This window comes from Granulicatella sp. zg-ZJ (assembly GCF_010892355.1).
In the GTDB taxonomy this organism is placed as follows: Bacteria; Bacillota; Bacilli; order Lactobacillales; family Aerococcaceae; genus WM01.
The window spans coordinates 1-108,765 of the sequence record NZ_WNJY01000004.1 but is presented as its reverse complement, the minus strand read 5'-3'; the positions used below and the strand labels follow the sequence as shown (position 1 = coordinate 108,765).

The following is a 108,765-nucleotide window of genomic DNA, read 5'->3' as shown; positions in this document are numbered from 1 at the left end:
AATCCTTTAAAACATATCTGACACACGCACAAATCCTTGATAGATTATTAGACTATAGTCCTGTTTTAAAACAAGCATATGAGTTTGTACAAGAGTTGAGATATGCTTATAGACAGCGAGATTTTGAGTCATTTATGGAGGTTATTCATCATATTGACCCGTCATTACCAGAGTGGTTTAGAAAGAAATTTGATATTTTTAAAACCTATCAGAATGGTATTTATCAAGCTTTTACCACACCTTATTCAAACGGTATCACAGAAGCTATCAACAATCATATTAAAGTTATCAAACGCATTGCCTATGGCTATAGACGTTTTTCCTATTTTAGATTACGTATTTTAATCATACAACACCATTCTCAGTGGCAGAAAAAGAATGTGAAAAAGGTAGTGAATGGTTAATGCCATTCACTACCAACATACTCACTATTTCTCTCCACCAACACAATTTGACGAAGAGCCTAAAAATGTTGATGTCAAGTCTTTTTATTATACAAATTTTTCAACAATCATTGCATCGCCAAAACTAAAGAAACGATATTTTTTAGAAATGGCATGTTGATAAGCATTTAACACATTTTCTCGTCCTGCAAATGCTGATACAAGCATAACTAAAGTAGATTTTGGTAAATGAAAATTCGTAATAAAACCGTCGACAATTTTAAACGTATACCCAGGGGAAATAAATATATCTGTCCACCCACTTGATGCTATCATCGTACCTTGGTTCGCTGTGGCAATAGTTTCTAGTGTACGAATAGACGTTGTTCCAACAGCTATGACACGATTTCCTCTTTTTTTCGCTGCATTGATTTTATTAGCTGTTTCTTGATTTAACTGATAAAATTCTGAATGCATTTTATGCTCACTTAAATTTTCAACAGAAACCGGTCTAAATGTGCCTAATCCGACATGCAATGTCAAATAAGCAATGTCTACACCCTTTGCTTCAATTTGTTCTAATAATTCTGGTGTGAAATGCAAACCTGCTGTTGGGGCAGCCGCAGAACCAACTTCTTTTGCATAAACGGTTTGATAGCGTTCTTTATCATCCAAATGCTCTTTAATATATGGTGGTAAAGGCATTTCCCCTAAAGAATCTAAGACTTCTAAAAAGACACCTTGATACATAAATTCAACAATGCGTCCTCCGTGCTCTTGTTCTTCGATAACTTTTGCTTTTAAGCGTCCATCTCCAAATGAAATAACTGTTCCTACTTTAACACGCTTAGCAGGTTTCACAAGAGTTTCCCATTTATCTCCCTCTATATTCGTCAATAATAACAATTCAACATGAGCACCCGTATCTTCTTTTTCTCCATGCAATCTTGCGGGTAAAACACGTGTATCATTTAAAACTAATACATCTCCCTCATGCAGATGATTGACAACATTGATAAATGTTTCATCTTGATACGCACCACTTGTGGCATTTAAGGCAAGTAATCTTGATTTACTCCGTTCTTTTAAAGGTGTCTGTGCAATCAGCTCCTCCGGCAAATCAAAATCAAAGTCTTTTGTCGTTAACATTTTACTCTCCTATTCATCTTTTTTATACGCAATACCTAAATGCTTATAGGCATATTCAGTCACAACCCTACCTCTTGGGGTTCTTTGTAAAAAGCCCATTTGAAGTAAGTACGGTTCATACATATCTTCTATTGTATCGGTATCTTCACTAATGTTTGCGGCGATTGTACTTAGTCCGACTGGGCCACCATTGTAAAGTTGTATCATCGTTTCTAATAAATTTCTATCCACATGATCTAAACCTTTTTCATCAACACGTAATAAGGATAATGCTTTATCCGATAATTCCTTTGTTATCACACCTTGTCCAAAAACTTGTGTGTAATCTCGAACACGTTTTAATAAACGATTGGCAATACGCGGTGTCCCACGTGAACGTAACCCAATTTCATACGCTCCTGCCTCATCAATCTCCATATCAAAAATAGATGCCGAACGTTTGACAATTTCAGAAAGAGCTTCTACATCATAATATTCCATGTGAGAAACGATACCAAATCTATCTCTTAATGGTGCTGATAAAGAACCTGCTTTTGTTGTTGCACCAACGAGTGTGAACGGTGGCAATGGAAAATGAATGGGCTGTGCCGTAGCTCCTTGACCAGAAATAATATCAATATAAAAATCTTCCATAGCAGAATATAACATTTCTTCCACTTGTCGTGGCAAACGATGAATTTCATCAATAAACAAAATATCACCCGGATTTAAATCACTTAATAAAGCAACTAAATCACCCGGTCTTTCGATTGCCGGACCACTCGTTGTACGAATGCCTACACCGATTTCATTCGCAATGACCATTGCCATTGTTGTTTTTCCTAATCCTGGAGGACCATATAATAAAACGTGGTCTAATGCTTCTTGACGTTCTTTTGCAGCTTTTATATAAATTGCTAGCTCATGCTTTACACGGTCTTGCCCAATATACTGTGCTAATGTTTTTGGACGTAAAGACATCTCTGCTTGTTCTTCTTGTTCTGTTCTAACATGACTAGACATAAAACGTTCTTCATCAAATGACATAGCAATCTCCTTTTCATTTTTACTCTACACTAAAGTATCATTTTTTGGACTTGTAGTAAAGTATTGTTGTCTAAAATAATATAGATAACAAATCTATATGCTGACTTTTTTGCAATTCATGATTTAACGAGTATTTCTTTGAATTTATCTTTTTTCATCGTCATTATCAAATGATAAACCGTAAATCAGTAAACTATTGATATTATTCTATTTTAAATACATTTTTTCCTTGATACACACTATTGAAACAAATGTTTCATTATAAAACACAATTTTTTTAATGAATTGTTGTTTTTGACTTTAAAAAAAAACATATTCATTGTAAAATAGAAAGGTACGATACTGAAAGGATGAACGATATGGCAAAAAGAAACTTAACCCCACAAGATATTTATGATCAAGCATTTAAAACAAGCATGAGAGGATACAACACTGTTGAAGTAGATGAATTTTTAGATTTAATCATGCAAGATTACGACATGTTTGAAACAGAACTAGCAAAATTAAAACAAGAAAATATTCGCTTAATCAACAAAATTGGCGAATTATCAGAAAAAAATGGTGGTTCTGATGCAAAACCTCAAACATCAAGTGCCGGCACAACAAACTACGATATTTTAAGACGTATATCAAACTTAGAAAAACACGTTTTTGGTTCAAAATTGGACAATGTTCAATAAGATGTCTTTGTAGACTTCGGATTATTGCGGTTTAGTATCTAAGCTGAGGAAAGTCCATGCTCGCACAAGCTGAAATGCTTGTAGTGTTCGTGCTTAGCGAAACAATAAGCTAAGGCAACTATTAGTTGACGGCAGAAAAAATGGCTAAGGCTTAGGCTATGTCAAAGTATTCTTGAAAGTGCCACAGTGACGAAGCAATACTGGAAACAGATTGGTGGAACGCGGTAAACCCCTCGAGCGAGCAACCCAAACGTATGGTAGGGGCACTCTTTATAGGAATAACAACGAAAAAAGAGGTGTATCAATGATACACAGACAGATAATAATCGCTATTTACTCTGCTCCTGACAGATAAATAGTACAGAACATGGCTTATAGAAGTTTACAATTCAGGTTATATAAACATTACGCACAGTGCTAAATCTTTTTAGCACTGTATTATTATGGAGATAATATGTCATGAAAACATTCAAATTGATGGCGACGTGTGCGGCTGGTATTGAAGCACTCGTTGGTAAAGAATTAAAAGATATGGGATACACTTGCCAAGTTGAAAATGGTAAAGTGCTATTTGAAGGAACAGCTTATGATATTGCCAAAACAAATCTATGGCTACGTACGGCTGACCGTATTAAAATTATTTTTGGAACATTTAAAGCACGTACATTTGATGAATTATTTGAAAAAACAAAAGCACTTCCTTGGGAAGATATGTTACCTTTAGACGCTAATTTTCCTGTTTCTGGAAAATCTGTTAAATCAACACTTCATCATGTACCTAGCTGTCAATCTATTACAAAAAAAGCGATTGTTACAAGACTTTCTAACTACTATCATCGCAAAACAAAACTAGCCGAAACAGGTGCTGTCTACCCTATTGAAGTATCTGTTTTAAAAGATGTCGTCACATTAACATTAGACACAACCGGATCTAGTTTATTTAAACGTGGGTATCGTACTGAAAAAGGTGGTGCCCCTTTAAAAGAAAACATGGCAGCTGCACTAATCCAATTAACAACATGGTTCCCTGACAGACCTTTATACGACCCAACATGTGGATCAGGTACTATTCCGATTGAAGCAGCCCTAATAGGATTGAATATTGCTCCTGGATTAAATCGTCATTTTGCGTGTGAAACATGGGATATTTTTGATAATGATATTTTTGAACAAGTTCGACAAGATGCCAAAAATCAAATCAAAAAAGATGTTGTACTTGATATTACGGGTACTGATATTGATGGTTCAATGATTGAAATTGCCAAGCGAAATGCTGAAAAAGCAGGTGTGTCAGAGCATATTCAGTTTAAACAAATGCAATTATCAGATTTCAAAACAAAAAAAGAGTTTGGTATTTTAATTTCAAATCCTCCTTATGGTGATAGATTGTTAGATGAAGATAAAGTACATCACTTGTATCAACAAATGGGACAAACGTATGCACACATACCAACTTGGAGTAAGTATATTTTAACAAGTGATTTAGCTTTCGAAACTTACTATGGTCAACAAGCAACGAAAAAACGTAAATTATATAATGGAGCTATTCGTACAGACTATTTTCAATTTTGGGGTTTAAGACCAAAAAAAAATACGGAACAATAATTTAAAAGGCTTAAAATCCGAGGATTTTAAGCCTTTTCGATTTTCACAGCCGTGCCACAGCACGACACAAACACTTTTCCACACGCTAATAATTGATAATGGACACGAATACCAATAATACCATTCGCATCAAGATCACTAGCTTTCATACACATTTCCAAATACGCGGCTTCTCGAATATCTGATAATTCTGTTTCGTCCATTGCCACATCGACTAAGCCTTCAACAAATCCCATCATTTCTCCAAATACAACATCACAATACTTTTGAATGGTATATCCTACTACGTGTTCGGTTGTCGTCAGCAACATCATATATACGCCCCCTTTTCTTTTTATTTTGTATCTAACACATATCCTCTTTCTGTTACATAACCCTCAATAGACCATATTCCTATTTTCTTTTTCTTAGCCGCTTCTTGCTTTGTTTTCAATAATGATAAATATTTTTCTTGTCCTTTATAAAAAGCAACTCGTGCTAAACCCTCTTCAACAAGAATTTCTTCTAATAATTTCCCGTCGACAAAGACATACGCTAACGCTCTGTCGTACTTATCTTCTTTTTTGCCTGTTTCTTCATATTCCAAAGAAATAATTTTGGCTTTTTTTAACAATTCTTTTGTTCGTTCACTCGCCTCTTTCCCAAAAGGATAAATCGGTGTATCTGGCTTTACACTTTCAGGCGTATCGACTAATAATACACGCACTTTTGTTTCTTTTCCATCAATATTGAAAATAACAGTATCTCCGTCTACCACTCGTTTTAAGGTTACTTGTTCTTGGTTTTGTATTGGTGTGCTTGTTTGTACTTGGCAACCAACACAAAAAAATGCGAGCATGATAAACCATAATTGTTTTAATTTCATGATTATATTCTCCTTTGTTTACAATAAAGACACTCTTATTATAAACTACTCTTCTTATTTTGAACATCATTATCAATGACTTTATTCACTGTCTAAATTACGCTATAATAAACATAAAAAGAAAAGGAGATAACGTATGCACCAAAAAGAAAAAGAATTTCGTGATTATTTAAAGGAAATTGCCCTATTAAATGAAGTATTATCATTACTTGGCTGGGATACATCCACTGGTATGCCAAAAGAAGCAACATCATTTCGGTCAGAGGTTAAAGGTTATATATCGGGTAAAGCCTTTGAAATGAGTATATCAGAAAAACTAGTGTCATTCTTAAGTTATTTTGAAGAACATACAGATGAATTATCTAAAGACGGTTTGTTACTCTTTGAAAAAGTCAAAGAAAATTATGAATTGAACAACAAGATTCCTGTTGAACAATACACAGAATATGCAAAACTCATCACAAAAGCAGAAGATGCTTGGCATCAAGGACGTCTTGCCAAAGATTTTAAACGCTTTGAACCTGTATTGGAACAATGTATCTCTATGATTCGTTCATTTATTCCACTATGGCAAAAAGATGAAAAAACACCTTATGACGTTTTATTAAATAAACACGAGCCAGGTATGACAACTGAAAAATTAGACATTTTATTTTCAGAATTAAGAAATGGTTTAATTGATATTCGTAAAACATTAGAAGAAAAAGGAACACCACCTAGAACAGACTTTTTAACACGTCATGTACCAAAATACCAACAAGATAAATTTGTTCGAGAAATTGCTCGTAAAATTGGATATAATTTCAACAAAGGACGTTTAGATGATACAACGCACCCATTTATGCAAGAATTAAACAGAAATGATGTTCGCATCACAACACGTTGGAACGAACATGATTTTAAAATGGCTGTATTTGGTGTTATCCACGAAGCTGGACATGGCATTTATGAACAAAATATTGATGCTAAATTCGACTATACACCACTAACTAATGGAACGAGTACAGGAATACACGAATCACAATCTCTCTTTTATGAAATGATGATTGGTAGCGACAAAGATTTTTGGAGAGAAAACTATTCTCTATTCCAAAGCATTACAGAGGGAACTTTTGATGATATTGACTTTGATACTTTCTATAAAGGACTACATCATTCACAATCTTCCTTTATTCGCATTGAAGCCGATACATTAACTTATCCTCTACACATTATTATTCGCTATGAAATCGAAAAAATGTTGTTTAATGACAATCTTCCTGTGAGTGAATTGCCACGTGTATGGAATGAAAAATACGAAGAGTATCTAGGTATTATACCAAAAGATGATTTAGAAGGTGTCTTACAGGACGTGCATTGGAGCGGTGGACTATTCGGTTACTTCCCATCCTATGCTTTAGGATACATGTACGCTGCACAATTACGTCATGCAATGGAAAAAGATTTATGTATGAAAGACGTCTTTAAACAAGATGTTTATTTACCAATTCGAGAATGGTTAACGCATCACATTCATCAATACGGTTCATCTAAAAAACCAAATGAATTGATTTTAAATGCAACTGGTGAACCACTATCATCAAAATATTTATTGGATAGACAACGTGAGATTTATTTTGATGTATATGACATTTAAATAAGATTTTATATTAGAAATCCAGTTAACCGTATTTATCTTATTTTATCAATTTATTAACCCCCCGCTAAGCACATAAGGTGCTTAACGGGGGGTTATATATCTTACATATATTTTTCTAAAATTTCTTCTAAGTGTCCTTTTTGATGTAAACCAACAAGTTGGTCAACAATCACACCGTCTTTTTTGATGAGAAGTGTTGGAATACTCATAATACGTAATTCTTTTGCTGTTTCTGGATTTTCGTCAATATCCATTTTCGCAAATGTTACTTTATCGCCCATTTCTTCATCTAAAGCATCAATAATTGGTGCTTGCATACGACAAGGACCACACCATGTTGCCCAAAAATCAACTAAAACAAGACCTTTTTCTGTTTCTTTTTCAAATGTTGCATCTGTTAATGATAAAACCATTTTTTTCACTCTTTCTTTTCTTATTTTTTATTAGCATACCATAATCAAAATAGTTGGTAAATAAAAATGCTTACGTCAAAAATAAAAAAAATCATGTTGACAAATACGTTTATCAACATGATTCTCACAATATTATTTTTCTAAAATAGATAGCGATAATTCCTGTAATTGAGCTGTACTTACTTCACTTGGTGCCTCTGTCATCGGATCAATTGCTTTACCATTTTTAGGGAAAGCAATCACTTCACGAATATTATTCTCTTTTGCCAATAACATAACCAATCTGTCTAAGCCAAGTGCCAATCCACCATGAGGAGGAAATCCTGAATCTAAAGCTCCCAATAAGAAACCAAATTGTTGTTCTGCCTCTTCTTTTGTAAATCCTAATACATCAAACATTTTTTCTTGCATTTCTCGTGTATAAATACGCAATGAGCCACCGCCAATTTCGTATCCATTCAAAACAATATCATACGCCTCTGCCATCACATCTGTAGGATTTGTTGTCAATTTATCCATATCACTTGCTTTTGGTCTTGTAAATGGATGATGCATCGCCACATAACGTTGATTATCTTCATCGTATTCCAATAAAGGCCAATCCACAATCCACAAGAAATGAAACGCTGATGTATCAATCAAATCATGGTCACGTCCTAATTTCAAACGTAATTCACTTAATGATTGTGCCACCACACTCGGTTTATCAGCACAGAAGAATAAAATGTCACCGTCTTCTCCATTCACAACAGATAATAATTCCTCTTTTACATCATTGATAAATTTCGCAATACCACCTGTAAATTCACCATTTTCAACTTTTGTCCATGCCAAGCCTTTTGCTCCATATCTTGCAACAAACTCACCCAATTTATCAACGTCTTTACGTGAATAGGCACTTGCTTGACCTTTTAAGTTCAATGCTTTTACTTGTCCTCCATTTGCTAGGGCATTTTGGAAAACACCAAACTCAACTTTTTGAGCAACTGAAGCAATATCAATCAATTCTAATGCAAAGCGTGTATCCGGTTTGTCATTTCCGTATCTGTTCATTGCCTCTGCATACGACATACGTGGAAATGGTGTTGTTACCTCAATATTCAATGTATCTTTCATCACTTTTTGCAACATATTTTCAACAGTTTGTTGAATCTCCTCTGCTGATAAAAAGCTTGTTTCTAAGTCGACTTGTGTAAACTCTGGTTGTCTATCTCCCCTTAAATCTTCATCACGGAAACAACGTGCAATTTGATAATATTTATCTAATCCTGCACCCATCAATAGCTGTTTAAACAACTGAGGAGATTGCGGTAACGCATAAAATGAACCGCTATTCACACGAGATGGTACAAGATAATCTCTTGCTCCTTCTGGTGTTGATTTTGTTAAATACGGTGTTTCAACATCAATAAAGCCTGCATTATCCAATGACTCACGAATAGATTTTGTCACTTGATGACGTAAACGTAAATTATGCAACATACTTGTACGACGTAAATCTAAATAACGATATTGCATACGTAATTCATCTGATGTGTTATAACCGTCCTCTACTGGAATAGCTGGTGTTGTTGCTGTTGATAAAATTGTTAGAGCATGTGCATGTATATCAATTTTACCGGTATTCATTTTATCGTTGATTTGTTGTTCTTCACGTAAAACAACTTCTCCTGTAATTTCCACAACATATTCTGAACGTAATTTTTCTGCAAGTTTAAATATCTCTGGTTGTGTTTCAGCATTAAACACAACTTGTACAATCCCCTCTCTATCACGTAAATGGATAAATAATAGACCACCAAAATCTCTACGTCTAGCAACCCAACCTTGTACGGTTACTGTTTGGTTGACGTACTTTTCTGTTATCATGCCACAATAATTTGTTCTCATATACCTCTCCTATTGATTAAAATATTCATCTAAAACCGACGTATCCATTGTATTCATACGATACACTGTTTCAAAATTATCGTATAAATCAGTCAATGGCACTTCTACTTCTTTACCTGTTTTAAACACTTTAAGTTTTGCTGTTCCTTTTTGTAATTCTTCTTCTCCAACAATAAGAACAACTTTTGCACCTAATTTATCTGCAAGTTTAAACTGTGCTTTAAATTTTCTATCTAAATAATCTCTATCTGCTGAATATCCTGCTTGTCTTGCCGCTTGTGTTAATTTCAATGTTTCAACAGATGTTTCTTCTCCCATACCAATCACAAAAATATCTAATTCTTGTAAGTTGGGTACGTCTACTTTTTGACTTTCCATCAACAATACAAGACGCTCCATGCCAATACCAAAGCCAAAACTTGATGTTTGTGGACCACCTAGAGCTTCTACTAATCCGTCATAACGACCGCCTCCACAAATGGTTGTTTGTGCTCCAAAAACAGCTGAATTTGTCATCATTTCAAAAATTGTATCTTGATAATAGTCCAATCCACGTACCATATTTGCATCAATTTCAAACGGAATATTTAGACCATTGAGTAGAGCTTGTACTTTATCAAAATGCTCTTGTGCTTCTGGAGATAAAAAGTCTAAAATACTTGGAGCATTTGCTACAATAGCTTTATCTTTTTCGTCTTTGCTATCTAAAATACGTAATGGATTTTTTTCTAAGCGAGTTTGTGAATCATGACTTAATTGATCTTTTAACGGTGTTAAATAATCAATTAACGCTTGACGATAGCGTTGTCTATCCTCCGTTTTACCTAAAGAATTGATAACCAATTTCACATCTTGAATACCCAATTCTTTAAATAAATCCCACGCCAATGCAATCGTTTCGACATCTGTTGCTGGATTGGTACTTCCAAAAACTTCAGTCCCAATTTGATGAAATTGACGCATACGTCCACCCTGTGGACGTTCATATCGAAACATCGGTGCCATATAGAACACTTTTAATGGTTTTGCATGCTCATTCCCATATAATTTATTTTCAATATAAGCACGCACAACCGGTGCTGTCCCCTCTGGACGTAGTGCGATGTGTCTATCTCCCTTATCATAAAAATCATACATTTCTTTTGATACAATATCACTCGTTTCTCCAGAACTTCTAGCAAATAACTCATAATTTTCAAATAATGGTGTTCTCATTTCAGAAAATTGATAATCAGACATTAAAATACGTGTTGTTTCTTCTAAATAGTGCCACAAAGGATTATTAACTGGTAATAAATCTGCCGTTCCTTTTGGTTTTTGTATCATATTTTATCTACTTCCTTTCTTTTCTACTTTACAAATATAAATAGTGTACTGACTTACAATAGATTGTCTATTGTGCCAATCATTATAGCTTCGCTCCGTAGTTTCCTTACTTAACGTACGTCGCTTTGCTCCTACGGCTTTTTCAAGGATTGGTACTCTCTCGGCGGGCGTATTTCTATCGAAATACATTGTTGCCTCGTTCCGTCCCATATGCGACAGTCGTTACAGCTTGCTGGCTACGAATGTCGTACTAGGGAGCTTCGCTCCGTAGTTTCCTTACTTAACGTACATCGCTTTGCTCCTACGGCTTTTTCAAGGATTGGTACTCTCTTGGCGGGCGTATTTCTATCGAAATACATTGTTGCCTCGTTCCGTCCCATATGCGACAGTCGTTACAGCTTGCTGGCTACGAATGTCGTACTAGGGAGCTTCGCTCCGTAGTTTCCTTACTTAACGTACGTCGCTTTACTCCTACGGCTTTTTCAAGGATTGGTACTCTCTCGGCGGGCGTATTTCTATCGAAATACATTGTTGCCTCGTTCCGTCCCATATTACATCCGTACGTCGCTTTGCTCCTACGGCTGTAATAAAAACGTCCTTACTAGTTGAACTAGTAAGGACGTTAGAAAACGTGGTACCACCTTTATTTAAAAGCATATGCTTTTCTCGAGCGTATAACGGACGCTATCCGTAGTAACTTTGCATTACCAATTTCCAGAATGTCTTGATTTTATAGTCACTTGCTTTTTGCACCAACCAAAGCATCTCTTTAAATATAAACTATAAAACTACTTGTTTCTTTCATAAATTTTTAATGTATGACAAAAGTATATAGCATATTGGCTATTCTTGTCAAATTATTTCTTTAAAACAATTCCTTTACTTTTCAGTTTTTCGATTGTTTTTGCTCCAACACCTTTTAATTCAAGTAATTCTTTTTCTGTTACTTTTTGAAAATCTTTTTTTGTGAAAAGTTTTTTTTCAATAAATTGCCGAGCCACATTTGCCGATAAATCAGAAAAAATCGATTCATCTACTGTCTTTTTCTCTAATAGAGTTAAAGGTTTGATACTTGACCTTTTAGAAAAATGTTTTTCTATCCACTCAAGAACATAATCATCTATACTAAACACACGCATCGCATATTTATCATATAAAATCGCTAGTGACTGAATGCTATTCGGTATATATGTATCAAAATTAAATAATTCAAGATCTGCTAAAGCCTCTGAAAAATCATCTGAAAAAGTCACCATGTGTTTTACATCTCTATTAGCTTTACTTAGTAATGTCAATAATTCTTGTGCTTCTGATTGTCTATCTTCTAAAATAGCCATCACTAATAATGGAAAAATCATCATATCATCGTTTTTAAAATAAGATTGACTATAAAAAAGATTACTCGCTTTTTCCCAATCTGAAAGTAGACAATAAATATACATCAATTCATAACGAGCACCTTGATGATCATTTTTATCTAGTTGAAAATATAATTCTTCAAAACACTCTTTTGCTTTTTTAACCATAAATTGCTTCAAATATTCTTGACCTAAAATATATTTCATTCTTAAATAAGGTCTTTCTTCAAAATATATCCAACCAGCTTGATTTGTTTTTAACCACTTTTGTTTTTCAGATTCTTCAAGTTTTTTTAGTCCTTGAAGAAAATCAATGATATTTTCTTGAGATAACAACATTATTTGTGCATCAATATTATCTGGGTCTAACGCCAAGATTTTGTCACATATTTTTCGTTTTTTACTTCTATTTGGTTCAAACTCTAATTGCTCTAATAAATCATAAATCTCGTCTATCGTATCCATCTCATCACTTTCAAATGCTTCTGAAAAATATGGATTAATATCTTCTTTCTCAATTTGATTTAAAAAGCTTTGAATTGCTTCATCTTCCGTGGTATATAAATGCGCATTTTTTTTCATAAATTGATCTAATTTTTTAAAAATATCCATTTTATATCAACCTTTTATCTTCCTAAGCCTATAGCTTTTTCCATTCTTTTTAATGTTTCATTGGCAATGTCATTGGCACGTTTTGCACCTTCATCTAAAATACGATCTAATTCTTGTGAATGAAGTAAAGCATTATAGCGTTCTTGAATAGGTTCTAAAACAGAAATAATTGTTTCGGCTAAATCTGTTTTAAATTTACCATATCCTGCTTCACGATATTCTTGCTCCAAATCTTGAATAGAACGTCCAGAAAAAACAGAAAAGATTGTTAACAAATTAGATACACCCGGTTTATTTTCTTTATCATAATATACTAAACCGCTTGAATCTGTTACGGCACTTTTTATTTTTTTACGAATAACACTTGGTTCATCTAACAAAAGCACGTAAGATTTTTGATTGCTGTCTGATTTAGACATTTTTTTCGTTGGATCTTGTAAACTCATAACACGAGCACCCGATGATTGAATAAGCGGTTCTGGTAAAACAAGTAAGTCTTGACCTTGACCATAACGGCTATTAAAACGATTTACAAAGTCACGTGTCAACTCAATATGTTGCTTTTGATCATCTCCAACAGGTACAACATGCGTGTCATACAAAGCAATATCGACAGCCATTAAAGGCGGATAACACAATAAGCCAGCAGAAACCGTTTCTTGTTTAGCCGATTTATCTTTATATTGCGTCATACGCTCTAACTCTCCAATACCGACATTACACAAAGCAATCCAAGCAGCTTGTGAATGTGCAGGAACTTCTGATTGAATAAATAATGTTGATTTTTTAGGATCGATTCCTAAAGCAATATATAAAGCGGCTAATGATCGAGTTTGTTCTTTTAATACGGTTGGATTTTGTGAAACAGTGATGGCATGTTGATCGACAACACAATAGATACAGTCGTACTCATCTTGTAAATCCACAAAATGTTTCATTGCGCCAACATAGTTACCAATGGTTGGAATACCAGTTGGTTGGACGCCAGAAAATATACGTTTTTTCATGTTTTATAATCTCCTAAAACTTGGAATATTCTTTTATTATACGAGAAAATATAGTGTAATACAAACAATTATATATCTAAAACAATTCTTTCAATTTTCTTTTGTTCCAAACCACTGACAGAAACGCCAATCAATCGAATGTTTTTATCCAAATCTCCATATTCTTCCCATAATTCTATTGCTTTTTGAAATAAAAAGTCCTCATTTTCTACCATTTTATCTAATTTTTGTTGACGTGTAATGGTTTCAAAATCTGTATACCGAATTTTAAGTGTTACAATGTTTCCACGTAAGTCTTTTACTTGTAGTTGCTTACTAACAGACTTGGCTAGTTTGCGAATAGCTATTTGGACTTCATTTTCTGTTGAAATTTCTGGATAAAAAGTGTTCTCTCTACCTAATGATTTACGCTTTCTATTTGATTTAACGGGACTATTATCGATACCATTTGCACGTTGCAATAATGAAAATCCTGATTTCCCAAATTGCTGTAATAAACGTGTAGCGTCTATTTCTAAAATATCTTTTCCTTTAAAAATACCTTGTTCATGTAGTTTTTCAACAGATTTTTTTCCAACACCATAAAATTTTTCAATGGGTAGCTCATTTAAAAAACTTTGTGCTTCCTCAGGTGTAATGGTTGTTAACCCTGACGGTTTTTGATAGTCACTAGCAATTTTTGCTAAAAATTTGTTATACGAAACACCTGCTGAACAAGTCAAATGTAATTCTTCCCATATATCTTTTTGAATACACTTAGCAATATATATCGCACTTTTATACCCTTTTTTATTCTCTGTTACGTCCAAAAACGCCTCATCAAGAGAAAGGGGTTCTATTTTGTCGGTATATCGTTTAAAAATCTCTCGAATTTGTTGAGAAACAGAGGCATATAATGTCATATTCCCTTTAATAAAAACAGCGTTTGGACATAATTCATAAGCTTTTTGAGAAGACATGGCGGAATGAATACCATATTGTCTAGCGATATAATTACACGTGGAAACAATCCCTCTACCATTTGTTTCTTTTGGATGCTGAGCAATAACAACAGGTTTATTTTTTAAACTCGGATTTTCTCGAATCTCAACAGACGCATAAAATGCATCCATATCAATATGAATAATTTTTCTTGATACATCATGATGAAAATGATTAAAAGATAAAACACCAATTTGCATAATGTCACCTCACTAACATCATACATTAAAAGTTTACTTTTTGTCAACTTTTAATTATGGTATTATCCATTTTTTAACGACCTTTTTTTGATATTTTGCTGTTGTTTCAACCTCTTTTTCAACTATTTTATCTTCCATAGATTTTGGAATGTGATATTTGATGAAAAAAATACTAGATTGATTGATAAAGCCGATATTTTCAAAATTTTTATCAGTCAACGTGTATTGTATCCCCTCACGTTTTGCCTCTTGTATATTATCATCTATGGCACCATAATGATGTGTCACAGAGAGTTGTTGTCCAGCTATATCAAAATAATAAAATAGATCATCTTTTCCTAAATACTCAACAACTTCTTCTACTGTATTCGCATCATACAAGCCAATATTTTCGAATGTATCTTTCATATATTCTTGTGAAGCTTGTTTTAATTCTGGATAACTATATGCTTCTCCAGAAAAAAGCAATAATTTGTATTCACGCACAGCTGCGTTAACATATTTTTCTTTTTTAGAAATCTCTTCGTATGTTTTGAAATCTGTATAAATATACACACTTGTTCCAATTAAAAACAATAAAGTAACAAGATTTAAATACTTAGCCCACCGCTTTTCTCTAATATATATTAAACATGGTATCCATATCAATAGTACAGCAGACATGATACAAATGAGAAATGGCATTGTTTCGTACATAAATGTTTCCATTTTCACAAAATGTTCAAACATAGTATTTCCTCCTTTTTTCTAAATTCTAATCCTTTTTTCATTAAAAGTAAATATAAACATATTCACTGGCTCTTCGTTCAATCGTGTTGGTATCAACACGATTGAACAGACAATCAAAAAAGCTTTAAATCAACTTGTTAGGCATGTTGATTTAAAGCTTTTTTAACTTTATTTTTATAGACTTATTTATTTTTTACGAATTGTAAATCCTTTGTCACGTCTGCCGTCTTTTGATTTTCTGTCGTAGCGGTCTGTTCTATCTTGTTTACGATCATTGTATCGACTGCCACCTTTATCATCACGTCTATCACGGTAACGTCTATTTCCACCTTTTTCATGGTTTCTATCATTGTAACGGCGGTTTCCACCGTCACGTCTTGTTTGACGTTTACGCATTGGTAATGGTTTTTCAGGTGTAATATTAACAGGAATTTCTTCTTTATCGCGTGCTAATGTTTTCATTAAAACTGTTGCCAATTCTGTTGGTGTATATTTACTCAACAATACATTCACAGCAGATTCAAAATCAGATAATTCAACATCAGAAATCATTTGATCAACTTGGTCTAACGCAACACGTAGTTGTCCCTCGAACGCTTCTTGACTAGTTGGTGGACGTAAAGGTGTCATACGTTTTCTTGTTAAGTCCTCAATCGTTCTTAAATAATCCATTTCATGTGGTGTTACAAGTGTTACAGACATACCTTCTTTACCGGCACGTCCTGTTCTTCCAATACGGTGTACATAGCTTTCTGGATCTTGTGGTACATCATAATTATACACATGTGTGACACCTGAAATATCTAGTCCACGCGCTGCAACGTCTGTGGCTACTAAAATATCTAATTTACCACTCTTGAATGCACGTAAAACACTCATACGTTTTTGTTGAGATAAATCTCCATGAATCCCTTCAGCTTTATATCCTCTAGCCTCTAGTCCACTAGCTAACTCATCAACACGGCGTTTTGTACGACCAAAAATAATGGTTAATTCTGGAGATTGTACATCAAATAAACGTGTCATAATATCAAATTTTTCATTTTCTTTACATTTCACAAAATATTGATCAATTAAATTAGCTGTCATTTCTTTTGTTTTAATGCGTACATGTTCTGGAGACTTCATGAAAGTCACACCAATACGTTTAATTGCTTCTGGCATTGTTGCAGAAAATAATAGTGTTTGTCTAGTTTCTGGTGTTAATTGAATAATGCTTTCAATATCTTCCAAAAATCCCATGTTCAACATTTCATCAGCTTCGTCTAAAACCAATGTTTCGATATGACTTAATGAAATGGTTTTGCGTTTAATGTGGTCTAATAAACGTCCAGGTGTTCCAACTAAAATATGCGGCACATCTTTTAACTGCTTAATCTGACGACCAATATCACTGCCTCCGTATACAACATTCACTCTAACACGTTTGTCTTTACTTAAACGGAATAGCTCTTCTTGTGTTTGAATAGCTAATTCACGTGTTGGGGCAATGACTAATCCTTGAATAACACGATGAGAAGTGTCAATTTTTTCAAGCATTGGTAACCCAAATGATGCTGTTTTTCCTGTTCCTGTTTGTGCTTGGCCAATAACATCAGCACCAGATAATGCCAACGGAATCGTTTGTTCTTGGATAGGAGTAGCCTCCTCAAATCCCATATTTTTAATGGATTTTAAAAGGATATCACTTAATCCTAATTCTGAAAATTTCATATATTACCTCTCTCTTTTTTAAATAGAGAGTTTTTCTTGTTTGAAACGCTCTTCACGTAAAAAATGGCTCGGTACAGACCAAGCCTTTATCTAAAAACTTAAAACTCTCTTTTGTTCCTATAACAGTATAACACAAATCACCTAATAAGCAACTAATATGTTTTCAAACATTTTCTGAAAATCAATATTTTCCGTACCAGGTCGGCGTTGTTTGTGTAAATCCTTTGAAATAATCATAAATTGTCTCGGCTAGTTGATACATCATTGTCATATCTTCTTTTTTCCCAAAATGATATGCCCAATACAAATTACCAATACAAAATTCAGCAGCATACACACTTAAAACCGGAAAAAAATCATCAGGAATTCGACCATGAAAATACCCATCAATAATACCTGTTTGAAAAGCAGCACTTTTTTCCACATTAAACGCAAACGGTTTAAACTCATCATAAGGATCTCCATACTCACTTCTGTCCCAATCAATGACATGAATATGTTGACCGTCATATATCATATTTCCCACATGAAAATCACCATGTTCAATTTTGATGGGCCGTTGCTTCATCAAAAATATATTCGATTGAAGATGATCAACAAACGTATCAAAATGGTTTACTTTTATATCAATGCTATTCGCATTTTTTAGTTTATTATCTACTTTTTGTTGATAATAGTCCAAAAAATGACATTGAACATCGACAGATATACCGTGTATTTCTGTCAAATATTGTCCGCACTCTATCCCTAATGCATATTGCTGTTTTATAGGTAGTGAATGTATGACATTTCTTAAAATAACACCTTGTTTCCATTCAAAGAGTAAAAAATCAGTTGTATCTGTTAAAGAACCATAATCAACTAAATGAGAAATATAGGGATTTTTTATAGCCTTTATTTTTTCTAACAAAGGCATTTGATTAGATGCTTTATCAGTAGAGACAAGACGCAAAAGAAATTCTTTCCCGTCTTTATCTTTGATATAAAATTTTTTATCTACCGAATACCCTTTCTGAATTGGTGTTATTGCTTGAATAGAAGCATAAAACGGTAGCCTATCAAACATTTTATACCTCCTGTTCCAAAGCGTATAGCTCAATCGCTTTGGCAACGCCGTCTTGTTCATTTGTATCTGTAATATGTGTAGCAATTGCTTTAACATTTTCTGTAGCATTTCCCATAGCAACACTCACTCCTGCATATGCAAGCATTTCTAAATCGTTATTTGCATCTCCAATTGCCATAATCTCTTCTCGTTTAATATTTAAACTATTGGCTAATTTCTCTAACGCCGTGGCTTTTGTTGCTCCTTTTGGCATTGTTTCAAAAATATAAGATTGACTTCGTACAACACTAAAATGTTCTGATAACTCTTTTTCATATTTTTCTTGGAATATATCTAGCCTTTCAGGAGCAGCGAGAAACATGCCTTGAAACATCGTATATTCGCCACTAATTGCTTCATCAATAGATAAAAATTGAGGTTCTAAAAAGACAAGTGAGGCATCTTTTTTCACTTGTTCTTGAGGCTCTTCATCAACACAAAAATAATGTTCCTCATCAAATAGTGTAAATTGTACATCTTTATTTTCATGATTGATACGATTTAAATACAACATATCATTTTTTGTTAATTGGTGCCAACTCACCAATGACCAATCTGATGTATGATGTGTGGAACAACCATTATTTAATATGGCATACTCATCTTGTTTTAATCCTATTTTTTCATAAATCGGCTTTACTCCAGACAATGCCCGTCCTGTACAAATCACAATTTTTATACCTTTTTCAACGGCTTTATGAAGCATTTCAATTTGTGGTTTAGTCACTTCTTTTGCTTCATTCAAGAGAGTACCATCCATATCTATTGCTATTAGTTTTATCATACAATTTCTCCTTTTAATTATTTAGGGGGATGCAACACATTGCTTAATAAGGCAACTAAAGTTGCTCTTATTAAGATGCTTGTCGCTATTTGGCGAACAAGCTATATGTCTTACTATGTTTTTAAGCCAACCTTTCGTCTTGCACTTAAAAACTGTCGCTTTTTTAACAATTTGATTTTCCATATTATTATAACATTTTTTATTGGTTTTCTTCCAATAATTAAAAGGTATTATGAATAATAAAATGAACTACATTCGAAAAGTTAAACAAAATATCTAACGCTCGAAAATACAGTTCAAATAAATACAGACATTTTTTTATTTTAGATTGTGTGTATCATACAACATCTTTCTATGCGACAGAAAAAGAATCTGAAAAAGGCAGTGAATGGCTGATGTCATTCACTACCAATATACTCACTATTTCTCTCCACCAACACGATTTAACGAAGAGTCGTAAATTGAGGTTTTAAACTTGAATAATTAAAATTTATTTTTCTATCAAAACTTGAGTTCCAGCGATTAAATCTCCTAAATGTCTTTTATCATTTCTTATGGTTCCCATTAAAAATAAAACTAACATGAGTCCAACTGATAATACCTCTAAAACTATACTAATAGTATCGAAGCCAGTATACATCCCCCTGATAGTTCTCATATGCCCTAATTGCCACGGTAAAAACTTTATTATATTTCGAACTAAAGCAGAACTATAGTTTTTATTTTTATAAACCAACTTTAGTCCCATCTTTCTTTTTCCAATACTTCCACCATTATAATCAAGATAAGTGAAAAATAGAATTATCGGAATAACGGACGAAACAAAAGCGATGATCTGAGACTGCATATACGTAAATGCGGGAATTTCTTTTAATACCCATTTGTAAAATAAAATACAAACGATAAATAAACATACCAGATATGCACATATGACCAACCAGTCTATAAAAAGTTCTTTCACTCTAGTCGAGAAACTTATTTTATTATTTTCTTTATACATTCTGTCCCTCACAAATTCTAAATTATTTAATTATACACACGCTTACAAATTATCGGAAACGGCTACCTTACTTATTGTAATTTGCGAATCATTTTGTGCCTTTTGAGCAGAGTATTCTTTAGTGCCACCATGAAAAGAGTCCACGTTTGATTTCATTATTGATAGTTTGGTGATTTTTCCCCAATAATCTACCGATTTCTCTATTGCTTTTTCCTTCTTTTTTCCATTTTTCGATGAAGTAACGTTCTTTTTCTGTTATATGTTTGCCTTTTGTGTATAGTATTCTTGCATCTCTTGGTATCCTTTTTTGTTGTTACTAAAAGTATATCCTATGAGATGCTTTTTTTATACTACTGGCTAACTTAATTATATAATTTACTATTAAAAAAATAATCTCACTTAATATTACGTATCAACTAAATATTCATTATGTATCTTATGCTATTTTTTTTTAGAATTTAAAAAAAGTTCAAATAAAAATGTAAAAAAAGTGATTGCAAAAGAATCTATAAGCATCAAACGTTTTAAAAAAACAAAAATCAAAGTTGCAAAAAATACTCCTATTGTAGATTTATATTTTAAAATAAACATTTTCTTTTCAACACATCTCCTAAAATTTTTATTCAAAAATAAACACTTCCTTAATATCTTTATTTAAAATTTTACTAATTTCATAAGCTACTTTTATGTTTGGTATTTTTGTTTTATTTTCATATGACATTATCGAGTGCCTTTTTAGTCCTACTAATTTTGCAAGTCTGTGCTGTGATAAACCTAATAATTTTCTAAATTCTGCTATTCTATTGTTCATAAATAAGTGTCTCTTTCTAAGTTATTCTCTTTTGGTTAGTTTTATATTACCAAATTCTTTTTTGGTTGCCAATAAATAACTATTAAAATCTCAACTATAGTAAATTATTAAATTAAGTTAACCAGTAATACAAAAAAGCATCTCATAGGATATTTAATGATTATATATTTTTAGGGTTGATGGGATAATCTAGCAACCCTAATTTCATATAAAACTCTACTAAAACTATCATGATTGATATATTTTACCTTATATTCAGTTATCTCAGCATGTATTTCCTAACGCACGTATCAGTATTGCTTCTTTTCATATTGTAGAGGCCGTACATCATTGTGACTTAAAATAAAAAAAGATAGTGACTTAACATCTGTTAAATCACTATCTTTATGAGCTATCAACCCTATTTGACATAGAGCCATTTTAACTTATCTATTTTGCAAAAATTCACTGACTTAATTAGAGTTTTGATAAATCGAACCTCTAAAGTCATTCGTATCTAAAAGATACGCTTTGAAAATCGCTTCTTTAAGTGCAAGTAGATTTGGTGTTGCTTTCTGAGCTTTTAATGCGACCAAATCTGCTTGAATAGCATCATTTATCAATTTATTTAATATTGCTTCATCTGCTGTATAAGTTTTCTGATTATAAGTAAAGGTCACTGGTTTCAGCTGATTAACTTTATCTAGACGACGTTTGTACATTGCTTTTTTAAAGTCGTGGAAATTTGAAAACTCATCATTGGTAATTTTCTTAAGAATATACTCATCATTAAATACTTTACCTGTAGCTCGAGCTTCAGCACGGTATTGATTCGATAAATAAGCAACAAAGCCTTCATAACCTGTTTCAGCTAGTAATTCGTTACTCAAACGTTTAATACTCAAAGTATCTGAAGATCCATTTGGATTCGTCAAACCACTATAGTTCGCAGCAAATAAATGTTCGATGTCATAACCATTTTTACTAATCTTCTCTTTATTACCATGAAGTCCATGAACACCAAGCAGAATATCATTTTCTACCAAATTATCAACACTTTCTAAAGTGAGAGATTCTAAATCTTCTGCACTTAGTTGACGGATTCTCGATTCCCCGATGTCATTGATACGTTCAATTTTCTTATAGAACAATGCTTGGTCTTCTTTGGCTAATTTCACTAAAGCATTTCCTTCCAAAGCTTCAAGAGTATAAATCACATCCATACGACCTTGAAGGTATTCTTTCAAGTCTGCTTGGGTTTGGAAACGTTCTGGTGATAAGTTATGAACACGATTGTTTGCATATTTTCCATCTTCTGCAATAGAGAAGTCTATATTTGTATTGAGTGCAAAAATCGGATTAGTTGCTGATGTTGTCGATTGTAGAAGTCCTTGAGCATAAACTTCTGCACCAAAGAATTCTCTACGCCCATATCCACCAAGATAAACCGTCCCATCCATATTATGAGTCATTTCATGAGTGAAGACAGATTGACCATACTGGCTAAGCATATTATCAATTACATAGTGAACTAAGCTACCGGTTGCATATGCACCAACACCGTTTGGCATATAGTGTTTACCAATTGGTGCAAAGAAGTCTGTCATACGGCTTGATGCTCCTTCTCCAAACTTCGACATCCAATAAGCTGGCTTGTTATCGAATCGAGGAATAGAGTAACCGTCCCATGACGGAATTGGCATATTACTTCTACTATACATAAGTGCTTTAACTTCTGGTCTAGCCATTCGATACCAGAAATCAAAATGATCTCCTTGTATTTTAGCAAAATAATCCACCAGATTGTTGACACGTTTTAATTCACTTGCATATTTATCAGGATTTGTTTCTTTAAGCGACATATCCATATAACGATCATACATACCAAAAGATAAAGTTGTCATATTACTCATGATATAAATTCCTTCAGATGTCAAGTTTAAGAGTGGCAAAATCATACGAGGATGATCGATACGATTAAGCTGGTCGTATACTTGATACATTTGATTTGGTACTTCTTTTGATTGTACTTCTACGATATACGCTTTTGTCGCAGACTTAAACCAATCATTTTCATTAAGCTTCGTAAAACGTGTACGATAAGCACTTAGATAATCACGAAGATTCTCATATCCAGATACTGGGGCAATCCATTTTGTATACGTTACCGGATTATTCTTAATATCGAGTGCATCATTTCCCATACGGCCAAGATTTGCTAGCCATTCTAAACTATTTACTTGCGTACCGAAGAAATTTTGATAGAAAGTTACCAATTCTCCAACATTCATCTCGTCAAATTGAATATTATAGAGTCGATTGAGGTAACTTGCTCCTACAAGAATTGCAACAGCATTCTTTTTCATATAATCCTTCATCTGTTCTTTTAACGGTGTTGAAGTAAAATCTCCAGCTACACTTTGAGAAAGTGCTGCTTCAAAAATATCTTGTGCACGGTCATTCACTTTCTTAAAGACATCTTTTAAATATAGTACTTCTAAAATATCATTTTGATATTTTTCAAGTGGTTCAAGACTTGGACTATCAGACACTCTTTCTGGATGACCTTGAGTTACTTTCCAAACATCATCTGAGAAATACGTTAATCCCTCTACTCGTTTCATTGCTGTTTCAATAACTTCTGCTGGGGATATCATAAATTGTTCTGGTGTATAGAGCAATTCAGTTCCATTGATTCCATATTCTTGAATCGTATTAGCTGCAAAAGCTGAACCTGGAGTAATATCTAAGTATTCTACTGTACCGTCTGCATAGTTTAAAAGCAAACGATTGATTGCTTCCTTATTTTTATAAAGGTTAGCAATGACTTCATTATCTTTCATTGGGACAATCGACACTAGTTTTGTTGTATACAACTTACTTGATGTATCAATCTTATTCCCTTGCTTCACAATATACTCACGATTATAAAACGGTAAAAGTTTTTCGGTATTACGATAAGCCATCTCTCGTGTCGATTCATAGTGAGGTAAGTTACTATAATCGATCATTTTAGAACTTTGTCCAATCAAAGTTTCCTTATCAGATAAAGTAGCTGTTATTCCCATTTCGTTCACTTTTTCTGCTGCGACTTCTGGAGAAATTAAATTTACTTTTCCAGACTTAACATTGGCAGTCGATTTCCCTTCAACGCCATAAATCTCTGTTGCATTGATACCATCGCCCGATCCATTTAAAGTAGAACCATTTGTTACAGGAATTGCCGATACGATTCGATTAAAGACTGCACGACCTGCACTTCCACTAATCGCTCCAACTCGGCCACCACCTTTATTTTCCAATGCTCCTTCGACATAGACATCTGATACATTCACATTGTTTGTAGCAACACCTAGAACTCCACCAAAGTCTTGTGCTGCTTTTACTTTAGTATCAATCATGACATTTGCATGTACTTTTTGAATGTTACTGTTACCAATTTGTCCTACAAGACCACCCGATTTCATTTCTGTATCAGTCGCTGTTGTAGTGATTTTCATGTTAAGATCTACATTACGGATATTTGTATTCGATTGTGCTGAATAAACCAATCCAGCAACATTATAAGGAGCCGTAATGCTGCCCTCAATCGCTACATTTTCAATCTGCGTGCCAGTTGCTTGATTAACAAGAGCACCTACATTTGCTTTTGGTGATTGAATGTTAACATTAGATAAATTAAGGTTTTGTAAAGTGGCATTCATAGTTGTTTCAAACAGAGGTGCCTTCAAGTCATAAATCGTGTAATTTTTACCGTCATACAATCCATTTAAAGTACCTGTAAACGGAACCGTCACGTAACTAGAAACTGGAACTTCCATCTCTCCAGCACTCAAATCAGCTCCTAAAGTAAATACTCCACTTGGATTAGCATTGATTGACGTAATCAAATCTTTAAAAGAAGTATAGATATCATTTTTCGCTGGTGCCAATCGACTCACAATAAAACTGTAATTATCTTCATACTCATCTGTTTCATTAAGTTTCACAAGTTCAGGGTGAGTCGCTACTACTTTAAAGCCATTATCTTGAGCTATAATTTCCTTGATTGGTAATTGAACTTCCTTACCACTTTCTGATATAAAGCTTGCAAAATATTCATCTATAGGACCAATTTCTGATAAACTAATAACTTTTGTTTTGATACCATTTCGGTAAGTATATAGTGATAAGTCACGTAAATTTTTTAATTCAATCTGCTTACGTTCTAAGACAAAGGATTCAATATTTGAAAGTGTTTCACGCGCATTTTCAGCTAATGTTGCATACTCAAAAGTCGTTTTTAATTTGTAATCCACATAATAGTCTAATCCTGAAATATCAACTCCAGCTAAATCTCTTTCTGAAAGTTGAACTTCTTTCACCAACTTATCTTCCGAATAAATTTGAGCAGTAGCAGAAATAAAAGTAGCATCAGGATCTGTTAATTGATACTGCACTCGAATCGACTTGTCTTTTTCTTGCTTATCTAATGTCTGCAATTCTAAGACTGGCTTCGTAAGCGATACATTTTCTAAAGCAGCTTCTGCTTCCTCCAGTTTTCTAAATGCTTCTTCTACTTTCAGTTTTTCCTCGGCAATGGCTTCTGCACTGGTTGTTGGATCTACAATTTTAGCATTTGCCTCTTCCAAGATTCGTAGTGCATTTTGTTTTGCAGTCTCATAGGCAGCAATACTTGTTGGTGTTTTTTTCGTTGTATCAACTTCTTTTTGTAGACCTTTGTCTAATTTATCTACTGAAACCATTAACTCAATTGGCGCCAAAGGCTTCGTAACTGTCAGCACCTCTCCCCCTAAAACATCATGATGTTTCTCTGGTTCTGGCATTTCTGTTGGCGTATCTGTTGTAGTTTCTGTACCAGTTGGTGTTTCTTCTTCCGAATTTTCTGGTTGCGTTGGTGTTGTCGGTGCATTACCTGTATCTGAACTTTCTGTTTCTCCAGTAGTTGACCCATTTGGCACTTCTGTTTCTGTTGGCGTATCTGTTGTAGTTTCTGTACCAGTCGGTGTTTCTTCTTCCGGATTTTCTGGTTGTGTTGGTGTTGTCGGTGCACTATCTATCTCTGGACTTTCTGTTTCTCCAGTAGTTGACTCGTTTGGTACTCCCGTTTCTGTTGGCGTTTCTGTTGTAGTTTCTGTACCAGTCGTTGTTTCTTCTTCCGAATTTTCTGGTTGCGTTGGTGTTACAGGTGCATTACCTGTATCTGAACTTTCTGTTTCTCCAGTAGTTGACTCGTTTGGTATTTCCGTTTCCGTTGGCGTTTCTGTTGTAGTTTCTGTACCAGTCGGTGTTTCTTCTTCCGAATTTTCCGGTTGCGTTGGTGTTGTCGGTGTATTATCTATCTCTGGACTTTCTGTTTCTCCAGTAGTTGACTCATTAGGCACTTCCGTTTCCGTTGGCGTTTCTGCTGTAGTTTCTGTACCAGTTGGTGTTTCTACTTCTGGAATTTCTGGTTGTGTTGGGACTTCAGGGGTATTCACTATTTCTGGATTCTTAGGTACTTTTGGTATTTCAGTCGTATTTACTGTATCTTGAGTGACCGTTTCTTCTGAGATAGCCACATTCGTCTGCTCTAATGTTTCTCTATCTACTTTAGAATTTTTGTCAATGATATAACCGATAAAGCGATAACCTTCAATGTCACGAACTGTTTCAGGTAAAAGCGCACCATTTGACAAGCTAAACTCTTGTGTAAGATTTGCAAATAAATTGTGAGTCAATGCAGATGCATTTGGCACTACAACAACTTGTCCTAAGGTAGTAACTAACAATACTGTCACGACCCATTTTTTCTTCTTACGAAGAAAAGTTAAGGCACACACCAACAATGTGACCCCTGCTCCCGCCACAAGTGTTGACCATTCTTCACCTGTATTTGGCAGAGTTCTATTTGTATCCGGACGATAAACCATGTAATAAGTCGTATCTCCCGTCACTTTATCAGACGGCAAAGCACTAATAATCAAAGCTTTCTCATCATCAGTTAATTCTTCCTCACTAACATAATGATACGTGATTTTTGACTTTATTGTTTCCTCTGTATGTACCATTTCTGGTGATGCAGCAGCTAAAAAACTCGTCCCCAATAAAACAGAAGCTACACCTATTGAGAGTTTTCGTATTGAAAAGCGGCTAACCCGCCTATAAAATTCTTTCATATTCTTTTCTATTCCTTTCATTTTACTCAAAGTTACATAATGTACTATTTACTTTGTTCCAAAATAATTGTGTTTGTAGAGGTAAATCCACCAACATCATTTTGTGTATAACAATCGACAAAAAAGAGAAACATCTGTTTGAATGACTGCAATTAAAAAAGGAGATATTTCTCACGAATGATTATACAAGAAAATGATGAACATTAACAGATAAATATTTTATAGACAACAATCAGTACAACGATAAGTAATAAGAAGAAAAAACAAAGGGAGTTCTAAACACTTCATTAAAGGAATTTAGATACCCCCTTGCCACACTTATTCACATTATCATGTTAAAATATTTATCAAACAGAAATACTGCCATCAAAGTTTAACCCAATCAAATCGTTATTGCTATAAAATATGTCTAAAAACATATACATTGTATCTGATATAATCATTTAATATACAAGTTAAATCATCTTTAAACTTTCTTCCAAAATGATTATATTTTGATAATTTTACATCTTCGCATTTGATAATGATTTGAATAAACAACATGCTTTCATAATAATTTCAAACTCAAAAACGACTAAATTTCTTTATATTAACGCTATTTATTTCGTGAAATTGTATCCACTGATTGATTTCAATGAAACTTAACTTTATAGTTATTCCTTTTCCAATTCAATATGAACCTCTGATTTTTTTTCAATTAAAACAATACCATCTCCCAATGGAAGTAAAGTTGATTTTAAATCTGGATGTGTTTGTACCAAATCTAAAAATTGATTTAAGCGACGATGAATTTTTCTAACACGACGAGGAATAGTTTCAATATCATCTAAAATCGTACCACCTTGAAAAATATCATCTACAATTAAAACACCTCCGACTTTTAACAATCGGATACAATGTGGAAGAAAATCATAATATTTTGATTTAGCACTATCCATAAAAATCACATCGTATTGTTCTGTTAGCGTTGGTAAAACGTGTTCTGCATCGCCTTCCAATAACGTAATTTTATCAGACATATCCGAACGCTCAAAATTTGCTTTTGCTCGCTCAATCATGACGTCAAATCTATCAATCGTTGTCAAATGCCCATTTGGTGATAGATGCTGTGCCATTAACAAGCCTGAAAATCCAATCGCTGCTCCAATTTCTAAAATCTTTTCAGGTTTTAGTTGCCCTAATAAAAAATCTAAAAAAACAGCTGTTTCGTGTGGAATAATCGGAATACGTCGTTCATTGGCATACGCTTCTATTTCTCCAACAATTCCAGTAAATTTTCTTTGTTTTTCTCTCATATAGGTAACGATATTAGATTGTACAATTGGCCTATCCATCATCTCGTTTTTTTTCATAACTCACTCACTTTTCTTTATGATATGTTTATTTTACTAAACACTTTTTATATATTAACTTATTAAAAGAAGGTATACAAAAAGAGGTATAGACATTTTAAAAATAAATTTCTATAAATGATGTCTGTACCTCTTACTTTTTTTATGATTATGCGTCTTGTAATAATTCAAAAATTTCAATCGCTACTAAATCTAATTCATCAAACTGATAAGGTTGATTTGTTCCTGTTTCTTCTAATTCAAAGCTTTCTGTTTCATGATTATAACGTACAACACATTTTTCAACACCGTCTTTTTCAAAACGTCTTGTTTCGACATCAGATGTATCCTCAACCATTGCTTCCAAGCGACGAATAATCGCTGCTAGTTGTGATGACTTCATATTCTGTTCACTCCTCTTTCAAATATTGCTTTCTTAACCAATATTTCATTTATATCATATCACTAACTGACTAGACTTATTTTAACAGAAAATGACTTGATTTAATACTATTTTTTTTATAAAAAAATAAATTTACTTATTTACGCATGATTTGTATACATTTTAATAAGACTTTGTGTGCCTAAATCACCGTATCCTGCTTCAACTAATTGTGCATAAACACGTTCCGCTGTTTGAGTCGCAGGTAAGTCAACCCCCATTTCTTTTGCCTCATCTAAAGCAATACGCAAGTCTTTTAAAAAGTGCTTCGCATAAAACCCTGCTGCAAAATCGTCTTTTAAAACTCGAGGTGCGTAGTTGGTTAAAGACCAGTTTGCAGCACTGCCTGCTCCAACTGTATCTAGTACTTGCTCAAGACTTAATCCTGCTGCTTTTGCATATACCAGTAGTTCTGTCATACCTGTCATTGTACCTGCAATCATAATTTGATTTGCCATTTTTGTATGTTGTCCGGCACCAGATTCTCCTTGTAAACGTACTTTACTTGAAAAAACACCTAACAATAATTCCACTTTTTCAAAGACTTCTTGATCGCCTCCAACCATTGTCGTCAGTGTGCCATTTTTTGCACCAATATCTCCTCCTGAAACAGGTGCATCTAATGCATTTGCACTTCTTTTAACAGCTTCTTCATAAATTCTTTTTGCGAGTCGTGGTGTACTAGTTGTTAAATCAATTAAAATTTTTCCTGTTATATCAACAGAAAAAATACCGTTTCCGCCAAAATATACTTCCTCAACATCACTTGGATACCCCACCATTGTCATGACAATATCAACTTGCTTTGTCACTTGAGCAGGAGTTTCTGTCCAAACAGCACCTTTATCCAATGCCTCTTGTGCACTTTCTTTTGTGCGTGTATACACCACAACATGATGCTCTGCATTTAACAAATGGGATACGATTGATTTACCCATAACACCTAATCCAATAAAACCAATATTCATTTTTTTCACCTCTAAGGATATTTTATCATAAGATACGTGAGAATAAAATCAAACCGATTCTATCCTTTTAAAAATCAGGCGTAGACATATATATGCTCAAAAACACCCCAAACAGTCTGTTTGGAGTGTTTATTTTAATCATCTAAAAATAAAATGTGTAAATGTCCGTTTTTATCAGTGATTATATCTGTATTTACTTGATAAACGTCTTTAATTAACTCTTTTGTTAGTACCTCTTTTGGAGTGCCCACAGCTACGATACGTCCTTGATAAAGGACGTAAATAATGTCGCAATACATTGCAGCCATATTCAAGTCGTGTATAGCTGCAATAACAGTCATATCTAATTTTTTGACCGTTTGTAATAGCATGAGTTGATGTTTGATATCCAAGTGATTAGTTGGTTCATCTAAAATTAAACATGATGGTTGTTGTGTTAAGGCTCTTGCTAAAATAACACGTTGTTGTTCGCCGCCTGATAATGTTGAAAATTCTCGGTCTTTATACGCTAACATGTCCACAAGTGTTAGTGCATGCTCCATAATACGATAATCTTCTTCAGTTTCTTTGTCAAACATACTCTTATAAGGTGTTCTTCCCATTAACACGATGTCTTGTACTGTAAAATCGAATTGGTATTGATTGTGTTGTGCCACAACAGCCATTTTTTTTGCAGTTTCTTTATAATTAAATTGATGAATAGGTGTGCCATCTAACAAAATCGTGCCACTATTGACATCCAATGTACGATAAATGCATTTGAGCAGTGTGGATTTACCACTACCATTTGGACCAATCAATCCGATAAATTGATTTTCTTTTGCTTGTAATGTAATGTCGTGTAAAATGGGCGTTTTATCATAGATAACATTTACTTTGTCTGTTTGTACTTGCATTTTATTTACCTCCTGCACGATGTGTATGGCGTATCATGAGAAAAATAAAGCAAGGTGCACCTATCAATGAAATCAAAATACCAATAGGCATTTCAGAGTTTCTTAATACAATCCGTGACATAACATCTGCCCATATCACAAAAATAGAGCCAACTAATGCACTGAACGGAATAACGTATTTATGGTCGCTACCAAATACTAGACGTACAGCATGTGGAATGACTAATCCTACAAATCCAATAACCCCTGCTGCATATACAGCAAATCCTACCATTAAAGAAGATAAAATAATATACCAGCGTCTTAATTGCTGTGTGTTCATTCCCAATGTAATGGCGGTGTCATCTCCTAATAGCATAACATTTAATTGTCGGTACTGAGACCAAAAAATAAGTGTACCTACTAACATAATAGGCAGCACCACTGCAATGATGTGCCATTTTGCACTTGCCATACTACCCATAAGCCAAAACATAATTTGGACAGTGGCACTTTTATCATTGGCAATATAAATCACAAAATTAGAAAATGCCGAACAAATCGCACTGACAGCTAATCCTGATAAAATGATTTTTGTTAAATTTGTTCGACCTCCTAAGTTTGCTAGTAGCAACACAAGAAGAGAGGTAATCAACGCTCCAATAAATGCCATAACACCAACTGCATTTGCACCGAATACAGACCCAATACCAAATAGTATAGCGAGTGTTGCACCAAAAGAGGCTCCTGATGAAATCCCTAAAATATAAGGATCTGCTAGAGGATTTTTCACAACAGATTGCATGACCACACCACATACTGAAAGTCCCATACCAATCGTTAGAGCGAGTATAACCCTTGGAAAACGAATGAGCCAAACAATGTCGTGCGTTGCACCTGTAGCAAATGCTTGAAATTGTTCAAAGTGAAATAACTCATAACCTATTACGCTATACACATCGGAAATGGATAAATCAGCATTTCCGAATGTGATAGCTGTTAAAATCGAAACAATTAGGCCCACAAATAAAATGATTGCCCATAGAATTGGTTTTGCTAATCGTTTTTGTTTGTCCATAGATTATTTATCCATTCCTAAGTCAATACTTGGATATAATCCTTTAGCAAAAGAGATAATACCGTCTTTTGTTCTTGTTGCACTTGCATACATTTCACTTAAAAAGATTGGAACAACACGTTTATTTTTAATGGCATTTAAACTTGCTAATGATTCATCTTTTAAGATTTTATCTAAATTCTCTTGTTTTACTTTTTCTGCGTCATCTCCTTCATAAGGCATGTAAACAACAAAAATCACATCTGGGTTAGCAGCAATTAAGTCTTCTTTTCCTAATTTTGCAACATCAGCATTTTTTAATTGACCACCTAATTTAGTCACCATATCTCCACCTAGTGTATTACTACCGTAGTTTCTAAATGCATCTTTTTCATTTTCAAGTACTAAAACACTTGGTTTTTCTTTCATGTCTTTTGTTTTATCAATCACTTTTTTAATTGTATCTTGCATATCTTTTACAATTGCTTCTGCTTTTGATTGTACATCAAAAATTTTACCGATATTTAAAATATCTGTATATTCATTTTCTAATGTACTAATACGTTTTTCACCGTCTTTCACACGACGTGTATTGCTGTTAACGTAAATATTTACTTTTTTGTCTACCCAGTCTTTTGCATTTCCTAATGTTTTTTCACCGAATAAAGATCCCCATGAGAAAATCATATCTGGTTCTAAAGAAGCTGCTTTTTCAAGAGATGGTGCAAATTCTGTTAAGTAATTCAATTTAGAGAAACCTGCTTTTTGATTTTCTGGTACAGCATTATCTAATCCAGATGCAGCGACAATTCTGTCTTCTAATCCTAAAGCAAGTAATGTTTCGATACTTCCTTGATAAACAGCTAATACTTTCTCTGGAGATTTTGTATACACTGTTTCCAATTCACTTCCATCTGATCCCCATGTTTTAATCGTTAATGGATACTGTGTTTTTCCTTCTCCCATACTTGCTTTTGTATTTGCATTTTGCACGGTATTTTCTTTTTGAATTTCCGATGCATTTTTTCTAGCACTTTCTCCATTTTGTTGACATGCACCTAATAAGGCTACTAAAGCTAAAGTTGTTGTTAATTTTACAAATTTTTTCATCATTATCTCCTCTATTTTTCAATGGTAAATCTAAACCAATTCACTTGATTGGTATCACTTGTTGAGAATGGATATCCACCCTGTATCCAATCTTTTTTTATTTTCTTCTCAATACCACTCGCATTGATTAAATTCTCTTGTATCAATCCTGCCGTATCAAATCTTTCTTTGACTAAACTTGTATACGTAATACCTGCTCTTTCTAATAAACACGGAATATCATCAGGTAAAATCAAATACAATAAGCGAATGAAACGGTATTGATTGATGACTTCATTATCCATACATTCTTGAATAGAAATATCTGTTTGTATTTCTTTTGTTGGTAAATGTAAGGTTGCTTTTGCTCGATAAAAAAAATACAATCCTTGTTTTGCCTCTTTGACTTTTTCAACAGAAATAGCCATATCATTTGGAATAAACACTTCTAAAATGAGTTGCCCTTGCTTTTTAAGCGAGTACATTAATTTTTCAACAATAATACATTGTTGCTTTGGTGTAAAATGTTGAAGAAATCCGTCAGCAGCAATGATGACATCGTACTGTTCTTTTGGTAAATCTACTTTTAAAATATCCTCTTGAATAACGGTTACTTTATCAAGAATATGTTGGGGTATTTTTTCAAGCATTTCTTTACTCTTTTCAAGTAATGTGACATGTGAGCCATATTCTAAAAATGGTACACCGACACGTCCAAAACCTGCACCGACATCAAGGATATATTTATTTTCTAATTCATCTATCTCATATTTAAGTGGTGAGGACTTACCAGAAAATAAATAGTAGCACTGTGCTTCTAAACCTTTATAATCTGTTGCAGGTCGGATATAGCGTTTTTTTTCACTCATGCCACACATTGAGCAAAGCGTTGATTTTAAATCGTGTAATTCAGTATGCTTAGGCACTCCATTTTTTGTATCTCCTTCGAATGAATTATAAATAAATCCACACCTACCACAATCGTATATTGGCATATCTTTTATTACCTCCTTTACTACATACTGACGTGATGTTTTCAATAAAAAATCGTCATTTTAAAGTCATCGTACTTTAAAACAACGATACTGATCAGAAAACAGCAAAAAGACTACAAAGATTAGGAATGGTAGAATTTTTGTAGCCTCATCGCTATTATGATAAGTTGAAAACACATCGTTGTGCTCTTTTATTCTACTATAAAATAGTAATCATTTCAATATAAAACGTTACATTTCATAAAAATTCCGTTTTGCAAAAAATAAAGCGTTTTTCTTTGACTTTTTGATGTTATAAGGTATACTTATTTATATAAAGTATCGGTAGGTGAGACTACCACAGGGATACGGATTACTACCGCAAAATAGTGGAGACACTATTCGTTGGTCAGCAGTGATTGTCGTTAAGGCGATGACTAATGTAATTTCATTGCCCTGTGATGTTAAAGCTTGAACGATGAATATGGCGCTATTTGTCATCTTATTGTCGTTCGATAATAAGATTTTTTTATTTTTTAAGGAGGTGAGGAAAATGCCAGATGATGCATACAACAAGCAAGATGATGTTTTTAGGTGCCTACATAAAATGGCATTTTCCTGCCATTTTGTAAGCATTTAAAACTAAAATAGACTATATTGAGGTGAAAAAATGCAAACAATTAAAGAAAGAATGCTTCTAGCATTAACACAACCTATTCAAGAGGTTTATCGTTTATTTGACACAACGTCTACTGGATTGACGGACACACAAATAGAAAACAATCGCGAAGAATATGGTAGTAATATTATTACAAAGACAAATGAAACACCTTTATGGAAGAAAATATACGAATCTATTATCAATCCGTTTACGATTATCCTTTTAGTGATTGCGTTTGTCTCACTTGTGACGAATGTATGGCTTGCACCAAGTGGAGAAAAAGATCCAACAACATTTATCATCATTATTTTACTTGTGCTGTTATCAGGTGCTATTCGCTTTATTCAAGAACTCAAAAGTGATAAAGCATCTAGTAATTTATCTCAGCTCATTATCAATACAGCTACTGTTATCAGAAATGGGAAACAATTAGAAATACCGATTGATGATTTAGTTGTGGGTGACATCATCAAATTAAGTGCTGGAGATATGCTGCCTGCTGACGTTTTATTATTAGAAACAAGAGATTTCTTTGTGCAACAATCTAGTCTAACTGGTGAAAGTGATGCGATTGAAAAACGTGCTCTCCTCTCTCCTATGGATACCGTTGATACTTCGTTACTGGAAATAGAGCATTTAGCATTTATGGGAACAAATGTTGTCAGTGGAAGTGCTACTGCTTTGATTTTAGCGACCGGAAATGACACAATGATTGGAAGTGTTGAACAAACATTACAAAATATTGATGAACCAACAAGTTTTGAAAAAGAAATGAATAGTATTTCTTGGTTACTTATTCGATTGATGCTTGTTCTTGTTCCGGTTGTCTTTGTCATAAATGGGCTAACAGATGGAGATTGGATTGAAGCAGGTGTCTTTGCGTTAAGTGTTGGTGTAGGACTAACTCCTGAGATGTTGCCAATGATTATTACAGCTAGTTTAGCTAAAGGGTCTATAATTATGGCAAAAGAAAAAGTTATCATCAAAAAACTAAATGCCATTCAAGACTTAGGTGCTATTGATATTTTATGTACAGATAAAACAGGAACATTAACACAAGATGAAATTATTTTAGAATATCCTTTAAATATTCATGCTGAATTAGATTTAGACGTCTTAGAACAAGCCTATTTAAATAGTTACTATCAAACAGGATTAAAAAATTTACTAGATCATGCCATTATTCAGCGAACTGAAAAAGAATCATTAACACATGAACATTTACAAAATTTAAACACTTACTATGCCAAAATTGATGAATTACCTTTTGACTTTGAGCGTCGTCGTATGAGCGTTATTGTTAAAGACAAAAAAGAACATATTCGTATGGTAACAAAAGGCGCTTTAGAAGAAATGTTATCCATTTCTTCTTATGTACAAGATAGTGAAAACATTATTCCTTTAACAGAAAACGTACGTGAAACAATTTTAAATGAAGTCGATAAGTTAAATGAGCAAGGTCTACGTGTTTTAGGAGTTGCCTATAAATCTTATGAAGATATTCATGCTTTCACAACAGAAGATGAATCAAATATGGTGTTAATGGGTTACTTAGCTTTTCTTGATCCACCAAAACAATCTGCTGCTCCTGCTATTCAAGCATTGCGCGAGCATGGAGTTACAACAAAAATTTTAACAGGTGATAATGAAAAAGTAACCAAAACAGTTTGTGAAAAAGTAGGACTTGATGTCAATCATATTCTGCTTGGTTCACAAATCGAACAAATGGACGACGCTACATTAGCAGGCTTAGTTGAAGAAACAACGATTTTTGCTAAATTATCTCCTGAACAAAAAGCACGTATTATTCGCTTGCTTAAAGAAAAAAATCATAAAGTAGGCTACATGGGAGATGGTATCAATGATGCTTTATCTATGAAAGTTGCCGATGTGGGTATTTCTGTTGATACCGCTGTTGATATCGCCAAAGAAGTGGCTGATGTTATCTTATTAGATAAAGATTTATTAGTTCTTGAAAAAGGACTAATTGAGGGACGTAAAGTCTATGCGAATATGACAAAATATATTAAAATGACTGTTAGTTCAAACTTTGGTAATATTTTCTCACTTTTATTTGCAAGTGTCTTTTTACCATTTCTACCAATGGCACCCATTCATTTAATCGTTCTAAATTTAATCTATGATTTAAGCTGTATCGCATTACCATTTGATAATGTTGATACATCATTTTTAAAACAACCACATACATGGAGTGCAAAATCAATTACTAAATTTATGGCATGGATTGGACCAGTTAGTTCTATTTTTGACTGTTTAACATTTATACTACTCTTTTATGTCATTGCACCAACCATGACTGGCTTTTCCTACCATGAATTGACAAATCCAACATTATTCATTCTCATTTTCCAAACAGGTTGGTTTATTGAATCTATGTGGTCACAAACAATGGTTATTTATATGCTACGTTCACCTAAATTGCCATTTATCCAATCAAAACCTGCTTTATCAGTGTTAATTACCTCACTTGTCGCTGCATTGACATTAACAGCACTACCTTACACACAATTAGCAGGCCCATTGAAATTAGTACCACTACCTCTATCTTATTATATTGTACTCATTGTTATTCTTGCTTTATACATGGCTTTGGTAACAATCGTAAAATCACTCTATATTAAACGTTACCGTGAGTGGTTATAATCTATTGAAATAGAAACCAGCTGAAACGATACTATGAAGTGTCGTTTCAGCTGGTTTTTATTAGTCAAAAAGACTTGAAATGAACACTTTTAAGAAATTAGTTTCAAGTCTTTTTCTATTCAGAAACTCTTTATATGAAATTACTAATTTTCCATGCTTTTCACTTTTAGATTCGACTCTTTTTGCTATATGATATTTTTCCATAATGTTGTTTATAAACGAGATTTTTTAATTTGTTCAAAAAGAGTTTCTTGTACTTTTTTAGACCACATGCCTTTCATTGTTTTATCTATTTTATCGCTAAGAAACACTAATTTTTTTGTCATATCATCTAATATTTGTTCTAACTCACATTGATAGTCTATCTTTATTGCTTGTTTCATGTGATACATTTCATCAATATAAAACGTAGAGATAATCTGTCGTTCTAACATTTTTTGAAAAAGTGTCATATCTGTAATATGTGTGTCTTGAAAATTTTGTTGAATAAAGACATCTAATTTACTTTCCAATTTTATTCTCCTTTTTCTATTTCTCACTAGTTTTATTCCATTGTTGATATAAGCGTTGTTTTTCAAGAGTATATAAATCATCAATCTTATACTGATACATGTGATAAAAAGTTTTATCACAATTTCTAGCCTTTAAAATTGCTAACATCTGTTCTCTTTTTTCGTCTAAACAAGCTAATCTTTCTTGAAAATATGTATCGTTATCTACCACTACTTAAATACTCCTGTAAATTGTGCATCTTGTGCCACTTTTTCTTGTATTCCTTTTTGTATCGCATGCTCTAATAATACACACTCTTCTTGAAACCGTTGGTATTGTATTTGTTTATTTTTAAAAAACATACTTAAATCCTCCACAATCGTTTGATAAGTAACACCATTTTCTTGATAACATTCTACAATCTCGTCATATAATAAACCATGACGGAATGATTTTGACAATAGACCATGCCACTCATCAACAACTCTTTGCTCATATCGTCGTGTTAACATCTCGATTCCCATATACGCTTCTTGTACAATATTCTTTATTCCTTTAGCAATAATACTTGCCTGTTGAGTATCTAAAAACACATATTCTTCACTACTTAATCCACTTTGTACAAATTTCTCTGCTAAAACATGTAAATGTATCAACTCTTGTAAATAAGGTGTTTGAAAAACGGTCATCGTCTGTCCTTGTTTATTAATCAATTGATTTTCATCATTAAATTGCCACATATTCAAATCATGTGCATGACTTGATATACCATAATCAATATAGATGGCTGTACCTGTTTGGTTGCCCGTAATATTTCCAATCACATCATACGGATTTCGATAATTTTTAAACTGTTCTTTATACATTCTCATATATGCAATCTCTTGTTTTGAAATAAGTGGACTAATATCTGGTCCATTAAAACCAATGTTCATATACCCACATTTTAAAGCAACATACATCGCTAAAGACTGCCCCAACGAATGTCCTGTCGTTGTTATTGTCGCATTTGGAAAATGTTCTTTGATACGCTGTTGAAAAGAAAGTGCCGTTTGAAATTGACTAGTGGTAACATAGGGATAATGCTGATCTTTTTGATGCGTTACCAATAGTGCATCATTACCGTTGATAAAGCTTTGTACATCAGTATTTGTATCGTGTATATCATCAGTATTTGTACCTGCATAAGCAATGACAATACGCTCATAGTCATTTAATGGAGAAACAGCCATCGCTTGCATACCATTTTCTTGATTATCCTGTATGTCTAACACTTGATAAGTTTGATGAAGTATTAGCGTATCTCCTATATCAACACGCTTTCTACCTTTTTTGCTTTTATCAACATGATAAACAATATCTGCCAAACTTCTAAAATCACTATCTGGTACCATCTTTACTCTCCTAAATAATAAATAATTTGAGGGATTTGCTGTTGGGACGATAATGTCTTAAATGGCAAATTAAAATCTTTTTTATAAAATAAACTATCAATCTTTTTTCTATCCGGACTAAACTCTACACATACTGTATAAGTATCATTAATTTTTATTTCCGTATAGATATATCCTACTTTCCAATCATACGCATAATGGATAAATTCGATTTTTTTAATCATGTCATACTGATGTATCAAATGATTTGCTATGATAAATTGATTGATACATTTGTCTTTCACACTCATTCCTTTAATACATAAAAAGCATATCATAAAAACGACTATCCCTAATATCACTTGTTTTTTGTAATATATTTTTCTTTCTTTTTGTACAATCATCTTAGTTAATAATCGCTCTTTCTTTCAAACTAATATATGTTTTTTGCCCAATAATTAAGTGATCTAAAACTGATACACCAATCATCTCTCCTGCTGAAACCAATCTTTTCGTAAACAAAATATCTTCATGAGATGGTTCTGGATGTCCACTTGGGTGATTATGTGCAATCAGAATACATGTTGCTCCATATTTTAATGCCAATGCATAAATATCTCTTGGATTAGCAATACTTCTATCTGCTGAACCAATAAAAATATTTTTCTTTTGAATAATTTCATGCTTCGTATTTAAAAATAAAACAGCAAGATGTTCTTGCGTTAATCCATTCATATGATGCATAAAATAATCCGCCGCTGTTTGACTAGAAATGATTTTTCCTAATTTTAATTGTTGTGCTGTAACAAGTCTAAATCCTAGTTCAATAGCTGCTTTTATTTCAATCGCTTTTACGAATCCAATCCCATTGATTTCTTTTAATTCTTCAATAGTTGCTGATTTCAATTGATATAAATCTTCAAAATGGCATAACATATCACGTGCTACTTGTAAAACAGTTTCATCCTTTGTGCCTGTTCTTAATAAAATCGCTAATAATTCATGGGTTGCTAGCGATTGTTCGCCGTATAAAAGTAGCCGTTCTCTAGGTTGTTCATCAATCGGTAACTGTTTCATCATCTTCTTTCTCATGAAATCCCTCCACACATACTATATGCAAAAAACTTATTTTTTTGATAAAATTTTTATCATGATTTAAAAAGAGCTAAACCAAAATAATCGGCATTTTTAAAATAGTAAAGAGGCTTGAAAACAACCTGTTCAACAAGTTGTTTTCAAGCCTCTTTTTGAGTCATCTTTTCATTCTATTTTTGGCTTGATTTTATCCTTTCAATTTTGATAAATCAATTTTAAAAGTTGTTCCATCTTTTTCATTACTTGTCACACTAATTTTCGTATGGTGCATCTTAGCAATCGTATCGGCAATGGATAAACCTAAACCATATCCGTGTGTTTCACGTTGTCTAGAGTCATCAATACGGTAAAAACGTTCAAATAAACGTTTTAATTTGTCTTGCGGAATGACATCTCCTTTATTTTGTACACTTAAAACGCCTTGCTTTGTCACAGTGATCCTTATTTTTTCTCCTTTTGGAGAATATTTAATCGCATTATCTAATAAAATGACAATGAGTTGTTTTAAATGAGAAGCTTCTCCCACAATAGAAATATCTTCTGAAATAGATAATACTAATTCTTTTTCTTGTTCAAACGCCACAGATTCTAAAGGCAATACCACTTCATACACTAAATCGGATAATGAAAGTGATTGAAAAACAGGTTTTTCTTTTGTTTGGTCATTTTTAGCTAGAAATAACAGGCGTTCAATCAATTCGGTCATTCGCCTTGATTCATCTTGAATATAGTCAATCCATTTCATTTTTGATTGTATGGTATCATTTGGATAATCTTTTAAAATTGCAGCATTCGCTAAAATAACGGCTACTGGTGTTCGTAATTCATGTGAAGCATCTGATATGAAATCTTTTTGTTTTTGCCACGTTTCTTCAACTGGGCGCATTGCCATACTCGATAAAACGGTACTACTTATAAAAACAAATAGTAAAGCAATCGTACCTATCTTCATAGCTGTTACTAATGTTTTTTGATTATTTTCAATTTCATGTGTAATAAAAGCAAATGCGGTATATCCGTTATTTTTCATATAACGAATATGATGATTTTCAAAAACAATATCTCCCTTACTTTCTTGGGCAACCGACATGATTTCACTAAAATTAACGATTTGTTCTTCAGCATTATAAGTAGACGCAATAATAGTACTTCCGTCATTACTAATTTTAAATGTTAGTAATCCATCCGTTTTCATAATGTTGATACCTAATGGTGAATCCAATGATTTTTTCAACGCATCATGAACACGTTCATTTAATTGATTTGAAACACTATAATAAAGTCCTCCGATAACAACTGTTACGATAATACTGAAAATACTCATCGTATAAAAAATAAATTTGTACTTTAATTTTTTAAGCATCTTTTTTTACTCTCATTCTTTTTCTTCTAAAAAATAACCTACTTTTCTAGCTGTTGAAATTGTCACACGGCTAGATAGAAATTGTAATTTTTTTCTTAAAAAAGAAATATACACTTCAACATTATTATCTTCGGCATCAGAATCAAATCCCCACACCCGAGAAATTAAGTCTTCTTTTGGCATAATTTGATTTTGATTGATGAGCAATAGACGTAAAATATCAAATTCTTTTGGACCTAAACGTACCGATTTACTACCACATTCTAATACTTGTGTTTTTTGTGATAATGTAATATCGACAAAGGAAATATCATCGTTAATAATATCTCCTTTACGTCTGGAAATAGCACGAATACGTGCAAGTAATTCTTCTTTTTCAAATGGCTTTGTTAAATAATCATCAGCACCACTATCTAGTCCTCTTACTTTATCTTCCACTTGATCTTTAGCTGTTAACATTAAAATGGGGGTAGCATTATGTTCTTGACGTAAAAGTTTTAATACTTGAATACCATTTAATTTTGGCAACATCATATCCAATACAACGGCATCATATGTATCCGAAGTAATATAATCATATGCATCTTGTCCATCATATACAACATCAACTAAATGCTTTTCTTGCTTTAAAATTTGGACAATCGTATCAGCCAATCTTTTTTCATCTTCTACAACAAGTATTTTCATTTTTCGTACCCTCCCATTTTCTTTCTATAATCTATTATACACGTCATTCCTTAAAATAACATGAAAAAACACATACAAAAATTCACGAAAAATATTCATATACGTAGATATTTTTTATGAATAGCATTAAAAAGTAGACTTTTTGTTCTACATATTAAATAACACGTGCATATTGACAATATCTTTAAAAGATTATACTAGGAAAGACCATTAGAAATTCTGAACAGTTGCACTTTCAACATACTGTATATTGTACCCAAAAGTCACTTTTTGGTTTTTACAAAGAAGAGGTACCTTAACATTTAAAAATGTGAGGGTACCTCTTGCTAATAGCTTACATATCCTTTAATTTTCCTCTGAATTGTTCAATAGATGTGTAACCTTTTTTCTTCATAATAATACTTAATTCTCGGTTTAGTCTATCAAAAACACCTAAACCTTCTTTGTATAATTGTGTGCCAACAGCAACAAGACTTGCTCCACATAATAAGTGTTCAAAAACATCTTGTCCTGTTAATACTCCACCTGTCCCAATAATTTGAATGCTTGGATTTAAACGTGTATACAAGGCACGCACATTTGCTAAAGCGGTTGGTTTGACATACGCCCCACCAATTCCTCCAAAACCACTTTTCGGTTTAATGACAACAGATTCACTATCCACATCAATGTATAAACCATTTCCTATGCTGTTAATGGTGTTTACATAAGCTAAGGGAAATTGATTTAAAATTGTAGAAATGGCATCAAAATGTGCCATATCAAAATAAGGTGGTAATTTGACACCTAGTGGCTTTGTAAAAAATGAGAAAACATCTGATAATAATTGATGTGTCAATTCAAAATCATAGGCAATTTGAGGTTTTCCTGGTAAGTTTGGACACGATAAATTAAATTCTGTCATGCCTTGATAATCACTTTCTTGAACTTTTTTCAAAATAGAAATTGTTTCTTCATAACTCATTCCCACGACAGATAAAAAACATGGTTTTTCAGGATGTGATTTTTCGTACTCAATAACATAATTTAAATAGACATCAACACCTAAGTTAGGTAATCCCATAGAGTTAATACTACCTAGTGGTGTATCAAAATAGCGTGGTGTTGGGTTTCCTTCTCTTTCATGCAATGTAGCTGTTTTTGTTACAAAAGCACCCGCTTGACTTTGACTTAAAGCATTTAAGTCCTCTACTGTTAAACAGTGAATGCCTGAAGCATTCAATAAGCAACTATTCAGTGTGTAATCTTTAAATGATGTTGTTGTATTCATAAAATCCTCCTATAAACGATTGTAGGCAATTCGCCCTTCAACAAGTGTCAATACTGGTATACCCGTTACTTCTTCGTTTGCATACGGTGTATTTCTTCCTTTGGATAAAAAGTTTGTTGGATCTATCGTTTCTTTTTTGTTTAAATCAATGACTGTTATATCGGCAGGGTAACCAATCTCCAATGTTCCGTATGGTAAATCAAAAATTTTTGCGACATTTGTACTCATTTTATCCACTAAGAAAGATAAAGAGAAAATACCTGTCTTAACAAAGGCTGTATACAATTGGCTAAAGGCTGTTTCGCAACCAACAATTCCAAATGCTGCTTGTGTCATAGACACTTCTTTTTCCTCTGTCGTATGCGGTGCGTGATCTGTGGCAATAATATCAATCGTACCATCTAGTAAACCGTCTATTAGTGCTTGTCTATCTTCTCTTGCACGTAACGGTGGATTCATTTTCCATAATCCATTGTCACATGGAATATCATTCTCATCGCTTAATAAATGATGTGGACAAACTTCGCATGTGACATGGATACCATTTTGTTTTGCTTCTCTTACTAATCGAACAGACTCTTTTGTAGACACATGACAAACGTGATAATGACAGCCTGTTGCTTCAGCAAGAAGTATATCTCTTGCGATTTGTACACTTTCACAAACAGACGGAATGCCTGGTAAACCTAATGCAATGCTTCTTTGTCCACAATGCATACAACCACCTCTAATCAATGAATTATCTTCACAATGTGCCACAATTGCTTTATTGAGAAACGCTGCTACCTTCATTGACTCAAACATCATATTAGCATCTTGAACACCTCTACCGTCATCACTAAAAGCAAAAACATAAGGTGCTAATGCTTCAAACTCTGCATATTCTTGTCCTAATTCATTTTTTGTAATAGCTCCATACGGTATCGCACGAATAACAGAATCTCTTTCAATAATATCTAGTTGCTGTTTTAAATGTTCGTATGTATCTGGAACAGGATTTAAATTTGGCATTGGCATTACCGTTGTAAATCCACCTCTTGCTGCTGCTCTGGAAGCATGATAAATGGTTTCTTTATGTGTAAAACCAGGTTCTCTCCAATGCACATGAACATCAATAAATCCTGGAGAAATAAAACACCCTTTCACATCAATCACTTTATCCGTTTTAGATACTTTTATTTCTGGTGATATTTCTTTAATTTTTCCGCCCTCAATAGCAATATCATAAGACATAAGTGTATCTTGTTCTAAGACTGTTCCATTTTTTAAAATCAGCATAACAAACTCCTTTTTATAATTGGTTTTCGGTAATCACTTTTTCCAGAATAGCTTGACGCATAAACATACCATTTCTCATTTGTTCAAAAATACGTGATTTTGGTGCTTCTACAAGCTCATCTGCAATTTCAACATCACGATTGACCGGTGCTGGATGCAATACAATGGCATGCTCTTGCAATTTTCCATAGCGTTCCATTGTTAATCCGTATGCTCTATGATACGTTTCTGGAGAAAAATTGTATAAAGTATGTCCATGTCTTTCATGTTGTACACGTAATAACATACATACATCAACTTTTTCAATCACATCGTCAATATCAACAAAAGTACCTACTGTTTCATCTTTCCAATGATCTGGTGCAACAAAGGTTACATTTGCTCCTAATCGACTTAAAGCAACTGCATTACTTTTCGCCACACGAGAATTTTTAATATCTCCAGCAATAACAATGTTTAACCCTTCAAAATAACCAAATTCTTCATAAATCGTCATTAAATCTAATAAGCATTGTGACGGATGTTGCCCCGTTCCATCTCCCCCACTAATGACAGGAATAGATAAATTTTCTAATTGTTTATAATATTCATTTTCACTATGTCGAATCACTAATAAATGGCATCCAATCATTTCAAGAGTTTTACATGTGTCATATAGTGTTTCCCCTTTTTGAACAGATGATGTACTTACTTCAAAAGGAACAACTTTAAGACCAACTTCTCTTTCTGCCACTTCAAAACTAACTTTTGTTCGAGTTGAATTTTCAAAAAATAAATTAGAAACGTATAAATCAGGTCTTTGTAAAACAGGCGCACCATTTTTTAATTCAATAGCACGTTTGACAAGTGCAAATACTTCTTCATTGGATAATGTTTCCATTGTAACTAAATTTTTCATGTGTTGACAGCTCCTTTTTATTTTTATATAAGCACCAAAAAATACCTTGTAGTCATTAAGACCACAAGGTATGACAAAATGGGTGTACAAAAACACCGAAAAATCAGTTCATTGTTCATCTCTTGTTAGTCTCTCTGGACTACTTTAAAAAGATTTCTTTTAGTTGGGATTATTCTATCACTAATTGAGAAGAATGTCTAATATTTTCTAAATCTTTTTTGTCTATCTTGTTTAATTTCTTCAGGTGTTAACTTTTCATAAAAAGTTAGTACCTGTTTTATTTCAGAACGCACGTCTTCAATCACTTGTTCTTTTGGTCTTAAACGGCGTTTGGCTTTTCCTAGCGTTTCTTGGAAAATACCGTCAATAATATTTAAATCAAGTAGACTATCCGGTGTTAATTTCATCATATCTGCTGCTTCTGCACTTTTAGATGCATCTTTCCATAAAATAGCAGCAAAACCTTCCGGAGAAAGTACCGAATACATACTATGTTCTAACATGTATACTTTATTACCCATGGCTAAAGCCAACGCTCCTCCGCTTCCACCTTCTCCGATAATAATCGTTATAATTGGAACCGTTAATTGACTCATCAGTACCAAATTTTGTGCGATAGCTTCACCAATACCTCTACTTTCTGATTCTGAACTACAATAAGCTCCTGCTGTATTGACAAATGTAATAATCGGTCTTTGAAATTTTTCAGCTTGTTCCATTAACCGATACGCTTTTCGATAACCTTCTGGTAAAGGTGAACCAAAATTACATGCCATATTACTTGCTAAATCATGTCCTTTTTGTGTCCCAATAATAGTCACAGGTTGCTCATCAAAAAAAGCAATGCCTCCCACAATGGCTTGATCATCAGCATAGTATCTATCACCTTTTAATTCAATAAACTGATGAAACAATGCTGCTATCCACTCTTTTGTGGTCATTTTTTGTGTATCTCGAGCTAATTTAACAATATCACTTGCTTTTTTCATGACAACCTCCCGTACTCGTATGTATAGACAAAACAGTACCTAAAAAAGAACGCAATGCTTCTCTTTTGACAATACAATCAATAAAGCCATTCTTTTGCACTTGTTCAGCAGATTGAAAATCATCTGGAAGTTTCTCTTTGATTGTTTGTTCAATGACACGTTTACCAGCAAATCCAACCGTTGCTTTTGGTTCAGCAACAATCATATCTGCTTCCATAGCAAAACTTGCTGTAACACCACCTGTTGTTGGATCTGTTAATACAGCCATATAAAACAAACCAGCTTGTCCATGATTGGATACCGCTACACTCACCTTGGCCATCTGCATTAAAGATAAAATACCTTCTTGCATTCTAGCACCACCAGACGCACAAAATAAAATGACAGGAAGATTTTTTTCAAGTGCTTGTTCAAAAAGATATGTAATCTTTTCACCGACATTACTTCCCATACTACCCATAATGAAATGGGTATCCATAATACCGATAGCAACTGGCAATTCATTGATACATGCCTGCCCTATAAGCACTGCCTCGTCGAGTGCTGTTTTTTCTTGTAATGTTTCTATTTTTTCCTCATAAGCAGGAAAATCAAGTGGATTTTGAATAGAAAGTTTTGGCAACCATTCACAAAAACTATTTAAATCAACGGTTAACGCCAATCTTTCAAAAGCAGATAAGCGAAATGGATAGTGACATTGTTGACAACATTTAAAAGGTTCTATATCCGGCAAATAAAAAATATGATGACAATGTGGGCATTTTCCCCACATACCGTCAGGAATACTCATCTGTCTTTTTTCAATATCTTGTTTAGACGGAATAGAAATATATGCTCGTTTTCTAAATGGTTTCATAGACTACTCCTATTGTGACTTTTGTATAGAGTGCTTTTTATGGAAAGTTTCCAAAAACGAACGTTCCAAATACTCTATATCAAAGCGGTTTTCTAAAAATGCTTCATCTTGTAAAATGGCTTCTTGAAAGGTAATGTTTGTATCAATACCTTCAATAAATAATTCACTTAATGCACGCTGCATTTTTCGAATAGCTTTTTCTCTCGTATCATCTTTTACGATAATTTTAGCAACCATGGCATCATAAAATGGTGGAATTGTATACTCTTGATACATCGCTGTTTCAACACGCAATCCATTGCATCCACTTGGAAGATTTAAAAAAGTTAAAGTACCACAACTTGGCATAAAATGTTTACTCGGATTTTCAGCATTGATACGACACTCAATCGTATGCCCTGTCAATACAACATCTTTTTGTTGAACAGTTAACATCTCTCCACCTGCAATACGTAATTGCCATTTGACAATGTCTATATCTGTTGCCATTTCAGTAACAGGATGTTCCACTTGAATGCGCGTATTCATTTCCATAAAATAATAGTTTTTTTCTTCATCTACTAAAAATTCAATGGTTCCCGCATTCTCATAGCCAACATAAGTAGCAGCTTTCACAGCACTTTCACCCATTTTTTCTCGAAGCATAGCGTCTAAATAAGGTGATGGACTTTCTTCTAATACTTTTTGATGATGACGTTGTAAGGAACAATCACGCTCTCCTAAGTGAATAACATGTCCATGTTTATCAGCCAAAATCTGAATTTCTATATGTCTAGCTGGAGAAATAATTTTTTCAAGGTACATTCGATTATCGCCAAACGCAGCAAGAGCTTCTGCTTGTGCTGTTTGAAATGCTGAAACTAATTCATCAGATGTATACACTTTACGCATTCCTTTTCCACCACCACCTGAAACAGCTTTTAGCATAATAGGATAGCCAATTTCATTTGCCCAATGAAGTGCATCCTCAGTATTTATTAAAGATTTTGGACTACCCGGAATAACAGGAACACCTGCTTTTTGCATTGTTTCTCTAGCGTTTGCTTTATTACCCATTAAGTCAATAACCGATGCTGCTGGACCAATAAAAGCAATATTCAATTCTTGACACATTTTAGCAAAATCAGCATTTTCAGACAAAAATCCAAAACCTGGATGAATAGCATCTGCACCAGTGACAATCGCCGCACTTAAAATGGCTACTTTATTTAAATAAGATTCACTAGATTTTGCATTTCCCACACAAATTGCTTCATTTGCCAACATAACATGTAAGGCATCTGCATCTGCTTTTGAGTAAATCGCAACTGTTTCAATACCTAGTTCATGGCAAGCACGGATAATTCGTACAGCAATTTCACCACGATTGGCAATCAATACTTTTTTTATCATACCTTACCGTCCAATAATAAATGTCATTTCTGCTTCACATACTTTTTTATCGCCAACAAAGGCTTGTCCAAAGCCAATACCTGCGTAAGATTTTAATTTAACAATATCTACTTGTAGACGTAACACGTCACCTGGTACAACTTTTTGTCTAAATTTGACTTTATTTAACCCACCTAAATAAGCTGTTTGCCCTTTAAATTCCTCTTTTTGTAATAGCGGAATTGACCCAGCTTGTGCCAATGCTTCTACAATGAAGACACCCGGTAAAACAGGTTCTCCTGGAAAATGCCCTTGAAAAACTTGCTCATTTATTGTTACATTTTTTGTACAAACAACACGTTCTCCTGGAATAAGTTCATCAACACGATCAATGAAAAAAATAGGAAAACGATTTGGAATAATATCCATTACTTCTTGTGCTGTTAAGACTGTCATATTCTTACTCCTTATAAAATTCTAAATAGAGGTTGCCCAAATTCAACAATTTGTTGATTATCTACCATTATCTCTGTGACAACACCTGCAACATCACTTTTAATTTCATTCATAATTTTCATTGCTTCAACGATACACAATACATCACCAACAGCAACTGTATCACCAACTTGTTTAAAAGGGGATAAATCTGGTGCTGGCGATAAATAAGCAACACCGACTAATGGACTTTCAATAATATTTCCTTGAGAAATAGCTTGTGTTGGTATCGTTTCATCATTTGTCACCACAGATATTTCTTGTTTGCTATCAGTTTGTGTTTGATTATGTGACAATGGTGCATGTACTAAATCCGCTTGCTCTCTTTTAGATAAAGTGATGTGCATATCATCTGTTTTGATGTCAACATACATCATCTCTGATTGATTCACTAATTGAATTAACTCTTTTATCTTTTCAAAACTCATCATGAATACTCTCCGATGCTTTTATTTTATCTCCCACTTTTTAAAACACAATACGGCATTATGTCCACCAAAACCTAATGAGTTACTGATAGCATAGTGTGCATCACATGCACGTGCCTTATTTGGAATATAGTCTAAATCGCATAATGCATCTGCTTCTTGATAATTAGCTGTTGGTGGCAATATACCTTCTTGCAATGCTTTGACACATGCGATGGCTTCCACAGCACCAGCTCCCCCTAGTAAATGTCCTGTCATACTTTTTGTACTTGAAATCGCCAATTTATAGGCATGATCTTTAAAAGCATATTTAATGGCCGTTGTTTCAGCACTATCATTTGTCGGTGTACTTGTTCCATGAGCATTTACATAGTCGATATCACAAGGTTGAATACCTGCTTCTTCTATTGCTAATAACATTGCTTTCCCAGCACCACTACCGTCAGGTGTTGGCGCCGTCATATGATAAGCATCTGCATTGCTACCATATCCAACCACTTCAGCATAGATAGTTGCTCCACGTTTTTGAGCATGCTCTAAATTTTCTAATATTAAAATACCGGCTCCTTCTCCCATAATAAAACCGTTTCTTTCTTTATCAAAAGGTATAGATGCTCTATCTGGATTTTCACTTGTTGATAAAGCTGTTAAAGCCGCAAAACCTGCAATCCCAATTTCACAAATTGTTCCTTCACTACCACCAGCAATAATAATATCCGAATATCCATGTTTAATATGACGGTATGCTTCACCAATAGCATTCGTTGAAGATGCACATGCTGTAACAATATCTAAGCAGATTCCTTTAGCACCATATTTTATAGCAACATTTCCTGAAGCCATATTGCCAATTGTTAGTGGAACGAATAATGGTGGAACACGTTTAGCACCTTTTTCATGCATTTTAATAATGCCTGCTTCCATGTCATCTAATCCACCAATACCAGAACTAATCATAACACCTACTCTATCAACATTCGTTTGTTGTGATAAATCGCTTAAACCTGCACTAGATAATGCTTCTGCAGTTGCCGCAATCGCATATTGAGAAAAAAGAGCCATACGTTTATATTCTTTTCTATCCATTGTTAAACTAGGATCAAATGCTTTCACTTCTGCAGCTAATGTAACACCTGTTTGACTCGCATCAAATTTTGTAATAGGTGCAATCCCATGTTTTCCCTCTTTTAAGTTTCTCCAATACGTTTCCACATCATTTCCTAGGGGTGTAATTGCCCCTAGACCAGTGACTACAACTCGATTCATATTCCTTCTCCTATTTTCTTTGATATTCAAAGTATTTAATTATATTACATGTACATACCGCCATTAACGGATAACACTTGTCCAGTTACATAACTTGCTTTAGCTAAATAAACAGCAGCTTGTGCAACTTCTTGTGCTTGTCCAATTCGTTTTAACGGAATAGTATCTATCATTGCCTTTTTTACATCTTCATTTAAAATATCTGTCATATCTGTATCAATATAACCGGGAGCAATCACATTACATGTAATACCACGAGGTGCTACTTCTTTAGCAACAGCTTTAGACAAACCAATAATACCTGCTTTTGATGCTGCATAATTTACTTGTCCAACATTACCTGTTAATCCAACAACGCTAGAAACATTGATAATACTACCAGAACGTTGCTTTAATAAAATTGGTACAGCATGTCTTATCATATTGAAGGTACCTTTTAAATTGATATTTAATACATTATCAAAGTCTTCTTCACTCATACGTAATAATAACTGGTCTTTTGTAATTCCTGCATTATTCACTAAAACATCTAATGAACCAAATGTTTCATGAGCTATTTTTATCATTTCTTTTGCTTGATTAAATTGGCTTACATCTCCTAATACAACGGCACATTGAACACCGTAAGATGTTATTTCTGAAACAACATCCTCCGATACATGAGAACGTGCATTCAAAATAATATTAGCACCTTCTTTGGCAAAAGAAATGGCAATTTCTTTACCAATTCCTCGTGAACTACCTGTAATAAATACTGTTTTTCCTTTCAATGACTTCACTCCTCTAACGCATGAATAGCATGTTCAAATGATAATACATCTTCAACATTCATCACATGAACATTTTTATCAATTTTTTTAATAAATTTACTTAATATTTTTTTAGGACCAATTTCCACAAATGTTGTCGCACCTAAACGTATCATTTCTTGAATGGAGTCTTGAAAATAAACAGGATTTTCTATTTGTTTTGTTAAAACATCTGGAATAGAGAAAGAACGTATATCTTTAGCATACGTATTACAAATAACTGGTATAATCGGTTCATGAAATACTTCTTTTTCTAAAAATGGGCGTAATAAAACAGAGGCTTCATGCATCAGTTTTGTATGGAATGCACCACTCACAGATAAAGGTAAGTATTTCATCCCTCTTTCCGTTAAAAGTTGTTCCATAAGTAGAATACCTTTTTCTTCTCCAGAAATAACAATTTGTCCTGGCATATTATAATTTGCCGGAGCAACATAATAGGTACTTGTGTCACAAACTTGTTTGCATAGTGCTTCAAGTTCTTCACGTGGCATATTCATTACGGCAAGCATTTTAGATACTGTTTGTTGACTGACTTGCTCCATAAATTGAGCTCTTTTTTGTAAAAGTAACAATGCCTTTTCAAATGATAAAGTATTCGCACAAACTAAAGCACTGTATTCACCTAAACTTAGTCCTGCAACGATATTTGGTTGAATACCGTGACTAGAGAATAAGTGTGTTATTGCAACACTCATTGTGAAAATTGCTGGTTGTGTATAATAGGTTTGATTTAATTGTTCTTGTGTTAAAGATAAAATATCATAACCTAATAAGTCTTTAGCTCTATCATATATTTCTTTTACTTGTGGATATTTCTCATATAAGGTAGATCCCATTTTTTCATATTGAGCTCCTTGTCCACTAAAAACAAATGCTAATGTCATATTATTTACTCCAATACTCAATTTGTTTTTGAATAGTTTCTGAACATTCCCGCATATAGTCTTGAATAATATCATGACATGTCTGTTCTTTAGAAATTAGACCAGCAATTTGCCCTGCCATCATAGATCCTCTTATTTTATCTCCCTCTACAACAGCACGTCTTAGTGCACCTCGTGCCATATTTTCTAAACGTTCAAAGTCAGGACTCTCTTTGCTTGTTTCTTCTTTTTCTGCTTGTAAATATTCTCTTGTTAATTTATTACGTAACACACGAACAGGATGTCCCGTTAATTGCCCTGTAATAACTGTATCAATATCTTTTGCTTTTAAAATGGCTTGCTTAAAATTGGCATGAGCATTCGATTCTTTTGCGACAACAAATCGTGTTCCAACTTGTATACCGCTCGCTCCTAACATGTAGGCGGCTGCCATACCTCTACCGTCGCCAATACCTCCAGCAGCAATGACTGGTACACTCACGGCATCGACAACTTGTGGTAATAGTGCCATTGTTGTCGATTTTCCAATATGGCCACCTGCTTCCATTCCTTCAACGATAATAGCATCTGCTCCGTCGTTTTCCATACGTCTAGCAAGTGCAACAGACGCAACAACTGGAATAACAATAATACCCGAAGCTTTAAATTTATCCATATATTTTCCAGGGCTGCCTGCTCCTGTTGTGACAACTTTTACACCAGATTGACATACCACATCAACAACCTCTTGTACATGAGGATTTAATAACATAATGTTCACACCAAATGGTTTTGTCGTTTTTGCTTTTATATCAGCTATTTTTTCGGCAACAATCTCAGGGGTATCATGTCCTGTTCCAATAATGCCCAATCCTCCTGCATTTGATACAGCACTCGCTAAATCAGCATCAGCTACCCAAGCCATTGCACCTTGAAAAATAGGATATTGAATATTTAAAAGTTTGCATAAATGACTTTGCATATAACGCTCCATATATTTTGATATTCAAAGTATCTGTATAAAAATTCTTGTATTATCGTCAAATAACACGATATAACAAAGAACTTATTAGTTATTTAATTGTTCTTCAACATAAGCAACTAAATCAGATACTGTTTCAATATTTTCATCTGTATCAATTTTAACATCAAATGTGTCTTCAATATCGTTGATAACTTGGAATAAATCTAAACTATCTGCATCTAAATCTGATTTAAAGTTTGTTTCTAATGTTACTTCATCTTTTTCTTTATCTAATTGCTCCACAATAATATCTTGAATTTTTTCAAATGTTGTTGTCATAATGTATTCCTCCAAATTTATATATTTATAATAAGTGTTCCCCATGTTAAACCTCCACCAAAACCAGTCATCATAACTGTTTTCGTACCGTCTAAACAAATATATCTAGTTTGACATAATTCATCTAATAAAATCGGAATACTTGCCGAAGATGTATTACCAAGACGGGAAATATTCATTGGAAATTTTTCAATGGGTTGTTTTAATTTTTTTGCAAATATGTCAATCATTCGTGCATTCGCTTGATGACACACATAATAATCAATCATGTCTGGTTTTAAAGACGTTTGTTGTAATGCATCTAGCATCTCTATTGGAACTTGTTTCGTTGCAAAATTAAAAATAGCTCTTCCGTCCATATCTAGTGCATGGTGTTTACTGTCAATCGTACATAACGCATTTTGCACAGGCTGCTCATTTGCTGTTAATGCTTTATAATGTGCGCCATCACTATTTAACGAGGCGTACATAATACTATTTTGACTGTCTTTTTTCAAAATCACACAGCCTGCACCGTCACCAAATAGAACACTCGTTTTTCTATCAGACCAATCGACCATTTTAGACATCACTTCTGCTCCAATGACCATACCATATTCACAAGATTGTGTATGAAACATACTGTCTGCAATCGTGAGTGCATAAATAAATCCACTGCACGCTGCACTTACATCAAAAGCAAATGCATTGATAGCACCTATTTTTTCTTGAATTAAACAGGCTGTACTTGGACTTATAAAATCAGGGCTCATTGTCGCAACAATAATAAATCCAATCTCTTCAGGTGAAATATCTACTTTTTCCAAAGCGTTAAGAGCAGCTTTAGCTCCTAAATCTGATGTGTTCTCATCTGTTGCAATATGTCGTTTTTGAATACCTGTTCGCTTATAAATCCATTCATCACTTGTATCAAGAAAGTTTGTCAAATCGTCATTTGATAAACTTGTTTTTGGTAAATAGGAACCTGTTGCAATAAGTCTTGTTCCCATATTATTTTTTTGAGTGTAACTGTTCTTGTTGCTTGTTTTGTAAAAAGTGATGTAAGTTTTCAAGTCCCATTTTTAAGATTTTGACATCTTCTGAATTCATACCTTTTAATGTTTCTTTTACCATTTCACGATGAAATTTGTCGTGTAAACGATAAAGCAACTTACCTTTTTTTGTTAAACCTAAACGAACAATGCGTTTATCTTTATCACGTCGAATACGCTCCACATAGCCTTTTCTTACTAGTGCATGAATGGCCACTGTTAACGTCCCAACCGTAATATTGAGTTTATTAGCTACTTCCGTAGATGTTGGTTCATCATATAATGTAATTGCTTCAATGGTATGCATTTCTTTAATGGATAAATCTGAAAATTGGCTCGTTTTTAATGCCGTTTCTTCAATGTTTAAAATTTCATTAAAGACTTTGACAAGATAACTATTGATTACATCTGTTTCAGTCAACTCAAATACTCCTTTACTCATGATATATCATACCAAATACTTTGAAACTCAAAGTTATTTGATGTTCAAAGTATATTAAAAAATAATCTATCTGTCAACAAAAAATATATTACATATAAAATAGTAAATATATTAATTGAGTTAGAAATCATCTATTCACATCATTATCAGATATATTCAATATTTTCAATAAATACTCTGTATAATTTTCATCACAAAATACTTTCTTAAAATCATCTTTTAATTGTTGTCCTCTACTTTCAAAATATTCATCAACATTTTCAGATGGATTTCTAAATATTTCATTTAAATAAAAATAATATTCTTTATTTTTTTTCATTAGTTCTCTCTTTTTAGAAAATTCCGCTATTTTATATTCCTCTAATCCATTTAAATCCCTAGATATTATCGTCAAATTAGATAAACGATTATCCTTTTTCTTAGCTTTAGAAACAATATGTTCTATTTCCCATTTATATGCATTAGAATCTGATTTTAATATTTCACTAAAATCTATTGTTGCATTACCATAATATTTTTCAAGTGTAATTAGAACAAATCTTGTAAAACGTTTGTTCTTTATTTTATAAAAATTACTTACTCTATCAATTTTTTCTATATAAAATTTCAATTTAATGACATCACTACCAGGTATTTGTCTTGTTGTATTAAAAAAATCTTTCCAAACACGTTCACCATATATTGATATAAAATTATTTTTAAATTTATTTTCCATTTATATTCACCTCATATAATAGATACACATACTTTAGATAAATTTTGAATATTTATAAATGATATAATATAACAGTACTATATATCTTTTTAGATAAAATGTATAGATAGTAAATAATATTCCACAAAAAATATATCTATAGTTCATATCAACTAACACTATTTTTTATTGATACTTACTCTGATTTATGCTGATACACAGAAAATGTTGCATCTAGTAAAGTCTTTGTATAAGGATGTTGTGCTAAATGTAATTCACTACTCTTTAAAATTTCCACAATCTCACCTTGATACATCACAAGTATTCTATCTGTCATTTGTTTCACAACAGCTAAATCATGACTAATAAAAATACTTGCCATTTGATACATTTGATGCAGTTGTTTGAGTAAATCTAAAATATTCTTTTGAACAGAAACATCTAAAGCACTCGTTGCCTCATCATAAATAACAATATCTGGATGAATAGAAATAGCTCTAGCAATCACAACTCTTTGGAGCTGTCCTCCACTAAGTTCATGAGGAAATGCCTCTAAATAGGATTCATCTAATCCAACAGAGGTTAATAATGTCTTTGCTGTTTGCTTTGCTTCTTCTCGGGTTTGAATACCATAATTGACTAAACTTTCAGATAGAAATGTACCAATACGCATTCTTGGACTAAATGCAGCTAAAGGATTTTGAAAAACCATTTGAATATGTTGACGATACTCTCGCATTTGTTTAGCATTAAACGTTGTCACATCTTTATTCTTATACCATATTTGTCCTTTTGTCACTGAATGTAAACCGAGTAGCACTTTTGCCAATGTACTTTTACCACTGCCACTTTCACCAACAATTCCTAGACATTCATTTTGATGTAAAGAAAAAGATATTTGTTTTAAAGCGGTATAATCCTGTTTGTTTTTAAATATTTTATCAACATTTTCAACACGTAAAATCATATCTTTATCCATTCTCTACCTCACTCAAACTTGGTGTTGCCTCAATTAAAGCTTTCGTATACGCTTCTTTTGGTCGATAAATAATATCATCTCTATTTCCATACTCGATAATTCGTCCGTCTTTCATCACAGCTATTTTATCACTCAAATAAGACGCAACACTCATATTATGCGTGACCATTAAAATAGCTGTTTCCTCTTTGGATAATTGAATAAAATGTTTCACAATATCTGCTTGTGTCGTTACATCTAAGGCACTCGTTGGTTCATCTGCCAATAATAATTTTGGTTTAAATGTTGTTGCCATAGCAATAGACACACGTTGCTGCATGCCTCCACTTAATTCAAATGGATAAGCATTTAATACTCTATCTACATCGCATAAATGTACTTTTTCTAACATCATTTTCTGTATGTGTTTTTGCTCTTGTTTATCTATTACACCGTGCAAACATAAATATTGTTCATATTGTTTACCTATTTTTTTCATCGGATTGAAAAAAGCACCCGGATTTTGAAAAATCATCGTCATATCTTTTCGATTCACACGATACATTGTTTTATTTTCATGGAGAGGTGTTTCTTCTAAATAAATCGTGCCCGTTTCTATTGTAGCCGTTGAATTTAATAAACCGGAAATCGCACTTAATAAAGTGCTTTTACCACTACCACTTTCACCAACGACTGTTAAAATTTCTCCTTTTTTCAACGATAAATCCACATGCTGTACGACACATTTTTCACCATAGTAAATAGACAGATTTTCTATTGACATAACATTTTTACACATAACATCCCTCTAATAATAGAATAGAGCTGAGAATCTCAGCCCTATTATTTATTCAACTGTTAAATCTTTCGTAATGAAGTAATAATCAATTGGGAAAGACACAACATTTTTCACTTTTTTAGTAGCAACTGAATTTGTAATACCTGTTGTTAAATAAATATTCGCAACATCTTTATTTAAAATTTGTTGACCTTGAATGGTTAATTCAACACGTTTTTGTTGATCAAATTCTGTTACCAATTCTTCAACAATTTTATCAAATTCTGGATTAGAGTAACTTCCAAAATTGTCTGTTCCATGTGTTGAGTAGTTTTGTTCCATAAAGCGTTTTGAATCACCAGTTGTTGCTGTAATGTAACTGAACAAGAAAATATCAAAGTCTTTCGCAACTTTAGATTCATTGATGTTTTCTGTTAAGTTAATATTCAATGCAATACCCACTTCTTTTAATTGTGATTGTAAAACTTCTGCCAAAGGCGATGCTTGCGCAAGGGACAATGTAAAGGCTAATTTTTTACCATCTTTTTCTAAAATGCCATCTGATCCTGCAACAAAACCAGCTTTTGCTAATAAATCTTTTGCTTTTTCAGAATCATACGATTGTTTATCAATTTTATCGTATCCATAACCTGCGCTTCGTGGGAAAGCTGCTCCAACAGCTTCTCCGCGTACAATTTTGGCTAATTTTTCTCTATCAATCGCATACGCCATTGCTTGTCGAATCTCTTTATCTTTTAAAAACGCATTTTTATGATTTAATGCCATATAATAAACGCGTAATGACGGAACTTCTAAAATTTGGAAGTCAGCATTTTTAGATAATTGTTCCAAACCAACGCCACTTATTTTTTGAGCAATTTGAACATCTCCTGATTGTAATGCTAATAAACGTGTATCGTCATCTTCAATATTACGAACAGTTAATGTATCTAATCCCGGTTTACCATTCCAATAATGTTCATTCGCAACTAATTCAATTTGTTCTTCTTTTTTCAATTCTTTAACAGCATAAGGTCCAGTTGTCACTGGTTTTGTTGCGATGCTTTCTTCTGGTTGAGATGTATCAATAATCGTAAACAATGGCTCTGTTAAGTTTGCTAACAATGAACCATAAGGCTCTGTTGTATGATAAAGTACATATTCTCCGTCAACTTCAATCTTATCTAATTTGGCATTACTTTTTGCACGCTCATCTTTTGAAATAACACGTTCAATACTTTTCTTCACATCTTCTGGTGTCATTACTTTTCCATTACTAAATTTAACACCTTGTCGAATGTGAAATTTCCAAGTTTTCTCATTCACAACTTCCCATTTATCTGCTAGTTGTGGCTCAAATTTCATGTGTTCATTGACTGTCACTAATGTTTCTGCTGCACCAATACGAGATAAAGTCCACGCATTCCATCCATTTGCTGGATCTAAATCATCTCCAAACCAATATAGTGCTGCTGTTAAATGTTTTGCTTCTTTTGTTTCGGCTTTTTCTTCCATTTTAGATGTTCCACACCCTACTAAAACGAATAATAAAGCAATCAAGATACTCCATTTAGATGTAAATTTTTTCAATGACATTTTTTTCTTCCTTTTTTCTTTTATATTTTCTTTTGGATCAAGAATTTCTCTTAAACTATCTCCCAATAAACTAAATAAAATTACACTTATAAAAATGGCTAATCCGGGAAAGACTAATAGCCACGGTGCATGCTGAATATATGGTTTTCCTTCACTCAACATATATCCCCACTCTGGATGAGGAGGTTGTGCTCCTAACCCTAATAAAGATAGACTTGATAGAGTGAGTAATTTCTCACTAAAATCTTGTGTTAATAAAACAAGTATATGCGGCATAATATTAGGTAATAAGTAGGTGAAAAACAATTTTGGTGTTTTGGCACCTCCTAATTTAGCTTCTTCAATAAATTCAGCATGTTTTAAAGATAAAATCATGGCACGTACAACACGAGCATAAGCTACCCACCCCGTCACACTAATTGCCACAATAATATTGACTGTACCTGTTCCTAATACACTAACAATCACAATCGTAAAAATCATACTTGGAAATGCTAAAATCATATCAGATAATCGCATCACAACGGTATCTACCCATTTATATGATAAAGCACATATAACCCCTAGTAACATACCTATTACAGCAACAAAACACACAATCGCAATGGCTGTCACTAATGACGTCATCCCACCATACAAAACACGAGAAAAAACATCTCTACCTAAATGATCTGTCCCCATTAAAAATGATGTGTTTGGCGATTGTAAAATATGTTCATAAAACAAATCATATGGACTATAAGGTGCTATGTATGGAGCTAAACAAATAATACCGAATAAACAGATAATACCACTAATACATATAATAAATTGTTTATTCTTTAAGGCTCTTTTAATATACATTAAATATCCTCCAATCGCACACGAGGATTTAATACATGATACAATAAATCAACGATTAAATTGATACTGACAAAAATAATCGACATCCACAATACATAGCCTTGAATAATTGGATAATCTCTATTTTTAATAGCTTCCATAACTAAACGACCGACGCCTTGCCAACCAAAAATCGTTTCAATAATGACGGTACCACCTAATAAAGCACCAATGGTCATCCCAAAATTTGTTAGAACTGGTAATAACGCATTGGGTAAAATCTCTTTTAACATAATATGTCGATAAGAAAAACCTAATGATTTCAAACCTTTTACATAATCTTTTTGATGTTCTTCTAATATTTGATTGCGAATCTGCCTTGTATAAACAGCAATCATCCATATAGATAAGGTCAACATAGGCAAAATAAGATGTCTAAACGTACCATATCCTGACACAGGTAATAATTGAAAGGATACAGAAAATGTATAAATCAAAATGAGTGCTACCCAAAAACTAGGCATTGCAACACCCAAAAACGAAAAAAAACGTATCAGATAATCTATCCATTTTCTTTCATAAATAGCAGATACTATCCCCAAAAATAGACTAGATATTGCAGAAACAAACGTAGTTGCTGAAACTAATACAAGCGTATTCGGAATTGTTTCCTTTAATTTGTCTGATACTGGTTTTTGATAACGATAAGACATTCCTAAATCACCTTTAGAAATATTCGATAACCAACTAATATACTGTTCTAAAAAAGATTTATTTAAACCTAATTTTTCTTTCTCTTTTTCAATAACTGACTTATCTACTTGTTGTTGCATGTTTTCATACTTCATTGTAATAGGATCTGATGCAATGACATTCATCAGTGAAAAAGTTATGAAAGATATGCCAAACATCACAAAAACAAGTTGTATCAATCTTTTCCAAATAACTTTCTTCATATTAAAACGATACTCATCATCCTTTCTTTAAAGTAAACAATCGTAAACACTTCTATTTACAACTATATTCTACATCATTAAGATTTGAATATCAATATAAAAATAGACTTTATTACGTTTTACGAAAGAAAATAATTTATCGAAAAACACTCATTTTCATTGATATAATTAGATCTTTTAATATCATTTAAATTTTTCAAGAAAAAGAAAACGATATAAATCGAAATAAACTTTTTATCATAATACATAAAATGATACATCTATTAGTCTATAAATAAATCATGTTGGTGGAGCTATCCACCAACATGATTTATTATAGAGCCTAATTTAAAAGGTGTTGATAGCTTCCTTTCGGAAGGCTATCAACACCTAAAAGGCTATACCTTTTGATAAATAAACTAATCTTTAGCTGTTAAAGCAGCCATTGTAATATAGTTATAAGGTTTGTTGAAGTGTGGTAAGAAGAAGATGTCTAATAAAGCTAATCTTTCAATTGTTACTTTTTCTTGAATAGCTAATGAGAACATATGAATACCCATTGACATATCTTCTTTAGATGCCATTTGGCAACCTAAGACAACACGAGTGTCTTTGTCGTAAACGATTTTGATTTTTACTTCATAGTTGTCATGTTCAATAAATTCTGGTTTTTGCAAATCAGAAAATTCTGTAACAACAGCATTATATCCAGCACGTTTTGCTTTTTCTAATGTTAAACCTGTTGATACCATTTTTAGATCATAAATACAAATACCGTTTGAACCTTGTACACCAATTGATTCTAAATGTTTACCAGCTACATTGTGTGCAGCAACTAAACCTGAACGAACAGCATTTGTTGCTAATGCAATGTAACTTGTATCGTTAATTGAGTTATCATAAACTGTTGCACAGTCACCAATCGCATAAACATCTTTCATGCTTGTTTCTTGAGATTTGTTAACTAAGAATGCACCATTTCTGAATAATTCTAATCGACCATTTCCTAATGCTGTATTTGGACGGAAACCAACAGCTAAAATAACCATATCAACATCAAATGTTTCTTTATCTGTTACTAAGCGTTCAACTTTACCATTTCCTTCAACAGCTTGTACTGTTTGACCAAATGCTAATTTAATATTGTGATCTTTTAAGTTTTGGCTCATCAATTCTGTGAAATCTTTGTCATAGTATCCACCTAAACATGTTTCAGCAACATCTACTAAAGTAACTTCTTTACCTAAGCGTTCAAATGCTTCAGCAAGTTCTACACCAATATAACCCGCACCAACAACTGCAACACGTTTGATGTCTTTATTTTTTAATTTTTCAATCACTTCTTCAGAGTTTTGGTACAATTTAACAAATTGTAAGTTTTCTAAAGTTGCTTTAAATTCACGTGTACCTGGTACTAATTCAACACCTTTAATTGGTGGAATAATTGGTTGTGAACCTGTTGCTAAAATCAATTTTTCGTATGATTCAACATGTTTTTCAGTACCGTTAATCAGTACGTGAACTTCTTTTTTATCAAAATCAATTGATTCAACTGGTGAATTCATATAAACTTTTGCACCAGCAGCTTCTAATTTTTGTTTGTCTGAATAGAATAATCCTTCTGGACCTGCAATTTGTTTCCCAATCCATAAAGCCATTCCGCAACCTAAAAATGAAATATTTGAGTTTTGGTCAAATACAACAACTTCATTTTGATCGCCATAATTTCCTAAGATTGTATTGATACACGCTGTACCGGCATGGTTTGCTCCGACAACAACAATTTTACTCATCTGTTTATCCAACCTTTCTATTGTGAAAAATGTAATTTGCAATAGTATGATAACTCTTACTACACTACATAGTATAACACATTTTTTTTCTGTTGCAATCTTATTTATATACGTTTCCATATTTATCCAAAATTTTCAAGTTCTATAATAAAGTGTACTAGTCAATGTATTTAATAGTCTTTTCAACGATAGAAAAAGGTAGTGAATGAGAATAACCATTCACTACCTTTTATTTTTAGTATCTTCTTCTCGTCGTTTCTGTAGTTGTTTCAGTTGTCGTTGTTTGATTTTGTTTTCCTCTTGAAATGGTAATCGTTACTTCAACACCCTCTTTAATTACTGACCCTGCAGGAATAGATTGTTGGATCACAGTACCAACTGGATTTTCAGAATACTCTTGTTTTAGAATATATGTCACACCTAAGTCACTTAATTGATTTTCAACAAATTCTTTACTAGAGCCGTATAGATTTGGCATTGTAATTTCTTTTTTACCAATACTCACAAAAAATTTCACACTCGTTTGTGTTGGGTTTACTTTTGTTCCAGCTGTAATGGACTGATCGACAATATAGCCTTCTTTAACTGTATTACTATGAACCTCTTCTTTTGTGACATTAAATCCTTCAGAAACCAATTTCCCTTTGACTGTTTCAAATAATTGGTTAGTATAATTTTCAAAAGTAATTTCTCCCGAACTTACTGTAAAAGTAACAACGGTTCCTTTTGGTGTCACTTTCGTACCACTTTGGATACTTTGCGATATGATATATCCCGCTTTAACCGTTGCACTCGCTTCTGTTTTACGTTCAATGATATATCCTTTTTTTATCAGTTCTGTATAAATAGCACTGTATTCTTTATTCGTGTAGTCCTCAAATGTTTCCATATTTTCTCCTGAACTCACATATAAAATCACTTTGCTATTTTGTTTCACCACAGTATTACTTTTTGGATCTGTCTTAATTGCCATACCTTCTTTGACAGTATCACTTTTTTCTTTTTCTACTTTTTCAACAATTAACCCAATATCTGCTAACAATTTAGTAGCATCTACTTCTGTTTTTCCAACAACCTCTGGCACTTGGACATCTTTAGGTCTATTGGCTAGTAAAAACATTGTTCCTGCACCAATAACGAGCAAGGCAGCAAATAACATCGCAAACAAAACAAAACCTTTTTTACTCTTTTTCTTTTGCGGTTTAAATGTTGGCTTGGACGGGGGAGTCTTAGGTTTTACGACAACATTGCCACTCACATTACTAGGCTGTTTCACAACTGGTTTACCGCTAGGTTCTATAAATTTCTTTTCATTTTGTCGACTTAATTTTAGACAGGTTCTTAAATCTTGTAACATGCTCGTACATGACGGATAACGATATTTTGGATTTTTAGTAGTCGCTCTTAATAAAACATTTTCTAAACTTTGCGGTACTGTTTGAACAGCATTTTCAACAATACTCGGCATTGGACTTTGGAAATGTTTCATGGCAATAGATACAGCTGAATCTCCATTAAATGGCACTTCTCCCATAATCAATTCATACAAAATAATCCCTAAAGCATAAATATCAGATTGATTCGTAGCTGAGCCGCCTCTAGATTGTTCAGGTGAAAGGTAATGAATAGAGCCTACCAGAGTATTAGTTTGTGTAACGGCTGTATCACTCAATCCGATCGCAATACCAAAATCAGTAATTTTAATCACTCCGTCTTTTCTGATTAAAATATTTTGTGTTTTTAAGTCACGGTGAATAATCCCTTTATGATGCGCAACAGAAACAGCATTGACGACTTGTGTCATAATGTTGACAACTTCAACCAATGATAGTGGATAATGTTCACGAATATACTGCTTCAAATCAGTTCCGTCAACATGTTCCATAACTAAATATCTATTTTGCCCATCATCGTCTACGTCGTATAACTCTACAATATTTTCATGAACAAGTTCACTGACTGCACGTGCTTCACGTTGAAATCTTTTTAATGTTTTTTCATCATTATAAAAATCGTAGCGTAAAATTTTAACAGCGACTTGTCTATCCAAAATTAAATCTTTCGCTAAATAGACTGTTGCCGTACCACCGCTACCAATAAAACGTTCAAGTTTATAACGTTGACTTAGAACATCTCCAACTGCTACCATTATTACCCTCTCCTTTCATTTTGTTCTTCATATTTCATAATCAATACACTAATATTATCTCGTCCTCCAGCGACATTGGCTTTCTGTATCAATCCTTTGACACGATCATCAACTGCTGGATATTCTTTAAATGATGATGCAATTTCTTCATCTGAGAGCATGTCTGTTAATCCGTCGGAACAAATCAATATACCGTCATTATCTATCAAAGTCACTGTTGTAACATCTATTTGTACTGTTTTTTTATTACCAACAGCTCTTGTAATGACATGCTTCATCGGATGATTTTTAGCTTCTTCTTCATTTAAACCACCTAAAGCTAACAAATCATTCACAAGTGTATGATCATACGTTACTTGTTTAATAGCCCCGTGTCGATAAACATACACACGACTATCTCCCACATGTGCTGTAATCAATTTATCATCTATCATAATCGCACAGACAATCGTTGTTGACATACCTTTTAAATCTGAGAAACGATTTGCTTGATTAAATATTAGCTCATTAACTTCTTCTATTCGTGATGTTAACCAATGGGAAATAGTATCCATAGTGATGTCTTTTTCTTGTTTCCACATATCTCCCATATATGTTAAAGCTGTTTTGCTTGCAACTTCTCCAGATTGATGTCCCCCAACACCGTCGCATAAAACACATAAATATAAACCGTCTTTATTTTGAAAAACGTCAACGGCGTCTTCATTTATGACACGTTTCATACCTACATCTGTTTGAAAAGCTATTTTCATTGGTACACCTCCATTCTATTTTATACGTTTCAAACAACAAATATAAAACCCATCTGTGCCGAACACATGTGGTAATATACTAATTTCTCCGTATTCAGTATAACATTCTTTTGGTAATTTTAAATCATATAATGGCACTCTCTCAAAATTAGTATGTGTTTTTAAAAATTGTGCCATTCGTTTTTCGTTTTCTTCTAAAGTCAAGGTACACGTACTATAAATTAAACGTCCTCCAACGGCAACTTTAGGAAAGACACTTTCAAGAATATCCTCTTGTATAGCAGAAAGTGAGGAAATTGTATCCAACACTTTACTATATTTAATATCTGGTTTACGCCGCATCAATCCTAAACCGGAGCACGGAGCATCTACAAACACCTTATCAAAATAATTATCTGAAAAAGACGACACATCTCGAGCATCTTTTATCATAGCCTCCACAACATCATCTACGTGAAGTCGTTTTGCATTTTCTTCAATCAATTTGATTTTATGTTCGTATAAATCCAATGCATAGACTATACCACCCTTTTCTTTATTTAAAAAATGAGCGATATGTGTTGTTTTTCCACCTGGTGCCGCACATGCATCTAACACTTTATCACTTTCCTCCAAGGCTCCACACAATGCAACAAGCATTGAACTTTCATCTTGAATCGTAATATCTCCTTGTAAAAATAAAGATGTTTGCGCAACATGCCCCGAATGTATACGTATACCATTTGGTGCCAATGGACTTTTTTCACACATAAATGTCTGACTTAATTGATTTATTGCTTTATCTACATCATATGCTCGAACAGATAGATAAGGTTTCTCGAGTAATGAGTATCCTATTTTTTCTGTTTCTTCTAAACCATAAAGTGTATCAAAATACGTCACTAGCCACATGGGCAAACTCGTACGTAGTGACACAACTTCTTTTGTTCTTGGTTGCATCATTAAATGAGATAAACGTTCTTTCCCATTTCTATCAATATTTCGCAACACACCATTCACAAAATTAACAATACTTTGCCCAGCTTTGATTTTTGTAATTTCACTCGCTTCATTCAAAATAGCATATGCAGGAATTTTATCGAGAAATATCATTTGAAAAGTAGATAATCGTAAAATTGTTCGTAACCATAAAGGAATTGCTTTTTTTACATAGGGTTCTAGTAGATAATCCAATGTCAATCGTCTTTGTGTGACGCCGTAAACAATCTCTGTTAATAAATTAGCATCTATTGTAGATAAAGGTACTTCTTTTAAGACAGCATCTAACTTTAAATTGACATAAGCTTGATTTTGTTCGACATCTACTAAAATTTTCATGGCTAAATAGCGTACTGTTTTTTTACGTTGTGCTTTTGTTAATTTGATTGGCTTAATTTTCAAAACAATCTCCTTTTTCTAATCGAGCACCACTACCACGACAAAAATCATCAATAGACATTTTCGATTTCCCCGACGGTTGTACTACTTTTAGTGATAATACTGTGTGCTCTCCACAAGCGACAAAAATTTCTGTATCTGTTATATTTATCATCGTTCCAACTGGCTCGTTCGTCTGTTCTTGGACAGGAATAGCCTCCCATATTTTAAACCGTTCACCGTGCAATAATGTATAAGCACCCGGCCAACTGTTCATAGCTCTAACTTGACGATTGATGTCAGTGGCAGTTTGATGCCAATTTATTTTTTCTTGTTCTCTTGAAATATTTGGTGAAAAAATCACTTTTGACTCATCTTGTTTGATTGGTTGTATAGTATCTTCAAATAAACATGGTAAAGTTTCGAGCAATAATTCTCTACCTAATAAGCTTAATGAATCAAATAACGTTTCTACAGTGTCTGTTTCTAAAATATCAATAGCTTTTTGATTTAATATATCTCCAGCATCCATTTTTGGTTCCATATACATAATACTTACACCCGTTTGTGTTTCTCCATTCATAATGGCATATTGGACAGGAGCTCCTCCTCTATATTTCGGTAACAAAGAAGCATGTACATTGATTGCACGATATGTTGGATGATTTAATAAAACAGACGGTAAAAATTGTCCGTAAGCTGCTGTGACAATTAAATCAATATCTAAAGATAAAAGTGTTTCTAACTCTTGCGAACCAACCAATTTCTCTGGTTGATACACATCAATGCCATGTAGCAACGCTTCACGTTTTACAGGAGAAGGAGTTAATACTTTTTTTCGACCAACCAATCTATCTGGTTGTGTCACAACACCAATAACCTCATATTCACTTTCAACTAATGCTCTTAAAATGGGAACAGAAAATTCAGGTGTTCCCATAAATACTATTTTTTTAGACATATAAAACTCCTTTATCCAAGGCTCATGAAAAATTCATATAAAACTATTATATCAAGCAATAAAAAGACTTGCAAAGAATACTTCTGAAAAGCTCTAAAAAATTTGACTTATGAAAATCTATCTCCTATAATCTCTAAATGATATAAAAATGGAGGTAATTTTTATGCAGAAAAATTTTTCAAAAACAGTGATATTTTTATCTACTTTTATTTTGTGTGCTTGCTCAAATCAATCACAACAAAATATATCACATTCTGTCACAACAACGACAACACAACAAACAACTGCGCAGCAGACAATAATGAAACAATCTTCTACACAAACATCATCAACAGTTGATTATGACATCAATGAAATTGTAGCATTAGTAAAAAAAGATTTTCCTGATTTTGACATTGAAAGTATCAGTTTAACATTAAATGTCCCTACTCCTTTATTTGAAGTAGACTTAATTGGTAATGATTCAGAAAAAACCGTTCAAGTAAATACACAAACAAAAGATAAAGTCATTTTAAAGGAAGAGATGTTAGACAGTGATGAAAGAAATGGTGTTGAACGTCAAAAAGAAGCAATCAACACAAGTTCTTTATCTAGCATCACAAATGTTTTGAATGCTGTGAAACAAACATTAGCAGTAGATACTGTCACAAAAATCAGTCTGAATCAAGAAGTAGGCATTACTTATTGGGAAATAGAACTATATAGTGCCAACCAGAAAAAAGAAGTTAAAGTTGATAACGCAACATTAAAAGTTCTTGAGATTGATCATGATTAGTCACTATTTATTTAACAATACTCAAAAAGGCTTGAAAACATTGATTTCAAGCCTTTTTACTAATGTTGATATACACTTTCTAATTTTTTAGTTATATGATGTTTACACCAATATTGATAAATATACTCTATACGTTCACATATATTTTCGACTGTATATATTTGACACAATATCGGTTCTTCTTGAATAATATATCCTCGTCCTTTAATAGCTTTTGATATTAGAGTAGATTTCCCAAGCAAATATAAAGCATCTTGTTTTTCATTTAAATGCAATACTATTTTTGTACGAAACATATTTAATAAAGCCATACGCACATTGCTCATTGTACTTACAGTCATGATAACATATATGGAAAACGCTGCTCCCTCTTTTATCACTTGATATAAACACTCTTCTAATTTTTCACAACTCATAGAACTATCATAATCATCTATAAATATTAAAATAGTCGGATGTTTTTTCATATGTTTCATCTTTTTCCGTTGTGTAAATATACTATATATATGTTGTATCATCTGATTTAATTTTTCTTGTTCATCGTAAGATACATACTCTAATACATGTGGTAAATCTAAAAAGGCAGATAAGTGATGATAATCAAAATCTACCATGTATATGTACAACCATTCTGGAGAATGATACATTGTCAAAGATAATATCATTGTCAAAATTGTACTTGTTTTACCATATCCTTTACTTCCAAAAACAATAGTATGGGACTGCTGCCATACATTAAAAAAATATATTTCTTGCTTTTGATAAAATGGTAAATCAATAATACCTAATGGTGCACACATATCTGGCATAGTATGATGTTGTAAAATCGGCATAAGGATGCTTTCTTCTAAAGGTGGTATAAGTACCTTTTGTACTTTTTTAAAAGAACTCATTTTATGTACATATACTATTTCTGAAATGATTGCTTCTAATTGAGTCATTGCTTTTGCTGTCTGTACGGTTGGCAATACATTTATTGATTGCCCTAAATCATCTATTTTATAAATCGTAAGAGCTATATCTTGTTTTGTCATATTTGAACAACCTGTATACCCACTTTGAAAAAGTATCTGATTCTTTTGTCCAATTTTTAAGTATCCTCTTCCTCTCGTTGTAATATGAGCAGCATCTGGTGTTTTTAATAATTCATTAGAGTCTTGCTCACTATTTACTTTTAACACAATTTTTGATTGAATATTACTTTCCATTTGTTCATTAATAATACCACTTGGTTTTTGTGTAGCTAATATTAAATGAATGCCTAAAGAACGTCCAATCCTTGCGATTGATGTTAATTCTATTAAAAATTCTGGAGCGTATGTTTTTAATTCGGCAAATTCATCACAAATTAAAAACAGATGTGGAAGTGGCTCCATTGTAGATATAGATGTACATTGTTTATGTGCCTTATATCGTTTGATATACTCATTAAGATTAAATACTCTATAATAAACAAATGCTTCTTGCCTTTTCTTTATCTCTGCTTTTAAACTTTGAATTGCACGTAATACATGATTTTCATCTAAATTTGTTACTACTCCAACAATATGAGGTAATTTTTCTAACGCATAGACAATTTCTCCACCTTTCCAATCAATAATAAACATCGAAATATCTTCTGGTGAGTAAGAAACTGCAAGACTTAATAAATACGTTATAAGAAATTGAGATTTTCCTGAACCGGTCATTCCTGCAATTAAGGCATGAGCACCGTGCTCTGATTCGTGTAAATCCCAATAAACCCGATTATTTTTATCTGAGATGCCAATGATTACTTTTAAAGATTGATAGCTTTTTGCTGTTTGCCAGCGATGTAAAATCGATAGTTCGGATACTTGCGATATTTGATACTGCTCTAAAAAGTTTAAAGAAGTAGACATCATCGGTTTCTTCGTATCAATATGTATCAAATTTGCCAAACATCTAATTCCATTTTCAATATGTTGAGTCGGTGGATATAGAAAAAAATGAAAGTCATACTGAGCAGACAGCACTTGTCCTTTTTCTTCAGTGTGTAATAAGATTGTTTCTTTTACAATATGTGGAAGCATCAATTTTGAAATACTTATAAATATGACAGACATACCTAGTTGATTGGGATATTTCTCTAATAAATGATAGATAGGATGTTCTATTATATATTTATAGTCTGTTACAATGAATAGATAATGTGGTAAAAACACATACCCTTTTTTTAGTTTATCTTTCCGTTTTAACAATACATTATATAATGCATCTAATCCTTTTTGTCTGTGTTCTTCTTGATACCATAGTCCTCTCATACAACAATCATTTATATAAAAATGCTTTAAAAACCGCCATTTTCTCCATATTTTATTATATTCATCTTTTGATATAAGACAGACAAATTGCACATCTAAATATGAATGGAAAAAAGCTAATTGTATCAATATATGTTCTAAAAAACACATCATGTTTTGATGTGTACCGACAACACCAACGTAACTTTCTTTTAACGAAAGTGGAATAGGACTACGTTCATGTCTACTAAATTGCTTTTTTAATAATTTATCCTCATCATTTTGTATATCAATAGACAGTTTAGATGAAACACTTCCTAATCCTAAAGATACAGTTAAAAAATAGTCATGATAATAAGCTCTTTCATAAATTCGTGTATCATATACAGACATCAATCGCACTAGTTCACTTGGAGATGGAAAATTCTGTTGTAGTATCTCTCGTTCTTTTTGATAAGATTGAGCAATACAAGATGCTGCATACATGAAGTCTTTTTCCCTATTTTTATTTTCTTGTTCAATATATTTTTTATTTTTATATCTGTTATATACATATTGGCTTATCAATATCAACATGTTAAGAAACAAACCAACTAAAACAATAGATACATTTCCAAATAAACTAGTACTTATTGTTGTGAGAAAAGGAATGATAAAAGATTTAGCATGACTTAATTGTTTACTTTTTTTACTATCTTTTGATTTTAATACAAAACGCTGATGTGGTTTATCAAAATGTATGTTTACATGCCGATAATATTTTGGAAAATCAGACTGTTTATATGAGATATGTGGTTGTCTATAAATCGCATCATCACGACATACAACTTTATTGGAAAAGAGAATGATATGCCATTGATTATTTGTCTTTTCTAATCGAAAACTTTTTGTCATCATCTGCATATTATCCATTATCGGATACATATTTTCTTGTACCAATTTATTTTGATAATAGAGAACATCATTTTGTGTCACTATACACACATGTGTGTTATTGATAAGTATGTGTATATCTTCTTCTATTTTTATAACATTATAATCATCTTTTCCGATTGTTAAAACAATATCAGATCTCAATGTAAAATAGAAATCATGAACATTCTCACTTTTTATGACTAACAATGAATATTGCTTTATTGTATGTAATCCTATACCCACATATTCTCCGTCAATCATTAGCTTATTATTCACTAAACTAAACACAATACCATCATGTTTTATCATAGGATTTTGTCTGTGAATGGATAATTTTGTTAATAATATATCAAATATATATACTTCATAATAAGAATGACTACTCATTTTTACCCTCTTTTTTATCCAATTCATGATACAAATAGTCAATTTCTTTTTTATACTCCGTTAATAATTGCTCTTGCGTATCGGATAGTTCAACTGTCTTTTTTGTTGTATCATATAGATGTAAGTAAGCTAAAAGTAACATTTGTTTATCTTGATTTATTTTGGCCACTTCAAGTGCCTGTTGATAATCTTTTTTTCCTAAATAAATCCAAAAATTTAATACATGTGATGATGACGATAAAGAAATTGTCTTTAATGCATCTATTTTTTGAATATATTTACTATCTTGTCGCTGTATACTTGCATAAGCTAATAAATAGCGTTTGATTTGTGATAAATTATCTAAACTTTCTCCTTTTAACTGCTCTTGGATAAAGTCATAATCTCCTTTCAAAAAAGCCGTTTGTAATTGATATTCTATAGTATCATAAATTGGTTTTGTCATAATATTCATCCCAAAAATAACCGACATAACTAAAAATCCTACTTTATAAAAAACATAAAGATACTTTGAAACATACTTTTTTTGTTTTCTTTGTTTCTTTATTTCTTTTTGATATTCTGCTTGTAAATATGTGTCAAGTTGCTCTATTGATTCTATTTGATGTAAATGATTTGAAAAAGTATCAGAAAGTGTAAACTGCCCGTATTGTAATTGTTCAAAAGAATATTTAGGATGTAATAGCCATAATAAAATCGCTTTGCCATATTGCATCATTGGGTAATCTTTATATGGATAGACAAGATGAGGCATGCCAACATGGCATATATGAATAGTTATATCATCAGCAATATAAATGTTTTTAGGATGAATATAAGGTACTGTATACATATCCATTTGTTTGATGTAGGTGACAATATTTTTAGCAATACATATTTTTTCTAAATAACTTAATTTATTATTTCTATACGATTCTAAAGAAAATCCTCTACCTTTAATATCATATTCACAAATAAGCATCTCTTCTTTTATTACAATAGTATAATATAATTTAATAATAGATAAATGCTCACACGTATATTGACTTTTATTTAAGCTAACTGTCAATTTGTCCCCAAACTCTTGACATAACAAAGACTGACTATTTCCTGTCATGCGTATCATCAATAATCATTTCAAATTTATCTCCCGTTGCAATACCATAATCTTCTAATACATCATATTCTCCAATATGTATACATTTATTTTTTACAACGAGTTGAAAAGGATATTTCAGTGCAATACCATGATGCTCAAACATATTATAAATAAGTTCTTTTAATTGATGCATGGTCACTTTACTTGGAACGAGTAGATCAATTTCTTTATTGTCTTTTACTAATGTAATACCAATCATAAATACACCTATTACTAAATCCCAAAGGACTGTGCATCTTCTCTATCACGCTGTTCAACAAGAGTAGCATATCTATTTAATTGTTGAAAAATATCTTCCAATAATTGTTCAAATTTCTGAACATGTTGATATAATTGCTGGTATTGTTCCAAATAAGCTTGAAAAGCTTGCCCTTTCCATTCTTGTGAAATAGATGTATTCATATGATTTACTCTTTGAATAGATTGTTCAATTTCCTCTTTAGCTTGAACATAAATACGTGCTTGTTCTTTTAATTCTTGTGGTTTTAAACTGATTTGTTGCATATTCTTCCTCTTTTCTTTTTTGTTCTATTATTAGTATATGCAATATCAGAGCATTTCTTTGTAACATATAAAAATATTTTATATACCTTGATTATCATGCTGAAAGTCTTGTATGGCTTTCTCTAATGTAAAAAATGGCAATAAGTTAGAAAGCTTTTCGCTTACTTTTCTACATTAAATACAGTTTTTCTGCCTTACCATAAATCATTTATTTCCTTTTCAAACAAAATATACTCTTTTTTTATTAAATGATAATAGGATTTATCTTGAATCATCTTAAAGTCCAATTTTTCATAACAATTTTCTGGTACAGGTATCATCTTTTTTATATCTAATATAGCTAAAATATGTTTTTTATACATTTCATTCTGTTTATAAATACTATATTCAAAATAATAGTATTTCTTTCAGTTATTATTTTTAATAAATACTATTTTCTATATTTTTACTTATACAGAGTAATTTTATTATATAAAGTCATATTCGAACGATTTTTCTCCTCATTCGACTGCTTTAAGCATTTAAACCAACAAAAAAATGACTATACTTCACAAGAAATATAGTCATTTTATAATCTTATTACCTATCTGATTGAGATTGGCATCTCAAGAATGCACTCTTTTAGTTTATTTTTCTAACTGTTTCCCTAAGGCACCACCGGGGTGGAATAAATGAAAATCATCTTTTGTAAATTGACGGCTAGCCGATACAACCACAGCAATGCTGTCACCTAAAGCAAGCATCGTTGTTGAACTTGTCGTTGGGGCTAATCCTAAAACATCAGCTTCTTTTTCATACGTATAGTGTAATGTATAATCACACATATCAGCTAAACTAGATTGGTCTTTTGATGTAAAAGCAATCGTGATACAACCGATTTTTCTTAATGTTGGTAACATACTTAATACTTCTTGTGTACTTCCACTATTAGATAGCAAAAATACAATATCTTGTGTTTGTATCATACCAAAATCGCCATGAAATGCTTCAGTGCTATGTACAAAGATAGCAGGTATACCAACACTAGAAAAAGTTGCTGCAAGTTTTTTACCAACGTGTCCGGATTTCCCAACCCCAGTGAATACAATTTTACCTTGGCAAGAATCAACAATATCGACAATTTCTAATGTTTGTTCATTTAAGCGATTTGCTGTTTTTAATAGTCCTTCACTTTCCATTTTTAAACTTGTTTTTAATAAGTCTAATTTATTCATACCCTATTTTCTCCAATTCATTTAATGTTAATAATTCTAAAAATGAGTTACAATCATTGATTTGTTTTAATTTTTCTTGAAATAAATCTGTATCTGATAAAAGTTTTACTAAATCTGCCATGACATGAATGTGCTTTTTATGATCAATGGCACTTAAGAAAAACAGGCATGAAATAGGTTCTTTTTGTCTTTGAAACATAATCGGTTCTTGTAGTTTCACAAAGGATATTGCAACATCATGTGAGCCATTTTCAGGTTTTGTATGTGGCATTGAAATCCCTGGTGAAATAAGCATCGCATCTTGCCTTTCTTCTATATGCTTTAAAATATGTTCCACATATCGTTTTTCAATCACACCGTCATCAAGCAATGGTTGTGCTGCATACTCAATAGCTTCTTGTATAGTTGTTGCAGGACAGTTTAATTGAATATACTGTTGTTTTATGACATCGGATAATCGTAAAACATGTTTTGTTTCAAAAGACATTTGATTGTTTGAAAAATATTTAAATAAATCTCTTCTTAGTGCTTTCGCATTATGAACAGTTGCATATTTTTCAACAATGTTCATCACTGTTTCAACACCTGGCAATCTAAAATGTTTATTTCCAATTTCTGAATAAACTTGACGAATAATATCATATTTTTCATCGACACTCATAATAGGATTTACGACAAACACTGGTTTTGATGTTTCAAGTAATTTATAGTTTGGAATTGTTGAAAACACAATATCGTAGGTATTTGTATCTAGTTTAAAGTATGTGTCATAATCAACTGGACCAATAAAAGTCATATCCGAAAAAATATTTTTCAATTCAGTATAAATAATAGCCGAACTACCAATACCATTTGGACAGACAACAATTGCTGTTGTTTTATGTGTCATCGTGATATTAGAATGATTTTGTATCATTGCTGAAAAATGCATGGTTAAAAAAGCAATTTCTTCATCGGGAATTGAACTACCAAATACTGATTCAATAGATGATAACGTTTCTTTCACAATAAAAAACATTTCTTTGTATTGCTGTTTTGTTTCATGAATCAATCCATTGATAATCGGTAATCTAAAAAGCATACGATAATAAGTAGGGCGTATATGACTATATAGCTGTTTTAAAACTGAAAACTTATCATCAAATTGTATACCTGCCAATAATTCAAAACGAAATACAATGCGTTCTACTATATCTAAAATAAGCATTCTATCAAAGGAAGTTTCTCCTATATTACCTACGGTTTGTCCGAGTAACCATGCTGTTAAATACAACACTTCATTCTTTTCTACTAAACCAAATGTACTTAAAATATCTTTTGCCAAACGATATTCTTTTGCTTCTTCAAGAGAATGCTTAAATTGAAATGGAATTGTTTTTTTCATACGATATTTTAAAATAAGTAGAAAATATGCAAATTCATTTAAACGATTTTCTACAAATGTAATACGATGTTCTTGACTAATCACTGTAATTTTTTCTTTGATTTCCTGCACATGTTCATCAATATTTTCTTTTAAATAACGTTTAAAAAAAATAGAGTAAATAATATCATGATGCTCTGAAAAATCAATCATAATTTGACGGATTAAAAATCGTCGTATATCAAACTCTTCTCCCGATAGATAATAACCATCTTTTCTAGAATATAAAAGGTTGATACGATAGTTTAATAATTCATGCTCTAATTGTTTTAAATCATTCATCAATGTTGTTTTTGAAATTTTTAATAAATCAATAAAATCATTGACAGCAATATAATCTGAATATTGAGATACTAATATTAAAAAAATAAAGTATCGTCTTTCTTCACTATCTAAAATATATGATGTTAAATAATCTGAACTAGACGGATATTGTCTTAAAAAACTGAATTGAGCTGTTGTTAGCCTAATGAGTGTACTATTCATACGAAGTGGCATCAATTTATAATCGACAAGCAATTCATTTATTTTGTTTAAAGAATAATCAATTTGACGTAAGGTTAATTTCGTTTCTCTTTCAATACGATTGATATCTGTTTCTTTATTTTTTAAAATACTATTCAAAACGAGTGTTGCTTTTTTATCTAACATATCTACTCCTCATTTTCTAGTTGTTTCTAAACAAGGTCACTCCTTCAACAAAACGTGCTGCATTTTCACGAATATTTTCTACGGTACCTGTAGTTAATAAGCTACCTACCCCAACAACTTGAATACCGTTTTTCAACCATTCTCCAATATTTTCAGGTGTTGCACCACCAGATGATAAGATTGGTAAATATGGTAATGGTGTTTTAAACACTTTTCCTAAACTTGCACCATAATAGTTAGAAATAGGGAATGCTTTTATCATAGACGCTCCATATTCTAATGCTTCAATGACTTCGGTATAAGACGTACATCCTGGCATATAAGGCACTTGATATCTATTACATAATTTAGCTACATCTTTACTAAAATTAGGTGAAATAATAAATTTTGCACCGGCTAAAATCGCAATACGTGCAGTTTCACTGTCTAAAACTGTCCCTGCACCTACAAGCATTTTATCTTGATATTTTTCTTGAATCGCTCTAATAAATTCCGGTGCACGACTATTAGTAAAACTAATTTCCATGCAATCGACACCACCGGCTAAACAGCCATCTACAATTTCAAATCCTCTTTGAATCGTATCAATACGTACAATAGCCATAATAGCTGTTTGATATAAGCGATTTAATGTTTCTAATTTTGTCATCTTAGTTTTCCTCCTTGAAATAGCTGTCCAAAACGTCTTTAATATCTTGCTGATACTCATCTAAAACTGGTAGAACTGGTCGTCTAGCCTCTCCAACATCATGACCAACATACGTCAAGGCATACTTTAAAACAGATGGAATGGAACCATATTTTAAGATACGTCTAAATTCTTCGATACTATTTTGGTAGTCTTGCGCTTTTTCAAGATTACCTGCTTGATATTCACGAACAATGGCGACATCTATATCTGTTAACACATTAGAGGTAGCAGCAACAGCTCCGGCAGCGCCTAGCTTTAATGCATTTAAAATAAGAGAATCGGAACCCGATAATACTTTAAAATCTTTTTCTTTTGTTTCATCAATATAAGCTTTTATATTGTCAATGTTTCCACTACTATCTTTAATCCCAATTATATTTGTGATATCAGCTAGTTTTTTTACAAGTGTAGGACTTAGTGGATTACCTGTTAATCCGGGCATATTGTATAAAATAACTGGAATTGTCACATTTGTGGCAATGGCTTTAAAATGCTCATACAATTCTTCTTCTTTTAATTTCACAAAATAAGGGGCAATCACCGATAAAGCATCTGCTCCAATACTTTCCATGTCTTTTGCTAAAGAAATAACTTCGTTTGTATCATTACCACCAACACCTACATAAACAGGTACACGTTTATTTGTATATGACACAACATATTTTGCAAAGTCTAATTTTTCCTCTTTTGTCATGACGTGAAATTCACCATTTGTTCCTAAAATAAATAAACCCGATACTTGTTTGCTTATTAAATGGTCAATTAACTTTTCAGTTGCTTGCCAATTTATTGTATTATCTTTATCAAATGGTGTTACCATTGCCGTAATCAGTCCACCTAATGTCATTGTAAAACCTCCTAAAAAACAAAACTCAGCGAATAAATCCCACTGAGTTTTGCATATATTATTTAAAGATACTTAAAATACCGTCTAATAAAATACCAGTCACATTGTAGTCAATATTTGGGAATGTTGAACCTTGTATGCCTAATTGACCGTATAGTGGGAATAAGACAACTGGTAGGAATGCTAATAATAATCCTGCCACGAATGAGCCTGCAATCGCACCTCTCCAACCACCTGTTGAGTTACCAAAGACTGCCGCCGTTCCTCCTGAGAAGAAGCAAATATGTGCTGCTGGAATAATTACGATTGGGAATTTAAATAAAATCATAATAAACACAGCTAACAATCCTGCCGCATAGCTTGAAAGGAAACCAACAATAACTGCTGTTGGTGCAAATGGGAATACTGTTGGTACGTCTAATGCAGGTCTTGAATTTGGAATGAATTTTTCTGAAATAGACACAAACGCCGCTGTAATTTCACCTAAGAACATTCTTACACCAGTCATTAAAATTGACATACCTGCTGTAAATGTAAAGGCTTGGATAAGTGGGAATACTAACCAATGTTGACTACCAGCTAATGCTTTTGTTGCTGTTTCTCCTGCAGCAAAAGTTGCAACATAGAATAAAACAAGCATAATAACAGATACACCCATTAAGAAATCTTTAAAGAATGATAACCATTTAGGGAATTTAATAGTTTCTGTACTTTCAGATTCATATTTACTGAAGAATTTACCGATATAACCTGATAAAGCATAGCCAAACATGTTAAAGTGCCCGATTGCTGTTGCATCACTTCCCGTGATTTTACGCATAAATGGTTGACATAACGCTGGTAAGAAAGCAGACATAAATCCTAGTAATGTTCCACCTAAAACAATTGCCAAGACATCATCAAATCCATGTGCTTTAAAAATCAGTGACAATACACATGCAAAGAATAAACTGTGTCCTGTTGTGAAGAAAATGTTTTTAAATGGTGTGATACGTGCAAATACTAAGTTCATCACAAAACCTAAAATAAGTGTAGAAGATGTTACTAATGCAAACTCTTTTTGCGCTAAAGCTGTTGCTGCTTCTGGAGAAGCGATAACACCTTGAATGTTAAATCCTGTTTGGAATAATGTATTAAATTTTTGTAGAGCACCTGTGATGATAGATCCTCCGGCACTAAATACTAAAAAGCCGATAATCGTTTTAAAGGTACCTGTTAAAATTTCAACACCGCCTTTTTTCTGTGCAAGTAAACCAACAAATGCAACCAGTCCTAATAAAATAGCCGGTGTACTTAATAGACTAATCAAAATATTCATAACTCTCTCCCTCTCTTAATATGATTTATAATTCGCTTAATGCTTTTTCTAGTTTTTCTTTAATTTCTTTTTTATCTACAATATTTGTAATACCTACTACTTTTTGTGGTACACCTTTTTCAGTTAATTCTTGTGCCACATCTGGTAATGTAATCAATAATTCACCGTCAAAACCTGGTACACCATCTAAAGAAGAATGTTCAATTTGTAAATCAAATCCTTCTTCTTTCACAACTTCAAGTACTTTGATTTTTAACATCAAACTTGATCCTACTCCTGCTCTACAAGCAACTAATGCTTTTGCCATAATAATACCTCCTAATTGTTATTTAAAAATAATGCCATAATATCTTTTGGTTCTTTTGCAAGTTCCACTTGAGAAAGAAATGTATCATTGCTCAAATAAGAAACCAATTCTGCTAATACTTCTAAGTGACTATTACTATCCGGTGCACTTAGTGAAAATAAATATTTTACTGGATCATTGGCTTGATTTCCTGATACAACAGGTGTTTTTAATCGTGTTAGCCCCATCCCTAATTTCAATGCTCCACACTGACTTGGTGCATGAGGTAGTGCTACATGTTTCGTAATCACAATGTAAGGGCCTGTTTCCTTATAAATACGAATAATGTTATCCACATACTCTTGAGAAACAAACCCATTTTTTAATAATGGGGCAACCGATAGTAAAATCGCATCTTCAAAATTGTCGGCTTCAACATCTAATTGAATATGTGTTTCTCTTAGTACATCTTTTAACATGTCCTCACCTCCATTCCTTAATTCTATTATATGGTTACGGTTTCAGTGCTTCAATACAAATTGGGTTCATCTTTTGTTTGTACCCCGTGCAAAAAGTGAACTGAACATGCTCTTTTTCTCAATCTAAAAGTTTATATAAATAAATTGTAGAAAAATATGACGAATATAAAATGCGATGTTCTCTATTTTTATCTATGTCATAGAAATACAGAAGTGGAGCAACATCAACTTGTTGCTCCACTTCGATATGACGACTATTAATTCATTCGGCATCTTTCAATAAACGATTAATATGAATGGCTAAATACGTTACTTCATCAACTGATATTTTACTACCATAGTGTTGATAAATAAATTGTTGAATTTTTTTAGCATCTTCCATTGCTTTTGGGTAATTTTCAGATACTTGTTGAAACAATAACATATTATCATCATTTATCATTTCATGGGATAAAAAACGTTCTACAAAAAAGCGAATGTGGACGATAAAACGTTTATAGTGAATGGAATCCTCTTTTAAAGACTTTCCAAGTGTATACTTGACTAAATTAACAATATTTCCAATCATTTTGACACTTTTTTGTGCATTTTTCTCATCTCCTGCTTGACGCGCATTGATAAAATGAAATGCGATATTAGCAGCTTCTTCCTCTGGCAATGTTTCTTGAAAAACGTTCTCAATTAATCCAATAGCATATTGCCCAATTTTAAATTCTTGAGGATAGTATAACTTCACTTCCCAAAACACTTTATTACTCAAAACAATACCTTGTTGATGACGCTCAATCGCAAAATGAATATGGTCTGTTAACGATAAATACAATAACGGAGAAACTGTTTCGTCTAATAATTGCTCTGAAAAAGATAAAATATCGTTTGTCATATCAAAATATTGACTTGGAATATTTTCAATGAGGTAAAATAGTTGTCGTGCTTGAGGTGTCTCAACTGGAAAAAATAATTGACTAATTTGATTTTTTTCCAATACTTCTCCCGGCTTTTTTCCATAACCAATGCCTTTTCCAAGCGCAATCATTTCTTTGCCTTTATCATCAACTAAAACAACACTGGAATTAAGCACTTTTTTAATAACCGACATACGCCACCTCCTACTTTTTAATCGCCTAAATCTTCTCCATTTGATGCGATTACTTTTTTATACCAATAAAATGAATCTTTTTTATAACGTTTATAGGTACCATTACCTTCATCATCAATATCTACATAAATAAAACCATAACGTTTACTCATTTGTGATGTACCAGCACTAACAATATCAATAGCACCCCAGCTTGTATATCCTAATAACTCTACACCTTCATCGACTGCTTCTTTCATTTGTTCAAAATGTGCTTTAAAATATGCGACACGATACGGATCATGGATTGAACCGTCCTCTTCTAAGACGTCTTTTGCACCCATTCCATTTTCTACAATCATCAATGGTTTTCTATAACGGTCATATAATTCAAGTAATGAAATCTTTAATCCTTTGGGATCAATTTGCCAACCCCAGTCAGTCGCTGGTAAATAAGGATTTTTCACTCCTAGAACCGTATTTCCGGGTGTTCTTGGAGCATTTGGATCGGTTGATTCTGTCATAGACATGTAATAACTAAATGACACAAAATCAACTGGATATGCTTTTAATAATGCTAAATCATCAGGTTCAAATGATAACACAATACCTTTTTTTTCTAAAGCATTTAGTGTTAGTCTTGGATACTCACCAAACACTTGCACATCGGTATAAAAATAATTTTGTAAATTTTTTTTCAGCGTTAATTCAACATCTTCTGGTTTACATGTTAATGGATACGTTGTTAATTTTGTTAACATACAGCCCATTTTAGCATTTGGAATTATCTCTTTTAATAATTTTGTTGCTTTAGCAGACGCCACAAACTGATGATGTAATGCTTGATAAATGACTGCTTCTTCTTGATTTTCAGGGCATTGATCTGGAATAATACCAGCCGTTGTGAAAGGATGTCTTAAAATGCTATCAACTTCATTAAAACTTAGCCAGTACTGCACTGTATTAAACTCGGTAAAGCACACTTGACAAAAACGTAGAAAATCATCAATCACCACTCTGTCTACCCAACCATTACCATTTAAACTCAAATGCAATGGCATTTCATAATGTGACAATGTTACAATCGGTTCAATACCTAATTCATTCATTTTATGAAACATTTTTTTATAAAATGCAATACCTTTTTGATTCGGAGTTAATTCTTTTCCTGTTGGGAATAAGCGACTCCATGCAATCGACACACGTAATGCTTTAAAACCCATTTCTGCAAATAATTCTAAATCTTCATCAACATGATGATAAAAATCAATACCACGACGTTTGGGATACCATTTATCGCTCGTATCTTTTGCAGCTTTTAACACACTTTCTGTTGTGACAGTCATGTGTCCTTTATAATTTTTTACATCTAAATCAGGACGATACATCGCAATATCGGCAACGGATAATCCTTTACCGTCTACATTCCAAGCACCTTCTGCTTGATTGGCTGCAATGGCACCACCCCATAAAAATCCTTCTGGTAAAACTGTCATCTTATTCTCCTTTCTTATCAATCGTGAGTAATATATCTTTTGTTGTTGTATGTGTTTGTGCTGATAAATGTATGTTATAGTGCTGGTGATTTGTTACAATCATCATAACAGTTGGATCATAACCTTCTTGTTTAATTTTTTCAACATCAAATGTTACTAACACATCACCTTTATTTACAATAGCACCATTCTCCACATGTTTTGTGAAATACATACCATTTAATTTTACCGTGTCAATTCCAATATGAAATAATACTTCTGCACCTAATGTATCTTTTAACATTACCGCATGTCCAGTTTCATAAACCACCTCAACTGTTCCTGTAAAAGGTGATACAAGCACACCATCTGATGTTGGTTCAATGGCAATACCTTCCCCAACTAATTTAGACGAAAACACATCATCATTAACTTGTTCTAATGGAACAATATTTCCTTCAACTGGACTAATATAACGAATAGTCGTGTCTTTTTCTTGTTCTTTATATTGAATGAATGTTGCCACAAACGCAATGACAAATGCCAATACAAAACCAACAAATGCCCACACTAAATTCATTGGATTTGCAGGGTTTGTAAACATCGTCATAGATGCTAGACCTGGTCCAACTAATGCAAAAGCCTCCACAGCAACAATCCCAATAAACGCTCCACTAATCAATGAACTTAACACAACACTATACAAAACAGCTTTATGTTGTAATGTTACCCCGTATAATGCAGGTTCTGTAATCCCAAATAATGCTGAAATACCTGATGACATAGCCGTTGCACGTAATTTTTCATCTTTTGTTTTTAAAGCAACTGCAAAAGATGCACCTGATTCTGAAATATTATGTGCTAATGATGCAGGTAAGTACAAAATTTCTTTATGCAACTCACCCATTGTTGCAATAGCATAAGGTAACATTGCTTTATGCATTCCTGTAGCAACCATAAATGGTAAAACAGATGCAAGTAAAGCTGTTGCTACCCACCCTAAATGACGGAATAAGAATAAAATAACAGTTGAGAATAATTGACCGAAATTAAATCCTAGCGGTCCTAAAATAAACAATGTAATTGGTACTGTAATCGCCAATGACATCATTGGTACAAAGAAAATACGAATTGGTTTTGGTGTATATTTTGTTAACTGTTTTTCTAATACAGCATATAATAAAACTGTTAAAATAGCAGGAAATACTTGATACGCATATGCAATATTTTGTACAGATAAACCAAATAATACTAATCCCTCTGTTAATAATTTTGTCACAGCAGGTAATAACAATACACCAACTGCTGATGCTGCAACTAATTCATTCACTTTTAATTTTTTAGCTGTTGAAACAGCAACAAGCAATGGTAAAAAGTAAAGTGGTGCATCACCAATTTGATTGAATACGACAAATGCTGTTGAATCTTTAGGTAAAATACCACATAAATTTAATAATAATAAAATTGATTTCAACACACCCCCACCAGCAATTGCGGGTACTAATGGTTGGAACACACCTACTAAGAAATCTAAAAAGACACTTGTCCACGGTACTTTTTTATTTGATATTGGTGTTGTTGAAGCAGATACCTCTCCAACTAATTTTCTTACTTCTTCATAAACTTCATTGACTTCATTTCCGATAATGATTTGTGTTTGTACATTTTGTCTTACGCCTACAACACCATCAATACTTTCTAAAGCACTTATATTCACTTTATCATTGTTAACCAATGTAAAACGTAAACGTGTTGAGCAATGCTCAAAATGAGAAATATTTTCCTTTCCTCCAATGTGTTTTAACACATCTTCTGCTACTTTTTTATAGTTCATATGAAACACTCCTTTTCTTTTATCGTACTACTATCATTTGTGGCAAACACCTTTTGACAATAGTTTTTTACATGAAACAAAAACAAAAGGACCCTTATAAATGGATACACTCTACCTATCCATTTATAAAGGTCCTGCCTGCTTTACCAGTAACATGCCACATATTTTATTGAAATCACTATACTATATTTTTTTGAAACCGTCAACATATTTTTATAAAAATGATATTTATTCTATAACTATTCTTTTATAGATTTATACTCAGCTAAACGAACAATAATAAACAATCCCAGTAGCACAAGAATAACGATCATTTTCATATCAAATGCCATTAAACTATTCCAATTTATCACGATAAGGCTTAGAAACCCTATGATACTTAATATAACAAAAAAATGTTTAAATTTTAGTTTCATGTCACATACACCCTTTCTTTGCTAACATCATCTAATTATTTATATATTTATTGTACATCTCTGCTCTTTTTTTGTAAACAATTTCATATTTGCTATATACATAGTAAATTATATAATTAAGTTAACCAGTAGTACAAAAAAACATCTCATAGGATATACTTTTCATAACAACAAAAAAGGATACCGATAGATACAAAACAACTATAACATAAAAGGCACAACAACCGTTACTTCTGACGAAGCAACGGCTGTTGAACAATGGATAAACCATTATCCTCGTAAATTATTTCATTATTTGTGCCCTTATGATTTGCCTGAGGTAGTTAATTTACTATTGTAATTTGCGATTATTTTTATACAAATTTCATGCATTCATTAGCTATATCGCACAACCTAAGTTGTTATTTATCTTCTGCTTTTTTTCTGACTAAAACAGCCATGCCGACAAATAATAAGCCTACATAAATAGCAACTGACTGCTCACCTGTTTTTGGTAAATATTTACCTTTTGTAGAAACGTCTGCTTGTTGCACTTCTTTTGGCGCTTTCATTGTACTGCTTACCGCTGGCATTCTCATTGGTAAAACAGACACCATTCTATCTTGATATTCATTTGTAAACATTCTTCCTTGTTTATCAATCACACTTACTGAAAGAACGGGAGCATATTTACCAGATACTAATGGTACTAATTCTATTTCTATTGGTGATACATCCAATGCTTTTTTATGTATCATTACTGTTGTTTCAGTATCACTATCAACACTTCTAAATCCTGTTGTACCTGTCACTATTGTATATGCTGGATTTTCAACAATTTTAAATTTTGTTGTATCCACTTTAACGGCAACATCATAATCTTCTTTTTCTAATCCATTTAGTTCTCCTAATGTAACCGTTGCTTTGAATGTTTGTCCTACTCTTGCTGTTTCAGGTAGGGATAAATTCACACCTTCCATATCCATCAACAATACGCGAACCATTTCATCTTTATATTCATTTATAAACATATTATCTTTTTTATCAGTAACAGTTACTGAAAGAATAGGTGCATATTCACCATTATTTATTGGAATAACATTCACTTCTACTGGTGATGTATCCATTGCTTTTTTATGTACAACTAACGTATCGCTTGTTTCATTGCCCTCAATTTTAAAGTTTGTTGTATCCACTTTAACAGCAACATCATAATCTTCTTTTTCTAATCCATTTAATGCTCCTAATGTAACCGTTGCTTTAAATTTTTGCCCTACTCTTGCAAATTCAGGTATAGATAAACTTGTTTTCATAGTGTTATCTATATTAGAAGCTACATCAATCATTTCAGCTTCATATTCTTTTGTAAACATTCTTTCTTGTTTATCAATAACACTTACTGAAAGAACAGGTGCATGTACACCAGATAATAATGGAACTAATTCTATTTCTATTGGAGATTTATCCATTGCTTTTTTATGTACAACTAACGTATCACTTGTTTTATCACCAACAATTTTAAATTTTGTTGTATCCACTTTAACGGCAACATCATAATCTTCTTTTTCTAATCCATTTAGTTCTCCTAATGTAACCGTTGCTTTAAATTTTTGCCCTACTTTTGCTGTTTCAGGTAGTGATAAATTCATTTCTTTAATAGCATCTGTATACATTAAACCATGACCAATTGGATAGGCAATTTCTGTTTCAGAGATAACACCATTTTCAACAACCGGTACATCTACTGGCAATGTACCAATATGTTCTTTGCCATCAAAAATAACTTCTACACCAGCAGGAATATTTGGTCCGAACGCATTGTCTGGTTTCAACGCTTCTGTTGGGTCCATTCCTTTGTTTCCGTATACAGCAACAATCGCTTTAGCACGTGGATAGTTAGCAACATCATAAGGTTTAGAAATACTCATAACAACAGATTTTTTATTTGTTTCATTTGCATAATCAATTACTTCTGTTGGAATTTTTGTTAACCATACATCACTTGCTAATTGTGCTTGTCTACCTATTTCTGAAATAACAATTACATGTGTAGCATTGTCTATTTTTGATTTTAATTCATCTATTGTTGTTTGATTACTATAGCGGAAAGACTCAAATGTAACATCTTTAGAAACAATACCATCTGCAATCAAACGTCTCATTCCTAATTCTAATCCTGGCAATTCATTATTATATGCACCTAATAAAAGAACTTTATCGCCTGCATTTGCTTTGAATGGTAAAACTGTATCGTCATTTTTCACAACAGTTACAGCACTTGTAGCGATAGTACGTTCTAAGTCACGGTTCATATCCGAACCAACACTTGCCGTTGCTTTTTCTAGTGTTCTATCCGCTAATGAAAAATCTAGTACGCCACGTTTTTCTTTCAATGTTAAAACACGTGTCACCGCTTCGTTCAATCGACTTTCTGGAATAATTCCTTCATTCACAGCTTGTTCAATGTCATTAATGATTGTATCAATTTTTACTAAATCAGATTTACTTCTTAAAAAAGTAGGCATTAACACAATATCCACACCTGCTTTAATGGCCATAATAGCTGCTTCTGATTCACCAAAGTTTTTCGCAATGGCATCCATTCCCATGGCATCGGTAATCACAACACCATTGTATCCGAATTTATTACGAACAATCCCTGTAATAACATCATCAGATAACGTTGCTGGAATATAAATTTTTTCGCCACTTTTTTTTGATACAACAGTATCTTTTTCAATTTGTGGATATTGAATATGTGCTGTCATCAACATGTCAACACCATTATCAATAGCTGCTTTAAATGGTAATAATTCTAATGCTTCTAGTTCAGCATAAGATTTATCAACCAATGGTAATCCTGTATGTGAATCCGTTGCTGTATCGCCATGTCCTGGAAAATGTTTTGCTGCAACAGCAACATTGTATTCTTGAATACCTTGCATCATTGGAACACCTAATAATGCTACGACATTTGGATCAGATGAGAATGAACGTAATCCAATAATCGGATTATGTGGGTTATTATTTGTATCAAAAACAGGGGCAAAGTCAACATTTAGCCCTAAAGCAGATAATTCTCTCCCAATAATTTCTCCTGCTTGTCTAGCTAATTCTGGTTCTCTTGTTGCCCCAACTGCCATATTACCTGGTAAAGCTGTTCCACTACCTAAGCGGTATACAATACCACCTTCTTGGTCAATAGTTAGTAATAGTGGTAAATTACCATTACCTGCTTTATTTGTAATAGCAGCTTCTTGCATTGCTTGTGTTAACGCTAATGTTTGATTGGTTTGTTTCACATTTTCAGCAAACAAAATAACGCCACCAAAGTCGTATTTATCAATCGCTTCAGCAACTTCTTCATTCATTTCTGTAAAATCTGTTTCGCTATCTTGTCCAGCTTGTTTCCATTTTCTAAAGTCTGGCATCAACATTTGCGTGATTTTTTGACGAATACTCATTCCCTCAACAAGAGTTTGTACTCTACTTGTTTCTGCTTTTATTTGGGTGAGTGGACAAATTGTACCCGCTACCAATAAAGCAGTTGCTAATAATAGACGTTTTCTTTTCATAAATTTCCCTCCTTATAGGTAAATTTATAATAACATAATCTAAATGAATTGTAAACGTTTACCCGTTCGGTTATTAAAGAATTTTTATACCTCGTCGTTCTATGTATTGATAAGGTAATATAAGAAATAATTGCTCATTTAAACAAAATAAATCCACTTAAATGATAAACAATTATATGATGAAATCAGTCCTATTTAACAGTGCTTTTAAATAACATCTTTTCATCATTCTTAATGGTAAAAAAGACAGTACTAATTTCTCTCTAACAACTTATTTAAGAAAAAACAACTAAAGAGGTGAACAACGTTCAAAAACGTTCATTCACCTCGAATACTTCTTTATTTAGTCATTTTTCAACCATTTGGTTGCTGTTTCTAGCATGCGTATCAATAATTCATGTCTATCTGCCATCATATTGTAAATAGCATCTTCTGATAAAACACCTCTTTTTAACATCTTTGGTAATTGATTTGTATCATCCAATGTTAAATCAGTATTTCGTTCGTCACTATAGTAATAAGTGATCAATTCTTGATAGTTTGAGTAGTCTTTATCCAATACATCTAAGCATTTTTCTAGTTGTTGTAAATCATTGATTTGCTTATCTAATACATTTTCCATATATTCAATACGTTTTATTGAGTCGTTCATAATATCTCCTTTTTATGATGATAAAATAAGTTCATAAGACCATCCTTTGTTGACAAGCTCTTTCTTTTTAAATCCTAAGCTCATATAAAGTGCTTGAGAAGCAACATTAAAATCATAGATTTCTTCGATATATAATTTGTCATATCCTAAAGTCTTGGCTCTTTCAATAAGTGTTTGAATAACTTTTTTCCCAATACCTTTTCCTCGATATGATTTATTGCCTATCACAATAGGCATATCTTCTTGATGAAATGATACATCCCCAATCGGTTGATACGTTCCATTCGTATACACTTCAATAAAATAGACTTCACTAACACTATTCCAGTACATATACATTTTTTCAAGTAATTCTTTAGAATATAGCTCTCTATCGCCGTCTACATACCAGACTGTTTCTTCGTCTTGGTACCATTCAAGTGCAAAATCAAAATTCCCGTCAAATTTTCTTAATCGTAATACGTCATCAATTTGAATGATATTAGGCTGCACGACATCTTTAATTGGCATACATGCTTTCCTTTCACTTTTAGATAAATTTATCATATCATGTTTGCTTTCTCACGACAACTTACTCAATCAATATCTTAAAACTCGAGATGAAATAATGTTGACGAAAAAATCATTACATCATATTCATTATTCCATATTCAAACAGAATCATATTAATCTAACGTACTTAAGGCCATTCTCAGTCATAGAATAAAGCATTGGGTAGCTAATACTATTCTATTCCTCTCCTCTAGCGTCATTTGACATAGAAACGCAAAACGAGGTGAACCATCCATAGTTGGTTCACCTCGTCACTTACTTCATTTTTTAGTGATGATCTTCAGTCGAATTTTCCTCTACTTCTTCTGAATTCGGATTGACAATACGCACCACATCACTATCATCAGATGTTGTTTCTTCATTGTTCGTTTCCAATGCAGCATCACTTGATTCTTTTTCTTCTGTTTCTGAAGACATTTCTGACATTTCAGACGTCGATACTTCTTCATTAGATTTTGGTTCTTCACTTACCGCATTACCTGTAGTATCATCTTCTACACTATTCACTACCATATCTTCCTTTGGTGTATCAGAAACAGGTTTTTCTTTGAAGTTTGACGGTGTTGGTGTTGGATCAGTTGGTCCAATCAACCCTCTAACATCTTCTACAAAACGTTTCGCATCTTCTCGAACAGACGGCACTCTCCACTCAAATGGTTCGTCTAATCTTGCATATTTTGGACCCGTTGTTGTATTATTTGTTTCTGCGGGTGTTTCATGAGACAAACGGATTGCATCTTTAGCGTCTGCAATCAAATGGAAAATAGAGAAAATAGATTTGCGATTCATAATACTTGCTTCATAAGATTCATAAATCGCATCTGACACAAATTCTCTTGTATCATAAGACAATTCTCTATCGTCCACATGAGCTAATAAATAATCTAAAAATTGTAACCCAGTAATACCAGGTCTTGCTCTCAAATCATTAAATCCATTGATATATATATCCAAATCATTTAATCGTTGAAGATTTTTTGATTCACTAATTTTATAAAGTTTATCTAGCAGATTTTCTTTTGTTATTGAAAATCTTGATAAATTCAATCGATTAATTTTATCAACAAGCTCACTATGTTTTTGCGCCAATGCTTGATCTTCTTCGGACAGCGCTTCTTCTTCATTTAACGAAATATATTGTTTTTCAAAAGCTGTCAACATGTCTAAATAACCTTGCGTTGAATTACCACCTAAAGCAACTTTTTCTTTAAATTGACGTAAAGCTGTTTTAATACGTCTTAATTGCTTAGGATCATCTTTATAAGTATCCTCTGCTTGTTTTTCAAGATCTTGTGCTTTATTGATAACAACATCTTTATCTAAATCACCACGAACAAAGGCTCCAACAATATCTGGCAATTTATTTTTGAAGTATTCTTTTTCTCCACCCGACATAATTTTCACATAGTGACTATGATCACCATGTGAAATAACAAAATAGCCATCTTTAATTTCTAATTGCTCCGGAGAAATACCCATTCGTTCTGCAATAGATAACCATTCATTTTCAAAATCTGCCTCTTTATCATCTGTCATAACAGGTACTTTTAATTTGTTAATAGGAATAGCATACGGATGAATATGGGATGGATCATATTCATGTGTCGGTTCATTAAATACAAAGTATCCATTATGGACTTTGATCGCTTCTCTTGGAACACCATACGCCGCTATAATATAGTTTATTTTTTCTTCTAAATCATCTGGCAAATTCGTGGGTTCTTCTGGTTTTGGCTCTTCTGTTTTTGGTTCTTCTGTTTTTTCTTCCTCATGAGGTTTCACAAAATCAGACGGAAGATCTTTTTTGTAAACATAATGGAAATGATCTCCATGACGTACAACATATCCTTCTTCATCTTCACTCACAATATCTTTTGGATCAAATGCAAATTGATGATGTTCATTTTCTTCACTATGATGTTCATTATCGTCATGCATTGAATTATCTGCATCGTGATATTCATGACCTTCGTGCGTATTATCTGATTCATGCTCTTTATTCACTATATCATTTACACCATGTTCGTGGTCATGAGCTACTTCATGCTCATCATGATGTGCTATTGTTGTGCCGTTATTCACACTGCCTTTTGGAATAAAGTGGAAATGATCTCCGTGACGTACAATATATCCGGTTTCTGTTTCACCAACAACATCACTTGGACTAAACACATAATCATCATGCTCATGGTCATGGCCTGCTTCATGCTCATCATGATGTGCTATTGTTGTACCATTATTCACACTACCTTTTGGAATAAAGTGGAAATGATCTCCATGACGTACAATATATCCGGTTTCTGTTTCACCAACAACATCACTTGGACTAAATACATAATCATCATGCTCATGGTCTACTTTGTGCTCATCATGATGTGCTATTGTTGTGCCGTTATTCACACTGCCTTTTGGAATAAAGTGGAAATGATCTCCATGACGTACGACATACCCTAATTCATTTTCTTCTACAATATCCTTTGGATCAAACACATAATAATCTTGTTTTTCAACCATTTTTTCAAAAATAGCATTCTCAGGTACTTTACCATGAACAAAGTGATAATGATTACCGTGCTTTAATAAATAACCATTTTCAAAAACTCTACCCACAACGGGTACTGGTTTGTTTTGTTTAATTTGATTTGCAATTGTTTCATATAATGCTGTTTTGTCTTTTGTATTTTCTGTTTGCTTATTGGATACGGGTGCCTCCATTTTCGTTACATTATTTGTTTGTGATTGCAACAACGCAAAAGCACACACACTTGTTAACGCAACCGCTCCTACTGTTCCGATAATAATATGTTTTCTCTTCATTTTTCTCCCTTTCACAAATCGTAATAGTTACATTTTGTATAATAAAGGATTTTACATAAGATGTCAATTCTATTATATGGCTTCATAATAGGTTTATTGTGCAAAATAGTATGTATTTTAAATAAATTTATGCATCAAGAACAATATATACTTTATTCTGAAATCCTCTTGTCAATTAAAGTTTTTAAATAAAAATGGACTTAAAAACAGGAAATACCCAATATCATTTATAAATATCTATTAGAAACCCTTTTTTTATCAGCTATGAAACACTTCACTTTTTATATCACTCTATTTTTATGCATTATGGTAATGTCATCATATTGGACTAAACCCTTATTTTTTACCTAAAGAGTTGATGTGTAATAAAGCAATGGTAACTATACACGACTATTCTCAACGATAGAAAAATATAAAAAGATGGTGAATGCTTTAACCATTCATCACCTTTTCATTACATCAATACCATTCGGTATAGAGTTACAGAACACCAAAAACACCCTAAGATGATGTCTTAGGGTGTTTTCCAGACAAATAAAACACTGTTATTCTGTTTCTTCTTCCAATCGTTTTCTCAATGCCGCAATCATCATACCTAATCCAAAGACAGTCGCTCCGTAGAACATTGTATCTTGTCCTTGTTCACCTGTATGTGGCAAGTTTTGACTTGCTGGTTTATTAGGACTTGGATTTTCTGATGTTGGTTTGTTTGGTTTTGGCATATCTGGTTTTGGTTTTTCCGGAGTTGGTCTATCCGGTTTTGGCATATCTGGTTTTGGTTTTTCCGGAGCTGGTTTATCCGGTTTTGGCATATTTGGTTTTTCTTCTTCTGAATTTGGTCTATAAGGAATTTCAATATTTTCAATTGGATTCATTGGCAATTTCGGTGGAATATATCCTTTAGACGGATTTTCTGGATCTACTGGTTTCAACGGATTACCTTCTGGATCTTCAGGTGTATATCCAGGAACATATGGAATCGGTTCTTCACTATTCTCTGGAGTACCTGGAATAGTTGGATCTCCATTTGGATCATTTGGATATGGGATTGGATCTTTTGGTGTTTCTCCGTCTGGTAATTTTGGAATCCAGCTACCTAGTTTTTTATAGGTAACAACTACTGTTTTATCAGCAGTATTTTCCGTTGGTGTTTCTTCTTCCACAACAGCTTTATCAGCAACGTATCCTTTAATTAGTTTTGATGCTTCCTCATTCCATTTACCATCTTTATTCTTATCAGAATCAACTTCATGGCTAACTTTCCACTCACCGTAAACAATCTCGCCAGTTACATGGTTAACAGTCGCTTCACGTGTAAAGGTTACTGTCTCTGTACGAGTAGCATCCGCTTCTCTTCCATCTTCTTCATACACATATTTAATCATACGTGTCACTTGTTTTACCAAGTCTTTTTCAGTAACACCTGCTGGCCATTTTGGTCCATTTGGTTGTTTTGGATCAATTGGTTGACCTGGTTCAATTGGTGTTGTAGGTTCATTTGGATTTGGAAGTGGATTTGTTGGATCCTCTGGTTTTGGTGTAATTGTAGAGAATTTAGGTCTAACAACTACTTCAAATGTTTGACTTGGGTCTTTTCCAACAACATCTTCGACTCCATCAAAAACTCTTCCTCCAGGTATTGTAAAGCCATCTTTTACAATTTCATAGCCTTTATCGATAAGTTCCTGTTTCTTAGCATCTGTTGTGTACTTAATTGGTTCGTCCTCTTTACCAACAACAGTATCAACTGAATTCTTAATCTCTTTTACAAGTGTTCCTGTTTCATCCACATACTTGATAATCGCCAACTGAGATGCCTTTTCAGCTGGTGTTGTATTAGGTGTGTAGATAACAACTTCAGTAATATTCGTTGCATTCTCATCAACAACTACATCTTCTTGAGTGGATTCTGGATGAACCACTGTACTATTATGTATTGCTGTTGTTGCTTGATGACCTGCTACTACTGGTAATGTTTGACCTTCAAGAGTACTGTCACTATTTTTAGCTTTCCAGTCACCATAAGTAATTTTACCATCAACTAAATTCACTTTCGCTTCACGCTCAAATGTAACCGTAGTTGAGAATGTCTTAGCTACTTCTTGTCCCTTGTTATCAATGTATGAAATCGTACGTGTCACTTCTTTAGTTAACACTAAATCTTTCACTGTATCTGGCCATTTTGGTCCGTCTGGTTTATTTGGATCAACCGGTGTATTTGGTACAGGTTTCTCACCATTTGGTGTAACTGGCTCAATACGTGGTGTTAATACAAACACAAAGTCTTGTGAATTATCCGGAATATTATCAAAAGTATCCTCTTTATCATAACTATCACGGTTCGTTACTGTGTAACCTTGTTGTTCGTATTCTTTAATTTTCTCAGTAGGATCATAGCCAAATTTTTTGCCTTCTTTACCTGTTAATGGTTCATTATGTTTTTCTTCGTTTGTACCCGTAACAATAAATTTAACACTACCTTTTTGATCCACTGTTTCTTTATCCTTCACATAAGGAATATTTGTATCTTGCTTTGGATTTGCTGGTACTGGTGGAGGATTATAACCTTTCGTTGGATCCGTTGGATCTTTCGGTGTTAATGGATTTCCACTTGGATCTTGTGGTGTATAACCTGGCACATAAGGAATTGTTTCGTCTGTTGGGTCACCTGGTTTTGTTGGATCTGTTGGATTATTTGGATAATCTACTGGATCTTTTGGATCTTTATCATCCGTTGGATTTGGATCAACTGGTTCTACACCCTGTGGGATTTCTGGAATCCATTTTCCAATTGGTGTATAAACAACTTTCTCAACAATATTTGATGAATCTCCTGTTACTTGTACATATTTTTCAGTTGTATTTGGTTCAACATCTTTGTCACCATTTGTAGCTGATGTAACAATATATCCATTCACAACTGGTAATTTTTGCCCATCAAGAACAGAATCATTATTTTCCGCTTTCCAGTCACCATAAGTCACATTACCCGTTACAAGATTAACTTTTATTTCACGTACAAATGTTACTCCGTCAACAAATTTTTCATGAACTTCTTCATCTTTATCATTCACATAACTAATTTCACGAGTAACTACTTTAATAGTTGAAAGATCTTTATCTTTTAAATCTTCTGGCCAGTTTGGTGAATTTGGATCATCCGGATTAACTGGTTGACCTGGTTTTGGTGTTTCACCTTCTGGTGTATTAGGTGTTATTGTCTTAATAATTGGTCTTACCACAACAGTAAAGACTTGGCTTGGATATTCTCCTACATTATCTTTTATACTATCGTATACTTTTTCTCCACCATTTGTGAAGTCATCAGACACAAATTCATACCCTTGTTTTTCTAACTTAGTAATTTTTTCAGCTGTACTATATTCAATTTTATCTCCTGCAAACCCTGTTTTCGTATCTGGATCTGCAACAGCTTTTTCTGTATTCTCTTCAATATAGCGAATAACTGCTACTTGTGTGTCTTTTTCTTCTGGTGCTTTTGGTGCGTATACAACAACTTCAACAATATCTTTTGTATCAATAGTTGTTTCAACTGGTTTTGTTGTTGTGTCTGATTCAACAACCGTTCCATTATTTGTTGTTACAACAATATCATGATTTTCAACCGTTGGTAACGGATTTCCTTCTAATATTGAATCTCCATTTTTGGCTGTCCAGTCACCATAAGTGACTTTACCAGTAACTAAGTTCACCATAGCTGTACGTTCATACGTCACAGTATTTGTATTTGTATCAGCAACTTTTTTACCTGTTACATCCACATAAGATACCGTACGTGTAATTGTTTTCGTTAAATCTAATTGACTAACTGTTTCAGGCCATTTTGGTCCGTCTGGTTTTTCTGGATTAACTGGTTGACCTGGTACAGGTGGATTATCATTTGGTTTAACTGGTTCTACACGTGGTTCCAATTCATAAACAAAGTCTTGTGAATTGTCTGGAATACCGTCAAATGTTCCTTCTGAAGAATATGGATTTTTATCTTTATCTCCAATATTCGTTACTGTATAACCTTGTTGCTCATATTCTTTGATTTTTCCAGCAGGATCATAGCCAAATTGGTCACCTTCTTTACCAGAAATATTTTCTGTGTGTTTCACTTCTCCAGTATCTTTTACTTTAAAAGTTACTGTCCCTACTTGTGTTGGAGCCACTGGTGTATATAAAACTTTCTTATCTGAAAGACCAGTAATGACACCATCTTGAGAAATTGTTGCTGTTTCAGCTTCAACACTTGCTTTATCAAATGTATAACCGTCTTTTTCTTTTGAGGTAACTTCAGGAGCTTCTGATTTAACAGCAGTCCATTCACCATACGTTACTTCGCCAGTCACATTATCAATCGTCATTGAACGTGTAAACACAACTTCTTGAACAACATCTTCAAATACTTTTTCTGCATTATCATCCGGTGTTGCTGCATAACGGTAGCGAATTGTACGTGTTGCTTTCTTAACAAGTTCTTTTACTTCATTTGGCCATTTTGGTCCATCTGGATTATTTGGATTTACTGGTTGACCTGGTTCAACCGGTGTATTTCCTTCTGGATCATTTGGATTTGGAATTGGACTATCCGGATTATTTGGATCAGGCATAATTGGTGTTAATTTATGTCTTAATGTTACTTCAAATTTTTGTGTTGGATTTGCATCAGACTCATCTTTCTCATTATCAAACACAAGTTTTGTTGGTACACCGTCCTGAACTAATTCGTATCCTTGATTCACATATTCATCAATACGTGATTTCGTTGAGTAATCACTTGTTGCACCAGTAGCACCATTTCTTTTATCAACATCACCTAAAATAATTGGTTTATTCGGATCATTTATATCTTTATACGTAATGGTTGCATGTTGTACTACTTCATTTGGAACATAAATAACTTGAACATCTTGTGGATCAGAATCACCAGTCAAGTTTGTTAATGCATCGACACTTGGTAAATGTGGTGTATACCCTGTAATTTCAGGTGAATCAACTTTATCCATTGTATCTGTTGTTACTGGTGTCCATTCACCATAAATCACTTCACCTGTTACATGATTTACTTCTGCTGTTCTTGTGAATGTCAATGTTTGTGTTACAGTTGGTGCTTTATCTTGTTCAACTGGTTTACCATCATTGTATACATAAGTAATATTACGTGTAATAGTACGTACTAAATCTTTTTCAGCTACACCTGCTGGCCATTTTGGTCCGTCTGGTTGTGTTGGATCAATTGGTTGACCTGGTTCAACTGGTGTTGTTGGATCATTCGGATTTGGTACTTTATTTGTTGGATCTTCTGGTTTTGGTGTGATTGTGGATATTTTCTTTTTCACAACTACTGTAAAGACTTGAGTAGGATCTTGTCCAACCGTATCTTTTTGATCATCAAATGTTTGCCCAGCATCAGTTGTAAAATCATCAGATACAAAATCATATCCTTGTTTTTTCAACTCTTTAATTTTTGATGCTGTACTATAGTCAATTTTATCTCCTGCAAACCCTGTTTTTGTATCTGGATCAGCAACTGTTTTATTGGTACCCTCTTCAATATAACGAATAACCGCTACTTGAGTTTCTTTGACTTCTGGTGTTTTTGGTGCATATACAACAACTTCAACAATATCTTTTGAATTTTCAGTTGTCTCAACTGGTTGTGTTGTTGTATTCGCGTCAACAATTGTACCATTATTTGTTGTTGTAACAATATCATGATCTTCAACTACTGGCAGCACTTGTCCCTCTAATGTTTTATCAGCATTTTTTGGCATCCAAGGCGTATACTCTATTTCGCCAGTAACAATATTTACGGTTGCACTACGTTCATACGTCACCGTATTTGTTTTTGTTTCAGCAACTGGTTTACCTGTTGTATCGACATAAGATACTGTACGTGTAATTGTTTTTGTTAAGTCTAATTGATCTACTGTTGCAGGCCATTGAGGTCCATTTGGTTCATTTGGTTCAACTGGTGTATTTGGTTCTGGCTTAGGCTCTGCTGGTGTTACTGGTTTTTTCAATGCTTTTACAACTACTGTGAAGACTTGGCTTGGATCTTCAGCTAATTTATCTTCTGTTGTATCGTATACTTGACCATCATCTTTTGTGAAGCCATCTGAGACAAGTACATATCCTTGTTTTTTCAATTCTTCAATTTTCGGAGCTGTATCGTAATTGATTTTCTCATTTGCTTTACCTTTTACCGAATCTGAGGCAGCAACTATTTTATTTGTCGTTTCTTCAACATAATTGATTTTTGCTGCTTGATCTGGAAGTTTTTTATAAACAACCGTCACGTCTTGTGGATCTGACTCACCGTTTAAGTTTGTTTCTGCTTTTACCGTTACTTGATCTGGGGTATAACCGTCAATCGTAGGGCTTGTCACTTCCGGCATTTCGTTTGTTGTAACAGGTTGCCATTCTCCATAAGTAATCGCACCTGTCACATGATTTACTGTAGCCGTACGTTTAAACGTTAATGATTGAATTACTGTTTTTGGTTCTCCATTTTCCATAACTGGTGTACCGTCATCGTATACATAATTAATTACACGATCGACTGTACTGATTAAATCAGATTCATCTAAACCTGTTACTGGCCATATTGATTCATCCGGATTTTCTCGAGTTGGTGTGATCACAATAGATTCTCCAGGTTTAACCGGTGTATTACCCGTTGGATCATGAGGATTTGGTACTTTATTCGTTTCACTATCCGGGTTAGGTGTAATAGTCGTTTCTTTAGGTCTTACAACAACCTTAAAGACTTGTCCTTCCTCTCCTAATTTATCTGGAATTTTATCATAATTTGTGTCTTCTGTTGGACGATCTTTAAAACCATCTGTTACCAATTCATATCCTTTTTGTTTTAAAACATTAATCATTGGTGTTGTGTCATACATAATCTCAGCACCTGTATTTCCAACAACAGATGATTGTGGTGCTACAACATTATCTAATTCATCAACATATTTAATTGTTGCAATTTGTGGTGTATCAATCGTTTCATCTAGCACATATTGATATTTAATCACTTGGTCGGTTTTTGTGACATTACCAGATTCTGGTGCTGAGCCATCTTTTAATTTAGGCACACCATTTTCTCTCACTAAGCGATATACTTTACCTTCTACTGAACGAATAAATTCTGGAACATCTGTTGATGTATATGGAGTATAAAGTAATTCATTTGTTACAACATCCTCTCTACCCATAGTCACTTGTGCAGGTAGAATAGCGATAAATTCATTATTAACAACCGTTCCAATATCTCCAGCTAATTTTTCTTCTGTATTAGCAATATAATATTCACGATATACATTTCCTTTTACCGTTAATATTGGAATAGACGCACCATCCCCCCAATACGGATCTGTGCTATGATTATAGAAATATTCACCTGCTGCATTATCCGGATTCACAACAGCAACTTGACGTCCACTATTGGCAAAAATTTTACCATCAGATGTTAAACCAATACCTCCGATTGCCCACGTTGCATCATTTGCACCTGTACTATCACCAGATGTTGCATCTACAATACGTACTCGTTTAGATAAGTAGCTTTCTAATTTTGTGTAATTATCTTGTGTAGCTGCACCTTTTTCCACTTGATCAGCTTTTACTGTTAAAATGTAATAATCTGGTGTATTGAATTGATTCAATAATAAACTCATATTCCCTTCACTATCAAAGGAAATATCACTACCTACAGCCCAACTTCCAGCTCTGAAAAAGCGTTCAAAAGTGTCAAATAAGTTGCTTTTAAAAAGCGTTGAATCAACATATCCAACTGGTTCTACTTTTTGTGTTGCTGGATCATAAGACCAGAAACGGAAATAAATATCAAATGTATGGTCTCTTGTTGCTTTTTTAAATTCATCTTCTGTTCCAGGTTGTACTTTATTAAAAGATGGATCATAATCACGTGTGTGCATCCCAAAATAATATTTACCATCTACTGGATTGACAGCACCGGCTGTCCATGAATTTGTTCGCATAATCGCTTTATCTGCCCAGGTAGACGCATCGCTGACAAATTCCCAATAGTGTTTAGTAATATCATAGCGATATACCCCAACAATATTTGTTCTATTTGGATTTGCCTGCCCATTGATCATTGTATTGATATCACCCATAAATCCGATCATATAAGCATATCGTCCATCTTGAGAAATACCTAAACCATTAAAACGTAAATTATCTGTTCCAGCTGAAAAACCTTGTTTAGCAGCTTGTTCTTTTAAATGGTCGTAAACATTTTGACCATTTGACATTTTATCTTGTGAAATTGGTGTCACAGATTTATTTTTTACATCTACTTCATAGATAAGACCACTGTATTTTGGATTAGCATCTGCACGTCCCGATGCTTGTACATAGTAATAATCACCATTATTACTAAAACGTCCAATAGTTAATGCACCTCCTGTATCAAGCGTTGGTGTTTCTGCATGTGCAACAAGCACATTATTGTTGATTGAATCTCCTACTGCAAATAACGATGTCCCTAATAAAACAGAACACGTTCCAACTGTTAATTTACGAATAGAAAATCTTTGTCGCTTATTAAAAATCATATAACCTCCTAATAATTATCATATTTTATGTTTTTCTTTTTGTCATAACACTTCTTTATGAATATATTGTTTCTGTGTTTCTTTTTTGATGAGTATCTCCAATACCGTCTTGAACATTGACGACTATAAAGAATAATCCGTCTAATCAATCTATCTTTCAGTGTTACAACCAGTGTTTCTCATTTCTACAAATTAATATTCAGCCTTTATAAAAAATAAATTTTGTTATTCATTTGCACATAAAATCTTTTTTCATCATTATTCTCATACTTTTTTACAAATACTTTATATAGTGTATTTATAAGTCCAACAGTCAGTTTAAGAAACATCAAAAACTGTACACTCCTTTCTTTAGTGAATAATATGTGTTTGTCCATTTAAGTAGACATTTTTGTACAAATGTTTATAATGGAATAATGGGGGTGGGTATGTATACCGTTAGCCTTTCTAATTCACAAAATAAAAAGAGTTTTATGAAAATAAACACATGAAAATAATATATCTATTTTTCATATTTTCTCATTTTGCTTGTCCGTAAAAGTCTAGTTTTTTAGGATTTTTTTAATATTATTTCACTTACTTTTTCAAATAAAAATAAGTTTTAAACAAAAGTATCCGACGTAAACAAATGTTTACGTCGGATACTTTCTTAGATTTATATACTTTTTTATAAGTTTATCAAAAATCAATTTAGTCTATCTTTCCATTTTATAAATATACGTTTTCATACACTTGAAAAAACCATATCTATCTTATTTTTTCTGAAAACCTAGTAGACGTAATCCATTTAAAATGACGAGTATCGTTGACATTTCATGGAAAAAAACACCTTTCGTTAAATCTAGAATACCAAGCATATTTAATAAAATAAGTACTAAAATCACACTAATTGCAAAAGCAATATTGACTCTTGTAATACGCCCATACTTTTGACTCAGTTCATACAATAAAGCAATTTTTGATAAGTGATTTTGTGTAATGATAACATCACTAACATCCATGGCAATATCGGTACCACTCCCCATTGCAATGCTAACATCTGCATGAGCTAAAATTGGAGCATCGTTGATTCCATCTCCAATCATACCTACAACTTTCTCATCATGTTTATATTGTTGCATATATGTTACTTTATCCTCCGGCAAACACTCTGCATAAAACTTAGGTAATCCTAATGTATTCGCAACACTTTTTGCAGCGTGCTCTCTATCTCCAGTAAGCATAACAACATCTACAAGATGTGTTTTAAATACCTCTACCATTTCTTGAGCATCTTTTCGTACTGCATCAACCAACTCAAAATAACCAATGACTTCGTTATTTTCTGAAACAAATAATAATGTTCCTTGACTTTCTTTTTCTAAATAATGATGTGTATCTGTACAATCACGCATAAAACGCTTATTACCAATAGATAGTTGATTCATTTGTAAACCACAACCTGCAATCTCTTGAATGACTACATCTTGTGGTAATGTCGGATAAGACACATCTTTAAAATAAGTCATAATTGACTTTGCCAATGGATGTGATGACTGACTTTCCATAGACAGCACAAGTGGTAAAACCTCTGGTTTATCCAAATGATAATGATGTACTCGAAATTGACCTGTTGTTAATGTTCCCGTTTTATCACTAAATAAAGTCGTCATACGCATCATTTTTTCCAATGCATTCCCATTTTTGATTAAAATACCATTTTTAGCACCAAAACTCATCGCACTGAGCATAGCTGGAGTCATTGATGCAATAAGCGCACATGGACTTGCGACAGTCAATAAAATCATACCTCGATAAAAGGCGTCTGTAAAACTCAATCCTTGGATACACATTAAATAAGTAATAAAGAATACAACTGTTATCAATACACCTAGCACATACGTTTTTTGTATTTGATGAATACGTTTATCTAAATGACTTTTACTATTATTAGCTGTTTTAACTAAGGATACAATATGTGAAAATACACTATCATGACTTGTTTTTGTTGCGACGTAAACACTCGTATCTCCAATATTGATTGTTCCAGCAAATACATCATCACCAATTTCTTTATATACAGGAATGCTCTCTCCCGTTAATACACTTTCATTCACGAGCATCACTTTAGAAGCTGTTCCATCCAAAGCAATTTGCTCTCCTTTTTTAACAATCAATGTTTGTCCAATATCAATCTGATCAATATCTACAATTTCTGTCGTATCATCTTCCTTTAAAACCATTGCTTGTTTTGGAATATGTGTCATTAACGATTCCATTGTTTTCATTGATTTTTGATACACATAATCCTCTAACATTTCTGAACCAGAAAAAATAAATAATAAAATAGCCGCTTCGCTAAAATACCCAATAGAGATGGCACCACATGCCGATAATATCATTAGAAAATCAACATTTAATCTATGCTCTTCAACAATATCAGAAATAACATCTTTGACAATTTCATACCCTAATAATACGCTAGCAAGACATAACCACAACGGACTTCCTGATAGCTGTATCTGCTCACATAATAAACCGATACCTAGACTAATACTCCCTGCCACAAATAGTTTTCCTTCCTTTGTTTTTAGTAAATCAAACATATTTTTCCTCTCCTTTTTATTTGATAATACAAAAAAGAGCATACCCGTGGACAGTTCGTACTGTCTCACAGATATGCTCAGTTCATTTACTAAACATTTTTCTGCTGTCTAAACACTTATAGACCCGGCTACGTAAAGAGCCATTACTGCTCTTTACTGCTTGTTCAAAAAATAATTTATTTCTATACATATATAATAAAAGAAATGACATATTTTGTCAAGAAAAGTTTGAGAAAAAATTCACTTTTTTACCAAAAATTTTGTTCTTTTTTATTCTTCAGATAAAATAAATTGTTCTTCTTTTTTATCAAATGATAAAAGATATGCTTTTCCACTCTCAACAGTTAATGATACTTTAGAAGACCCCCTTGTTGTTGTGACATTTTTATAAATCACACCAGGTCTTGTGTATGAGTAAGTCACTTCAAGCACAACTGTTCTCGGCATAGCATAAATTAAATATTGACCACTCTCAAAAAAGATTGCTACTTCACCACTAACACATGTACATAAAAATCTTTTTGCGTAATAATTTGATTTCCTCTATTAAAAGAAATTTTTACCGCTCCTGGATGCTGAGATAGCCATTTTTGTTTAGAACTTTTATTCATTTTATAAGATACAACACTTAGAATACATCCTAAAATCACAATTCCTATAAAAACATATGCCATTGGACCCATTGAGAAAAAATCGTTAATAAATTCTTCTATAATATTTCCTCCTTTCTTTTTTATTTTTTAATCTCTTTTAACACATTTAGATGTGTCACAGAACTTTTTTCACCAGTTATCCGAAGATCATCAAGAAGTTGATAATATTTAAAATTTCCAAATAATGTTAAATCAAATTCTTCTTGATGACCGGCATCGTTTACATAAAGTGTCAAATGACTATCCTCTTTTTTTGCATATAGTGACACACTATCAAAGGCATAGCACTTTTTTGACCTTTCTCAAAAATACAAAAACTCGTATCATCAATCGCAATCTTCATATTTATCTGCCTTACTAATGAAACAAAAATAAGAAGAAATAAAATACCACTGAATAAGATAGCGGTTTTAAAACTAAAAAATAATCGAGAATAAAATAAACAATACCTATACCAATGACAGTCGCTACAAATTGCCAAATTAAAGCAAATGGACTGATACGATAGACTTTCATTCTACCCCTCCTTTACCTTTTATTATACCGCAAGCCTATAAAAATACGAATGCTTTCATGTTAAAAATCTGATTAAATCAAGGACAAACCAACATTGGTTTATCCCTGATGTCTATCCCACAACAGCAATGACTTCTATTTCTATTAGAGCATCCTTTGGTAAAGCTGCCACTTGATAAGCGGCTCTTGCAGGAAACGGTGCTGAAAAATAACTTGCATATACATCATTCATTTTTGTAAAATCAGCAATATCTTTTAATAAAACAGTTGTTTTCACAACATTTTTCATCGTTAATCCTGCCTCACTTAAAATAAACTGGATATTTTCTAATGATTGTTTTGTTTGTTCCTCAATCGTACTACCTGCAAATTCACCTGTTTCAACACAAATTGGTAGTTGACCAGAAACATAGACAGTGTTTCCTACTTGTATTGCTTGAGAATAAGGACCAATAGCTGCCGGTGCTTTAGCACTTTCTATTTTTTTCATATAATACCTCCATCATCAGTTTTGTTCATTTAATATATCATCAACACATGATGATAGCAACTTTACGAATAATTATATCAATTTATCTATCGCATTTTTCAAGTCAATTAAAAAAATCTCTTTCATCTTATTGAAGGCACTATTTTCTATTTCTCTATAAGTACTCGTAAGGACTGTTTGAATTGTATTACCCAACGGACACTCTTTATTCGTATTTTTATCAATTTCAAGTAATGATTCTTCATGAATTGCTTGAAAAATATCAAATAATGTGATGTCTTTAGAAGATTTTAAAAGTCTCGGTTTAGCACTACCTTGTTTTGTTTCAATCAAATTTGCTTTTTTTAATTGAGACATAATTTGTCTTACTAATGCTGGATTTGTATTGATACTTTCAGCAATATCTGTACTTGTGATACGTTTATCTTCACAAAATACTTCTATATACAAAAGTATGTGAATAGCATCAGATAATTTATGTGAATGTTTCATGTTTTAACCTACAATCGTCACATAACCTTTTTGCAGAAGTGTATCTCTACCTCCACGAACACTATTGTCTTCCCACGTTAGAAATGCAATCACTTCGTTATTATTCAAATCTAATAATTGAGATATTGTCATACCACTTTCTTCAATCCAGTTAATAAAATATTTCCCACTTTCCAATTCAATGGCTTCATAAGGATCTACTTCCTCTGAAGGACCACCGTCCTCAACCTCACCCACAGATGTCCATTTTAACTTACCTTCTTCTAAGTATTCCATAATGAAGTGAAACCCTGTCTCGTACTGTACATCTAATTTCTTTCCTTTTAACATTTCAAATAGTGTCATTATATTTCTCCTTTTGTTATTTTATAACTTACATGTATTTTAACATGTAAGTTATAAAATAATAATAAAAAGAATTATTTTTCATAAAGTTCTTTTTTATTTTTGATTAAATCACACAAATAAAATTATGTTATACTAAAATTTAAAAATAAAAAACCGATAACGAAGAACATTCCTCATTATCGGCTGATAAAATCACTTATTCTTTTTTATTTCTAAATGAGTATACTACTCCAGCAATAACAAATAGAACTAATGAGTAAATAGAAGAATCTATAGTTCCTGTTTTTGGCAAAATAGAATTTTTATTTTCTTCTATCAATACTTTACTTAAATTAGAAGAATTAGTAGGTACTATTGGTTCAACATATGTATTGGTTATTGTATAACCATTTTTTTGAGTTCCTTCGACATTAACGGTATATGTGTTGGCTCCTTTTGTTACTCGATTGTTCGCTTCACCAACTTCTTTCACGGTATAGATATTCGGTGTTGCTTGTTCTGGAGTATCTACGACTAATAAATTTGTAAAATCATGTTTCCATTGATTAGATTCGTTTAAGGTAACAGGAGCACCTATTGCTTCTCCATTTTTATATAACTGTACTTGTACACTACTTTCACTTACTTTTCCGACCCATACTTTTGTGACACTCACACTTGTTGTTCCTGGTTGTAGTGGTGTTGGTTTGATTGGCTCGACATAGGTATTGGTTATTGTATAACCATTTGCTTGCGTTCCTTCTGTATTAACCGTATATGTGTGGTCTCCTACTGTTACTCGATTGTTAGCTTCCCCAATTTCTTTCACAGTATAGATATTCGGTGTTGGTTGTTCTGGAGTATCTACGACTAATAAATCTGTAAACTCATATTTCCATTGATTAGATTCGTTTAAGGTAACAGGAGCACCTATTGCTTCTCCATTTTTATATAACTGTACTTGTACACTACTTTCACTTACTTTTCCGACCCATACTTTTGTGACACTCACACTTGTTGTTCCTGGTTGTAGTGGTGTTGGTTTGATTGGCTCGACATAGGTATTGGTTATTGTATAACCATTTGCTTGCGTTCCTTCTGTATTAACCGTATATGTGTGGTCTCCTACTGTTACTCGATTGTTAGCTTCCCCAATTTCTTTCACAGTATAGATATTCGGTGTTGGTTGTTCTGGAGTATCTACGACTAATAAATCTGTAAACTCATATTTCCATTGATTAGATTCGTTTAAGGTAACAGGAGCACC

Annotated in this window: 90 protein-coding genes, 1 other RNA gene, 2 pseudogenes, 2 riboswitches and 1 other annotated feature; of the genes and pseudogenes, 7 read left to right on the top strand and 86 right to left on the bottom strand. The window is 32.9% G+C overall.

Features of this window, described 5'->3' with window-relative positions:
* On the top strand, window positions 1-404 hold a 404-nt coding region (locus tag GMA11_RS02400; protein WP_163545618.1), incomplete at its 5' end, for a transposase.
* 87 nt (window positions 405-491) lie between these two features.
* Here the strand turns inward: GMA11_RS02400 and queA are convergent.
* Together queA and ruvB are read right to left on the bottom strand one after the other, a co-directional pair.
* The gene (queA, locus tag GMA11_RS02395; protein WP_163545617.1) at window positions 492-1,532 is read right to left on the bottom strand and encodes a tRNA preQ1(34) S-adenosylmethionine ribosyltransferase-isomerase QueA; all 1,041 of its coding nucleotides are present in this window, start codon (window positions 1,530-1,532) and stop codon (window positions 492-494) included.
* A gap of 9 nt (window positions 1,533-1,541) precedes the next feature.
* Window positions 1,542-2,558 carry a Holliday junction branch migration DNA helicase RuvB gene (ruvB, locus tag GMA11_RS02390; protein ID WP_163545616.1) on the bottom strand — a complete coding sequence of 339 codons (1,017 nt, stop codon included), beginning with the start codon at window positions 2,556-2,558 and terminating at the stop codon, window positions 1,542-1,544.
* A gap of 359 nt (window positions 2,559-2,917) precedes the next feature.
* Here ruvB and gpsB point away from each other — a divergent pair, with 359 nt between their 5' ends.
* The 3 genes from gpsB (at window position 2,918) to GMA11_RS02375 (ending at window position 4,843) form a co-directional block, all read left to right on the top strand.
* A complete protein-coding gene (gene gpsB, locus GMA11_RS02385; protein ID WP_163545615.1) occupies window positions 2,918-3,238 on the top strand; it encodes a cell division regulator GpsB in 321 nt (106 codons plus the stop codon).
* Window positions 3,239-3,250: 12 nt separating this feature from the next.
* An RNA gene (rnpB, locus tag GMA11_RS02380) (RNase P RNA component class B) lies at window positions 3,251-3,618 on the top strand.
* Between the two features lie 79 nt (window positions 3,619-3,697).
* Window positions 3,698-4,843 (top strand): class I SAM-dependent RNA methyltransferase, encoded by a 1,146-nt coding sequence (locus tag GMA11_RS02375; RefSeq protein WP_163545614.1) that lies wholly within the window; start codon window positions 3,698-3,700, stop codon window positions 4,841-4,843.
* Between the two features lie 26 nt (window positions 4,844-4,869).
* Here GMA11_RS02375 and GMA11_RS02370 read toward each other — a convergent pair whose 3' ends face one another.
* Window positions 4,870-5,157 (bottom strand): YbjQ family protein, encoded by a 288-nt coding sequence (locus GMA11_RS02370; RefSeq protein WP_163545613.1) that lies wholly within the window; start codon window positions 5,155-5,157, stop codon window positions 4,870-4,872.
* A gap of 20 nt (window positions 5,158-5,177) precedes the next feature.
* A complete protein-coding gene (locus tag GMA11_RS02365; protein ID WP_163545612.1) occupies window positions 5,178-5,708 on the bottom strand; it encodes a thermonuclease family protein in 531 nt (176 codons plus the stop codon).
* 136 nt (window positions 5,709-5,844) lie between these two features.
* Here GMA11_RS02365 and GMA11_RS02360 point away from each other — a divergent pair, with 136 nt between their 5' ends.
* Complete coding sequence (locus tag GMA11_RS02360) at window positions 5,845-7,344, top strand: carboxypeptidase M32 (protein ID WP_163545611.1); 1,500 nt, start codon at window positions 5,845-5,847, stop codon at window positions 7,342-7,344.
* Between the two features lie 104 nt (window positions 7,345-7,448).
* Here GMA11_RS02360 and trxA read toward each other — a convergent pair whose 3' ends face one another.
* From trxA to GMA11_RS02255, 21 genes and pseudogenes are all read right to left on the bottom strand, one after another.
* Window positions 7,449-7,760, bottom strand: a complete 312-nt coding sequence (trxA, locus tag GMA11_RS02355) for a thioredoxin (protein ID WP_163545610.1) — start codon at window positions 7,758-7,760, stop codon at window positions 7,449-7,451.
* Between the two features lie 132 nt (window positions 7,761-7,892).
* Window positions 7,893-9,650, bottom strand: coding sequence for an aspartate--tRNA ligase (gene aspS, locus GMA11_RS02350; RefSeq protein WP_163545609.1), 1,758 nt, complete (start codon window positions 9,648-9,650; stop codon window positions 7,893-7,895).
* Between the two features lie 9 nt (window positions 9,651-9,659).
* Window positions 9,660-10,976, bottom strand: a complete 1,317-nt coding sequence (hisS, locus tag GMA11_RS02345; protein WP_163545608.1) for a histidine--tRNA ligase — start codon at window positions 10,974-10,976, stop codon at window positions 9,660-9,662.
* A gap of 612 nt (window positions 10,977-11,588) precedes the next feature.
* Window positions 11,589-11,790: a binding site (T-box leader), on the bottom strand.
* Between the two features lie 43 nt (window positions 11,791-11,833).
* On the bottom strand, window positions 11,834-12,916 hold the full coding sequence (locus tag GMA11_RS02340; RefSeq protein ID WP_163545607.1) for a lipopolysaccharide assembly protein LapB: 1,083 nt from the start codon (window positions 12,914-12,916) through the stop codon (window positions 11,834-11,836).
* Window positions 12,917-12,960: 44 nt separating this feature from the next.
* Window positions 12,961-13,953 (bottom strand): tryptophan--tRNA ligase, encoded by a 993-nt coding sequence (gene trpS, locus GMA11_RS02335; protein ID WP_163545606.1) that lies wholly within the window; start codon window positions 13,951-13,953, stop codon window positions 12,961-12,963.
* Between the two features lie 68 nt (window positions 13,954-14,021).
* Window positions 14,022-15,134 (bottom strand): DNA polymerase IV, encoded by a 1,113-nt coding sequence (gene dinB / locus GMA11_RS02330; protein WP_163545605.1) that lies wholly within the window; start codon window positions 15,132-15,134, stop codon window positions 14,022-14,024.
* A gap of 54 nt (window positions 15,135-15,188) precedes the next feature.
* On the bottom strand, window positions 15,189-15,863 hold the full coding sequence (locus GMA11_RS02325; RefSeq protein ID WP_163545604.1) for a hypothetical protein: 675 nt from the start codon (window positions 15,861-15,863) through the stop codon (window positions 15,189-15,191).
* Between the two features lie 186 nt (window positions 15,864-16,049).
* Window positions 16,050-17,576, bottom strand: coding sequence for a DEAD/DEAH box helicase (locus GMA11_RS02320; protein WP_163545603.1), 1,527 nt, complete (start codon window positions 17,574-17,576; stop codon window positions 16,050-16,052).
* Window positions 17,577-17,757: 181 nt separating this feature from the next.
* Window positions 17,758-18,642 (bottom strand): phosphotransferase family protein, encoded by an 885-nt coding sequence (locus tag GMA11_RS02315; protein WP_163545602.1) that lies wholly within the window; start codon window positions 18,640-18,642, stop codon window positions 17,758-17,760.
* Window position 18,643: 1 nt separating this feature from the next.
* Window positions 18,644-19,465 carry a Cof-type HAD-IIB family hydrolase gene (locus GMA11_RS02310; protein WP_163545601.1) on the bottom strand — a complete coding sequence of 274 codons (822 nt, stop codon included), beginning with the start codon at window positions 19,463-19,465 and terminating at the stop codon, window positions 18,644-18,646.
* A 490-nt stretch (window positions 19,466-19,955) separates the two neighbouring features.
* The gene (locus GMA11_RS02305; protein ID WP_163545600.1) at window positions 19,956-20,465 is read right to left on the bottom strand and encodes an RDD family protein; all 510 of its coding nucleotides are present in this window, start codon (window positions 20,463-20,465) and stop codon (window positions 19,956-19,958) included.
* 139 nt (window positions 20,466-20,604) lie between these two features.
* A pseudogene (locus GMA11_RS02300) lies at window positions 20,605-20,756 on the bottom strand (helix-turn-helix domain-containing protein); the annotation flags it as partial.
* 328 nt (window positions 20,757-21,084) lie between these two features.
* The gene (locus GMA11_RS02295; protein WP_163545599.1) at window positions 21,085-21,276 is read right to left on the bottom strand and encodes a helix-turn-helix transcriptional regulator; all 192 of its coding nucleotides are present in this window, start codon (window positions 21,274-21,276) and stop codon (window positions 21,085-21,087) included.
* Between the two features lie 452 nt (window positions 21,277-21,728).
* Entirely contained in the window at window positions 21,729-27,413 is a 5,685-nt protein-coding gene (locus GMA11_RS02290; protein WP_163545598.1) for a ZmpA/ZmpB/ZmpC family metallo-endopeptidase, read from the bottom strand.
* A gap of 653 nt (window positions 27,414-28,066) precedes the next feature.
* Window positions 28,067-28,765, bottom strand: a complete 699-nt coding sequence (locus GMA11_RS02285; RefSeq protein ID WP_163545597.1) for an O-methyltransferase — start codon at window positions 28,763-28,765, stop codon at window positions 28,067-28,069.
* Between the two features lie 148 nt (window positions 28,766-28,913).
* Window positions 28,914-29,147 (bottom strand): YkuJ family protein, encoded by a 234-nt coding sequence (locus GMA11_RS02280; protein WP_163545596.1) that lies wholly within the window; start codon window positions 29,145-29,147, stop codon window positions 28,914-28,916.
* Between the two features lie 140 nt (window positions 29,148-29,287).
* Complete coding sequence (locus GMA11_RS02275) at window positions 29,288-30,154, bottom strand: NAD(P)-dependent oxidoreductase (RefSeq protein ID WP_163545595.1); 867 nt, start codon at window positions 30,152-30,154, stop codon at window positions 29,288-29,290.
* A gap of 134 nt (window positions 30,155-30,288) precedes the next feature.
* A complete protein-coding gene (locus GMA11_RS02270; RefSeq protein WP_163545594.1) occupies window positions 30,289-31,050 on the bottom strand; it encodes an ABC transporter ATP-binding protein in 762 nt (253 codons plus the stop codon).
* 1 nt (window position 31,051) lies between these two features.
* Window positions 31,052-32,107: an iron ABC transporter permease gene (locus GMA11_RS02265; RefSeq protein WP_163545593.1), complete on the bottom strand. Its 1,056-nt coding sequence runs from the start codon at window positions 32,105-32,107 to the stop codon at window positions 31,052-31,054.
* 3 nt (window positions 32,108-32,110) lie between these two features.
* The gene (locus GMA11_RS02260) at window positions 32,111-33,196 is read right to left on the bottom strand and encodes an ABC transporter substrate-binding protein (RefSeq protein ID WP_205422861.1); all 1,086 of its coding nucleotides are present in this window, start codon (window positions 33,194-33,196) and stop codon (window positions 32,111-32,113) included.
* Between the two features lie 11 nt (window positions 33,197-33,207).
* Window positions 33,208-34,170, bottom strand: a complete 963-nt coding sequence (locus GMA11_RS02255) for a methyltransferase domain-containing protein (protein WP_163545591.1) — start codon at window positions 34,168-34,170, stop codon at window positions 33,208-33,210.
* 313 nt (window positions 34,171-34,483) lie between these two features.
* Window positions 34,484-34,640: riboswitch (M-box (ykoK) riboswitch) on the top strand.
* A gap of 179 nt (window positions 34,641-34,819) precedes the next feature.
* Here GMA11_RS02255 and mgtA point away from each other — a divergent pair.
* Window positions 34,820-37,474: a magnesium-translocating P-type ATPase gene (gene mgtA / locus GMA11_RS02250; protein WP_163545590.1), complete on the top strand. Its 2,655-nt coding sequence runs from the start codon at window positions 34,820-34,822 to the stop codon at window positions 37,472-37,474.
* 212 nt (window positions 37,475-37,686) lie between these two features.
* Here the strand turns inward: mgtA and GMA11_RS02245 are convergent, their stop codons facing one another.
* From GMA11_RS02245 to fmt, 32 genes are all read right to left on the bottom strand, one after another.
* On the bottom strand, window positions 37,687-37,986 hold the full coding sequence (locus tag GMA11_RS02245; RefSeq protein ID WP_163545589.1) for a hypothetical protein: 300 nt from the start codon (window positions 37,984-37,986) through the stop codon (window positions 37,687-37,689).
* 16 nt (window positions 37,987-38,002) lie between these two features.
* On the bottom strand, window positions 38,003-38,197 hold the full coding sequence (locus tag GMA11_RS02240; RefSeq protein ID WP_163545588.1) for a hypothetical protein: 195 nt from the start codon (window positions 38,195-38,197) through the stop codon (window positions 38,003-38,005).
* Window positions 38,197-39,360 (bottom strand): Mbeg1-like protein, encoded by a 1,164-nt coding sequence (locus GMA11_RS02235; protein ID WP_163545587.1) that lies wholly within the window; start codon window positions 39,358-39,360, stop codon window positions 38,197-38,199. The genes GMA11_RS02240 and GMA11_RS02235 overlap by 1 nt, the downstream gene beginning before the upstream one ends.
* 2 nt (window positions 39,361-39,362) lie before the next feature.
* Window positions 39,363-39,743 (bottom strand): hypothetical protein, encoded by a 381-nt coding sequence (locus GMA11_RS02230; RefSeq protein WP_163545586.1) that lies wholly within the window; start codon window positions 39,741-39,743, stop codon window positions 39,363-39,365.
* A 1-nt stretch (window position 39,744) separates the two neighbouring features.
* A complete protein-coding gene (radC, locus tag GMA11_RS02225) occupies window positions 39,745-40,431 on the bottom strand; it encodes a DNA repair protein RadC (RefSeq protein ID WP_163545585.1) in 687 nt (228 codons plus the stop codon).
* A 190-nt stretch (window positions 40,432-40,621) separates the two neighbouring features.
* Window positions 40,622-41,797: a cell wall metabolism sensor histidine kinase WalK gene (locus tag GMA11_RS02220; protein WP_163545584.1), complete on the bottom strand. Its 1,176-nt coding sequence runs from the start codon at window positions 41,795-41,797 to the stop codon at window positions 40,622-40,624.
* Between the two features lie 12 nt (window positions 41,798-41,809).
* Complete coding sequence (locus GMA11_RS02215) at window positions 41,810-42,484, bottom strand: response regulator transcription factor (protein ID WP_163545583.1); 675 nt, start codon at window positions 42,482-42,484, stop codon at window positions 41,810-41,812.
* A 334-nt stretch (window positions 42,485-42,818) separates the two neighbouring features.
* On the bottom strand, window positions 42,819-43,754 hold the full coding sequence (locus GMA11_RS02210) for a dihydroorotate oxidase (RefSeq protein WP_163545582.1): 936 nt from the start codon (window positions 43,752-43,754) through the stop codon (window positions 42,819-42,821).
* Window positions 43,755-43,763: 9 nt separating this feature from the next.
* Window positions 43,764-45,032: a dihydroorotase gene (locus tag GMA11_RS02205; protein WP_163545581.1), complete on the bottom strand. Its 1,269-nt coding sequence runs from the start codon at window positions 45,030-45,032 to the stop codon at window positions 43,764-43,766.
* A gap of 13 nt (window positions 45,033-45,045) precedes the next feature.
* Entirely contained in the window at window positions 45,046-45,930 is an 885-nt protein-coding gene (locus tag GMA11_RS02200; RefSeq protein ID WP_163545580.1) for an aspartate carbamoyltransferase catalytic subunit, read from the bottom strand.
* A 197-nt stretch (window positions 45,931-46,127) separates the two neighbouring features.
* On the bottom strand, window positions 46,128-46,919 hold the full coding sequence (gene accA, locus GMA11_RS02195) for an acetyl-CoA carboxylase carboxyl transferase subunit alpha (protein WP_163545579.1): 792 nt from the start codon (window positions 46,917-46,919) through the stop codon (window positions 46,128-46,130).
* Window positions 46,903-47,775 carry an acetyl-CoA carboxylase, carboxyltransferase subunit beta gene (accD, locus tag GMA11_RS02190; protein WP_163545578.1) on the bottom strand — a complete coding sequence of 291 codons (873 nt, stop codon included), beginning with the start codon at window positions 47,773-47,775 and terminating at the stop codon, window positions 46,903-46,905. Before accD ends, accA begins: the two co-directional genes overlap by 17 nt.
* Before the next feature lie 9 nt (window positions 47,776-47,784).
* On the bottom strand, window positions 47,785-49,167 hold the full coding sequence (gene accC / locus GMA11_RS02185; protein ID WP_163545577.1) for an acetyl-CoA carboxylase biotin carboxylase subunit: 1,383 nt from the start codon (window positions 49,165-49,167) through the stop codon (window positions 47,785-47,787).
* 3 nt (window positions 49,168-49,170) lie between these two features.
* A complete protein-coding gene (fabZ, locus tag GMA11_RS02180) occupies window positions 49,171-49,602 on the bottom strand; it encodes a 3-hydroxyacyl-ACP dehydratase FabZ (protein WP_163545576.1) in 432 nt (143 codons plus the stop codon).
* A gap of 11 nt (window positions 49,603-49,613) precedes the next feature.
* Window positions 49,614-50,072 carry an acetyl-CoA carboxylase biotin carboxyl carrier protein gene (gene accB, locus GMA11_RS02175; RefSeq protein WP_163545575.1) on the bottom strand — a complete coding sequence of 153 codons (459 nt, stop codon included), beginning with the start codon at window positions 50,070-50,072 and terminating at the stop codon, window positions 49,614-49,616.
* 18 nt (window positions 50,073-50,090) lie between these two features.
* Window positions 50,091-51,335, bottom strand: coding sequence for a beta-ketoacyl-ACP synthase II (fabF, locus tag GMA11_RS02170; RefSeq protein ID WP_163545574.1), 1,245 nt, complete (start codon window positions 51,333-51,335; stop codon window positions 50,091-50,093).
* Between the two features lie 44 nt (window positions 51,336-51,379).
* Entirely contained in the window at window positions 51,380-52,105 is a 726-nt protein-coding gene (fabG, locus tag GMA11_RS02165) for a 3-oxoacyl-[acyl-carrier-protein] reductase (protein ID WP_205422860.1), read from the bottom strand.
* Between the two features lie 5 nt (window positions 52,106-52,110).
* Entirely contained in the window at window positions 52,111-53,031 is a 921-nt protein-coding gene (gene fabD, locus GMA11_RS02160; RefSeq protein ID WP_163545572.1) for an ACP S-malonyltransferase, read from the bottom strand.
* Between the two features lies 1 nt (window position 53,032).
* Complete coding sequence (gene fabK, locus GMA11_RS02155; protein ID WP_163545621.1) at window positions 53,033-53,992, bottom strand: enoyl-[acyl-carrier-protein] reductase FabK; 960 nt, start codon at window positions 53,990-53,992, stop codon at window positions 53,033-53,035.
* A gap of 87 nt (window positions 53,993-54,079) precedes the next feature.
* Complete coding sequence (locus tag GMA11_RS02150; protein WP_240328858.1) at window positions 54,080-54,313, bottom strand: acyl carrier protein; 234 nt, start codon at window positions 54,311-54,313, stop codon at window positions 54,080-54,082.
* 17 nt (window positions 54,314-54,330) lie between these two features.
* Complete coding sequence (locus GMA11_RS02145) at window positions 54,331-55,302, bottom strand: beta-ketoacyl-ACP synthase III (RefSeq protein WP_163545570.1); 972 nt, start codon at window positions 55,300-55,302, stop codon at window positions 54,331-54,333.
* A gap of 1 nt (window position 55,303) precedes the next feature.
* On the bottom strand, window positions 55,304-55,786 hold the full coding sequence (locus GMA11_RS02140) for a MarR family winged helix-turn-helix transcriptional regulator (protein ID WP_163545569.1): 483 nt from the start codon (window positions 55,784-55,786) through the stop codon (window positions 55,304-55,306).
* Between the two features lie 127 nt (window positions 55,787-55,913).
* Window positions 55,914-56,501, bottom strand: a complete 588-nt coding sequence (locus tag GMA11_RS02135; protein ID WP_163545568.1) for an HNH endonuclease domain-containing protein — start codon at window positions 56,499-56,501, stop codon at window positions 55,914-55,916.
* A 175-nt stretch (window positions 56,502-56,676) separates the two neighbouring features.
* On the bottom strand, window positions 56,677-57,459 hold the full coding sequence (locus GMA11_RS02130) for an ABC transporter ATP-binding protein (RefSeq protein ID WP_163545567.1): 783 nt from the start codon (window positions 57,457-57,459) through the stop codon (window positions 56,677-56,679).
* A complete protein-coding gene (locus tag GMA11_RS02125) occupies window positions 57,452-58,222 on the bottom strand; it encodes an ABC transporter ATP-binding protein (RefSeq protein WP_205422859.1) in 771 nt (256 codons plus the stop codon). Before GMA11_RS02125 ends, GMA11_RS02130 begins: the two co-directional genes overlap by 8 nt.
* A 63-nt stretch (window positions 58,223-58,285) precedes the next feature.
* Complete coding sequence (locus GMA11_RS02120) at window positions 58,286-60,655, bottom strand: ABC transporter substrate-binding protein (RefSeq protein ID WP_163545565.1); 2,370 nt, start codon at window positions 60,653-60,655, stop codon at window positions 58,286-58,288.
* Window positions 60,655-61,590 carry a nickel ABC transporter permease gene (gene nikB / locus GMA11_RS02115; protein WP_163545564.1) on the bottom strand — a complete coding sequence of 312 codons (936 nt, stop codon included), beginning with the start codon at window positions 61,588-61,590 and terminating at the stop codon, window positions 60,655-60,657. Before nikB ends, GMA11_RS02120 begins: the two co-directional genes overlap by 1 nt.
* A 398-nt stretch (window positions 61,591-61,988) precedes the next feature.
* Window positions 61,989-63,362 carry a H2O-forming NADH oxidase gene (gene nox / locus GMA11_RS02110; RefSeq protein WP_163545563.1) on the bottom strand — a complete coding sequence of 458 codons (1,374 nt, stop codon included), beginning with the start codon at window positions 63,360-63,362 and terminating at the stop codon, window positions 61,989-61,991.
* A gap of 235 nt (window positions 63,363-63,597) precedes the next feature.
* A complete protein-coding gene (gene pknB / locus GMA11_RS02105) occupies window positions 63,598-65,511 on the bottom strand; it encodes a Stk1 family PASTA domain-containing Ser/Thr kinase (RefSeq protein ID WP_163545562.1) in 1,914 nt (637 codons plus the stop codon).
* A gap of 2 nt (window positions 65,512-65,513) precedes the next feature.
* Window positions 65,514-66,263 carry a Stp1/IreP family PP2C-type Ser/Thr phosphatase gene (locus GMA11_RS02100; RefSeq protein WP_163545561.1) on the bottom strand — a complete coding sequence of 250 codons (750 nt, stop codon included), beginning with the start codon at window positions 66,261-66,263 and terminating at the stop codon, window positions 65,514-65,516.
* Window positions 66,264-66,278: 15 nt separating this feature from the next.
* Window positions 66,279-67,643: a 16S rRNA (cytosine(967)-C(5))-methyltransferase RsmB gene (gene rsmB / locus GMA11_RS02095; RefSeq protein ID WP_240332452.1), complete on the bottom strand. Its 1,365-nt coding sequence runs from the start codon at window positions 67,641-67,643 to the stop codon at window positions 66,279-66,281.
* On the bottom strand, window positions 67,633-68,580 hold the full coding sequence (gene fmt / locus GMA11_RS02090) for a methionyl-tRNA formyltransferase (protein WP_240332451.1): 948 nt from the start codon (window positions 68,578-68,580) through the stop codon (window positions 67,633-67,635). The genes rsmB and fmt overlap by 11 nt, the downstream gene beginning before the upstream one ends.
* A 163-nt stretch (window positions 68,581-68,743) precedes the next feature.
* Here fmt and GMA11_RS02085 point away from each other — a divergent pair, with 163 nt between their 5' ends.
* Window positions 68,744-69,355, top strand: a complete 612-nt coding sequence (locus GMA11_RS02085) for a PepSY domain-containing protein (RefSeq protein WP_163545560.1) — start codon at window positions 68,744-68,746, stop codon at window positions 69,353-69,355.
* 59 nt (window positions 69,356-69,414) lie between these two features.
* Here GMA11_RS02085 and essC read toward each other — a convergent pair whose 3' ends face one another.
* From essC to GMA11_RS01945, 29 genes and pseudogenes are all read right to left on the bottom strand, one after another.
* Complete coding sequence (essC, locus tag GMA11_RS02080) at window positions 69,415-72,918, bottom strand: type VII secretion protein EssC (protein ID WP_163545559.1); 3,504 nt, start codon at window positions 72,916-72,918, stop codon at window positions 69,415-69,417.
* Window positions 72,911-74,014: a type VII secretion protein EssB/YukC gene (locus GMA11_RS02075; protein ID WP_163545558.1), complete on the bottom strand. Its 1,104-nt coding sequence runs from the start codon at window positions 74,012-74,014 to the stop codon at window positions 72,911-72,913. The genes essC and GMA11_RS02075 overlap by 8 nt, the downstream gene beginning before the upstream one ends.
* Window positions 74,001-74,255: a hypothetical protein gene (locus GMA11_RS02070; protein WP_163545557.1), complete on the bottom strand. Its 255-nt coding sequence runs from the start codon at window positions 74,253-74,255 to the stop codon at window positions 74,001-74,003. Before GMA11_RS02070 ends, GMA11_RS02075 begins: the two co-directional genes overlap by 14 nt.
* A gap of 14 nt (window positions 74,256-74,269) precedes the next feature.
* Entirely contained in the window at window positions 74,270-74,560 is a 291-nt protein-coding gene (locus GMA11_RS02065) for a WXG100 family type VII secretion target (RefSeq protein WP_163545556.1), read from the bottom strand.
* A 194-nt stretch (window positions 74,561-74,754) separates the two neighbouring features.
* Window positions 74,755-74,922: a type III toxin-antitoxin system ToxN/AbiQ family toxin gene (locus tag GMA11_RS02060; protein WP_163545555.1), complete on the bottom strand. Its 168-nt coding sequence runs from the start codon at window positions 74,920-74,922 to the stop codon at window positions 74,755-74,757.
* Window positions 74,923-75,186: 264 nt separating this feature from the next.
* Window positions 75,187-75,774, bottom strand: a complete 588-nt coding sequence (locus GMA11_RS02055) for an SIS domain-containing protein (RefSeq protein WP_163545554.1) — start codon at window positions 75,772-75,774, stop codon at window positions 75,187-75,189.
* Complete coding sequence (locus tag GMA11_RS02050; RefSeq protein ID WP_163545553.1) at window positions 75,767-77,848, bottom strand: BglG family transcription antiterminator; 2,082 nt, start codon at window positions 77,846-77,848, stop codon at window positions 75,767-75,769. Before GMA11_RS02050 ends, GMA11_RS02055 begins: the two co-directional genes overlap by 8 nt.
* 16 nt (window positions 77,849-77,864) lie before the next feature.
* Window positions 77,865-78,497 carry a ketohydroxyglutarate aldolase gene (locus GMA11_RS02045; protein ID WP_163545552.1) on the bottom strand — a complete coding sequence of 211 codons (633 nt, stop codon included), beginning with the start codon at window positions 78,495-78,497 and terminating at the stop codon, window positions 77,865-77,867.
* 1 nt (window position 78,498) lies between these two features.
* On the bottom strand, window positions 78,499-79,386 hold the full coding sequence (dapA, locus tag GMA11_RS02040; RefSeq protein WP_163545551.1) for a 4-hydroxy-tetrahydrodipicolinate synthase: 888 nt from the start codon (window positions 79,384-79,386) through the stop codon (window positions 78,499-78,501).
* Window positions 79,387-79,444: 58 nt separating this feature from the next.
* On the bottom strand, window positions 79,445-80,704 hold the full coding sequence (locus GMA11_RS02035) for a PTS ascorbate transporter subunit IIC (RefSeq protein ID WP_163545550.1): 1,260 nt from the start codon (window positions 80,702-80,704) through the stop codon (window positions 79,445-79,447).
* Window positions 80,705-80,729: 25 nt separating this feature from the next.
* The gene (locus tag GMA11_RS02030; RefSeq protein ID WP_163545549.1) at window positions 80,730-81,011 is read right to left on the bottom strand and encodes a PTS sugar transporter subunit IIB; all 282 of its coding nucleotides are present in this window, start codon (window positions 81,009-81,011) and stop codon (window positions 80,730-80,732) included.
* An 11-nt stretch (window positions 81,012-81,022) separates the two neighbouring features.
* Window positions 81,023-81,469, bottom strand: coding sequence for a PTS sugar transporter subunit IIA (locus tag GMA11_RS02025; RefSeq protein ID WP_163545548.1), 447 nt, complete (start codon window positions 81,467-81,469; stop codon window positions 81,023-81,025).
* A 262-nt stretch (window positions 81,470-81,731) separates the two neighbouring features.
* Window positions 81,732-82,568: a PRD domain-containing protein gene (locus GMA11_RS02020; RefSeq protein ID WP_163545547.1), complete on the bottom strand. Its 837-nt coding sequence runs from the start codon at window positions 82,566-82,568 to the stop codon at window positions 81,732-81,734.
* Between the two features lie 17 nt (window positions 82,569-82,585).
* Window positions 82,586-84,043, bottom strand: coding sequence for a glycoside hydrolase family 1 protein (locus GMA11_RS02015; RefSeq protein ID WP_163545546.1), 1,458 nt, complete (start codon window positions 84,041-84,043; stop codon window positions 82,586-82,588).
* A 1-nt stretch (window position 84,044) separates the two neighbouring features.
* Window positions 84,045-85,856 carry a beta-glucoside-specific PTS transporter subunit IIABC gene (locus GMA11_RS02010; RefSeq protein WP_163545545.1) on the bottom strand — a complete coding sequence of 604 codons (1,812 nt, stop codon included), beginning with the start codon at window positions 85,854-85,856 and terminating at the stop codon, window positions 84,045-84,047.
* A 1,675-nt stretch (window positions 85,857-87,531) separates the two neighbouring features.
* Window positions 87,532-89,763 (bottom strand): annotated as a pseudogene (locus GMA11_RS02005) (glycoside hydrolase family 3 N-terminal domain-containing protein); the annotation flags it as partial.
* A 406-nt stretch (window positions 89,764-90,169) separates the two neighbouring features.
* Window positions 90,170-90,478, bottom strand: a complete 309-nt coding sequence (locus GMA11_RS02000) for a DUF4298 domain-containing protein (protein ID WP_163545543.1) — start codon at window positions 90,476-90,478, stop codon at window positions 90,170-90,172.
* A 12-nt stretch (window positions 90,479-90,490) separates the two neighbouring features.
* Window positions 90,491-90,988: a GNAT family N-acetyltransferase gene (locus GMA11_RS01995; protein ID WP_163545542.1), complete on the bottom strand. Its 498-nt coding sequence runs from the start codon at window positions 90,986-90,988 to the stop codon at window positions 90,491-90,493.
* Window positions 90,989-91,297: 309 nt separating this feature from the next.
* Window positions 91,298-93,847 carry a pneumococcal-type histidine triad protein gene (locus tag GMA11_RS01990; RefSeq protein ID WP_163545541.1) on the bottom strand — a complete coding sequence of 850 codons (2,550 nt, stop codon included), beginning with the start codon at window positions 93,845-93,847 and terminating at the stop codon, window positions 91,298-91,300.
* Between the two features lie 545 nt (window positions 93,848-94,392).
* Window positions 94,393-102,435: a YSIRK-type signal peptide-containing protein gene (locus tag GMA11_RS09465; RefSeq protein WP_163545540.1), complete on the bottom strand. Its 8,043-nt coding sequence runs from the start codon at window positions 102,433-102,435 to the stop codon at window positions 94,393-94,395.
* Between the two features lie 752 nt (window positions 102,436-103,187).
* Window positions 103,188-105,020: a heavy metal translocating P-type ATPase gene (locus tag GMA11_RS01980; RefSeq protein WP_163545539.1), complete on the bottom strand. Its 1,833-nt coding sequence runs from the start codon at window positions 105,018-105,020 to the stop codon at window positions 103,188-103,190.
* 58 nt (window positions 105,021-105,078) lie between these two features.
* Window positions 105,079-105,198: riboswitch (NiCo riboswitch) on the bottom strand.
* Between the two features lie 92 nt (window positions 105,199-105,290).
* The gene (locus GMA11_RS09165) at window positions 105,291-105,467 is read right to left on the bottom strand and encodes a hypothetical protein (RefSeq protein WP_205422858.1); all 177 of its coding nucleotides are present in this window, start codon (window positions 105,465-105,467) and stop codon (window positions 105,291-105,293) included.
* A 38-nt stretch (window positions 105,468-105,505) separates the two neighbouring features.
* Complete coding sequence (locus GMA11_RS09160; protein WP_205422857.1) at window positions 105,506-105,703, bottom strand: hypothetical protein; 198 nt, start codon at window positions 105,701-105,703, stop codon at window positions 105,506-105,508.
* Window positions 105,704-105,753: 50 nt separating this feature from the next.
* On the bottom strand, window positions 105,754-105,942 hold the full coding sequence (locus tag GMA11_RS01970; protein ID WP_163545538.1) for a hypothetical protein: 189 nt from the start codon (window positions 105,940-105,942) through the stop codon (window positions 105,754-105,756).
* Between the two features lie 88 nt (window positions 105,943-106,030).
* On the bottom strand, window positions 106,031-106,189 hold the full coding sequence (locus GMA11_RS01965; RefSeq protein ID WP_163545537.1) for a hypothetical protein: 159 nt from the start codon (window positions 106,187-106,189) through the stop codon (window positions 106,031-106,033).
* Window positions 106,190-106,301: 112 nt separating this feature from the next.
* Window positions 106,302-106,679, bottom strand: coding sequence for a RidA family protein (locus GMA11_RS01960; protein WP_163545536.1), 378 nt, complete (start codon window positions 106,677-106,679; stop codon window positions 106,302-106,304).
* 72 nt (window positions 106,680-106,751) lie between these two features.
* Window positions 106,752-107,171: an Rrf2 family transcriptional regulator gene (locus GMA11_RS01955; RefSeq protein ID WP_163545535.1), complete on the bottom strand. Its 420-nt coding sequence runs from the start codon at window positions 107,169-107,171 to the stop codon at window positions 106,752-106,754.
* A gap of 3 nt (window positions 107,172-107,174) precedes the next feature.
* Entirely contained in the window at window positions 107,175-107,516 is a 342-nt protein-coding gene (locus tag GMA11_RS01950; protein WP_163545534.1) for a MoaF N-terminal domain-containing protein, read from the bottom strand.
* A 199-nt stretch (window positions 107,517-107,715) separates the two neighbouring features.
* On the bottom strand, window positions 107,716-108,765 hold a 1,050-nt coding region (locus tag GMA11_RS01945), incomplete at its 5' end, for a Cna B-type domain-containing protein (protein ID WP_163545533.1).

Excerpts from the sequence above, each read along its gene's own strand:
- queA (WP_163545617.1), bottom strand. The coding sequence starts at position 1,532 with ATGTTAACGACAAAAGACTTTGATTTTGATTTGCCGGAGGAGCTGATT.
- ruvB (WP_163545616.1), bottom strand. The coding sequence starts at position 2,558 with ATGTCATTTGATGAAGAACGTTTTATGTCTAGTCATGTTAGAACAGAA.
- gpsB (WP_163545615.1), top strand. The coding sequence starts at position 2,918 with ATGGCAAAAAGAAACTTAACCCCACAAGATATTTATGATCAAGCATTT.
- GMA11_RS02375 (WP_163545614.1), top strand. The coding sequence starts at position 3,698 with ATGAAAACATTCAAATTGATGGCGACGTGTGCGGCTGGTATTGAAGCA.
- GMA11_RS02370 (WP_163545613.1), bottom strand. The coding sequence starts at position 5,157 with ATGATGTTGCTGACGACAACCGAACACGTAGTAGGATATACCATTCAA.
- GMA11_RS02365 (WP_163545612.1), bottom strand. The coding sequence starts at position 5,708 with ATGAAATTAAAACAATTATGGTTTATCATGCTCGCATTTTTTTGTGTT.
- GMA11_RS02360 (WP_163545611.1), top strand. The coding sequence starts at position 5,845 with ATGCACCAAAAAGAAAAAGAATTTCGTGATTATTTAAAGGAAATTGCC.
- trxA (WP_163545610.1), bottom strand. The coding sequence starts at position 7,760 with ATGGTTTTATCATTAACAGATGCAACATTTGAAAAAGAAACAGAAAAA.
- aspS (WP_163545609.1), bottom strand. The coding sequence starts at position 9,650 with ATGAGAACAAATTATTGTGGCATGATAACAGAAAAGTACGTCAACCAA.
- hisS (WP_163545608.1), bottom strand. The coding sequence starts at position 10,976 with ATGATACAAAAACCAAAAGGAACGGCAGATTTATTACCAGTTAATAAT.
- GMA11_RS02340 (WP_163545607.1), bottom strand. The coding sequence starts at position 12,916 with ATGAAAAAAAATGCGCATTTATATACCACGGAAGATGAAGCAATTCAA.
- trpS (WP_163545606.1), bottom strand. The coding sequence starts at position 13,953 with ATGAAAAAACGTATATTTTCTGGCGTCCAACCAACTGGTATTCCAACC.
- dinB (WP_163545605.1), bottom strand. The coding sequence starts at position 15,134 with ATGCAAATTGGTGTTTTATCTTTTAATCATTTTCATCATGATGTATCA.
- GMA11_RS02325 (WP_163545604.1), bottom strand. The coding sequence starts at position 15,863 with ATGTTTGAACATTTTGTGAAAATGGAAACATTTATGTACGAAACAATG.
- GMA11_RS02320 (WP_163545603.1), bottom strand. The coding sequence starts at position 17,576 with ATGAAATTTTCAGAATTAGGATTAAGTGATATCCTTTTAAAATCCATT.
- GMA11_RS02315 (WP_163545602.1), bottom strand. The coding sequence starts at position 18,642 with ATGTTTGATAGGCTACCGTTTTATGCTTCTATTCAAGCAATAACACCA.
- GMA11_RS02310 (WP_163545601.1), bottom strand. The coding sequence starts at position 19,465 with ATGATAAAACTAATAGCAATAGATATGGATGGTACTCTCTTGAATGAA.
- GMA11_RS02305 (WP_163545600.1), bottom strand. The coding sequence starts at position 20,465 with ATGTATAAAGAAAATAATAAAATAAGTTTCTCGACTAGAGTGAAAGAA.
- GMA11_RS02295 (WP_163545599.1), bottom strand. The coding sequence starts at position 21,276 with ATGAACAATAGAATAGCAGAATTTAGAAAATTATTAGGTTTATCACAG.
- GMA11_RS02290 (WP_163545598.1), bottom strand. The coding sequence starts at position 27,413 with ATGAAAGAATTTTATAGGCGGGTTAGCCGCTTTTCAATACGAAAACTC.
- GMA11_RS02285 (WP_163545597.1), bottom strand. The coding sequence starts at position 28,765 with ATGAAAAAAAACGAGATGATGGATAGGCCAATTGTACAATCTAATATC.
- GMA11_RS02280 (WP_163545596.1), bottom strand. The coding sequence starts at position 29,147 with ATGAAGTCATCACAACTAGCAGCGATTATTCGTCGCTTGGAAGCAATG.
- GMA11_RS02275 (WP_163545595.1), bottom strand. The coding sequence starts at position 30,154 with ATGAATATTGGTTTTATTGGATTAGGTGTTATGGGTAAATCAATCGTA.
- GMA11_RS02270 (WP_163545594.1), bottom strand. The coding sequence starts at position 31,050 with ATGCAAGTACAAACAGACAAAGTAAATGTTATCTATGATAAAACGCCC.
- GMA11_RS02265 (WP_163545593.1), bottom strand. The coding sequence starts at position 32,107 with ATGGACAAACAAAAACGATTAGCAAAACCAATTCTATGGGCAATCATT.
- GMA11_RS02260 (WP_205422861.1), bottom strand. The coding sequence starts at position 33,196 with ATGAAAAAATTTGTAAAATTAACAACAACTTTAGCTTTAGTAGCCTTA.
- GMA11_RS02255 (WP_163545591.1), bottom strand. The coding sequence starts at position 34,170 with ATGCCAATATACGATTGTGGTAGGTGTGGATTTATTTATAATTCATTC.
- mgtA (WP_163545590.1), top strand. The coding sequence starts at position 34,820 with ATGCAAACAATTAAAGAAAGAATGCTTCTAGCATTAACACAACCTATT.
- GMA11_RS02235 (WP_163545587.1), bottom strand. The coding sequence starts at position 39,360 with ATGGTACCAGATAGTGATTTTAGAAGTTTGGCAGATATTGTTTATCAT.
- GMA11_RS02230 (WP_163545586.1), bottom strand. The coding sequence starts at position 39,743 with ATGATTGTACAAAAAGAAAGAAAAATATATTACAAAAAACAAGTGATA.
- radC (WP_163545585.1), bottom strand. The coding sequence starts at position 40,431 with ATGAGAAAGAAGATGATGAAACAGTTACCGATTGATGAACAACCTAGA.
- GMA11_RS02220 (WP_163545584.1), bottom strand. The coding sequence starts at position 41,797 with ATGCTTAAAAAATTAAAGTACAAATTTATTTTTTATACGATGAGTATT.
- GMA11_RS02215 (WP_163545583.1), bottom strand. The coding sequence starts at position 42,484 with ATGAAAATACTTGTTGTAGAAGATGAAAAAAGATTGGCTGATACGATT.
- GMA11_RS02210 (WP_163545582.1), bottom strand. The coding sequence starts at position 43,754 with ATGAATACAACAACATCATTTAAAGATTACACACTGAATAGTTGCTTA.
- GMA11_RS02205 (WP_163545581.1), bottom strand. The coding sequence starts at position 45,032 with ATGCTGATTTTAAAAAATGGAACAGTCTTAGAACAAGATACACTTATG.
- GMA11_RS02200 (WP_163545580.1), bottom strand. The coding sequence starts at position 45,930 with ATGAAAAATTTAGTTACAATGGAAACATTATCCAATGAAGAAGTATTT.
- accA (WP_163545579.1), bottom strand. The coding sequence starts at position 46,919 with ATGAAAAAAGCAAGTGATATTGTTAAATTAGCTCGAGATACACAAAAA.
- accD (WP_163545578.1), bottom strand. The coding sequence starts at position 47,775 with ATGAAACCATTTAGAAAACGAGCATATATTTCTATTCCGTCTAAACAA.
- accC (WP_163545577.1), bottom strand. The coding sequence starts at position 49,167 with ATGATAAAAAAAGTATTGATTGCCAATCGTGGTGAAATTGCTGTACGA.
- fabZ (WP_163545576.1), bottom strand. The coding sequence starts at position 49,602 with ATGACAGTCTTAACAGCACAAGAAGTAATGGATATTATTCCAAATCGT.
- accB (WP_163545575.1), bottom strand. The coding sequence starts at position 50,072 with ATGATGAGTTTTGAAAAGATAAAAGAGTTAATTCAATTAGTGAATCAA.
- fabF (WP_163545574.1), bottom strand. The coding sequence starts at position 51,335 with ATGAATCGAGTTGTAGTCACTGGTCTAGGGGCAATTACACCCCTAGGA.
- fabD (WP_163545572.1), bottom strand. The coding sequence starts at position 53,031 with ATGACATTAGCATTTGTTTTTAGTGGACAAGGAGCTCAATATGAAAAA.
- fabK (WP_163545621.1), bottom strand. The coding sequence starts at position 53,992 with ATGCAAAGTCATTTATGCAAACTTTTAAATATTCAATATCCTATTTTT.
- GMA11_RS02150 (WP_240328858.1), bottom strand. The coding sequence starts at position 54,313 with ATGACAACAACATTTGAAAAAATTCAAGATATTATTGTGGAGCAATTA.
- GMA11_RS02145 (WP_163545570.1), bottom strand. The coding sequence starts at position 55,302 with ATGGGAACAAGACTTATTGCAACAGGTTCCTATTTACCAAAAACAAGT.
- GMA11_RS02140 (WP_163545569.1), bottom strand. The coding sequence starts at position 55,786 with ATGAGTAAAGGAGTATTTGAGTTGACTGAAACAGATGTAATCAATAGT.
- GMA11_RS02135 (WP_163545568.1), bottom strand. The coding sequence starts at position 56,501 with ATGGAAAATAAATTTAAAAATAATTTTATATCAATATATGGTGAACGT.
- GMA11_RS02130 (WP_163545567.1), bottom strand. The coding sequence starts at position 57,459 with ATGGATAAAGATATGATTTTACGTGTTGAAAATGTTGATAAAATATTT.
- GMA11_RS02125 (WP_205422859.1), bottom strand. The coding sequence starts at position 58,222 with ATGTCAATAGAAAATCTGTCTATTTACTATGGTGAAAAATGTGTCGTA.
- GMA11_RS02120 (WP_163545565.1), bottom strand. The coding sequence starts at position 60,655 with ATGTATATTAAAAGAGCCTTAAAGAATAAACAATTTATTATATGTATT.
- nikB (WP_163545564.1), bottom strand. The coding sequence starts at position 61,590 with ATGAAGAAAGTTATTTGGAAAAGATTGATACAACTTGTTTTTGTGATG.
- nox (WP_163545563.1), bottom strand. The coding sequence starts at position 63,362 with ATGAGTAAAATTGTTGTTGTCGGAGCAAACCATGCCGGTACAGCGTGT.
- pknB (WP_163545562.1), bottom strand. The coding sequence starts at position 65,511 with ATGGTAGCAGTTGGAGATGTTCTAAGTCAACGTTATAAACTTGAACGT.
- GMA11_RS02100 (WP_163545561.1), bottom strand. The coding sequence starts at position 66,263 with ATGAAAATAGCTTTTCAAACAGATGTAGGTATGAAACGTGTCATAAAT.
- fmt (WP_240332451.1), bottom strand. The coding sequence starts at position 68,580 with ATGTCTAAAAAAATAGTATTTATGGGAACACCTGAATTTTCTGTTCCC.
- GMA11_RS02085 (WP_163545560.1), top strand. The coding sequence starts at position 68,744 with ATGCAGAAAAATTTTTCAAAAACAGTGATATTTTTATCTACTTTTATT.
- essC (WP_163545559.1), bottom strand. The coding sequence starts at position 72,918 with ATGAGTAGTCATTCTTATTATGAAGTATATATATTTGATATATTATTA.
- GMA11_RS02075 (WP_163545558.1), bottom strand. The coding sequence starts at position 74,014 with ATGACAGGAAATAGTCAGTCTTTGTTATGTCAAGAGTTTGGGGACAAA.
- GMA11_RS02070 (WP_163545557.1), bottom strand. The coding sequence starts at position 74,255 with ATGATTGGTATTACATTAGTAAAAGACAATAAAGAAATTGATCTACTC.
- GMA11_RS02065 (WP_163545556.1), bottom strand. The coding sequence starts at position 74,560 with ATGCAACAAATCAGTTTAAAACCACAAGAATTAAAAGAACAAGCACGT.
- GMA11_RS02060 (WP_163545555.1), bottom strand. The coding sequence starts at position 74,922 with ATGTATAAAAAACATATTTTAGCTATATTAGATATAAAAAAGATGATA.
- GMA11_RS02055 (WP_163545554.1), bottom strand. The coding sequence starts at position 75,774 with ATGAATAAATTAGACTTATTAAAAACAAGTTTAAAAATGGAAAGTGAA.
- GMA11_RS02050 (WP_163545553.1), bottom strand. The coding sequence starts at position 77,848 with ATGTTAGATAAAAAAGCAACACTCGTTTTGAATAGTATTTTAAAAAAT.
- GMA11_RS02045 (WP_163545552.1), bottom strand. The coding sequence starts at position 78,497 with ATGACAAAATTAGAAACATTAAATCGCTTATATCAAACAGCTATTATG.
- dapA (WP_163545551.1), bottom strand. The coding sequence starts at position 79,386 with ATGACATTAGGTGGACTGATTACGGCAATGGTAACACCATTTGATAAA.
- GMA11_RS02035 (WP_163545550.1), bottom strand. The coding sequence starts at position 80,704 with ATGAATATTTTGATTAGTCTATTAAGTACACCGGCTATTTTATTAGGA.
- GMA11_RS02030 (WP_163545549.1), bottom strand. The coding sequence starts at position 81,011 with ATGGCAAAAGCATTAGTTGCTTGTAGAGCAGGAGTAGGATCAAGTTTG.
- GMA11_RS02025 (WP_163545548.1), bottom strand. The coding sequence starts at position 81,469 with ATGTTAAAAGATGTACTAAGAGAAACACATATTCAATTAGATGTTGAA.
- GMA11_RS02020 (WP_163545547.1), bottom strand. The coding sequence starts at position 82,568 with ATGTCGGTTATTAAAAAAGTGCTTAATTCCAGTGTTGTTTTAGTTGAT.
- GMA11_RS02015 (WP_163545546.1), bottom strand. The coding sequence starts at position 84,043 with ATGACAGTTTTACCAGAAGGATTTTTATGGGGTGGTGCCATTGCAGCC.
- GMA11_RS02010 (WP_163545545.1), bottom strand. The coding sequence starts at position 85,856 with ATGAACTATAAAAAAGTAGCAGAAGATGTGTTAAAACACATTGGAGGA.
- GMA11_RS02000 (WP_163545543.1), bottom strand. The coding sequence starts at position 90,478 with ATGAACGACTCAATAAAACGTATTGAATATATGGAAAATGTATTAGAT.
- GMA11_RS01995 (WP_163545542.1), bottom strand. The coding sequence starts at position 90,988 with ATGCCAATTAAAGATGTCGTGCAGCCTAATATCATTCAAATTGATGAC.
- GMA11_RS01990 (WP_163545541.1), bottom strand. The coding sequence starts at position 93,847 with ATGAAGAGAAAACATATTATTATCGGAACAGTAGGAGCGGTTGCGTTA.
- GMA11_RS09465 (WP_163545540.1), bottom strand. The coding sequence starts at position 102,435 with ATGATTTTTAATAAGCGACAAAGATTTTCTATTCGTAAATTAACAGTT.
- GMA11_RS01980 (WP_163545539.1), bottom strand. The coding sequence starts at position 105,020 with ATGTTTGATTTACTAAAAACAAAGGAAGGAAAACTATTTGTGGCAGGG.
- GMA11_RS09165 (WP_205422858.1), bottom strand. The coding sequence starts at position 105,467 with ATGCCGAGAACAGTTGTGCTTGAAGTGACTTACTCATACACAAGACCT.
- GMA11_RS09160 (WP_205422857.1), bottom strand. The coding sequence starts at position 105,703 with ATGGGTCCAATGGCATATGTTTTTATAGGAATTGTGATTTTAGGATGT.
- GMA11_RS01965 (WP_163545537.1), bottom strand. The coding sequence starts at position 106,189 with ATGAAAGTCTATCGTATCAGTCCATTTGCTTTAATTTGGCAATTTGTA.
- GMA11_RS01960 (WP_163545536.1), bottom strand. The coding sequence starts at position 106,679 with ATGAAAAAAATAGAAAGTGCTAAAGCACCGGCAGCTATTGGTCCTTAT.
- GMA11_RS01955 (WP_163545535.1), bottom strand. The coding sequence starts at position 107,171 with ATGAAACATTCACATAAATTATCTGATGCTATTCACATACTTTTGTAT.
- GMA11_RS01950 (WP_163545534.1), bottom strand. The coding sequence starts at position 107,516 with ATGACACTATTTGAAATGTTAAAAGGAAAGAAATTAGATGTACAGTAC.